We start from the raw sequence: 115,343 nt of genomic DNA, 5'->3' as shown, positions 1-115,343 counted from the left end.
TTGTGATTCATTTCCTCTACTAAAACTCAGAAACAAAAGACCAAGTCCTTGTTGTGCTTCATTAGCAAACTGTCTAAACTCTGGAGATACAATTAGTCCACCTACAAAGAGAATCTGTCCTAATGTTTGCTTCGTGTACTGTTCTGCAGAGTGCCTCGCTGTTACGTGGCCTATTTCATGACCTAGAACTCCCGCGAACTGTGCTTCATTATTAAAATGTGCCATGATTCCTCTTGTAAAATAAACGTATCCACCTGGCAAGGCAAATGCATTAATTACTGGAGAATCTAATATTTTAAATTCAAATCCAAGATCTGGTCTGTGTGATCTTGCAACCATTTCTTGACCTTTCTGATCAATAAATTTCTGCATTTTCGGATCCTGATAAAGACCAAACTGTGCTACAATCTGGGGATCGTTTTCTTGACCTATTTTCTTTTCTTGGGCTTCGCTCATGAAACTAACCTGCCTTCTTCCTGTGACGGGATTTCTAATACACGCAGGTAGTAAAGTGATCATGCATAATACGATTGCAGCAAATGAAAGTTTATTAAACATTGAATATTTATTTTATTATTAAATACGGTAATCCATCTAGACTAGAATAAAGTATTATTATTCTCTGGTATTGCTTCGATGAGTGTTTTATCATTTTCTTTAACACTATTTACCCTCTTTGATACTCTATAAGCTTTCATGTTGTTCGCAGGATAATCCGTAATTAACTGGATAGCCTCTTGTGCTGGTAACTCTTCATCCAACCATAATTTTTCTTGTTCTGGAAGTAAAATGGCTGGCATTCTATCGTGAATTCCTTCCATGATCTCATTAGGTGGCTTGGTAATAACTGAAAATGTATATATTTCCTTACCCTCTGGTGACTTCCATCGCTCCCAAATGCCTGCTACCGAAAAGATTTCTTGATCTGTGGTTACTATTCGATATGGTAGTTTTTCTTTACCAGACCTTTTCCATTCGTAGAATCCGTCCATCGGCACTAGGCATCTTCTAGATTGCACTGCTTTTTTAAATGAATTTTTCTCTAAAATAGTTTCCACTCTAGCATTAATCATTTTATAAGCGATCTTTTCATCCTTAGACCAAAAGGGCAGTAATCCCCAGCGGAAAATATGAATGTGTTCCGGATCTGAAGAAGTGATAACAGGCATATAATGCGTAGGCGCTACGTTAAAATTGGGAATAGGATTATAGCTTTCCAATTCATCACTATAAAAAGTGGCATTAAACCGCTCCTCTAATTCCTTTTCATTTTTCGTCAATGAAGATCTTCCGCACATTACTTTCGGGTATGAACATAGCAATCAATACCTTTTTGCTTCAGTGTTTTGGCCACTTTTCCTGCACTGTCATAAGAATCGTATCTTCCAGCTGAAATCGAGTGGTATTGGGATTCATCGAAATTTACAATTTCTGCATTGGTATAACCCAGTTTTTTCAACTTGTCCACCATTTTCTGAGCGTTGTCCTTGATTAAGTAACTTCCCGCAACGACTAAGTAGCTTCCACCCGTTCCAGCATTAGAACTATATGCAGGCTTAGAAGTCGGTGTTGCGGTAGTTTTAGTCGCTGGCTTAGCAGCAGCAACACTTGCTTTTTTCTTCTCACTCTCCGATACTTCGAAACTAAAATCTTCGTCGTAATCCGTTCCATCCGTTTCAGTTGAATTGTATTCAGAATCTACTTCTGAGCTTCCTATTGTTTCAGCTTGCTCTTTAGCTTCTGCGGCTTCCTCATCTGATTCGAAAAATTCATCATAAATTTCTTCATCTGATGTGTATCCGTCTTCTGTTATTTCTATATTGTTTCCATCATTCTCCGCACCTTTACATGACTTTAAAAGGGAAGTGGATCCTATATATACTAAAAATAGCATCACTGCATATCCGACTATTTTAAGAATTCTATTCATTGTTATTACTTTCTTTGGTGAAGTGATTCAAAAAACTTATTTCCAATTTCTTAGGATCTGTTCTTCTAACACATCTTATAAAATATATAAAATTACAATTAATTATAATATGTAATAACGTTGATTATCTTTTTTTTATTGATTTAACACTTCTAATTTTGAGAAGATTGTTTCTTCCGACATCTTTCGACTTATTATTAGACCAGATTAAATTCGATTAGCTTTCCTTTTATCTTTCCACCGTAATAGTATCCTAATAGTGAAAAACTTGTCAGAAAGGAAAGTACTAATGATATAATCCTTTTCATGTTATACGTAAGTTCTTCGATAATTGCAGCATTTTCTCCGTACACCTGAAATCCTGCCCAGTAAAATGGATTCAGTTCACTCGTTAGTTCTACCTCATTTCGATAAGTTAATAAAGCGGTTTGTAATGCCTCACTTGGTTTCTCTCCTTGTGCAATTTCTTCGTAGAAATGCTTTGATATTTTAATCGCTGATTGATCTTCGACTTCCCATAACGCCGCGACCACAGTTTGTGCTCCCGCTTCTTGAAACGCCGTTGCTATACTCTTTCCTTTTTGATTTGTTTCGCCTCCATTACAGATGTTTAAGAAAACCAACTGCGCGTTAATACACATGCTCATAATATCTCTGTTTCGCAATATGTGTTCATTGTTTATAAATATACCTGAATCCAGCCAGTTGCTACTATCTATTTTTCCATGAGAAGAAATATGTATGATGTCATAATGACTCATATCGTTTTTTGTTTCTCTGAATAGCTTTGTTATCGTTTCTTTTTCTGCCTTGCTATTCAGATAAGTACTTCCAGTAAATTGCGGAGCAAAAACCATTGTTTTGACTTTTCGTTTCGGTAATTGCAAACTATGATTTATCGTCTTCTGTATCGAAATGGCGTGTTGATCCACCATGTATAAGTTACTTTCATTTTTTAGCGCATTCCATGGAATAGATGATAGCGATGACGATGGAATGATATGGACACTTTGCTGTAGACTTGTTTTTATGGGAGCGATTAGCAAATGATACAAATGGCTCATTACTGCTTCGAATTTATCTGGCTGATGATTAAATGGATTCTTACGAAACAATAAATTTTCCTTTTTTATTAGGTCAATGTATTTATGTACTTCGGTATTGTTAATTGGGAATACAATGAAATCGTCTTTATTGACTAGTATTCCGTAATCCTCTTCATAAATAATATAAGACTGGCTCTCTTCTAGGATTTTCTGGATTTCAATGATGGGAATCCCTGCAGCATTTGTATGAATCGGGAATGGTGTTGCATATGTGTTAATAGGTATGATTAGTAGTAAAGTTAGTAATCGTAGCATTGTTTCAATTGGTTAATTTAGTAATTGATCCAAAGCTATCTTCTTACAGACTTGATAAGCTTTACTATATAGACACATACATATATATTTTTATACAATACGTATAAAATCAAACTTTTTCCTAGGACAATTCAATGCGTCGACCTATATTTGTCGAATAATTCATCTTTTAAAGTCGTTTTATTCGTCATGTTTATCAACTGTCATACTTTTTACTCGCTTAGATATGGGACTTTTTCTCCCCAAGCCTTAGTTGCTGCTGCTGCGAAGCAAGGTGTGAAAGCATTAGCGCTTACCGATATTAATAACGCATCATGTGCTTATGCCTTTATTTCAGCATGTAGAAAGCATAAGATCAAACCCATATTAGGTATTGAGTTTCGGAGCGATGAAGATGGTGTGGCACATACGAATTCACAAGGAGCAACGCTGAGATATATTGGCATTGCGAAAAACAGGGAAGGCTTTCGAGAGCTCTGTGAGTTACTTACGAATTGTTCCTTAGAAAGCAGCCCTCTCCCCGTTTCAGCTCCGCCTTCTAAAAACATAATCTACATCTATCGTCAGCTCGCTAAGCCGATCGAGGAGTTTCGGGAAAATGAATACTTGGGAATAAGATCTGAGGAGGTTAACAAACTCTTTACTTCGCCGATGCGTAATCATCAAGATCGGCTTGTCGTCTTTCATCCGATTACCGTTGCAGATGACGAGCATTATAAAGCACATCGAATCCTGAGATGCATCGATCTAAACATTGTAATCGGCAAGTTAGAAAATAGTGATTGTGCCCGATCTAGTGAGGTTTTTTGTGACCCGGAAGTACTTCGAGAGAAATTCGTGAATTATCCTCAGATTATTCGGAACACGGAAGCAATACTTGAGTTTTGTGAAATAGAAATGGAATCCACCTATCTCAATAATCGCCGGACATTCACGGGTTCTAAAGCTGGCGACTACAAGCTACTGTGCAAGCTAGCCGTAGAAGGATGTTTTCGTAGATATGGACAACATGATGAAGCGGCGCTAGACAGAACATTACGTGAACTGAAAGTCGTAGATACCCTTGGCTTTTCTTCTTACTTCCTAATTACTTGGGATATCATTCGCTATGCACATTCTTCTGGTTATCACCACGTCGGAAGAGGAAGTGGAGCGAATTCTATCGTAGCTTATAACTTATACATAACGGATGTCGATCCGCTGGAACTAGATTTATATTTTGAGCGATTTATTAATCCACATCGGAGTTCTCCGCCAGATTTCGACATCGATTTTTCGTGGGATGAGCGCGATGATGTGACCGACTATATCTTTAAACGATATGGTCGGGAGCATACCGCGTTACTCGCCACTTATAATACGTTCAAAGGAAAGTCCATCATCCGGGAACTGGGGAAAGTACTCGGGCTCCCTAAAGCAGACATTGACCTAATAGTTAATAATCCACTTGCGAAAGAGCTTCACCACCCATTTGCAAAACATATTTTTAAATATGGTAAGCTCATTGAAGGCTTTCCGAATTACTTATCCATTCACGCTGGTGGGATTATTATAAGTGAAGAGCCGATTAATTATTATACACCGTTGCAACTCATGCCGAAAGGTTTTCCTATTACACATTTCGATATGTACGGCGCTGAAGATTTAGCTTTCCATAAGTTTGATGTTCTGAGTCAGCGGGGACTTGGCCACATCAAAGATGCTGTTAAACTGATTAAGCAAAACAAGGGAAAGGCTGTTGATATTCATAATGTAGCGGCTATCAAGAAGGATGGACGCGTTAAACGACAACTTCGTTCAGGCCAATGTATCGGATGTTTCTATATCGAATCGCCTGCCATGAGAGGTCTTCTAACGAAATTAGCTTGTGATAACTACGTCCATCTCGTCGCCGCCAGTTCCATTATTCGTCCTGGTGTTGCGAAATCGGGGATGATGAGAGAATATATTAATCGTTTTCATCATCCAGAATCTTTCAAACATATCCACCCTGTTTTCGAGGAGCACTTGGGAGAGACTTTTGGAATTATGGTTTATCAAGAAGATGTGATGAAGATTGTCCATCATTTTTCAGGGTTAGGCCTAGATGAGTCGGATGTCTTGCGAAGAATCATGACTGGAAAAAAGAAAAACTCCGATACCTTCAAGCGCTTACAAGACAAGTATTTTGCGAACTGTAAGAAAAGAGGCTATTCTGACGAACTCACGATGGAAGTCTGGAGGCAGATCGAAAGTTTTAGTGGCTACTCTTTCTGTAAAGCGCATTCTGCCAGTTTCGCAGTGGAATCTTTTCAGAGTTTATACTTGAAAGCCTATCATCCTTTAGAATTCATGGTTGCGGTCATCAACAATTTCGGAGGATTCTATTCGACGGAATTATACGTTCATGAAACAAGAATGCAGGGCGCCACCATCGAAGCTCCATGTGTTAATAAGAGTACCCACCTTACGAACATCTATGGAACGACGGTGTATATTGGATTAATTCACCTTTCAGATCTAGAAAGGAAAGTGGCTCACGGTATTGTACTTGAACGAGAACGGAATGGACCTTATAAAAGTCTGAATGATTTCGTACAGCGAGTGGACATCGACAAAAGTCAATTAGAAATACTAATACGCATCGGAGCCTTCCGGTTTACTGGACTAAACAAGTATGAACTGATGTGGGAAAAAAATGCTGTGCATAACCCTCAGGTGAAGCGGAATGGAACGGGCCGATTTTTCAAGGAGGAATCGGAAGAATACCAACTTCCCATTCTACAAGAAGGTCCTTTCGAGCAGTCTTTCGACGAGATAGAACTGCTCGGATTTCCGCTTTGCTCACCATTCGAGATGTTACAGACGAACTTCCGAGGAGAGATTGTAGCAGAAGAAATGGAGTTTCACTTGGGTAAAACCGTAAATATGGTAGGCTACTATGTAACCAGAAAAAATGTCACTACCGTGAATCGGCGACTGATGAATTTCGGGACATGGATAGATCACAAAGGCCACTTTTTCGATACCGTTCACTTTCCTCCGTCTTTAGCTGAGTACCCATTCAAAGGAAAGGGCTGTTACATTATAAGAGGAACGATAGTGGAGGATTTCGGTTTTCCGAGTATGGAAGTCGAGAAAATGGCCATCTTGCCCTTTGTTAAGGATACAAGGTATTAAACTAAACCTAAGTCCGAACGATCTAAAATCAAGGATTCCTAGCTATATTTATATAAATTAATAGGTATAATTATTTACCTTAACTTTTGAATATACCGACAGCTTTTATACACCAACTTGAAAAAATGCTTTATGGCAAACGTTAGAGATTTAGCAGATCATCACCACCTAGTTTCAGAATTATTTAGCCAACCCAAATCTAAAGAAGAATGGGACTCTTATAGGCTCAGCGATGAGCAAGTGGCCCACTTTCATGAATATGGATACTTATCTGGTGTTAAACTACTTGATGAAGTACAGGTTAATAAACTTCGAAATGAGCTAGATGAAATTAGAGATCCTAAACATCCAGCACACCACTTATTTTATGAATTCCACGCAAATGAATCTACTAATGATAACGCTGTACTTTTTCATTCACTAGGACACTGGAGAATTACAGAAGGGTTTCATGATGCGCTCTGGAATCCTGCATTTATTGTTGCCGCACACCAGTTACTAGAGAACAAACCTGTGCGATTCTGGCATGACCAGTTGTTCTGTAAGCCAGCACATCATGGCGGGGTTGTGGCGTGGCATCAAGATTATTCATACTGGACAAGGACCGTGGCCATGCAACATCTAACATGCTGGACGGGATTAGATGACGCAACAATAGATAATGGATGTTTACACTATATTCCTAAAAGTCATCGATGGGGACTACTCGACGCTCCCGAAATAGCTGGAGATATGGAGGGCCTGATGTCATATTTGAGCGAAGAGCAAAAAGAACAATTTAAGCCTGTGCCCATAGAATTAAAAAAAGGTTATGCTACTTTTCATCATCCTTTAATGGTTCACGGTTCTTTTGAAAATAAATCAGAGAAGAGTAGAAGAGCATTTGTCCTTAATGTTTTTGCGGATGGTACCATAAGCAATACAGACGAAGTCCTTCTAAAAGGCGTTCCCGAAATACCAAAAGGAAAAAAGATGGAAGGGAAGTTTTTCCCGCTATTATATGAGGGCTTGAAATAAAAAAAGAGCTCCCAGAAAACTGGAAACTCTTTTTGGTAGCGAGAGGGGGGCATGATCCCCCGACCTCATGATTATGAATCATGCGCTCTAACCAACTGAGCTACCTCGCCATAACACGCCAATTTTTGGTTAGCGGCTGCAAATATAATGGAATTTTACATTTCCACAAATTATTAATTCCAAGCTAATATTCAGCAGCAATTTCATTATATTTAACTAAATAATAGTTTAATGATAAGAAGATATAATGAAAAAGAGGAAGAAGTGATGTATATCCTTTGGAAACTAAAGAAGGCCTACGTCCAAGACATCTTAAATGAGATGCCAGAACCTAAACCCCATTATAATACGGTCTCTTCTACAGTAAGGAAATTAGAAAAAGAAGGGCATATCGGTCACACGAGTCATGGCCGATCACACAAATATTACGCAATTTCAAAGAAAAAAGGCTATCGTTCTGTTCTCTTCGAACATTTGTATAACGAATATTTCGGTTCAGAAAAAAAATTCTTAGCGTACACCATCGAAAAATTACAACTCAAAAAATCCGATGTGCTTAAAATAATGAAGAAGCGCTAATTAATATCGAAATGCAATTACTCCAGAATATCTAGAACAATTCATATTTATCTTAAAATAGTTTCGCCTGTTCCCAGCTTGGGTACAATCTAAAAGATCTTCTGTGGTGAATACAAGGGCCATGCTCCATTACCGCTTTTCTATGATCCCTCGTCGGATATCCCTTGTTTGTTTCCCATGAATAATACGGATATCGATTAGCAAATTTTTCCATAAAATCATCTCGATATGTTTTCGCTAATATAGAGGCTGCAGCAATTGAGTTATACTTCCCATCTCCTTTTATAATGCATTCATAGGTATACTCTTTGAAAGGATTGAATCTATTGCCATCTATAAGTAGATGTTCTGGCTCCACAGATAACTTATCGATGGCTTTATGCATTGCTTTGAAAGAAGCATTCAGAATATTAATCTGGTCTATTTCCTTCGGATTGATTTTAGCCACAGACCATGCAATAGCTTCTTTTTCGATAATGGTTTTAAGCTCTCTTCTTTGCTTTCTACTTATTTTCTTAGAATCATTAAGAATCGGATGTTGGAAATCGGGAGGAAGAATTACCGCCGCAGCGAAAACCGGTCCAGCGATACACCCACGCCCAGCTTCATCACAACCCGCTTCTACGACACCAGAATTTTTGTATGAAAGTAACATGGAAACAAATGTAAAAATTATAAGCCTGTAATCAATATTTCTACTCTTCGATTCATTTTCCGTCCAGATTCATCAGCGTTATTGGCAATCGGCATATTGCTACCATAACCCTTGAAATCTATGCGACTAGGTTCGATTCCAGACTTAATAAGATACTCTGTCACTGCTTTAGATCGCTGGATAGATAAGTCTACATTGTAGTCCGATTCCCCTTGAGTGTCGGTGTGCCCATGCACTTCGATGGTCATCTTGGGATTCATTTGTAGGATCGTCTTTAATTTATTAAGTTCAATGAAAGATCTCGGAAGCAAGTCGCTTTTATCTAGATCAAAATAGATATTCTTTAATTGAATTCGCTTTCCAACTTCTAATGTTTCACGAGTTAAATCGTCCTCTGGAATTTCCTGCTTAACGAATGGTGGAATTTTTCTAAGAGACACACTATCCATATAATAATAACCGAACTCATAAATAGCCTCATCTCGAACAACTAAGTTATCCTCATCAGCAAAAAAGTTGCCTAATATCACATAGTTATAAGCTTCTTGCGGGACAAAGGTGTTTGTTATTTTTTGCCATTGACCTCTGGCAGGACGAATAACATGTTCAGTAAATACTTGAGGTTTTTGGTCTATCAGATTATCATCACTTTGCTTGATAGGATCCATTGTAAATAATGCTCCGATTTTATCAATTCTTAAGCTATTATCTAAGTGCCCTAACCAATAAGTTAGCTCATATTTCTGACCTACAACTAAGTGATCTGTTAACTGAATCTGTACATATTCTCGACAATGCGGCTTTCCTTCCGAGCAACCATAAACGGTCATACCAATCATAGATGATCCTTCGAAAGGATGAAGTTCGCCGAAACCTTTTTTCTGCCAATGTTTTGGCACTATTATTCCAGGACCAAAAGCATCTGGAGAAGCTAATGTGGGAGAATTCCAATACTTGACTAATCGTGTAAATTGACTTCCGTTGTAAAACCATCCAAGGGGGATACCACTATATTCTTCAAAACCCGCATTCGGAACGAGGTTCTGTTGCTGTGCTGAGAGATCTTTCGCACATATAAAAACCAAAAGGAGTAATATTAGTTTAGCGGTTTTCATAAAAAGGAAACTATAATTCTCGACGATTATTGTTTGTAATTTCAACAACTTTCGACTATAATCAAAGGATTATCAAAGATTTAAAGAATAGTGACGCCTGTTAGTCAGATGGATTTTCGGCGTTTTAATGATTTATCGGGCGACCTCCCATTGAAAATATTCCTGCTTATCGCTTCCGAATTCGAGTCAGACCAGATTTTGCTTTTTGATGTAGACTATTATTGTATTCGGAAGAATTCATAGAAAGACATCGCTCGTAAAAAACTCTGGCTTCTTCTATTTCATTCTTCTCCTCATAAATAATTCCCATCTGCAGTGCTGAATTACTGCAATAATACAATTTCGAATCTCCGCACATGCTCAGGCAATTCTTGTAAAAAATTAATGCTTGGTCAATGTTTTTCATATTGTGCTGTACCCTTGCTTTTCGGTATAAAAACTCTATATTTTCTTCTGATGTTAAATCGCCATGGTCAATACTTTCTAATTCTGCTTGCGCATCTGATAAGTAACCACCATCATAAAGCAATCGTGCTTTAAGTAATTTCCGGTGAGGAACCGTCTTCTTCTTTGCTTCTTTCAAAGCGGATTTATCTTCGTCAATGTTTGCATTTCCTACTCTTTCGCACAACTCCATATACCCTAGATATCCTTTCTCATTATCCATTATTGTTAAAGCATGCCAAGCCAATTTTCTATACGCATCTTTGAAGTAATCCTTGCCCTGAAAATTATGAATATAAGACTTGATATACACATCGGCATCTTTATCCATACGAGATAATTTCGCTGTACCTAACATTAAATCAAGGTAGTAGAAAGGAAAATACCGCGGAGAACGGGTTCTCTTCTTTAAAATCTTAATGGCTTCCTCATTTCGACCACAATTCATGGCCGTACTCGCTAGAAGGAAGGTGGCCATGGGATTGTCTTCACGGCTTATACTAGAGGTAGAAAGAAAATTCCAGGAATCTTCCTTTTTGTTTTTCAAATGAAGTAATATCATAGCTTTAATCGCAACGGCTTCCTTTTCGAAGAAATAATCATTGTGCTTCGAGTAAGCTAACACTTCTTCTATTTCTAAAAGTCCCTGGTCGATGGTGCCATTAAAGTTGCTAACTAGCTCTATTACACCTTTATATTTATCAGGGATCGTTCCCGCTACTGCATGAAGAATACTGAGACTTTTTTTATTCGAAATGAAGTTAGGAAACCGATTCTGATTTTCCTCTAACATACCTATCGCCTTGTTCACTTCTAAGGCAGCAGAAAAGTATTCTTCAAATTTTATTCTAGTCATGGCCCACTGTAGATGGACCTCTGCTTGCGAAAACAGGAAGTAAGGATCATTAGCATCGCCTTGCTTCAGCTTTGCTAAACGAATATCTTTATTGGGTTCTTTGGCTTTGAATTCATCTTTTTCTTCACTAATAAAAATACTAATGAAGTCAATGTAGTTTTCAATGTGGTAGACTAGCAAATCCTCTGGTTGATCTCTCTTTATCTTTTTGATTAAGTCTTGTGCTTCATCGAAGCGCATAGCAATAATCAACTCATATGCTGTCCTATGATCTTCACTAAATTTATAGTTGTTGTTCGCCATCGCAAACATTGGCAAAAATAACAGACATAAAATCCAAGTTTTTCTCATTGCGCACAAAGATAAATAATTCACAAACTTTTATATCTTAGGACGATGGAGCCATTAAATCTATTGTATGATATTCCTTATTATCAAAAAGGAAAGTATCCTAACCAAGAAGCCATCTGCATTATAGAAAATGGAAAATGGTTTAGTCTGTCCATAAATGAGATTTGCGACCAAATAAACAGATTAAGTCAAGGGCTTTCGCAATTACACAACAATCCAACAAACATCGGCATCTATGCTGATTACGGGTCGCCTTATTGGAATATTATCGACTATGCAATTATGAAATCTGGGAACATCAGTGTTCCTATTCATGGGAATGCATCACAAGAAGATGTTTTGCACATTCTAAAAGATGCTGAAATACCATTAATCTTTATCGGTGGTAGCCAGCAATTAAAATATTTACCCGAAAACATTGACATATATTCAATGGAAAGGATGCCTTCTCATCCTCATTATTCTATACTTTTTAAAGAACCAGTAAACTCTGTTCTAAAACCTATTCAAGCAGATGACCTCGCTACTATCGTCTATAGTTCAGGATCTACAGGTCTGCCTAAAGGCGTGATGTTATCTCATCGTAATATTATTAGTAATATTAAGTCCGTTATCTCTCTATTACCTATCCATCATAAACACATCGCAGCAAGTTATCTGCCATTGTCACATATTTTCGAGCGCGTCGCAGTGTATACTTATTTAACGGTAGGTGCAAGTATTTACTACATAAAAGATCCCAAAACCTTAATCCCTAGTGTGAAGGATATTCGGCCACATTATATGACCAGTGTTCCACGTGTTCTAGAGAAAGTTTATGATCATATCAATAAAGCCATTAAGAGTGCTGGACCTATCAAGAAGAGGATTATTAAGTGGGCACTTGTGAGTAGCAAAAAAGGGAGAAAACACAGTGCTAATCCACTGAAAAGACTCGAATTAATGATCTGCGATCTTCTTGTTTTCAGAAAGTGGAGAAATGTATTAGGTGGTCGACTGGAAGGCTTAATCGTAGGTGCCGCTTCTATGCCAGCGCATATTTCTTATCTGTTCTACGATGCTGGAATCAGAATTAGGGAAGGTTATGGGCTAACAGAAACTTCACCGATTGTTTCGTTTAACCGATTCGAAGCTGGAGGTAATAAGTTCGGAACGGTAGGTATTCCTATTCCTTCTGTCGATGTAAGAATTTATAAACCAGATGAAAATGGTGAAGGTGAAATTATCGTCAAAGGTCCTAATGTAATGCTTGGATACTATAAGAATGAGGCATTGACAAAAGAAAAAATAGACGAAAATGGCTACTTCCACACGGGGGATGTCGGTAAGTTTGTAAATAAACGATTCTTGCAGATAACTGATCGTCAGAAGAACATTTTCAAAACATCAAGCGGTCAGTATGTCGCTCCCCAAGTCATCGAGAATAAGATCCGAATTCATAGTCTCATCGATCAATGCATGATTATCGGATACAAAAGACCATATCTGACTGCGCTCATAGTCCCTAATTTTGAACTCTTAGAAGTTTGGTGTGAACAGAACAAGGTTCACTGGACAGCACCACAATACATGGTTCTCCATCCGAAAGTTGTGGAGGCATTCCAGGATATCATTGACAAAGAAAACCTTGTTCTAAAAAGACACGAATACATCAAAAAGTTTCATCTCTTGCATAAAGAATGGTCTATAGATAGTGGTGAATATACCCCAACATTAAAACTCAAAAGGAAGTCTATTCTTGAAAAATTTAGCAAGGAAATTGAACTGATGTATAAAGTTTAATAGATTACTCTAATTTGATTTTGCCATCAAGCAAAAGTGCTAAAACCGTAACATCCTTATCCAAAACATCATCTGGAACATCGATGTATAGTAGCCCTGGCTTATTGCTCCAATATGGCCGACTCATTACGCGATGTCTCAATTTCGTTCCATTTCCGACTACCCACACACGGTTAACTTCATTTTCTAAACCCTTGATTACAATTTCTTCATTCGGGTTATAATCTAGAAATAAATAAAGTATCGTGGAATCTCTAGATAAAGCCGTAGCACCGTAATAATATCCAGGAGGAATTCCTTTCTGCATGTCATAGACATCCCCTTTGTGCTTATTCATCCACCGTCCCACACCTTCTAGTATTTCTACTTGCTCTTCAGGTATGGTACCATCTGGTTTCGGTCCGATATCAAGGAGTAAGTTCCCGCCCATCTGAATACAATCGACCAAGATTCTAATCACCTGGTTCGTCGTTTTATAATTTTTATCATTAGGCTGGTAACCCCAAGAGTCATTAGACGTCAAGCAAAGTTCCCAGTGATTGTTCTCCGGACTGGTCAGTGGAACTCCTTGTTCCGGAGTATCGTAGTCACCCTGGTTAGTCAACCTTGAATTGATAATTGCGTTCGGGTTTTTACTTTGGATTAAACTTTTTATTTCCGGAGCTTTCCATTCTGCTGCACTATGCTCCCAGTCGCCATCGAACCACCATAAATCTGGATTAAATCGATCACTTAACTCTTTAATCTGCCCATGGTTAAATGTGGTAAAATTCTCCCATCTGGCCGGATCTTCTTTTATGTTATAACGCTTTTTATTCCTTTTGTACACATCGTAATCTGGATGTGACCAATCTAGAATAGAATAATAAATTCCGACTTTAAGCCCTTCGTTTCGAATTGCACTTACAAAAGGGGCAACATAGTCTTTATTGGTTTTTAATGATCCGACTTCCGAATCCCACAATGCGACACCATCGTGATGTTTAGAAGTCAGCACGGCGTACTGGGCACCTGATTTCTTAATCAAGCTAGCCCATTGTGTCGCATCATATTTTTCTCCGTTAAACTTTTTCAGCTGATCCATATAGTCCTCATGGGAAATATAGTTATTGAAAAAGGACCACGACTCGTCTATGCCATTCACTGAATAAACACCGTAGTGGATAAAGATGCCAAGCTTAGCATCATCAAACCACTCCATTTTATCCACTTGACCAAAGCCGAGAACAGATAAAAAGAGAAATATATTTAGAATTAATAATCTCACCTATAGTTCTTTGATGTAAATGTTTTTCCATCTCACTCTAATTCCACCACCATCATGGATTTGCAAAGCCACTTGTCCTGTTGCAGCACCTATTTTTTCATCTTCAATTGAGATCATCTCAGTTCCATTCAACCAAGTAGTAAGTTTATCTCCTACAGCTCTAATTTTCATTGTGTTCCACTCTCCCATTTTCAATGCTGAATCTAAAGCAGGGTCAGGCTTGATTAACCAACCACGTCCGTATGATTCGTATATACCACCTGTGCTATTTCCTGGAGGTGCAACTTCTGCTTGCCATCCTGAAACTTTAGTTCCGTCCACAGAGGACCTGATAAAAACTCCACTATTTCCATTCGCTTCTTGAAGAAAGTCAACACTTAACTCGAAGTCTTTATATTTTCCTTCTGTGCCTAAATATCCATATGCTTTGTCTGGTCCACTTTCACATACCAACTCACCATCTTTAACAAACCACTTCTCCGTTCCGTAAATGATCCAGCCATCTAGGTTCTTTCCATTGAATAATGATGTAGCGTCCATCATTTTCCCTGAAATGGGCTTTTTAGTATTACATGCAGCCAGCATAAAAAACATTAAAACAAAAGGTAAAATTTTCATAGTTATTATTTTTAAGATTAGAGCGCTAAATGTAGTTAATACCATTTAAAGTTCAGTAATGCAACAAAAGATAATTTTGAAAATTTGTAATAGATATCGCCATTAGATCAAAAATATCATGATTTAAGGACCATTGAATAGAAATAAGCTAATGCTGTGCTGAATAAATCCAAATAAAAAAGCCTTAGAGAACGCTCTAAGGCTTTTTTATTTGTTCGTTTCTATTTACACCATAGCAGCGTAAGAAAGAATGCTATTAAGACTGTTAGCTGAAGGATTGAATGAAACTTTAGGAAGTGCATCCACTGATTCCTTGATCGATTGATACTCTTCTTTTAGTTGAGTATCATTCTGAACAGCGTAGTCTATTTCGAAATACTCACATATTTCTACTTCTTTGTAAATGAAACGTATTAAATCTTGTTCGGTGTAAGTTTGCATCATATAGTATATTTTGGTTTATTAAATTCATATGACTTTAAAAACAAATTATTTGAATATTTTATTGTGTAAAATACCCCTTCCTAACAAATAAAATTAATGATAATATATTCAGAATCAATATGAAAGACATTTATGTCAGATAAGCGCTATTTCAAATACTAAAAATAAAAAAGGGAAAGATGAGTTGACCCCATCTTTCCCCATACGCTTATATACATCCTAATTAAATTAGGAATAATATCTTATGAAGATAAAGTTTTTATTTAACTCTATACCACATTTGATTTCTACCTAAGGCAGAGATACCAATATAACCCCTAACTTTAAGGGTATCAGCATCTTCCAGCCAAATACTTAGTTTATATTCCTTGCCATTTGCTGGGTCAATGATATGGCCATAACTCCAGTAATCCTTGTATTCTTCAAGATCCCAGATAATATCCATTTCTAAAAGGCTCTTGCCATTTAGATCACCTGGACAATCTATGCATACATCTGTAGTGGCTTTAGGAAGTAATTTCACAACTTTTCCGAATATTTTTCCATCCTTTTCATAGATTTCAACGTGAGATTTGGGTTCTCCTGATTCATCATCAATGGTTTTCCAAATTCCAATAGGGCTCTGCGCGGATAAAGCTACCGCAAAAAAGAATGCAAAAAGAAAGCTAATTTTTTTCATATATCGTATTTTAATTTTTGTCTTTATTTATAAATTGACATTAAATGAGTTGATAAAACATTTCAGTGTCAAAAATATAATTTATCCACTATTAATTTCAAAATTTAATTGATTAACAAAATATTAACCCAAATCATTCATACATTTCTCTTGGATGCCAAAAAACTTCTGAAAACCGGACTACTTTGTTATTCTTAACTTCTACACCCTCTGATATAAGCAATTCCGCCATTAAGTCTGGATGTTCAAATGCATTTCGACCACTCAGTTCTCCTTTTCCATTTACAACACGATGTGCCGGCACTAGTTCTTCTGAATTAAAACTATTCTTCATCGCCCAACCTACCATTCTGGCAGATCCCAGCGCTAAAAAATCAGCAATTGCACCATAAGTACTCACTCGACCTTCCGGAATTAATCGAGCTGTTTCAAGAACTTGTTCAAAATAATGTGGTCTTTTCATCTTTAAATATATTTTTGCACTATGCTAAAAACAAAAGTAATTGCTTCTTCTGTAAGTAACCTGACTGATGCAAGATATTTTGCAGCTTGGGGAGTTGATTTTATGGGATTCGACCTAAATGTAGTTTCCATTCCTCAAGCAAATGCCTTTAAGAACTGGATCAGTGGACCTGAGATTATTGGTGAATTCAGTAGTGTTGATTCTTTCGATCAAATCTCAAGCGCATCCGAAGAAATAGGTCTTGATTATATTCAACTAGATCCTTTGTGCCCTGCTGATTGGGTTTTTGACAAACCTACGATTAGAGAAATTATTTTAGAAAATGGAATTCCTGGACCGGGAACCTATATCCTGAGATCGGAGAACCCTGCTTTTGATCTCGAAAATGAAATGGACCGCATCAAAGAAATCTGCGCTGCTTCGACTTGTTATCTTGACTTAAACATCGCGCCTGACGAATACGAGCACGTTCTCACTACTGTAAAACCAGAGGGAATTGTACTACGTGGAGGTGAAGAAGATAAGGTCGGATTCAAATCTTTCGATGAGTTAGATGAAATCATGGAGGTTTTAGAAATCGATTAAGAATAGAAATGCTATAAATAAAAAATGACCGATAATCATTGAATTATCGGTCATTGCTTTTATTACAATTTACTTGTATTTTATGAACTTAGCAGCGCTTTAACTACGCTAGCGATAGTCTTCCCATCTGCTTTGCCAGCCATTTTTTTATTGGCCGCGCCCATAACTTTTCCCATATCCTTCATTCCAGCTGCGCCTGTTTCAGCAATAATCGCTGATACATGTGATTTTATTTCATCCTCTGACATCTGTGCTGGAAGGTATTTTTCGATTACAGCAATTTCTTCTCTTTCCTTAACAGCTAAATCTTCGCGGTCTTGTTTTTCAAATATCTCTAACGAATCCCTTCTTTGTTTAACAAGCTTCTGCAAAATTTTTATCTCCGCTGCTTCATCCACTTCATTACCAGAGCCATCTGTTTTCATGATTAATATTGCAGCTTTAATAGCACGAATACTTCTAAGTGCTGCTTGATCTTTTGCTTTCATCGCCTCTTTGAGGTCTACCATCAATGTCTTTTCAAGACTCATTATCTATAAATTTTTAATAATTAATACTGAACAATGAACTGCCCAACTTTTGCAAGTTACAACTCTTCTCGCGTAGAATTAGTTTTATCGTGGCTGATTTATTGAAATTACCAACCTTTAGCTTTTAACAAAAGCTCTGTTGCTTTTGCATTTATAACTTAAGAGATATGCCAGGATCAGCGTTTGTGACCCTGGTATATCCTTAACCAAAACTCAAGTTACTTTTTTAATTTCTGATATATCTTCCGGAACTTTGTCAATTTCGGAGCAATCACTGCTTGACAATATCCCGCATTAGCATTGTTTTTATAGTAGTCTTGATGTTCTGCTTCTGCTTTATAAAACGTCTCAACTGGTTTCAATGCTGTTACGATGGGATCATCATATGCTGTCTGAACTTCTAGCATAACTTTCTCAGCAATCCTCTTTTCAGCTTCATCAGCATAAAAAATAATACTTCTGTATTGTGTACCACGATCTGCTCCTTGTCTATTTAAAGTGGTAGGATCATGAGTTACTAGGTGAATAAGCAATAGATTTTCTATGCTTACGACATCACTATTATATGTAATCTCTACAACTTCCGCATGACCTGTTCTTCCTCCGCAAACCTCTCTGTAGCTAGGATTCTCAACTTGACCACCTGAATAGCCACTCACCACTTTTTCCACTCCGTCTACTTCTGTGAAGATCGCTTCCGTACACCAGAAACATCCTCCCCCTATTATTAATCTTTTAATATTCATTATTTATATTTTTATAAAGCAATATTACATGTGCTGCAAACTAAACCTTGATCTTTCTTCTGCAATTGGATACCTAACAAATTCTTTTCAGCATACGCTTGAATCCACCCTTTCTTTTCCTCAATATTTAATAAGTCAATTTCTTCCACCCTCATTGCTTCAAAGAAATCTCCTCCATATTCTTGGTGTCCCCAACAGTTAGGACAAAATCCTTCGGGAGCGCTAACTTCTGCATTTTGCTCTTTCTTCTCTAAGTATTTCTGAATGCTATTAAATACGTTCATATCAATGTTTTTTTACTTTATTTATAATTACAATGCAAAAGTACATCATTAAGAAGGCGAAAGGTTAGGCTGTAATTCCCTTGCTCTTGTCACTTTTTCCTTATGTGGATAATATGAACGACGATGCCGAGTACTGGATCGTGGAAATGATAAACATAGATTTTTCGAAGAATGCAGGTCAATAAAAAATCGGAGGATCGCTCAACCCTTATTCCTGCCCTCTTTTCTCTCTAAATTCACTAGGAGAAATGTCTTCATGTTTCTTAAAAAACCGACTAAACGACTGAATATCACTAAAACCGAGCTCGTAAGCGATCTCAGAAATTTGTTTCTCTGTGTAAAAAATGAGTCTTCTGGCCTCAAGCATTATTCTTTCTTGGATAAATTTTAGAGGTGATTTTTCTCCGTTCTTTTTGAACACATTAGAAATTGTCTTAGGAGATTTGTGCAATAAGGTAGCATAATCGGCAACAGCATGCTTTGTTTTGAAGTTGGTCTCCACTAAAAAATTAAAGTCCCGAATAAGATCATGTTGCTTGCTACTTAGTAAGTCATCTTCATACTGTTTCATATAGATTCTTGTACAAAGGATTAAAATTCGCTTTAACATCATCTGGAGCATTTCCTGCTGTAAGTTGTCTTTCATTTCAAATTCAAGAATGGACATTTTCCATACGGTGTTAAGAATTTCTAATTCTACTCCGCTCACTTGTATTATCGGTAGTTTTGCTGCACCATAATATAGTACGCCTTTGCAACCAACTTCGCTATCATGATCAAGAATACAATAAAATGGCCGATTAAACCTTAGCATCTTGACGGCGTCTACATTTCCATATTCTACATTATGAAATTGAGTTAAAAAGACAATTTCATTCTCTTTAAATTCATAAGGAATTCCATCTATGATTAATATAGAATTCGGAGAGGTAAACCATAGCATTCTAAGTGTGTCGGGTTTAATTTCCTTGAGATGGTAATCGTTTTCCCGATTAATGTTTCGAAGTTCGAAGTACTCACCTGTTCTTCCTGTATAAACCAAGAGTTTCGATTTTATATTTAGCTAAAAAAAATTGACAAATAATATCTGTGTTCAATGAATAAAGCGCTATTCCGCAGTCGTTCCTAAGTTTTTCGTAAGGTAGATATAGTCGTCGACACTTAGTTGCTCAGGCCTTTTCATCAAAATCTCATCGTCTTTGAATTCAGCTTTCTCGACCATTGACTTCAAAGTATTCCGTAACATTTTTCTTCTTTGACTAAACGCTGTTTTTACAATATGCTTGAAAAGCGAACGATCATAATCAAAGGTGATGTTTTCTCTTCTGCTTAACCTGATTACTCCAGAATTTACTTTAGGTGGTGGGTCGAAAACTTCTGGTGGCACCTTGAAAAGCAGTTCACCATCATAGATTGCTTGAGCCAGAACACTGATTACTCCGTACTTTTTACTCCCTGGCTTGCTAACGATTCGCTCAGCAACTTCTAGCTGAAACATTCCTACAAGTTCGGGAACCACTTCATAGTATTTAATAACTCTGAAAATGATCTGCGATGAGATATTATAAGGGAAGTTACCAATAACACTTAGTTGCTGCCCGTCGAAAATTCGGGAAAGGTCCGCCTTTAGAAAGTCAAAATGGATAATGTCATCTGACATTGTTGGATATTTTGTTAATAATACACTAACCATATCTCTATCCGCCTCTATTAGCTTGAGGTGAATATCTTTTTCTCTTAGCATCTCTGTTAATACACCTTGTCCAGGTCCGACTTCCACTACATTAAGCCCAGGCACATAGTGCAATCCTTCTACAATATCATTAGCAATATTAAGGTCTGTTAAAAAATGTTGTCCGAAAGATTTCTTTGCTTTATATCCCACTGAGTTTTATCTATTTGTTGCGAAGATAACATCGAAAGCATGCTCCCCAAAGAAATACAAAACAATTAACGCCATTTAAAATCCAAAGAGAATAAAATGAGCGAGGCATTTAACGATCTTTTCTGAATATTCGTTAAGTTTGCGACTATGGAGAATATAAAAGTAGGAATAAGCATCGGAGATATTAATGGAATAGGACCAGAAGTTATCATTAAAGCGTTAGCTAATGAAAATCTATTAAATAACATTACTCCTATTATATATGGGTCATCTAAAGCTATATCCTACTATAAGAATATTCTAAACATTGACTTTAATTATGTTAATTGTTCGGATCCAAGTAAAGCTCAAGCGGAAAAAGTAAATATCCTGAATTGCTGGCAAGAAACGGTACAGATTAATCCTGGAAAGCAAGAAGAAAACGGGGGAAAATATGCATATATTTCATTAGATCGTGCAGTTAACGATTTAGTGGAAAACAATATAGATGCACTTGTAACCGCGCCTATTCATAAGAAAACGATGAAGATGGCCAATTTCCCACATCCTGGTCACACAGAATTTGTTACTGAAAAAGCAGGAAAGAAAACTTCACTCATGTTGATGTGTTCCGAATCTATGAGGCTTGGGCTTACAACCGCTCATATGCCACTTTCAGAAGTTGCATCCCACATCACACAAGAATTAATAGAGGAAAAGATATTACAGCTTTATGAAACTTGTCGAAGTGATTTCGGAATTACGAAACCGACTATTGCTGTTCTGGGCTTGAATCCACATGCTGGTGATGAAGGTCTTCTAGGTAAAGAAGAAGAGGAAATCATTAATCCCGTAATTATAAAACTTAAGAAAAAAGGAAACTTAGTTTATGGACCGTTTGCAGCCGATGGATTTTTCGGTTCGGGTCAATATAAAAAGTTTGATGGAATCTTAAGCATGTACCACGACCAAGGTTTAGTAGGATTCAAAGCGCTTTCTTTCGGTCAAGGAATAAACTATACAGCAGGATTACCTGTAGTAAGAACTTCGCCAGATCATGGAACAGGATACGAAATTGCAGGAAAATCAATAGCGAATGCTTCTTCTTTTATTAATGCCTTGAAACTTGCTGTAGATGTTGCTCGATATAGAAAAGAGTTCAGAGCACTTGAGGCTAATTCACTTCATAGAAAAAAACAGCAAAGTCGAACTGCAGAGGAAGAAAACAAATAAAAATTTGCTCATCTAGGACGATTACTCATCCCCAAGATTGGTTTATTGTCCTCCACAGACGCTTTGCTGCCGATCGAGTTAGTTAGCTCTTTATTTATTTATCCATGTCCTTGGATCTTCCCAAGTATCATAGACAGATAAATTATATTTCTTAATAATATTGATCAATTTTTGTGTGTAACGGGTATCCGTTGCATAGCCACATTCTTTAAGACCGTATGCCCATCCGACATAATCCATCTTACTCAGATTAAAGAGTTTCTGATAGTGATCTGAAAACTTTAGAAAGTTAGAGTGGTCGATAAAAGAATCTTCCACAGCATCATAAGCTCTGAAGCAAGATTCAATTAATCTGCCTCGAGTATCTAGATCATCATCCTTGTGATAGTAAGATTTCCCTCTCCAGTAAGTCTTGCATTTTATTCCAAAATGATTATTGGAATTACTCGCAAGGTTGCTGGTTCCACTTGCTGATTCGTGGATGGCTTGTGCAAGTGTAATACTTGCGGGTACACCCGTTCTATGCATTTCTATGATAGATAAATCTCTATAATTTTCTATGTAAGAAAATGTAACAGCATCTGTAACTTTAAAGCTGCAAAAAGTAGCAACAACACTTAACAACAACAATAGTCTAACTATCTTCATATACCCTTCTTATTATGATTATGAAGAATGCAAATGCTGTGCCAAAATGAGTTAAAAAAATTTAGAATCCATCTTTATTATTTCCTAATAAGATGGAAACCATTAACCTGAGTTCGGTTATTCTTTAGGGTTCAAAACGCCTGTAAATTGTGAGTTTCAACTATAAATGGTAAAGTAATAGCGGGCAATTTTGAGACATTTTTAGGAAGAACGACTGATGCGCAGCATTTTTAGCAGAGCTATAATAAGGAGAGAATCAGCAGCAAACCTGCTGGAATGGATGATTTAGAGGTGGAATCAAGTACGGTGATTCCCCAGAAAAATCAAATATCCTTTGTTGGTATAACTTGATATAGTCCGCTATATCTACCTTACACCGCCTCTGATATTAAATTTTCTGAGAATCTGAATCCCCGATTAATAATCAAACTCAGGTTATTAAGAAATAAAGCGAAGGCTAATCGAATAGAAATTTTTAATGTAGAGTATATACAAGTGCTACTCTTGTGTAAAAGTAGCTCCTGTATTTACAATTATTTTTGCATTGATAGGGAATGAACTATTATCTGATTTCACACAATTTTTACTTATTACAACTGAACCTGTAAAACCAATTGGAGGAATTTTATCATTGTACCAGTTAGATGCCGTCCCCCAGTCGGTTCCTGGCCCTTGGAAGGTGTATGTTGGCAAACCATCATAAGTTAAAGTAAAAAGCCCATAGGTAATATCTGAACCTAAAATAATACCTGATGGAAGATAGGGATATGCTCCCCAACTGCCTTGGAAACCAACGTTGTAGTTAGTGTTATCTGGATAAGTATCATAATAACCTACTCTTCTCAAAGTATCAGCCTCAAAATCAATTTCTAGTACATGCACACCATCATGGTAAAACGAAGTATAAATTTTATCTCCTATTATATAAGGATTATGAGGCCTTTTGTTAGCAAGGTTTCCAGGATCGTTACATAACGGATCTTTATATTTATAAAGAACATTAATGTTAGAAAGATCACTTTGATCAACCCAGTATATTTTAGGATCTCCACCTACTTCAGTTGCAAGAACTGCGTGATTGTCATCATCCGAATTCCATGAACTATGAACATACCCAGCATCAAAAAAGCTATTATCTAATAGGCCCAGTAAGGAAACATTATCTACATCATTCATATCCCACACTCCATATCCTGCATAACCATGGCTACTATATGCAATGTTATCTTTTACAAATATATCATGAATATAAAATCCACCAGAAATACCTAACGCTCCATCGGAAATTGTATCCAAGTCATAGCAATTTAAAAGCACGGGATCAGCAGGTGTAGTTAAATCATACACACACATATCAGTGCTTCCAGGCATTCCTACAGCATATATTCTTGCATTAGCCTCGTCTATATATATATTATGACATCTTCCAAATTCACTATTGACATCTTTCACTCTTACTGGTGCAGCCGGATCGGTTAGGTCATAAACTACAATCCCATTTACGGCGTTTGTCCCATTATCCGTTATCGAATATAAATAGTGGCTAAAGACTTTATAATCTCGCCATATAGAATTTTCTCCTTGAATAATATCTGAAACTTTTACAATATTTAGAGGATCTGAAACATCGATAATACTAATAGTAGCTCTATCTCCAATTATTCCATATTCTTTGCCATCCGGCGCGACATAACCCCACACATCATTGTAGTCAGAAGAGTTATCCCATGAATCTAGTAAGGTCATATTACTAGAAACTGGTAAACATTGGCCCGAAACATTGCTAAACAAAAACAAACCCAATACAACTATTAAATATTTTTTCATGATCTTCATTATTCTATGAAAGAAGTGATTAATGTTTTAAAAAAAGATAGGGTGTTACGGACGATTTTACACATCGACATAAATATACCATATTTTGACGGAGATGTAAACGCTTACCTATATTCTTCTATCATTTCGCAGCAACTTTCTACTAAAGCGGCAGATGCAATTTACAACCGATTCCTTAATCACTTTGACGGTAGTTCCCCGACACCTGAAACAATTCTAAATACGGATAAAGATACGCTTAGAGTTTTAGGTCTTTCTAAAGCCAAGACGAATTACATCCAAAATGTCGCAGCCTACTTTCTTGAAAAGAACACAGATGAAGCGTTCTGGTTGCAAAAAACTAATGATGAAATCATTAAAGAACTAACACAAATAAAAGGCGTAGGAGTCTGGACGGTTCAGATGGTGCTTATTTTCTGCCTAGCCCGAAAAGACGTTTTTCCTATTCTGGACTTAGGAGTTCGGAATAGCATGATTGATCTATATAAGGTAGAAGGTGATAAAAAAACCATCAATCATAAACTGAATACCATTGCTGATGGTTATAGACCATACAGAACAATTGCTTCACTATATTTGTGGGCATGGAGGAACATTGGAAATAAAAAATGAATCGAAAAATAGGCGAATATTTAGGACAAGAAAAAGGACCTCTTATCATTGGTATAGGCGGGACGCATGGAAATGAGCTAGCTGGAGTGAAAGCGTTAAAAACCGTTTTAGAGATGCTCGTTCAAGAACCTTCGAAGAATCCTTCATTCGTTTTCAAAGGAAAATTTGTCGCTATTCATGGAAATATCGCAGCCATGAAAGCTAATAAAAGATTCATAGACAAAGATCTAAATCGGAATTACAGCAAAACGAGGCTTTACAATTTAGAAGAACCTGTTTTTACGGAAGATCGGGAAGCGTTAGAAATCATCCAATTTGTTAAGGATGAAATAAGTGCTTATAATCCACAAGAGGTAGTAATCATTGACCTACATACGACTTCTTCTCCTGGTGGAATATTCACTATCGTACCTAACCTCAAAGATTGCCTTGAACTTGCGAAAACCTTGCATGCTCCTGTTATTCAAGGAATGGTTACTGGTGTGAAAGGTACCACTATGAATTATTTTAATTCTGAAAACCTCGGCGTCCACACTAAAACATTGACCTTCGAATCTGGCCAGCATGACGACCCTATGTCCATAACCATCGCTATTGCTGCTGTCATTGCACTGCTAAGAGGAGTGAAAAGTGTAGAACCACATGATGTAGAAAGTCACCACGATCAGATATTGAAAAATTTCTCGAAAGATCTTCCTAAAATGACTAAACTAGTCATGAAACATACGATTATAGACCCCGCATCATTTAATATGTTACCGGGTTACCTCAATTTCCAAAAGGTTAAAAAAGGTGAAATTGTTGCAAATAATCGCTTCGGACCTATTCGCATCGTCGAAGATGGATTACTTTTAATGCCACTTTACCAGAAACAAGGAGAAGATGGATTTTTTCTAATTAAAAAGATTGATGAAGATGAATTTTATCAGTGAGGAGATGATTAATGATATTATAGATGCAATATCAGACAATGAGGAAGAATATGAGAAAAGAATGCTGGAGTTTTCCGAAGCCCAGCCCTTTTTGTTGTCTTTCCTATTATCAGAAGGTTTTCAGGTTTTAGATGAACAAGAGAAGAGCTTGCTATTCTATCTGGCTATGATTATCTATTTTTCTATTACACAAGAGCATGAAGAACCTGACACTATTGAATTAATAGATATACAAAGAACGGACGAAGAAAATTGGACTTTAGTCGATGCTAAAAAGTTTAAAACACTGAAAGAAATCGCAGATTACTTCTTCGAGGATTATGAGCAAGAGGATTTATTGGCTTTTGTAGAAGATGCACTAGGCGAGGACGAAGAATATGAGGTTTCTAAAATTGGTAGGAACGTTATTTTCGTCTCTATGAAATCATTTATTGATGTTTTACACGTATCCATCCCAACAATAGAGGGTTAAGATTCGTTTTTTTATTAAATTGGTATCCATAACTATGCGAGCTATACTAATTATCGGTTTTGTGAGTTTGTTTTATTCTAGTCTGCTAGGACAAAGAGTAACTGTGTCAGAAGATATTAATCTTCGATCAGACTACATGTACGATATATTAGGCAAGGTGGATGATAAGATTCTCTTATACAGAGATAAGGGATTCAATCATGTCTTGCAGGTCTTCGATGAAAACTTATGGGAAAAAGAAAGTATCGAACTTAATTTCGAGAAAAAACGAGTAACGGCTTTAGGTCTTTTGAGTGGGGAGTCGGATTTTACATTTTTCTATACCTATCGTAGAAAAGGCGACCAAGTCTTAGCTTGCCGAAAATTTGACGCAGACGGTTCATTGTTGGATACAACTACCCTTACCACAACAAATTCACTATTGAATTACCAGAAATACTTCTTTGCCTTTTCGAAGAATAAGAGATACGCTTCTATTTTTAGTTTCGAAAAGGAAAATGCCATAAAGGTTTTCATGTTTGACACCCAAAAAATGGAAGTTACTTGGTCTAATATTTATGCTTTCGATTTCGCATTTATAAGACGTGATTTCAGAGAATTCATGGTTTCTGATAATGGTGGTGGAGTAATTGTTTTCAAGAGAGAAGAATTCAAAATAGGTAAGCCAGATGAAAGAATTGAAGCTTATTATATGGCATCAACTCAAGGGTTGATAACACAACAAATAATCCCTTTCGGTGACAAGTATATCGTTGATTACGGAATAGAATATGATAACACTAATGAAAAATTTGTAATTGCAGGACTCTATGGTGACAAATTCAGATCCCGTGCTGATGGCTATTTTATGATGGTTGATGGATCCCTTAGGTATATTCCATTTAGGTCGGACTTATTTACTGAACTAGAGAAAAATAGCAAGCGAAAAGTAAATTTTTTAGAAGATTACGTCGTAGCTGATATTATTGTTCGAGAAGATGGGGGAGTTCTAATGGTTTCCGAAATGGAACGTCAGTTTTCCAGAAAGTCGAACATGGTAGAAGGTAGAAGACAATCATTCGATATGAGAGCTTATGTGGATTATTATAATGAAGACATGGTTGTAACCTCAATTCATCCTACTGGAGACTTACACTGGCAAAGAGTTCTACGTAAAAAACAATTTTCTCAGGATGATGGAGGTTTCTTTTCGTCCTTTTTCGCCTTCAAGTCGCCGACGGAATTACGCTTAATATTCAATGATGAAATTCGGCAGGACAATACCGTAAGTGAGTATATCATTAACCCAATCGGTGATAATGAACGGAACATTGTAATGAACACAGAATACCAAAAACTCAAACTTAGATTTCGGGAGGCAATTCAGATTTCTCCGCGTGACTTCATCGTGCCAAGTGAACGGAATAGCAAGTTTAACTTGGTGAAAGTTAGTTTTTAACCTATCCTCTTTTTTGTAGATTTTCTTACACATTTCTCATGTCTTCTATTATAGGAATATGAAAAGTATTTAGGTCAATTTTTGAACGGTGGACAGTAATAAAATCTCGTCTTCGAGTGCATCAATTATTATAGGAAAAATGAGTTACTGAGATCAATAATGGAAGAAATAAAGGTCTAATTGGATATTTACATGTTCTTAATCCAAAATTTTCTATGTTTTTTGGAAGATATATATTAGGAAAAAGTATTAATGTAACCACTTGATTTATAAAACAAAATTCTAAAAATTTCGCAAAGTTGGGATGATAGCCAAATAAAAAAATAGAATCTTCTTCTCAAAAAAATTCATTTTTATTGTAAAGTTTAAAAAGGAACTCTATATTTGCAGTCGCTTAAGAAATAGGTGAAGACCTATGAGGCAATAGTAAATAGAATGGGAGATTAGCTCAGTTGGTTTAGAGCACCTGCCTTACAAGCAGGGGGTCACTGGTTCGAGTCCAGTATTTCCCACCATGGCTATAGGGGATTTCAGCGTAAGTTGAGATCCTCTTTTTTTTTGCCGTAGCACAATAGTCGCACAAATCATTCTTACTTACCTTAACGAAGTAACTTACCTGTTACATAAAGTCACAATGTTTTTAGTTTTATTGTAGCGAAGCGGGAAGCCTCAAGCTTTTACTTGCATAGAATTTCCTACCTATACATAATCATATTGCAATAATTATCACAACCATTTATCTAAATATAGCCTCCTCTATATTACTTACTTTTCCTCTTCTGAATATACTTACTGATCATTAAATGCAGTACACCACATAACAACCATGCTGGTAAAGTCAGAAAACTCAAGAATACACCTTGACTTAAAGAGATAAAGTAAAACAATCCGAAACTAATTCCCCAGGCCAATAAAACCGAAATATTAAAACTAATCCCAGCTTTCTCCGCATAGTCTTCTTCCACTCCGAATCGCTTAGCAAAGAAATATTCAAACACAATTATCGCACCTACAGGAGCTAAAATAAAACCATACAGTGCTACAAAACCCAATAATTTCATCGCAAATGCTGGGAAGATTCCTGCTATCGTTGCGATCCCTCCTGCTAATATTGTCACCCAAAAAGTAGATGCCTTAGGTATAATGGCCTGAAATGCAAGACCAGCTCTGTAAATCGTAGGATTAGCTGTAGTCCATCCTGCTATAACCACTGCAATGATTCCGAAAACACCTATTGCATTATAAGCTAACGGTCCAGGTGCAACACCTGGTGCCTCTCCTTCTGCTAATATTCCTAACGCTTCTGGTGATTGCAAATAAACTGCGTATAATAAGGCAGCTGCAATCCATGCGATATAATGCCCTACGTACATTCCAGCAGCAGTCGTCCATCCTGATGAGGCTTTCTTAGCAAACCTGAACACCGATAAGTCACTCATCCCGATATGCATTGCTGCATTACAAAACCAAGACCATAGAAAGACATGCCAGAATGTATATTTGATTTGACCTGGAAAAGGCTCACTCCCTGAACCCCAAATATTCCAAAATTCCTTAAAAGTAGATATGTCTAACTGACCTAAAGCAACAACACCACATGCTATAAAAGCTAAGACAATGAAAGGCGAAAGCCAGTTCGCAACCTTACTTACTGTCGCGTATCCTCTTGCTGCAATTAATGATATCACAGCTCCAATTACCAATACAATGATGATCCATGTAATACCATTCGGCATGGTATCATCTAGCTTCGGCATCGGTATATCAAATGGGATGCCTATCGCCGTAGCGGAGACCGTTATCATTGACCCTGCAAGGAAACAGAACAGTATCCCATTCGCAATATTATAAAAAGTTACCAGGTTCTTTCCACATATCTTCTCCAGCTTATAATACAAGGTTAGCCGCTGATCAACAGCGATTTTTGCCGTTAAAAATCTCCAACAAATTACCGCCATCAAATTACCGAGAAACAGACCAACCAGTAAATCAAATGCACTTACTCCCGTCGTCAAAAACAAAGGTCCAATGACAAATTCAGTTCCCGCAGCATGCTCACCAGCATACATTCCAAGGAATGATTTCCAGGATTTTAATTTGGATTCCGGCACTCTTTCTCTTTCGTATTCTTCGGTAGCTACTATCGCTTTACTTGTATCTGTTGTCATTTCGTTTTGATGTTATTTTCAAGATTATGCTTTAATTTTTCCAGGATTAAACTCTAACTCGCATTCTACAATTAATCAGAATGGTCTGTTATATTTTCTTCAACTTGTAATGCTTTTTTAAAAATTTACCAGGGATCTCTTTATCAGAAATCACCATCGCAGCGCCTAGAGCAGAGCCCAAGGGAGACTTCGTCGTCCTAATTTTAAGTTCGGGATAATGCATGCTCAGCAGATTGATGAAAATATCATTATCTGCAAAGCCTCCATCCACAAATAGCTTCTTAATTTCTTTGCTTCCTATTGCAGCAGACAAAGCAATTAATTGGTGCTCCATCAACTCTATCATTAACTGATGAAAACCTTCCTCGAATGAAACCATCGATTGATAATTCGTACTTTCTATTGTAGAAAAATTGGGAATACTCTCAAAGTGAAATTGACGTTTATTTTTCTTTGTAAGTTGATCGTATAATGCATCGTCAAATTTCACATCTCTATGATAGCCGTATTCTTTATTAAAATATGCACTTAGCTTTTGTACTTGAACCTTATACTCATTACCCAGAAAAAGCCTGCTTGCTCTAACTGGCTTGCCATCTATTCTCATGTAATTCAAACTATCCACAGCTAAGTCTGCTTTTGAAAACGGCTCGTCATTTCCTGGAGTTAATGCTACACTCCAGGTTCCCGTGGATAATAGGGTAAATTTTGACTTCTGACTCATGATGTATGGCAGCATCGCAGAGGAAGAATCATGAATTCCTACACCAATTTTAAATTGGCGACCAAAATAATTAGTATTCAAACTGGTATCCGCGGTAACAAGTGGTGGCAATAATCTATCGATCTCTTCTTCATACACCCATCTATGATAGTCCTTTTTCGAAAAATCCCACAAACCTGTGTGACACCCTAAACTAGTGTAATCAGATAAAGGTATATCCGTAAATAAGTAGCTTATGTACTGAGGTAAATGAAGTGAAAATTTAATCTTTTGGAAAACTTCAGGCTTCGTATATTTAAGCCAGTACAACTGGAGTCCAGAATTGAGAAATCCTGAATAAGGAGAAGCTGTTTCTAATTCAAATTTTTCTTCAGGACCATATTTTGCGAAGAATTGTTCTTTCAGGTCTTCTGGAAATTCTTTCGTGTAATTATATAAAGGAGCTATCGGTTCACCATTGCGGTCTAGATGAACGAGTGAAGCGCCATAAGTGGAAAAATTAATTGCCTTTATGTCAAATTTTTGAGAATCCTTGATTTGTTCAAACATCGACTTGATCCATTCCGTAATGGCTGCTAAGTTGTCCGTAGGATGTCCATCTTCATCGACTATCTCAGGAAAAGTTATATAGTCTCGATAAACCTCTTGATACCTCTGGTCAAACAAGAAGAACTTCTTATTCGTCTTCCCAATATCAAATATAGCAGTTACCTTCGTCATTATAATCCAGTTGCAGTAACGTCCATTCCTCTCTCATCGATTAAGGTTTTTCTCACCTTTAATTTCCTATAAGCTTCTATTGGATTGGATGCAGCGTTATTATTTATCCGAGCCTGTCTAACTAAAGGTCTTACATCCGTTCTGAATGCATTCTGAAGAATCTGCTGGCAATAAGAAACATCGTGATTCTGTTGTGCTTCCTTAAGCAATGCTTGGTCGACTAATAAAGCTTGCGCATAAGCTATTAAGATGGCATCCAACGATTCCATCAAATCTTCCAATGGATCTTTCAAATTATGGCTCGCATCGATCATCCACGACAAATCCGGATTTTCTGCATTATTATTAAGCATTCCGAATACCAATTCATTAAATATCAAAAACAACTGGTATGGTTTTATAGAGCCGACCGTTAGGTCATCATCTCCATACTTGCTATCATTAAAATGAAAACCACCTAGCTTTCCTTTATACATCAATGTAGAAACAATGTGTTCAATATTGGTATTCGGCAGATGATGCCCTAGGTCTACCAAGGTGTAAGCTCGATCTCCACATTCATTCGCTAACATAAAAGAAGTCCCCCAATCTTGAATCACGGTATGGTAAAAATGAGGTTCATATGGTTTATATTCAATGAACATGCTCCAGTCCGAAGGCATCTCAGCATATATCCTTTTCAGAGAATCACTCGTATGATCAAGTGCCCTTCTAAAATTCATCTGCCCTGGAAAACTACTCCCGTCTGCAAGCCATACCGTTATGGACTTAGAACCAAGTTGTTCTCCTATCTTGATTACTTCAATGTTATGCGCTACGGCTTGATTTCTTGATTCACTGGATTCATTACACAGCGACCCAAATTTGTAACTATGCTTTTGTCCTTTTTGGTCTTGGAAAGTATTGCTATTAACCGCATCAAATTTAATATCTAAGTCACTCGCTAATTCTTTGATGGCTTGAGCATCTGAAGGAATATCCCAAGGAATATGCAGTGAAATAGCACCTGCAGATCCTGTTAAGCTATGGATAATCCCTACATCATATATTTTTTGCTCCAGATTAGATGGTTCGCCACCGAAGTTATATCTCCCGAATCGAGTTCCTCCAGCACCAAGCGCCCATGACGGAATCGCCACTTGGAATTTTGATAATTGTTCGATGATTGCCTGCCCGTCAATGTTCTGACTTGCCAAGTTATCTAATAAACCATTCAACGTTCCAGAGTGTAACCATTCTTTGCTTTGGTTCAATTCTTCCAATCTGCTCTTATCGATTTTCATTTTTCGGATTCTTAATTTTCAATTCAATATTTGGTAAGCGCGCATTCAAGGATTTAGTCAATTCATTGACCATCGAGAACAACTGATCAAGTTGATCCATGAATTAACTGCTTCCTTGCTTATTTATCGGACGAATGCATTCGCCATTCCTCCGTCTACATTGATCGTATTACCTGTGCTTTTCTTCAGAATACCCACTAACGCAAAGACTGCATCAGCAATATCATCTGGTCGTATAATTTCATTGAGCAGATTACGCTTAGCATAATGCGCTGGCAATTCATCTACTGTTATTCCATATGCTTTCGCTCTTCCTTCGGCCCATTCACCTTCCCATATTTTAGATCCAATAATTACTCCATCTGGATTAACTGTATTAACTCGTACTTTTTCTTCGCCTAATTCCGCTGCTAGTAATCTAGACATGTGCTGTTGTGCAGCTTTAGCAGTTCCATAAGCTACGTTATTCGGACCAGCTACTAAGCCGTTTTTACTAGCAATATTTACAATGTTTCCGCCCATTTTTTGCTTTCTGAGAATCTCCATTCCATGTTTAGCCAGCATAAATTGACCTTTAACCAAAACATCTTGAAGTAAATCCCAGTCTACATTTTGCGTATCCGTAAGGGACTTAGAAATAGCAAGTCCTGCTGAATGAACGATGATGTCCAGTCCTCCATATGCAAGGCACGTCTGATCCATAACATTTTTAATATCACTTTCAGAAGTCACATTACAAGACAGAGAAATAGCCGTATCTGACCCTATCTCCTTTACAGATCCATTAATGGAATCCAAACTTAAGTCAGTGAAAACCACATTCGCGCCTTGCTCGATCAACTTTTCACCGATAGCTTTCCCTATTCCACCGCCGCCACCTGTTATCAGCGCTATTTTTCGACTTAATGGTTTCTCAGCAGGCATTCGTTTTAGTTTCGCCTCCTCTAGTAACCAATATTCTATGTCAAATGCTTCTTGTCGCGGTAGTGCTGTATATTCGGAAATAGCTTCAGCACCTCTCATCACATTAATCGCATTGATATAAAATTCAGAAGCGACTCTTGCTGTTTGCTTGTTTTTAGAAAATGAAAACAGACCAACTCCAGGCCACAAAATGATGACTGGATTCGGATCTCTCATTGCTGGGCTGTTGCTTTTCTTACAAGTCTCATAGTATTCAGCATAAGAAGATCGGTAAGCTTGGAAGGCATCTTCTAATTTGGTTCTTACCATTCCACCATCTGCTAAGTCCATGTCAGCAGGAAGATCCAGCACTAAAGGCATAATCTTCGTTCTAAGAAAGTGATCTGGACACGATGTTCCGAGTGGTGCTAACCTTTCTAAATCGTGACTGTTGATAAATTCTAAAACGTTTTTATCATCTGTAAAATGCCCGATCATAGGTGCTTCACTTGAACACAATCCTCTGAGGATCGGAGCCATTTTAGCAGCCTGAGCACTTCTCTGTTCTGATGGTAAAGAATCTAATTTCTTACCTCCGAAAACATGTCCATTCTCAGCAATCTTTTTTTCAATGTATGCTGATGCTTGTTCGATAACCTCCAGCGAATTCATGTAACATTCATAAGAAGTATCTCCCCAAGTAAATAGACCGTGACTTCCTAAGATAATTCCCCGTATTCCAGGATTCTTTGCTAGGCATTCTTCTAATTGTAAACCGAGGTCAAATCCTGGCCGTTGCCAAGGCACCCAGCCCATCGTATCTCCCCATATCTCTTTCGTAATTGCTTCTCCATCTTTTGCAGCTGCAATGGCGATTAGCGCATCAGGATGCAAGTGATCTATGTGCTTGAAAGGTAGCATTCCATGTAATGGCGTATCGATAGACGGCGCTGCGGATTGTAGGTCATAAATGCAATGGTAGAAAAGACCAACCATCTCATCTTCTTGGTCTAAACCTTTGTATCTGTTTTTAAGAGACCGCAGCCTATCTACGTAAAGTCCAGCTATACCTTTTCTTTTCAAAGTACCGATGTCTCCACCAGAGCCCTTCACCCACATTACCTCCGTATCCTTTCCAGTTAAAGGATCTATTTCAATTGTCTTACAGCTTGTATTCCCACCTCCATAATTGGTAATTCTTAGGTCAGCACCTAATATATTAGATCTATAAAGGAATAAACCGACTTGGTCATCGCCTAATTTATCTGCTTTGGAATCATCCCACAGATAATTGACGTATTTAAAAGTTTTTATCATATTCATTAACTAATTAGTAAAATAATTGCGAAGTTGGATCGTAAATATATAAAACCAAAATCACCGTAGTGTTCTGTGCTATTCTGCATACACAAGTAATAATTTTGAAAAATAGTATTTTATGAGCAAAGATTCTGCTGAATTAATAATTATTGATGAATATTCTAAAACACCAAAGTATAGGCAAATCATCAGTTCTATCACGAATTCGATACAGCAAGAAAAGTTAAAAATTGACGACAAGCTCCCGTCTGTAAATAAAATTTTAATTGAATTTGATATTTCTCGAGATACGATAGTCAAAGCTTACGACTATTTAAAAGCTAACAAAATTATCAAAAGTGTTCCAGGTAAAGGCTACTATGTGATGACTAATGATATTTCTACTGGCCCACGAGTTCTGCTTTTGTTTAACAAATTAAGTGCTCACAAAAAAATTATATACGATGCCTTCTCTATGGAGCTCGGTGAACAAGCTGCAATAGATTTTTACATTTACAACAACGATTTCAAGCTCTTTAAGAGAATACTCCAAGAGAAAGAGGAATCCGATTATACTCACTTTGTTATCATTTCTCATTTTCTAGAAGGAGGAAACAGCGCAATAGAAGTCATCAATGAAATTCCTAAATCAAAATTGATCATTCTAGATAAAAAAATAGATGGATTAACAGGAGAATATGCTTCGGTTTACCAAGATTTCGAGAAAGATTTATATCAAGTACTCACGGAAATGATCGAAAAATTATCCAATTATGAGCGTCTGAAATTAATCTTTCCTAATTACACCTACCATCCAGAATCTATCAAAAATGGCTTTCAAAAGTTCTGCGATGAATTTGCTTTCAAGTATTCAATTATCAATGATGTAAACACTGACGACATCAATGAGGGCGATGCATACATCAACCTTATGGAGGATGATTTAGTCCAGTTGATCAAGAGATGCAGGGAACAAAATCTGACTATTGGAAAGCAAATAGGGATTATTTCCTACAATGAAACTTTGCTAAAAGAGATTTTACTAGATGGAATAACCACAATTTCAACTGATTTCGAGCTATTAGGAAAGACTGCAGCTTCATTTATTAAGACAAAAACCAAGGCTCATATTCCTAATCCTTTCCATGTAAAATACAGAGCTTCTCTTTAAATATTTTTCTAAAAAAAGACTAAAAATTCACTCAAAAACAAGAATTTTTAAAACATTTTTATTGAAGAGTCACCCTTCTTAAAGTCCCGTCATTCTTTATTTCAAGTCAATAAAAATTCTCCTGATATTTTAACTCTTCATAACAGTGCAGAACGGTTTATAATTTTTTGCCCTTTAAATTTATCACAAATATATTACTGTAAAGGGGAAGTAATTCGAAATTATTGTTGCTTTTGGAAAGATTTAAAGGCCAAAGGAAAAGATAATCTTTATAGTAGTAGATTTCTTTAACTCAGAAGAATCGAAAGATTACTTCATTACTTTAAATTAAAACTTTCTAAATCATGAAGCTTTTTCCTAAATACATCAAGAGGCGTACCCGCTATTTATGGTCTTTTTTCGCCATGCTTTTGATGTTTCAGTCGACTTTTGCTCAGCGAACTATTACTGGTGTAATAACAGACAGTAAAGATAATCTGCCTCTTATCGGAGCAAATGTTTTAGTTCCAAATACTTCGATAGGTACGATTACAGAAATTGACGGTTCATTCACCTTGTCTGTACCCGAAGATTCTAAATCATTGGAAATATCCTATACTGGATATGCGAATAAAATTATTTCAATTGACGGTGTTTCGAACGTCTCCGCTTCTCTTGATCTGGGACAGATCATAGATGAAGTCATTGTGATTGGTTACGGAACACAGAAAAGAGCAGATGTTACAGGTGCAATTGCCAGTTATTCTGCTGAAAAAATTGATGAACGTCCCATTAATAGAATAGATCAAGCATTAGTTGGCCAACTAGCTGGAGTTCGAGTGAAACAGACCAGTGGACTACCTGGAGCTGGTTTCAGTATCCAAGTTAGAGGAACGGGATCGATAGGTGCGAATAACGAACCTCTTTATGTTATCGACGGATTTCCATTAGAAGTTTCTTCACAGAGTTCCAGTGGTGGATTCGGAACTGGTAACCCATTGGACAACATCAATCCGAACGACATAGAATCTATTCAGGTTCTAAAGGATGCAGCTTCTGCCGCAATTTATGGATCAAGAGCATCTAATGGAGTTGTACTAATTACCACAAAAAAAGGTGGCGACGGAAAAGCTAAAATCAACCTTAATGTTAGTTATGGTTTTAATGAAACCGCTAAAAAACTAGATGTGTTGTCTGCCGAAGAGTGGGTAGATAGAGCATCAGAAATGATAGACTACGCTTGGGTTAATTCCGCTGAAGGACGAACAGCAAGTCAGTCGTCAGCTGAAAGGGAGGCTATCTTGGGAGGATTTAATAGAAATTTCATTAAAGATGATCGATGGGCACAACCAGGACACCCAGGACTGGTATACATAGACTGGCAGGATGAGCTTTTCAGAAGAGGTGCATTACAGAATTATAGTCTTTCCGCTCAAGGTGGAAACAAATACGCAAAGTACTTTGTATCAGGTGACTACTTAGACTCTGAAGGAATTGCTATCGGTGTTGGTTACAAGCAATTTTCTGCCAGAGCTAATATGGAAGTTACTGCAAGCGATAGGCTTACTATAGGAATTAATATTGCACCTTCCTACTCGATTGCAAGTAATCCTGGTGTAGAAGGAAAGGATCAGCAAATGCATATTGCTGCTGGAATGGTTCCAGTTTCTGAAGAGTCTGTAGGACTTGACGTAAATGTAGGAAACAACACTCCCTATACATGGGGTAGTTCTAGATCAAGTCCGGTACGTGTTGTAGAGAATACCATAGGTGATTCGAAAATATTCAGAACCATCGGTACTGTTTTCGGTAAGCTAGAATTGGCAGAAGGATTAAACTTTAAAACTTCCTTCAATTTAGACAACGTGGATCAATCCAGAAAATCATACACTCCGGCATGGGTGACTAGAAATAGAACATCTGGAGGAGGATTCTCTGGGTATAAAAGACAGACATTCGTAAGCGAAAACACATTGTCTTTCGATAGAACATTTGGTGGTGCTCATAATGTAAATACCATCATCGGAACATCTTATAACACCTCTAAATTCGACGCATTCAGAATAGGTGTTTCTGGAGGGTTCAATTCAGATGTCATCACTACACTTAATGCCGCTAACATTAACCCTGGTGGTACAAATACAACAGAAACGCAGAACACTTTAATCTCTTTCTTTGGAAGATTACAGTACAATTTTGCAGATAAGTACTTATTATCTGGTTCTTTAAGAAGAGATGGATCTTCTCGTTTCGGACCAGATACAAAATGGGGTGTATTCCCATCTATTTCTGCAGGATGGAGAATCTCTGAGGAAGCCTTTTTGAAACAAGTAGACGCTATTAGCAGCTTGAAAATTAGAGGTAGTTGGGGAATTTCTGGAAATAACGGAATCGGTGACTATTCTCATGTTTCTATACTTGGTTTCGATAATTACTCCTTCGGGAATTCACTGGCGTCAGGTCAAGTTCCTAGTAATTTCGCTAACTCTAGATTAGGTTGGGAAAAGTCGGAAACAATTGACGTTGGATTTGATCTAGGATTGTTTAACAATAGAGTTTATGCGTCTTTTGATTACTATACAAAGAGGAATTCAGATCTATTATTGAAAATACCAATCCCAACAGCTGTAGGGTTTTCATCTGCATTAACGAATATCGGAGAAGTGCTTAACAAGGGCTGGGAAGTGGAATTGACAACTAGAAACTTAACTGGTAAATTCTCTTGGTCTACAAGCGTGAATCTTAGTCATAACACAAATGAGGTTCTACAATTAGGACCAGAAAACACTCCTATTCTCGGAGGTGCATTTGACATCAACCATAATATATTGATGGTAGGCGAGCCAATGTATAGCTTATATGTAGTTCAACAAGAAGGGATATTATCGGCATCTGACATTGAGAATGGTGCTGCTTTATATGGAAAGCAAGTGGAAGGAGATCCTAAGTACTTTGATGCAGATGGTGATGGTGTGATAACTCCAGACGACAGAATATTATCTGGACATCCTAATCCTGACTACACTTGGGGAATAAATAATACTTTCAAATTTGCAGGTTTTGATCTAGGTGTGCTACTTCAAGGCCAGTGGGGAGGTAAAATTTACTCTACTTTCGGAAGAGGATTAGATAGAACAGGAATGGGTCCCGTTGAAAATACTTTAGGATTGCATAGAGATCGATGGCGTTCACCTGAAGATCCAGGTGCTGGACTACGAGGAAAAGCTAATTCATCTTTCGGCAGAATCAAGAACACAGATTGGCTATACGATAACGATTATTGGAGAGTACGAAATATTACACTCGGATACAACTTAGGTGATGTCATCAACATAAAAGGAATTTCTTCCGCTAGAATTTATGTCAATGCAGAAAATTTCTTCGGCGCTGATAAGTATGCAGGTGGATTCAATCCAGAAGCTGTAAACAATAGTGGTGATGATTATGGAGCTTTTCCACTTTCCAAATCACTAGTTGGAGGACTCAATTTTACTTTCTAATTTTTAACAGAATCAAAATGAAAAAATTTATATTAATTATATTTTCCTTTGTTGTTTTAGTTTCCTGTGAAAAAGAGCTTAATCTAGCACCGATATCTCAGGTGGGTAGTAATGGTTTCTTTGAAAACACGAATGCTTTTACGCAGGGAATAAATGGTGTATATGCATCATTAGGAGTCACAGGAAGCCAAGATTACCCAAGCTACTATGTGATATTAGACGAATCTCGTTCAGATAATATCTACTCACCTGGACAATCGGGTGTTAGAGACTGGAATGCGATTAACAATTTCTCTTCTACACTTGCAACTTTAGGTACCATTAATAATATCTGGAATATAGCTTATAACGGTATTATGAGGTGCAATACGATCTTAGACCAATTGGTAGAAAATGGTGGTGTTATCAGCCCGGCAGGTTTGAAAGCACAATATGAAGCAGAGGCTCGATTCATTAGAGCATTCTTATACTTTGATTTGGTAAAGTGGTTCGGAGATGTGCCTATATTCGACAAGTTCGTTTCTCCTACAGAAGCGCTGGAAATAGGACGATCCCCTGTAACTGATGTTTATAACTTGATCATTTCAGATTTAGAATTTGCAATTGCTAACCTACCTGCATCATTTTCTGGTGCAGATCAAGGTAGAGCAACTTCTATGGCTGCTAGAGGTATTCTTGCTAAAGTATACCTCACGAAGTCTGGGCCTAAACTTCATCCTAATGGACCTTGTGTAGCTTCCGGTGAATATGATAAAGCGTTAACACTTCTTAATGAGATCATTAATAGTGGTCAATTTTCCATGGTTGACGATTTCGAATCTATTTTCGACTATAACAATGAAGGAAATTCTGAAATCGTATGGGATCTTCAGTTCATCAGTGGTGGTGTAGGTGCTGGTGGTTACTACCCTACAGAATATTATGACGAAGGCTGGGCAAGAGTCAACTTACCATTTGCAGGTGGTAATCCTGGCGACGGTTCTAAAAGAATTTCAGAAGATCTTTTAAATTCATACGATGATGCCGACTTAAGAGTGGAACCTACATTCCAACTCAACTACGTGGGAGACTCGGGTGACACAATTGATGCTAAATTTTATGACAAATTTATGGATAAGGACTTTGCTGGAGGTGACCGATTTGATTGGTCATTAAATTATCCAATTCTCAGATATACAGATGTCTTAATGATGAAGGCAGAATGCATTTTACAAGGTGCTTCAGGTTCTCAGTCTGATGTAGATGATATTGTAAACAATGTTCGAGCTAGAGCTGGACTAGACCCAATTTCAGATATCAATTTAGACGTTTTACTAGCTGAGAGAAGAAAGGAATTCGCTGGTGAAAACCTAAGATGGGATGCATTGGTGCGAACAGGAAAAGTACTAGAGGTAATGCAAAACTTCAAAAACACGGAAGATAGTGCTGAAAAACTGGAAGAAATTAAAGCAGACTTCATCATTTACCCAATACCTCAAAAGCAAATTGATGTGAAAAAAGGCTTATACACACAAAACCAAGGTTATAAGTAATCCGTAGATTTTAAGTGTAAAAATCTCCTTTCATTTACTGACAAATCTAGCGCTAATTCCACGTGATGTGCGCTAGATTTGTCTATAAATGGGAGATTTTATTTCACTATCAGAATCTTAATAAATTAACACCAAATTCTTTTTAAGATGATCAATAAACTTCTCACTTTAATTCTTCTATTTGCATCCATAACCTTTGCTTGTAATGGACAAACACCAGTAATAGAAACCGGTGTGAATACCGCTTCCGTAACCGAATGGATCGACGCGTCTACTCATCACAAGATTAAACGACTCACCAATGGAGAAGGCAATAGAAGTTTCTATTTTCACAACAATCCATTTCTTAAATCTAAAGATGGAAAGGATGATCTGATGATTTATTACGGTGCTGTAGAAGGCAATAATCAACTATTCTCATTAAATCTGAAAACAAATGAATCCCGTCAACTCACAACCCATGAAGGTAAAAAGCGCGGTGAGATCGTTGGACGCAAAAGAAGAGTTGTTTTCTATCAAATTAAAGACACCATCTTTACCACACATATCGATACTAAAGAAACCAAAAAAGTTTTCGTCTTTCCAGACAACTTCAAAGCTTCTATATCCACATTGAACGCTGATGAAACACTTCTAGCTGGAACGTGGGCTTCGCCTGAAAAGGATACCATTTTAAAAAATCATCCATCGAAAGGAGAATTCTTTGACAGAATTTTCGACGCTAAGTTACCACACACTTTATTTTCGGTAAATGTTGATAATGGTGAATTGAAAGAAATTCATGCTGAAAACACATGGTTGGGTCATATCCAATTTTCCACCACTGATCCAGATGTACTGATGTTCTGCCACGAAGGACCATGGCACAAAGTCGATCGGATATGGAATGTCAATTTAAAAACAAACAATGTTGAAAAAGTACACGAACGAACTGTTTATCGCGAAATAGCAGGACATGAATTTTGGAGTTGGGATGGAAAGACCATTTACTATGATTTGCAAATTCCCCGTGGTGAAACCTTCTATCTAGCAGCATATGACGTAGAAAGTAATCGCATGAAAAAGTATGAACTAGATAGAAATGAATGGTCGATTCACTTTAATATCTCACCCGATCAGAAACTTTTCTGCGGTGATGGTGGAGATTCTGGGCAAGTCGCAAAAGCGAAAGATGGAATGTGGATTTACTTGTTCACACCAAGTGGTGATACTCTAGAATCACAGAAATTAGTCAACATGAAACATCACGGATATAAACTAGAACCTAATGTTCACTTTTCTCCAGATGGCCAATCGATAATTTTCAGAGCTAATTTCGATGGAACTGTACAAATATACGCAGTAGAAATAGAACCCTCAGCCCAATAATATTTACTAATTTGTTCAGAATGAATCATTTATCAAATTAAAAGACCCACTTTATGAAGCGAACAATCCTTTTCCTGTTATTCTTATCGATATCACCTTTTTTACTATCGGCGCAAAACGTTTGGCCTGAAGAAAGTTCCGAAACCAAACCCTGGAGTCGCTGGTGGTGGCACGGAAACAGTGTGACCAAGGAGGGAATAACTAAAGAACTAGAAAGTTTTCAGAAAGCAGGATTAGGAGGTGTCGAATTAACACCCATCTTCGGAGTGATTGGTGAAGAAGCAAAATTCGTCGATTTTCTATCCCAGGAGTGGATGGATTTATTCGTCTTTTCTTTAGAAGAGTCAGAAAGACTTGGACTACAAGTTGATCTTGCAACAGGAACGGGTTGGCCTTTTGGAGGACCTTGGGTAGAAAAGGAACATAGCCCTAAATACCTCGCACACCGCGTATTTTCAGTGAAGGAAGGCGAAAAACTTATTGAGAAAGTAGAATTAATCCAAGAACCGATTTTCAGAAGAGTGGGTAATGCTGCCATAGATTACTATGAATACTCTGAAAAAACAGGAAAGCGAATTACTCAAGTTACAGAGGAAGAAGTCACTAATCAAAAAATAGATATTACACTTGACGATATAATAGATCCTATAGAGACTAATCCTAATCTTCAGAAGATGGCTTTTGACCAAATTCGCTTCGAAGAGTCACTTCCTCTTATTTCACTTATCGCTTATAATGATTCTGGAGAGATACAAGATCTAACATCGCGTGTTAATAAATCTGGGCAATTAGATTGGGTGGCGCCAGCAGGAACATGGAAATTGTATGCAATCTTTCAAGGGTACCATGGAAAAATGGTCGAGAGGGCAGCACCAGGTGGAGAAGGAAATGTAATCGACCACTTCTCACACGAAGCAATTAATGATTATTTAGATTTTTTCGATAAAGCTTTTAAAGGTAATGAAATCAGTAGCCTCCGTGCTTTTTTCAATGACAGCTATGAAGTTGACGATGCAAAAGGACAATCCAACTGGACACCGAAATTACTTTCCTACTTTAAAGAAAATAGAGGCTATGATTTAACCGACTACCTTCCTGCATTGCTCGATGAAGAATATCAAGATCAAGAAACAAGAAATAGAGTAATCAGTGACTATAGGCAAACATTTAACGACCTCATTCTTGAAACCTTTACAAAAGATTGGGCTAAATGGGCACATGAAAATAATGCAACCGTCAGGAATCAATCACATGGATCACCAGGCAATATACTTGACTTATATGCAGCTTCCGATATTCCAGAAGCAGAAGGAACACAGCCGCTAAGAATAAAATTTGCTTCTTCAGCAGCCCACGTAAGTGGCAAGAAGCTAGCTGCTTCGGAAGCTGCAACCTGGTTAAACGAACACTTCCTTTCTGGACTTTCTGACCTCAAGCAAAACATAGACAATTATCTGGTTAACGGTGTGAACCATGTTGTCTATCATGGTACTGCTTATTCTCCAGATGAAGATGTCTGGCCAGGCAGATTATTCTATGCGGCGATTCATATGAATGATAGAAATCCGATGTGGAAACATGCTGCAACGCTGAATCAATACATTTCAAGAACCCAGTCAGTTCTACAATCAGGAAAGCCAGATAATGATGTATTACTATATTTCCCAGCATTTGATGTTTATGGAGCGCCACATTCTGAACTGCTTGCCCATTTCGATGGACATGGCTCTGATGTAGATGATTCTAACTTTGGTAAGCTGGCTAATCAGCTGATAGATGACGGCTATGAATTAGACTTCATTTCTGATGATCAAATTTTAAATTTAACTTTTAGTGGCAGCATCAATTCTTCAGGTAATCACTATCAAGCGATCGTTATTCCAGAAACGCAATTCATGCCACTAGCAACACTGGAAAAATTAAAAAAGCTAGCCGCTAAAGGGGCAAATATCGTTTTCGAAAACAACTTTCCTCATGACCTTCCTGGAATTTACGATCTAGAGAAAAGGCAAGAACAGTTAGCCAGACTAACAAATGATAAGTCTTCATGGTCTAAAGTTTCCATAAGCTCAGATGTGAGTTCAGCACTGGATAATCTTCAAGTTCGATCCGAAAACATTAGGAATCATGGTCTACAGTTCATTCGCAGAGAAATTAATCAAGAGGCATATTATTTCGTTACGAATTACTCCTCCGAAAACTTCGAAGGTTGGTTAAACCTTGCTGGTCCAGCAAATGAAATTGTAATCATGGATCCGATGACGGGACAGGCCGGTCTCGGCAGCATCCGAAAGTCGAAGAATGGAACAGAGGTTTATACTAAGATAGCAATAGGCGAAGGAATTATATTTAGATTAAGCAATCAAAAAAACGGAATTCCAGCATGGCACTATTATGCTACCGGTAACGAATCCATTGAATTTAACAAACCATGGCTCATTACTTTTAAAGAAGGCGGACCAACACTCCCACAGCAAATAAAAACAGATCATCCGATATACTGGACAGAAGCAGAAGGAATAGATTATGACCATTTTTCTGGTATCGCAACCTATACAACAACATTTAAAAAGCCAAAAGCAAAAGCAGATGCTTGGGTTTTAGAGCTAGGAGATGTGGGAGAAACCGCAAGTATTCGCATCAACGGACAGTTATTTAGTACTCTTGTTGGACCAGAATATACTTGTATTATTCCATCTTCATTGCTGAAGAAAAAGAACACCCTAGAAATAGAAGTTGCTAATAAAATGGCGAATCGTATTATTCACCTCGATCAAAATAACGTCTTCTGGAAAAGATTCTATAATACCAACTTTCCTCCGAGACTCCGTGAAAACTTTGGGCCTATGAGGATCTTTAGCGCCGCTAAATGGGACTTTCTTCCATCAGGATTAGCAGGACCGGTGACTATTAAATCACTATACCACTCTACCCCGAAATAACTTGAAATTAATGAAAATGTAATACCTTATTAAAAGATGAAAACACTAAAATACATCCTTCTTATATTCATATTCGCCTCTAGCCTTTATCTGCCTGATGCAAAAATAGACCGAGAACGTGTAGTCCTACGGAACAATGTGAAATTAACGGCCGTCGACACCTTAGGTTCCTTGACAGTAGGAAATGGTGAATTTGCGTTTACAGCTGATATCACAGGTCTCCAAAGCTTCCACGACTTCTATGAAAATGGAGTTTCACTGGGTACATTGTCTGAATGGGGATGGCATACGACCCCGAACCCTGATGAATATCGCTATGATGAAATATTGAAAACTTATGAGTCTTGTAACGACCTTGAAATTCCCATTGCTATTCAACATAAAGAAGGCCGAAAACAAAAAGTAACGAATTGGATTAGACAGAATCCACACCGGCTTCACTTGGGAATCATTGGGTTTAATTTCTATGATAACAAGGGAAACTTACTGAACATTGACGCTATTAAAAACCCTAAACAAGAGCTCGATTTATGGACTGGAAAGTTAACATCTACCTACGAAGTGAATGGTGAGAAAGTAGAGGTCATTACATACAGTGGTCAAGAAAACGATGAAGTTTCCTTTAGCGTAGAATCAAACTTACTTCGCTCTGGACAACTTAAAGTAAAACTCGACTTTCCATTTGGGAAAGAGTGTCATGTCTGCCCGGGTTATGACTGGGATCATCCAGAAAAGCATCGTTCTGTTTTAACCAAACCAAAGAACTCCAGCTTTAAAATTAAAAGAGACTTAGACAAAGATTCTTACTATGTCAATGGATCCTGGGAAGGAAACGCCACCATTACCGAAAAAGCAGCACACCGCTATGAAATTTCAGCGGGTCCTAATGCGAATCAGTTAGCATGTACTATCCGTTTTTCTCAGACCAACCCTATTGAAGAACCTTCGAATTTTGCAATCATAAAAGAGGAAAACGAAACCACTTGGCCATCCTTCTGGAGCAATGGAGGTTTTATGGATTTCTCTAAGTGTACCGATGCTCGAGCTCCAGAATTAGAACGTCGAGTTATTCTTTCTCAATACTTGACCAAAGTCAATTGTTCTGGAAACTATCCACCTCAAGAAACGGGACTGACCATGAATAGCTGGTATGGGAAATTCCATCTAGAAATGCATTGGTGGCATGGTGTTCACTTTGCATACTGGAACCGAACGGAATTAATGGAAAAATCACTTCCATGGTATAATGATATCATGACAGAAGCAAGAAATAGGGCTCAACGCCAAAATTTTGACGGTGTGAGATGGCCTAAGATGACTGCTAATAAAGGCATAAGTAGTCCTTCTAGTGTAGGAGAATTCTTAATTTGGCAACAACCACATCCAATATATCTTGCAGAATTAGCATATCGAAATGACCCTTCTGCCTTAGATAAATATGCTGATATCGTTTTTGAAACTGCTGATTTCATGGCCTCATTTGCTCAGAAATATACCGCTGATGGTAACTATCATCTTTGCCAACCCATTATTCCAGCACAAGAAATATTCCATGCAGACAAAACCAATGATCCGATCTTTGAATCCGTTTACTGGGAATATGCATTAAGTGTTGCTCAAGAATGGAAGCGAAGAAGAGGCGAGGAAGCAAATCCGAAGTGGGAAGAAGTGATCCAAGGACTCGCTCCGTTCTCTGTAAGAGATGGCTTATATCTTCCTTGCGATGGAGCAGACGAAGCTTATACCGATATAGAAAACCGAAGAGATCACCCCATTGTAACTGGAGCTCTCGGCGTCATGCCATTAGTAGATAGAATGGATGTCAATGTTATGGCCGCAACATTCGATGAAGTGATGTCCGAATGGAACTGGAAGACAACTTGGGGATGGGACTATCCTATGCTTGCCATGTGTGGTGCTCGGTTAGGAAAGCAAGATCAGGCCATTAATGCGCTTTTCATTGACACGCCTAAAAACACCTACTTGGTCAATGGTCATAATTACCAAGATAATCGATTACGACTTTACCTTCCTGGAAATGGTGCTTTGTTAACTGCCGTTGCGATGATGGCTGCCGGATGGGAAGATGGACCTAAAGTTTCAAATCCTGGTTTCCCTCAAGATGGAAGTTGGAACGTGATCTGGGAGGACCTAAAACCTATGTTATAAAGACTTAATAATTTAAAAATATGAAATACATAATGCACTCTATTGGTTTAGCTTGTCTGCTAGTCTTGAGTTCTTGTAAAACGGTCGCGCCCACCTTGCCTCCGAAGGACAAAACATTAGAAGTAATGGAACTTACTAACCAATATTTCATGGATAAATGGCCGGATGTAGGAAAGATCATCGTAACCAATAAGCCTCGTGCTAGCAACATCTGGACACGGGCAGTTTACTATGAAGGGTTAATGGCACTGCATAAGATTAACCCCAAAAAAGAATATTATCAATATGCTTATGACTGGGCTGAATTTCATAAATGGAACCTAAGAGATGGAGACACTTATACTAGAAATGCGGACAATCAATGCGCAGGACAGACCTACATTGACCTATATAAAATAGATCCAGCACCACATAAAATAAAATTCATTAAAGCCTCTATCGACAGTATGATGAATACAGACAAAATAGATGATTGGACCTGGATAGATGCCATACAAATGGGCATGCCCATCTTCGCTCAGTTAGGTAGTCTCTATAAGGACGACGCCTACTACGAGAGAATGTATGAAATGTATGCATATACTAAGAATAAAATGGGCGCTAACGGATTGTACAATCCAGAAGATGGACTTTGGTGGAGAGATGGAGATTTCGATCCGCCTTACAATGAACCTAATGGTGAAGATTGTTACTGGTCGAGAGGAAACGGTTGGGTCGTTATGGCTCTGGTGCGGGTTCTAGAACTTATTCCTGAGGATGAACCACACCGAAAAGAGTACGAATCAGATTTGATTAGCATGTGTGAAGCGCTAGCCAAAGTACAAAGATCTGATGGTTTCTGGAATGTTAGTCTTCATGATCCAACAAATTTCGGAGGACCAGAAACATCGGGAACAGCCATGTTCGTCCACGGAATTACATACGCCATTAACAATGGATTAATAGACCGAAAGAAATTCCTTCCAGTTGCACTGAATGGCTGGAACGCAATGGTTAATAAAGCAGTCCATCCTAACGGGTTTCTAGGATATCTTCAGAGTACCGGAAAAGAGCCTAAAGAAGGTCAACCATTAAGTTATGATAAAATACCAGATTTTGAAGACTATGGACTTGGAGCATTTTTGCTCGCAGGTTACGAAATACATCAACTAGCGCATTAAAACAAAACATATGATTAACATTTTTAAAGGAGCATTTTTATGCTTATTCGTTTTCATCATTGCATCTTGCAATACAGAAGAGAAAAAGATTAATGTAGAATTAGATGCCCAGCAATTTCCTCAGGTTAGCATAAATCTAGAAAAGGGACATTCCATGAAATTCATTAGCCCATCTAAAGATTTCGGTAGTATCGGATATCGGATGAATGGCGAAATACAATGGCTTACTGGCGAACCAACTATCTCTGAGACAGCTGGTAAGTATACTTTGTCATGGGATCAGTCAGATCAAGGTGTAGAGATGACCATTGACCTCAGTAAGAAAGACCCTGTAATATCTATTCAACATCTAACACCACCTACCGCACACAATGAATGGTTACTCAATCTTAATGCTCAGTCCGAGGAATACTTCACTGGTATTTTCGAACGGGTAGTCGATGGATCTCAGAATGAATCATGGAAAGATGACATTACTACAGGAATGAACCTCAGAGGTGAAAGAGTGGAAATGCATCTAAAGCCAACAGTTTCAGCCTATGCACCCTTCTATATTTCTTCAGAAGGTTATGGACTTTTTGTCCAAGGCACTTGGCCTGGTGTTTTAGACTTTTGTAAGAAGCATGAAAATGTGGTGGCTTTAAGTTGGGAAGGTCCCAAACTGGAATACAAACTATACCAAGGATCGCCTATGGAACTGGTACAGCAACATGCGTTAGAAACTGGACCATCATTGGTTCCACCAGCTTGGGCGCTAGGCCCATGGAGATGGAGAGACGAACATTTTAATGCAGGTCAATATTATGATGGTACTGTAAAAACAGCTCCCTATAATACAGATATAGTAGAAGATGTACTGATGATGGAAGCCTATGATATTCCATGTACTGCACACTGGATAGATCGACCATGGGGACCAGGAGTTCGAGGGTTTGATGACTATGAATTCGACGAAGAACGATTGCCTATGCCAGAGAAAATGATCTCTTGGCTCAATGGCAAAAACATAGAATTAATGCTTTGGATCGGACCATTCGTTATGGGAAAAATGGCAGATTATGCAGAAGAAAATAATTATGAACTAAAAAGTAACCGATGGAAAGACTCCAGACAAGTTCTCATGGATTTCACCAATCCTGAAGCAGCTAAGTGGTGGGGAGAAAATGGTCCTGGAAAGTTAGCGAAAATGGGTGTTAAAGGCTTCAAGCTCGATCGTGCTGATGGCGAGAAGTTACTAGATTCTCTTCATTTAAAAACACATGCCGGAACGACTTATCGAGAAAACTTCAATGATTACCCAAGACAATATGTAGAGGCAACGTACAATGCTGTTGCTCCTGTTCTAGGTGATGATTTTGTTTTATTTCCAAGAGCCCAGTATACAGGTAGTGCTAAATATGGAAGCATGTGGGCTGGCGATACCAATGGAAAACCAGAAGGATTGAGGTCTGCAATTATTGCACTCCAGCGGTGTTCCGTCATGGGTTATCCTGTATGGGGCTCTGATATCGGAGGTTATTGGGGTGACTTTTCACAAGAAACTTGCAAAAGATGGCTCGCTTTCGGTTGCTTTTCTCCTATTATGGAAACCGGCCCAACTAACAATAAAGGTTTTTGGAATAATCCGGAGGCACCTGCCTATGATGCCGAGTTAATTGCAACATGGAGGTTATACTCGAAATTGAGAATGAAGATCGTTCCTTATGTTTCTGAAATGGCAAAGATTGCTAGATCTACTGGTACGCCTATCGCTCGTCCTTTGTTTCTAGAATATCCAGATCAAAAAGAGAGTTGGGAAGATTGGCAAACCTATCTGTTCGGTGATGACTTATTAGTTTCAGCGATATGGGAATCAGGAAAGACAATGCATAAATTATTCTTGCCAGCAGGAGAAACATGGGTAGATGCATGGAGTGGCGAAGAACATGAAGGTGGAAAGTATATCACCGTAGATACGCCATTGCACAAAATGCCCATTTTTAAGAGAAAAGGATCGACTTTAGTATTAGGAGACCTCAATAAATTATACGAAGAGTCTCTTGAAATTGCACGCGTAAAACCAGATTTGAAAAAACTGCAAGCCAGTGAAAATTGGAGGTAATTTATAAATTATAAAATAATGCGTCACTTCAGATAAGAGAGATCTGTTGTGGCGTATATTTTCTTTACTTAGAATTCTAAAGAAAAGATTAGACTACTTTTCCTTGAAAAAAGCTTCCATTTTTAATCGACAAGCATTGTATCCTATCTCAAATATTTCATCTATATGGCTCTTATCAAAAGTGCCGAATTGATTAAGACCTTTATGTTTTACTCAACAATTCTAATTCCTATCATTTTAATCAATGACTTCAATTAGCCTAAAAAGGAGTCTACTTTACTAACTTACAAGTATTATATATAACCACATAATAAATATTCAACGTAAACTTACTTAATGATTGTTTTAATTAATAAACAAATGAATTGATTACTTTAGTTGGAAATATTAATATTGCTTTACAGGTTTTATAAAACATTGCTAATGTTTTATAAAATCGCCTTAACTAATTGATTTCTTTTTTTATCAAAAAATATGGTACAACATCTTGCACTTGATGTCGGAGGAACTAAAACCCACATCGCACTTCTCTCTAAAACTGGGCACTCACCGATAGCATTTATCAAGGAAAAAAAATATCATACTCAGCAAGTAGCAGGACTAGAGGAAGTACTCCTAGATTTTAGTCCCGATATGAGCAACATTGAATCGATAAGTATTGCGCTAGCCGGTCCCGTGATTAATGATGAAGCTCAATTAACAAATGTCTCGTGGAAAGTACAGAAAGACCAAATCATTAAGGCGACCGGTGTAAAGTCTATTTATCTAATGAATGATCTGGAGGCTTCTGCATTTGGAGTTCCGTTCATGAAATCCTCGGATTTACTTACCTTTTACAAAGCAGAAAATAGAATGAAGGGTAATGCAGCGATCATTTCTCCAGGTACGGGACTTGGAGAAGCTGGAATGTACTGGGATGGAAACGATTTTCATCCTTTTGCGTCTGAAGGCGGTCACTGTGACTTTTCACCTAGAGATAATACCGATGTAAATCTTCTTATTTTCCTTCAGCATAGATTCGGGCGTGTAAGTTGGGAGCGACTGGTCTCTGGAATGGGAATTGCTAATATTTTCGACTTTCTAAGGACTTCTTCTGAATACCAATTAGATAAAGATATGGAGCTCAGCTTATTAGATGGTGATGTTGCAGCTAACTTAAGCAAGGCTGCTGTGGCTGGAGAGCATATTGCAGTAGCTACTATGGATTTGTTCACAAGGTATCTTGCCATTGAATCAGCCAATTTAGTCTTAAAGTTTAAGGCAACTGGTGGCTTGTTTATCGGTGGAGGTATTATTCCGAAAATATGGAACGATCACTACGAAAGCTTATTTTTACAATACTTTTTTAGAGGAGGGCGGCTAGAACCTTTATTGCGAAGTGTAGATTTAACCATCATTTTAAATCCTAAATCCGTATTGTTTGGGGCTGCTCATTTCGGCATAACAAAAGGAGGAAAGACTAAGGATATTTAATAATGAGCTAACCATTATTCTTGGAGTGATCTCTCTATTATCTCGATAAAAAAATTGACCTAAAAATCAGCGACTTAATTCTTACACTAACCGAAAACTTGATGTTTATTATTTAATTCGAACTTAATCTAATATTGAAATGATCTACACCTTCTGGTACGCATTATATTCTATTATTGGGTTTGTTTTCATTGTCAATGTTTTGTTTATGGGAGACGACCAACTAAAACGCTAGCTGCTTTAAGCGGCGTCGATGTTCGAATAATGATCCCAGAAAAATCTGATAACATTGTTGTGAAATGGAGTATTAGATCCTATTTTCAAGAGATGTTAGAAGCTGGAGTACAAATTTATCTCTATAAAGATAGTTTTATGCACAGTAAAACCATTGTAGCAGATGATTCTGTATCTTCTGTCGGTACTGCTAATCTAGATGTTAGAAGTTTCGAGCAAAACTTTGAGGTGAACGCTGTAATCTACAACTCGAGCATCGCTCGTCAATTAAAGACTTTCTTTCTGGATGATTGTACAAAAAGTGACCAACTGAATTTACAAGAATACCTCCTACGGCCGAGGAGCGACAAGGTCAAAGAGGGACTTGGGAAAATATTCAGCCCTATCCTTTAATGCTGATAGCTATAGTACCATAAGAATGATCCGTGAGTTGAGTTAAATGACAAAGATCAGGACAACCTTAGACCGATCTCATCAAGAATGTTTATTTATTGTTTTAAATTTATGCAACGTTTCAGATAGGAAAGCGGGTTATGTGCTTCTGATTATTTAATATTTTCACCAAAATTGGGTCTTATGTCAAAGGATATTACAGAAAGTAATTACAAGAAGTTTTTCATACCTTTTTTACTCATCGTTACTACGATCCTATTTTTAACAATCATCTGGGATTATATTCTAGCCGTTTTTTTAGCGGCGATTATTAGTGGTCTCCTTTATCCGTTTTACAAGTGGGTTTTAAGAAAGCTAAAAGGGCGTAGTTCCCTTGCATCTATTATCGTCCTGAGTCTTGTCTTATTGGTCATCATTATTCCTTCTATATTTATGATTAGCTTAATTGTGAATGAAGCTATTTATGTTTCAGAAGAATTCGGACCACTTGTACAAGAGCAATTAAAAAACTCAGCGAGCCCCGACCATCGGCTCCCAAATTGGTTACCATTTTCGAATGAATTAGAACCGTACAAAGTCCAATTGTTTGAAAAGGTAAGCGAGTTAGCTGGGCGGGCTGGAAATATATTAGTTAGTAATCTAACCGCACTTACTCAAGGGACATTCGTGTTTTTCCTGAATTTATTCATTCTATTATATGCCTTGTATTATTTCTTGATTAAAGGAGAGAAATTAGTAGAGCAAACATTTGACTACGTTCCATTAAATCAAGATGATTTCCAACAATTAATAAATCAAGGATTATCTGTTACCCGAGCTACCTTAAAAGGAGCATTATTTATTGGTTTGTTGCAAGGCACACTGGTCGGGTTAGCCTTCTGGGTAATCGGCATTCGGGGCGCAGCCTTTTGGGGAGCCATTGCAGCAGCCATGTCCGTTATTCCAAGCATAGGAAGTGGAATCGTGTGGGTTCCAGCGGTAATCTATTTATTCATTACTGGTGAGGTCGTTTCGGCTATTGGATTAACGATTTGGGGGGCTGCGATCGTCGGTACTATAGATAATTTATTGCGTCCTCACCTCGTAGGAAAAGATACACAAATGCCTGATTTACTAATCTTGCTGAGTACGCTCGGAGGCCTTAGTTTTTTCGGAGTAACTGGGTTTGTACTCGGGCCAATTATTGCCGGACTTTTGATGACGATCTGGGGTATTTTTCGGAAATCGCTGAGCAATATTTAACAATAGCCAATTAAAGTTAAAACCTATACTTAATTTTATTACCTTAAATCTTATCTACTCTAATTGACATTATACTCCACTATTATCCCTAATTGATAAGCTATTTTATGTTAAAAAAATGCTAAACCTATAAAACTAAAATTTAGTTTAAGATTGTTTCTCCTCAGGAATCATTTCTATTAATTCAGTTCCACCTTTTACTCCGAAATCTAATGTTCTTATCGGGAAAGGAATGCTGATATCCGCATCATCAAACGCTTGCTTCAGTCTGATTATACCTTCACTTTTCGCTTCTAGAAACTGCCATACATTCTCCGGATTAGTCCAGAATCTGAGTTGGAAATTAATAGAACTATCACCAAAGCTTAGAAAAATAAACTCAACAGGTCTTGGTACACCTTGATATGCTAAATCAGCAACGGAGTTCATTGCAATTTCCTTTACTTTTCTTAAATCGTCACCATATGAAATTCCACATAATATTTCCGCACGACGGATGCCATTCGTAGACATATTTTTCACAGGATTCTGTAGCACCATTTTATTCGGAATACTTACTTCTTCCCCTGTTAAGGTTCTGAGCATGGTATTTCTCAATGTTATCGCTTGAACGGAACCCACATGACCATTTGTTTCTATGAAATCCCCAATTTTAAAAGTAGATTTCACACTCATGATTACTCCAGAAAATAAGTTCATCAGTGGGTCTTGCAATGCCAGACCAACTGCTAATCCCATAACTCCTGCAGAGGCCAGTACTGTTGTAACGGACTTAGAAAGACCAAGAATAGATAGAATCAGTACTAGAAGTGAAATATAAAGTAGTGCGCTGATGACATTAGAAATCAGCTGACCCAGAGCTACATTCGAAGAGAACTTTTGGCTAATTTTATTTACTCTTCCTTTAGCTAACCTAATAACCCATATTCCCAGGACTAATACTATAAGCACTAGGGTGATGTTAGGAATAGATAAAACAAGTTTATCAGCCCACAAGCTTAGTTTTGTTTGGATTAAATTAAGTGTCTCAGACCAACTGTCCATAAGTGATGTAATTTTATAAGTTAACTAGTTTAGATTTGATAATGATTCAACAGGGTGCACTATCAAATCAAAAATTGGCTATAAAGTTCAAAATGACTAAGTGAATTTTTGATTAAAAACACAGAATAATGACCTTAAAAAAATAGAAATAGATTCCATAAATGGATATACACCTGAAAATACAATTGTGGTTCTTAGACCCTTTATTTTAACATTTACAACTCATTTAATAAAAAGCATTGAATATTAAATGAAATTAAGTATATTTGCACTGCTTTTGAGGAAAGAGGGAACATAAATGATTCCCTCTTTTCATTTATAAGAATATTTGATTTGAAAGAAGAACAGATTATCCAGCTTTTAGAAGCGTATTTCCAGGAAAGTGAATTAGAAGATTGTTTTGTTACTGAACTTAGTGTCAGTGGAAGCAAAATTTTAGTGTTTGTGGATAGTGATTCTGACATGGGCTTTAATAAGTGCCGAAAAATTAGTAGATTTCTGGAAAGTCACTTTGACGAGACACAAGTTTTTGGAGAAAAGTACCTTTTAGAAGTTTCATCGCCAGGAATAGGAAAGCCTTTAAAATTCAAAAGACAGTATATCAAGAACATTGGACGGACTGTTGAAGTTACATTAAAGGAAGATGGGAAGAAAGTTAAAGGTTTGCTGAAAGATGCAAACGAAGAGGGAGTCGAATTAGAATATGAGGTGAAAGAAAAGCAAGGAAAAAAGAATATAAAGAAGACGATCCTTCATCCAATTAAAGATGAGGAGATTGAAAAAATAATTGTAAAAGTCAGTTTTTAAAATATTTGCAATATGAATTTGGTTGAAACTTTTTCCGAATTTAAGGGAAGTAAGAATATAGATAGACCCACCATGGTGAGGGTATTAGAGGATGTATTTAGAACTTTGATCCGAAAGAAGTACGGTTCAGATGAAAATTACGACGTCATTGTAAATACGACCAATGGTGATTTAGAGATGTGGCGTGTTCGAGAAATCGCACCAGATGGTGAGGTTACGGATGACAGATCGCAGATTTCAATTTCAGAGGCATTAAGTATTGATGAAGATTATGAAGTAGGGGAAGAGTGTTATGAGCAATTAACGCTTGAGGAATTCGGACGAAGATCAATTATGGCTGCAAGACAGACACTGATCTCTAGAATTATGGAATTAGAGAAAGATGAGATCTTTAAAAGATATTCTGATAGAGTTGGTGATTTAATACTTGGTGAAGTTCATCAAATATTGAAAAGAGAAATTTTAATCGTGGATGATGTTACTGGAAATGAATTAATCCTACCAAGATCTGAAATGATTAAAGGAGATTTTTTCAGAAAAGGTGATATGGTGAAAGGAGTTATCAGTAGAGTAGATATGAAGAACAACAATCCAGTTGTTATTATGTCTAGAACGGATAGTGTTTTCTTAGAAAAACTACTAGAGCAAGAAGTACCAGAAATAGAAGATGGATTAATTACAGTTAAGAAAATTGTTAGAATTCCTGGTGAGCGTGCGAAAGTAGCTGTAGAGTCTTACGATGATAGAATAGATCCAGTAGGAGCGTGTGTCGGAATGAAAGGTTCTAGAATTCACGGTATTGTTAGAGAATTGAAAAATGAGAATATAGATATTGTTAACTTTACCAATAACAGTATACTATTTATTCAGAGATCATTAACTCCAGCAAAGGTTACGAACATAGAGTTAAATAACGAAACTATGACTGCGGCTGTATTTTTAAAGCCTGATCAAGTTTCATTAGCAATAGGAAAAGGAGGATCGAACATTAAATTAGCTGGTAAATTAACTGGTTATGAAATAGATGTTTATAGAGATTCTGATGAATTAGAAGTAGATGATGTAGATTTGGACGAATTTTCTGATGAAATCGAATCATGGGTAATAGACTCATTGAAGTCTATAGGATGTGATTCTGCAAGAAGTGTCCTAAATTTAAGTAAAGAAGAATTAACAAGAAGAACAGACTTAGAAGAAGAAACAGTAGACGATGTCCTGAAAATATTGGCATCTGAGTTTGAAGAATAAGTCTTTACTTCGTAAATAAAAATATATTTAGACTGCATGGCTAGACGTCTGGTTAAAATAGCAAAAGAATTAAATGTCGGAACGGCAACGATCGTAGAACACCTGCATAAGGCGGGTTTTGAAATCGATAATAAGCCCACATCCAAGGTTTCGGATGAAATGTACGACCAGCTGCTAAAGCAGTTCAGTAATTCTATTGCCGAAAAAGAAAAAGCGGATAAACTAGTTATAGGAACTAGGATTAAACCCGAAGATGAGAAACCGAAACTTTTCTCAAAACCACCAGTTTCTACTCCTAAGGTAGAAGAGCCTGTGGCTAAGAAAGAAGAGCCTGTAGTAGAAGAAAAAGAAGTTCCTGTGGTGGAACCTGAAGTGGTAGAAGATGTAAAAGAGGAAGTGAAAACCCCTGCAGAAGCAGAAGTTGAATCTAACAGACCTCATCAGCTTAAAGTAATCGGCAAGATTGATCTGGATGCTCAGAAAAAACCTAAACCAAAGGCAGAAGAACCTGTGGTGAAGAAAGAAGAGCCAGAAGTGAAAAAAGAGGAGCCTGTAGCTGAAAAGAAAGAAGAACCAACTGTCGTTAAGGAAGAAAAGCCTGTAGTAAAGGAAAAAGTTGAAGAAACTTCGAAAACTTCTGATGAGGCTGTAAAACCAGCTCCCGCAGAAGAAAATAAATTGATACGAGCGAATGCACCTACTTTAAAAGGACCAAAAATCCTTGGTAAGATCGATGCTGCTAAGCTAAAAGAAATGAATCGTCCTAAGAAGAAAGATACGGACGATAAAAAAGGACAATCTGCTAATTCTACAGACGCCAACAAGAGAAAGCGTAAACGTAAAAAGGTACCAGCTAAAAACTTCCAGTCTCAAGGAAGCGGAAGCGGAAGTAACAGCGGCGGAAGCAATAACAGAGGTGGAAATAGAAACTCTAACTCGAATAGAAGTGGTGGTTCTAAAGGCAAAAGAGAAGATGAGATTAAAGAAGTTTCTCAAAAAGAGATAGAAGATAAAATCAAAGCAACAATGGCTAGACTTTCCAATCGTGGAAAGAACAAACGCCAGAAAATAAGAAGAGATAATAGAGAAGATAAAAGAGAAAAACAAGAAGTTAAAGATTTAGAAGGCGTAACTGAAAAAATTCAATTGACTGAATTTATTTCTGTCTCTGAATTCGCAAACTTGATGGATGTTGGTGTAACAGATGTTATTACAACATGTATGAATCTTGGAGTAATTGTCTCTATTAATCAGCGACTTGATGCTGAAATTATTGAATTGTTAGCTGATGAATTTAATAAAGAAATTGAATTTATCTCAGCAGTAGAAGAGGATGACGACTTCGAAGAAGTTGCAGATGATCCAGCAGATCTTGTACCAAGAGCTCCGATTGTAACCGTAATGGGTCACGTGGATCATGGTAAAACATCTTTACTGGATTTTATCCGAAACGCGAGTGTTGCTGACGGTGAAGCCGGTGGTATCACACAGCATATCGGAGCCTATGAAGTAAGAGTCGGAGAAGGAAGAGATAAAGTAACATTCTTAGATACACCAGGTCACGAAGCCTTTACAGCGATGAGGGCTAGGGGTGCGAAAGTTACAGATGTATCTGTTATTATAATTGCAGCGGATGATAACATAATGCCTCAAACAAAAGAGGCCATTAGTCACTCTCAAGCAGCCGGAGTACCGATGATCTTTGCAATCAATAAGATTGATAAACCAGGTGCATCTCCAGATAGAATTAAGCAAGAACTTTCAGGAATGAATCTATTAGTAGAAGAATGGGGTGGTAAGTACCAATCTCAAGATATCTCTGCTAAAACAGGTCTGAATATTGATAAATTATTAGAAAAAATAGTTCTAGAATCTGAACTACTAGAACTTAAAGCTAATCCTAATAGAGAAGCTGTAGGTACCGTAATAGAAGCATCTTTGGATAAAGGTCGTGGATATGTTACAAAAATTCTAGTTCAAAATGGAACGCTAGAAATAGGAGATCCTATCGTTTCTGGAGAACACTCTGGAAAAGTGAAGGCCATGTTTAATGAGAAAGGAAAGCGAGTTAAAAAAGCTGGACCTTCTCAGCCAGTATTGGTTCTAGGACTTAGTGGAGCACCTCAAGCAGGTGAGAAATTTAAAGTTGCTGATTCTGAACAAGAAGCAAGACAGATCGCCTCTAGAAGAGGTCAGATTAAGAGAGAACAAACCAATAGAGCTAGTAAGCGTATTAGTTTAGATGAGATCGGAAGAAGATTAGCATTAGGAACATTTAAAGAACTGAACCTTATTATTAAAGGGGATGTGGATGGATCTATCGAGGCGTTAGCGGATTCATTACAGAAACAATCAATAGAAACCGTTCAGGTTAATATCATACATAAAGGTGTAGGTCAGATAATCGAATCGGATGTATTATTAGCATCTGCATCAGATGCCATCATCATCGGTTTCCAAGTTAGACCATCTATGGGCGCAAGAAACCTTGCCGAAAAAGAAGGTGTAGAAATCAAGACTTACTCTGTAATTTATGAAGCCATTGATACGATTAGAGCTGCCATAGAAGGTATGTTAGAACCGACTCAAGAAGAGAAAATCACTGGCCAGGTTGATGTTAGAGAAACCTATAAAATTTCTAAGATTGGTACCATTGCGGGTTGTATTGTTCAAGATGGTTCTATTTCTAGAAACTCTAAGATCAGAATTATACGAAACGGAATAGTTGTATATCCTACCAAGCCAGGAACAGTTGGTGAAATTAGCTCATTGAAGCGTTTCAAAGACGATGTGAAAGAAGTTAAGAAAGGACTGGAATGTGGTATTACGATTAAGAATTATAATGATATTAAAGAAGGCGATACTATCGAAGTTTACGAAATCGTAGAAATCAGACAAACGCTGGATTAATACATTGCTGAAATTAAAAGAACATTTTGACATGAAAGTAGAGCAATTCAATTGCCCTACTTTCATTGATAAAGATCCGATTTCTATTCCTCACAAATTTTCTCTTAAACAAGACATTGAAATCATAGGTTTCTGGGTTGCTATGCTTTCCTGGGGACAACGGGTAACCATCATTAACAAATCTAACTTGTTAGTTGACATGATGGGAGGACATCCGTACGATTTCATCATGAATCATAAGGAAAGCGACCTCGAACCTTTCGAAACATTCAAGCATCGGACTTTTAACGGTGATGATACCTTGTATTTTATACACTTCTTCAGGAAATTATATTCGAAATACGAATCACTAGAACAGGCATTTACTCAATTCCGAAAAACAGATGAAAATCAAATCGAAGAAATGTTCTCTGGATTCAATGAGTTCTTCTTTGATGATGAATTTGCGCTAAGACGTACTCAAAAACATGTCGCTTCTCCAGCTAGAAAATCAACTTGTAAACGACTAAATATGTTTTTCAGATGGATGGTTCGAAAGGATAATAATGGAGTAGATTTCGGTTTATGGGATGATATCCCAATGTCCGCTTTGAAGATTCCATTGGATGTTCATGTAGAACGAGTTGCTAGACACTACGGCTTACTCACTCGTAAGCAAAGAGACTGGCAAGCCGTTATAGAAATCACAGAACACTTGCAAAGGTTCGATCCGCAAGATCCAGTCAAATATGATTATGCATTATTCGGTGAAGGAATTTTAGAGAAAGATAATTTAAAATAAGAATTTCTATATATAAAACTAGACCTCATGATCGTAAATAAAATTTCAATATTAAAAGATCATATTTCTTCGATATCTCCAAGCACTAAATTTTTATAAAGATTTCATACTATATTTCCAGCAGTTTTATTAAAACATAATACACGCTCCATCAATTTTCTATATATTTTATTTTAACACCCTTAAGGCCATTAAAACCGGTAACATCGCCCTCATCAATATCTTTCACAGTTAAAAAGTAGGCAAAATTAGAGGTAATCTGAATATTTGTCGTAGAAGTAATAACTTTATGACCACTAGTGGAATTATCTGTGCTTATAGTATAAAAAGAACTAATAAAATTGCTATTAATATTTTTTAAATTAAAAGTGCAGCTAAAATTATTATTATTAGAATCATAAAAATATGCGCTTAGCTCAGTAATTATAGAACCAACAGGCAAAACAACCGGAGCTATTAAAGGTGAACCATATGCTATTCCTTCATAGATTACATAATTATTCAAACCTAGTGTACTAAATGAGGCTGCAGGAATCATTATTTCTTTAGTCTTTACTTCGTCTAAAACATATGTTGCATCAGCATATTCTTTGGTGATTAGCGATTTATTTCCACCACTTTCAATAATATTATTAGTCATTAAAGGGGCTAATAACTCGCCATTCGACTTCAATTTCAATATAGGGGTATCATTCGCTCCAAGTATTAAATCATTGCTATTCGCATACATTCTAGTAATCCCTGCACCACCCCCTCCAGTCGCAATACCAATTCTGAAATTATAAGTGGCGTTGCCTATCCGAAAATCTCCCGCATTTCCAGCATCTAGATTCCAATCTCCACCTAGAATATCCAACTTTGCTTCAGGGTTTGCGACCCCTATACCCACATCACCCACTGACGAAATGCGCATATATTCAGTAAAAGCAAGTGTATTGTCGTTATATGTTGCAAACACAAAGTTATAATCAGGGTTCCAAGCTATTGAAGGATCTGGATACGTTGTGCTTCCGCTAAATAAGCGCACATATTTGGACTTGTCTTGATTAGAAAGATTAAAACCCGCAGGATCCACATTGTTCGTTGATCGCACATCCAAAGTATGTTCTGGATAAATTTTATTAATACCTACTTGCTGGGCTTTGATTGAATTAAAGAACATGATCAGAGAAAATAAAAGTAGTGATCGCATTTTTTTCTTATTAAAATATTAGTTTTTTTTAGTCAATATTTATTGCAGTCATTTTTCATAACTTCAATATTAAAAGAAAATACAATGAAAAATATCTTAAAGAAAGCGCCACCTAGTTAAGTGCATAACCCAATTATTAAACAGTAGAAAAGTATCATTTCTATTTATAATATTAATTATCAAAGATTATTTATGAAGAATATTGTGATAATTATTGAATCCATTTAGTCAAATATGTCTTCATTATAAAAATTATCCAGGAACCATTCTAATTCAAAGACCATTAATTAATACTAGAATAATATATACTATCATGAAAATTAAGATCTTACTTTACTTCATAATTTGCCTACCCATATTTTTAACCTCTTGTATAACTTATGATGCAGAAACAGAAAAGAAATTTCAGGAGAATAAGGCCTTTATGTCATCATACCTAGAAGAGTTAGGTTATAAAGACTCTCCTTTCTTAACTCGATTACCTAGCGATGAAAGTGACAAGCAGAAGAAGAAAATGATCGCTGTGATGTCTAAAGAAGAAATTAAAACCTTTATTGATCAACAGACTTCTGGTGTTCCTAAGTTTAATACTGAGCATTCACGAACTCAAGAATTCTTAAGGGAAGTAGAAGGACTAAAGCCTAAAAAAGCGTACGAAGTTCTTATCGAAAAATACCCAGAAATCATCTTAAACTAAGACTGATATACATTTAGATGGCCTATTATACTCCTTAATTATATTAGGTTTTAGGTCAATGTTAGAATAAGTTACGTGACTTTATCCCTAAGCTTCGACATAATATTACTATATACTTTCTAAAATTTCCTTTAACTTCTGTAAGTCATTGTTATTAGCTCGACGCATCGCCATTTTCATTAATGGAGCTAGAAATACTTTAAATCCTGTAGGATTCCCTCTGTTTCTGAGAGTCATTTTAGTCTTCTCTGCTGATAGCGCCTCCCAAGTATAGGTTGTTTCCATCGGAAATGGACCATCCGCAGTCCGCATAACAAACTTTTTATTAGGAATGCTTTCTACAACTTCATAAGTATAGGACAAGTCTTTCCCAAGAAATCTTGCTTTAAAGGCGAGGAGTGAACCTACTTGCAATGGTTTTGGTGTTATCCATTCTATAGAATCAATATTTACATACCAGGAAGTGGTGTTGTCAGGATCTGATGCATAAGCAGAAACCAAAGAAATAGGTTTGTCAATTTCTACTTGGGTAACGATGTCGACCATTTTATTAATCAAGATAATAAAAGCATAATTGAAACAGGAATTAATTTAATCATACATATTCTCAATCTATTCGTTCTTTAGATAGACAAACTCTCCTAAGAAATGAAAGTCATCTTATTACTAATTAGCTTCTTCACAGGAACCCATCTTTATGCACAGTACGAATACACCAGTTCTGAAGCATTTCCATACGGTCAGCCAAATCTTGATGCCCCGGAACAAATTAAAGACTACCACTTATTAATTGGAAAATGTAATTGTAAGTCAACCTCTAGAAATCAGGATCAAACCTGGGCCAAACCTGTAGATATGACATGGACCTGGAAATACATCATGAACGGAATGGCCATCCAAGATGAAACACTCAAAGCAGATGGAAGACATTCGGGCAGTATCAGGCAATACAATGTAGATAGTGCTCAATGGTACGTTCATTATTACTCGACAAGTAGTGTACCACAAACTCTTCCTACTTGGTATGATGAAAAGGAAGATGGAAAAATAATACTGTATAAAGACCAGAAATCTCCTAATGGACAAGAAGGCTACTTTCGATTGAGTTTCTACGATATTTCTACTAAAGGATATAAGTGGATCGGAGAATGGGTAAGCTTGGATGAATCCATTATTTATCCTACTTGGAAAATAGATTGCAAAAAAGAGTAAACTTCATGGGTGCCTATAATATATGGGTATTAGTTGTTTAAGTTGTTTAAGATCCAGAGAACCGACTTTGTCTGTAATAAATGCTATCAATGATAAAAAGAGGTGCAGCGCACCGGCATTGTTACTTGATATACTATATTATGATTGTGTGATTTGGTAATGTTCGAGAAAAGATGTCCACAGGTGGAAAGTTAGTTTGTAATCGACCTAACTTCGCAAAATTTGATGTCTTAATTTTCCAAATTGATCTATTCTGGAAATCACTTGCTCATCCTGATCAAGGTCCAGAGGACCGACTTTGTCTGTAATAAATGCTATCAATGATAAAAAGAGGTGCAGCGCACCGACATTGTTACTTGATATACTGTATTATGATTGTGTGATTTGGTAATGTTCGAGAAAAGATGTCAAAAGGCGGAAAGTTAGTTCGTAATCGACCTAACTTCGCAAAATTCGATGTCTTAATTTTCCAAATTGATCTATTCTAAAACTTACTTACTCATCCTGAATAAGGTCCAGAGGACCGACTTTGTCTGTAATAGAGCTATCAATGATAAAAAGAGGTGCAGCGCACCGGCATTGTTACTTGGTTTACTGTATTATGATTGTGTGATTTGGTAATGTTCGAGAAAAGATGTCAAAAGGCGGAAAGTTAGTTCGTAATCGACCTAACTTCGCAAAATTCGATGTCTTAATTTTCCAAATTGATCTTTTCTGGAAATCACTTGCTCATCCTGATCAAGGTCCAGAGGACCGACTTTGTCTGTAATAGAGCTATCAATGATAAAAAGAGGTGCAGCGCACCGACATTGTTACTTGATATACTATATTATGATTGTGTGATTTGGTAATGTTCGAGAAAAGATGTCAACAGTCGGAAAGTTAGTTTGTTAGCGCTTTGCCATCTCATCCTGCGGGGTTCAGCATCCGCAGCTGCTTTCGCAGTTCTCTCTCTTCGAGCACTGTCGTAATCGATCCGTTATGCAGCGGATTCGTTCGTTCAGGTTCGTAACCTAAAATCCCGCTGGCATTTTTCCGCTAGCCAGCGGAACGGTTACTCATCCTTATTAAACATCAAACCAGTGATCTTCTCTCCTTCATAGTAGATAAAAACTCGATAATTTCCTTTCTCAGAAGTCATCGTTCCTACAGAGTATTCACTTGTTTTATTCTTATTATTTCCTTTGTGCTTAAACTTTGAAGTCTTCGGATGAACCTCTGCAAAAAATTTCTCAAGTCTTTTTGTTGCACTCGATTTAGAATAAAAATCTTGCTCCGTTCCAATGCAGATCTCCACATCACTTCCAAACTTACTACTTAATGTAGCTACATCTGAACTTCCGATTGCAGTGAATAAATTATTCTGAGCAAAGGTCATACTAACCAATAAACTAAATACCAGTACAGAGAAAAGTCTCTTCATTTTCCGTCTTTTTTATATTTAACGTCTCAAACCACTTTCTTAGTTCAAATTTCACATACTACTTCCTATAATTGAATAGAAAATGACTAATTTTGCACTCTAATTAGAACAGATATGGCAAATAAAAAGGCGATCCTCTTAATACTTGACGGTTGGGGGCACGGCAAAAATGAAAAAGTAAGCGCAATTGCGCAGGCCAATACTCCATTTATTGATTCCCTATACAAAGATTATCCGAACGCTGAATTAGTCACCTTCGGGATGGATGTTGGACTTCCGGAAGGACAAATGGGTAATTCTGAGGTCGGTCACTTAAATATCGGAGCAGGTAGAGTCGTATATCAAGATTTCACTAGAATCAACAAAGCCATTGCAGATGGTGAGTTCGAAAAGAATGAAGTTTTAGTTAATCTTCTTACCTCAGCGAAAAAGAATAATAAAACCGTCCATCTGATGGGGCTTCTTTCTGATGGTGGAGTACATTCTCATATCAAGCACCTAGAAGCACTTATTGACGTTACGGAGAAATACGGATTAGAGAAAGTCTTTATTCATGCTTTTCTAGACGGTAGAGATACTGATCCTAAAGCAGGAGAGGGTTATCTGCGTGAATTACTAAAATACATTGACCTAAAAAACCCTAAACTTGCCAGCATTATCGGAAGATATTATGCAATGGATAGAGATACACGCTGGGAAAGAACTCAGAAAGCTTATGATTTAATTGTTAAAGGCATAGCAGATTTCACTACTGATGATCCAGTTAGCCTGGTAGCAGAAGAGTACAAAAACGGCAAAACCGATGAGTTCATGCCCGCTATTAAGGTTAATGACACTCAAATTAAAGATGGCGATGTTGTGATCTTTTTCAACTATAGAACAGACCGACCTAGACAAATCACAGAGGTTCTTACCCAAAAAGATCATCCTGAATTCGGAATGAAAAAACTGGACTTGGAATACGGGACCATGACCACTTATGATGCTAATTTCAAGAATATTAAAGTTCTCTTTACGAAAGACAACTTAAAGAACACCATGGGTGAAGTTGTTGCTAATGCAGGATTGACTCAAGTACGAATCGCTGAGACAGAAAAGTATCCACACGTGACTTTCTTCTTTTCGGGTGGCCGCGAAAAAGAATTCGCTGGGGAAACTCGAATTCTCGTTCCATCTCCTAAGGTTGCTACCTACGATCTACAACCTGAAATGAGTGCAGAAGATGTAAAGTCAAAAATTATAGCTGAAATCAATGCTAATCTTCCTGACTTCGTTTGCCTGAATTTTGCAAACACTGATATGGTCGGACATACTGGAGATTTCAAAGCTGCGCAAGTTGCTGCTGAAAAAGTAGATGATTGCGTTAGACAAATTGTAGAAACAGGATTAAAACACGACTATGAATTTATCATCATTGCTGATCATGGTAATTCCGATTATATGATTAATGACGATGGTACACCGAATACAGCACATACGGTAAACATGGTGCCTATTTTTTATGTCAGTAATCACGGTAAGGGTAAAACCATCGAAACTGGAAAGTTAGCCGATGTCGCCAATACCCTACTTTCAATAATGGAAGTTGATATTCCTAAAGAAATGACAGGAACTAATCTTATCAAATGAAATATTTAGTCTACATATTAATCTTGGTTCAAATGATCTCTTGCACTACGGAAGAGGCCGTAACTCAAGGTGTAGGCTACTTTGATCTTGAAAACTATTTAGTTGGACTTTCTGCCGAACAAAAAATACAACCAAGTGTTGAGAAAAAGGTATTGTTAAATGGTGTAGAAGAGTCTAAACATTTAGAAAACTATGACATTACGCCTGAATTAGAAATGATGAAAAAATACAACATCAACAAAGTTTCTCTTGCAGGCAAATACAAAGTGGAAAACGTAGATAATACGACCACATATACTGCTTTAGAGGATGATTTAATCACGAGAAAAATCACCATTGAAAAAAGTGGAGATGACATTATTAATCTGGAAATAACAGGATTGCAAAAGAGCATTCTTTCAGAAAGCAAACAGACTATTATATTTGCCCCCGAAAAGTCATTTTATTTAAAATCGGAGGATGAAAATAAGTATTCACAGGATTTAACGAAAGAGGTACTGATTGAATATTAAAAACTAAAAAAATTTCATGAAGAAAATTAATTTTTATGCCGGGCCAGCAATTTTGGCACAAGAGGTAATCGAAGAAGCAAGTAAATCTGCGCTCTCTTTTGGGGATATGGGTCTATCTATTTTAGAAATTTCCCATAGATCTAAAGAGTTTGTTTCTGTTCTAGAAGAAGCTGAAGCTTTAGTAAGAGAATTGCTAAATGTTTCGGATGAATACGGAGTACTTTTCCTTTCGGGTGGAGCAAGCTCTCAATTTTATATGACTGCTATGAATCTTTTAAACGAAGGAGATAAAGCTGGATATCTGGATACAGGCGCATGGTCTTCGAAGGCTATTAAAGAAGCTAAACTGTTCGGAGAAATTGAAGTTGTTGCATCTTCTAAAGATAAAAATTACAACTACATTCCTACAGGTTATGATATTCCTTCTGATTATAAATATCTGCACCTGACTAGTAACAATACGATCTTTGGGACTGAAATATTTAACTGGCCAGAAACAGATGTTCCTTTCGTAGCTGACATGTCATCTGATATATTTAGTAGACCATTAGATATTTCTAAGTTTTCAATCATCTATGCAGGAGCACAGAAAAACTTAGGACCATCAGGTGTAACTTTAGTTATCGTTAAAAAGGATATTTTAAATAAAGTAGAGAAAGCACTACCTACGATGTTAAAATATCAGACACACATCGATAAAGATTCTTCATTTAACACGCCTCCAGTTTATCCTATTTATGTGTCTATGTTGACACTAAGGTGGATCAAGAAAAATGGTGGTGTTGCTGCAATGGAAAAGAAAAACATCGAAAAATCTGATTTACTATATAATGAAATCGACCGTAATTCTTTATTCGAAGGAACTGCTGCGAAAGAAGATCGATCTAGAATGAATGTTTGCTTTTTGCTTAAAGATGAAGCGTTAGAGGCGGAATTCTTGAAAGACTGCGCTGCTGCTGGTTGTGTGGGTGTGAAAGGTCACCGTTCTGTAGGAGGATTTAGAGCATCTATATACAATGCAATGCCTAAGGCAGGCGTTCAGACATTAGTAGATGTAATGAAGAAATTCGAAGAAAAAAACACATAATATCGATTGGGGAAACCGAAACAAAATACCTATTTACTCCAGGTAGATGATCTGGATGTCCCTGTCAAAATATACAAGGAGAGGAGGAACTCAATCCGTGCATCCCTCGGGAAAAAGCACGCCATATTGAGGCTTCCTCTCTTTCTCAATAAGAAAGAAGAGAAAGCACAGATCGATCGATTCTACCTTTGGCTAAAGGATAAGATTCTCATAGAAGATCGATTTCGAAAAAGATTCGAAACCAAGTCTATTCACGACGGACACCAATTCACACTCTACGATCGCACTTTTACAGTAAAATTGGTCGAAAGTAACAATGTCGGTCATTCTGGAAAATATCTCGGTGATGACACCATTCAGATCAAACTCGCGAAAGATGCAGATGGAACTTCAGCATACAGGGAAATTTCCGTTTTAATCAGTAGAGTTGTTGCTAAGGTATACCTTCCGATTATTACGCGCAGAGTTTTTGCTATCAATGATCAATATTTTAATAAGAACATCAAAAGTGTAAGGCTTAAGTACAATACCTCCAACTGGGGTTCTTGTTCATCCTCCTCCAACATCAATTTATCTACAAGACTATTATTTGCTCCCATAGAAGTTCAAGATTACGTCATCATTCACGAACTTGCTCACTTAATAGAAATGAATCACTCTCATCGTTTCTGGAAAATCGTATCTGACATCATGCCTGACTACAAGAATGCCGAAAAATGGCTAAAGGTGAATGGGCATGAGTGCGATTTTTAGAATGCTAACTGTCGAAGTATTTCTGTCTAGATATCTGTCGCTTATTTATTTCAATTTTTATGTGTCATTATCCATGAACCTTATCATAAAAAAAGCCTAGACATTCTTCGGAACTATATATGGATATCTATATTTTCTCGTTAACATCAAATCAGCCTCTTCGTTGTCGATAAATTCTTCAAATTCACCATTGAATCTAAGGGTTTCACCCACTCGATATGCAATATTAGCAATCAAAGGAAGTACCGTAGATCTATGCCCCACTTCCACATCACAATTCAAATCAAAGCGATTTCCTGACCGAACACTATCAATAAAGTTAGCGTAGTGTCCCTTACTGTCCGGCGCCGTTCTAAATGAACTATCTCCTCCGACCTCAGCACCTTCTGCCATTCCTGATCCAGCAAAGGCTTCTGTTTCTTTGCCTTTATATGCCTTCCATGTAGAGCCATTAATTTCTAACCAACCTTCAGTTCCAAAGAATAAATTACCAATTTTCACACCTAATGGTGCCTCGGCATTGGTATATCGACCTCTTGTTTCAAACTCTAGGATCTTTCCATCTTCATATTCGAAAACGGAAGTTTGCGTATTCGGTGTTTCCTGAGAGCATTCTTGTGGTGAAATTCCGAATATGCCACCCATAGACTGGACTTTCACAGGATGCACTTTTTTATTCAATCCCCATCTTGCGATATCAAATTGGTGTGGTCCTTGGTTTCCTGTATCTCCATTACCCGTATTCCAGTGCCAATGCCAGTTGTAATGACCCCGCTTTTCATTGTATTCACGATAAGATGCTGGTCCTAACCATTTATCATAATCCAAATTAGCTGGTGGCTTACTATCTGCTGATATTCCAAAAGAATCTCTAGGTTTGAAACATGTTCCTCTTGCCATAAAGACTTCACCGATTCCACCTCTATGTAAGAATTCCATTGCTTGCATTACATTCGGAATAGATCTATTCTGAAGGCCAACTTGAACAACTCGATCATACTTTCTGGCTGCTTCTACCATCTTCCGTCCTTCCCATACATTATGTGAGCTTGGCTTTTCGACATAAACATGCTTACCTGCCTGACACGCCCATATCGCAGAAAGTGCATGCCAGTGATTAGGAACTGCACTCACAACAGCATCTATATCTTTATCCTCAAACATTCGGCGCATATCTGTTTCCGTTCCCGGCACATTGCCATTCTGGTTCTTTGAAGCTATTTTTAACCGCTCTGCAAACAAATCAGAATCTACATCACATAGCGTTTTCACGACTACGTTATCATTGTACATACTTGTGAAACTCTTTAATAATTCATACCCTCGACTTCTAATGCCTATTGAACCCAGAACAACTCTGTCATTTGCTCCAATAATATTCCTATATGACTTTGCTGATATAACGGATGATCCAAGTACAACGCCTGTTGTAGCAAGTGTTGTTTTTTTAATGAAAGTTCTTCGATTAGTCATTCTTGTATTTTTTATGTGTTGTATATTAATTCATTGAAAATTCCAAAAACCTGGAATCAATATCGGATTTCCTCAATTCTTTGCTAGCGACAATGATCTGATGCTTGAAAGTTGTGCTTTCTCCCTTATTTAATTTAAAATTTAATTCGTTTTCGCCTTTACTAAATGCGGCTTGACCTAGCGAATTCGCAGCAAACAAGCCGTAACCTCTAGCATGCCAATACGTTGGGTAGCCCACATTTTGCTTATGGTCAAGTATCACGAGGGATAAACTTTCTGCTCCTATTTTCGACCTTAAGTTAACCCAATTAGATCTTTTCCCCCATACAGCTTTCCCTTCTATTCCTTCAGCATTGATATAATTTCCATTAACACCTTCATTATTTAAGACGGCTACTTTCGTCGGGAGGCCCTTAGCGTCCGAAAATATTTCAGGCTTATCTGAAGGATGCTCTAGCGCTCTATTCACCCTAATTCCGATCAGGCCTTCTTTGTTATCTTTGAAATCAACTGCTTCTAAGGCTGTCAATTTAGTTATTCTGTCGATTGAATATTCTTTATTTTCCCCCTTAAAAATAAATTTTGTGTCTTCTTTTATCAGAACTTTACCTTCTGGTGAAACCCACTCCATAGTAACTTCAAGCGACGCTGCTTCATCACCACTCGTAATTTGATTAACAGACTTATGAAGTATAGTCCCGTATTCAGATCGTTTTTCTTCCTTAATAGCATCTGAATTGTTCCAAAAATCTAATCCATTCACATCACCATAGTTAAACCATAGTCCGACATGGTGTGGATGATCCACTCTTTCGCCAGCTGAAGGTTCTAAAGGATAATTTCTTGTAATTCTTGTGCCTTCTGGTGTAATCAATGGATAAAGCACTGGTTTCTTAATCGTATTAGGATAAATGTAAGAAGTGAAAAATTGACCATCTATAAAAACATCCACTTTCTTCTCTTGATTGTTAGGAATTAATTGAATCCTATTCTCCATAATTTTAGCTTCTAATGTAGATTTTGGTAGTTCAGCTATTCTTAAATTTCTAAAACTGATTTCCATTGTTCTATCCGGGTGCAGTTGCAAGCCTATAGGTCCTTCTGCTATGGTTTCTGCTGACTCATACTTCAGAACTTCCTGTTCATTAACCCAGATGGTGTATATATTTCCAAGAACCATAACCTTCATCGAATTCCAATCATTTCGCTTCAATATTTCACTTATTCTAGCAGCTTCTACTGGATAGCCCTTTCCTGGGATATATACGGAACCTGTCATGTCTCGCTTCAAAGAACCTGATTCGCCTATTTGGACTTGTTGTTTTTCACTTCTTAGAAAGATTCCAGAATCTACTGTGCCATCTCCCATCAAGAAATCAGTTTCAATCACAAAGTTTAGGTAAGTATTTTTCGTCCAGAGAATGGAGCCTTTTTTCTTCGGTCCGCTTTTTACATTCAGGACTCCATCCGCTATGGACCACCAAATGTTGTCTTCAGGTACATCCCAAGAATCGAGATTGCTCTCGTTCAATAAGTCGGTAAACTTCAGGTCCGACTGTGCTGAACAATTCAAAGCCAATACAAGTCCGAGTCCTAGAATTAATAAGTTTTTAAACATTTGGTTTTCTATTTAATTAAAATGGCTCAGTATCTATGTGAATAAATCTAAAATGGCTTCTCCGTGGCCATCTGGAGTTGTGTAAAACGGCCTTCCTTCTATTTTATAATTCGTCTCTGGGTGTATTCCGAGCGCATGATATATGGACTGGTGAACTTGATCGATAACTACCGTATTCTCGATGGAAGAACATGGCCTTTCATCTGCTGTTTTGCCATAAACCAGCCCTTTTTTGATGCCTCCTCCCCACATCAAGATTGAACTACCATCTGTAAAGTGTCTGTGCATTCCATAAAACTTTTCATCTTCGATCACATCTGGTTGATTGACCTGATCTTTAACTTTTTCGCCCGGTCTTCCCTCTAAAATAGCATCTCTACTAAATTCACTCGCAAGAATGATAAGTGTTTTATCGAGGTGTCCAGACTGATCAAGATCTCTTATTAAATTGGCAATAGGCCGATCTATATACTGCTTCATCTTTTTCGCTCTCAGATGACCATTTTCATGTGTGTCCCAACCTAAAAATGGCTCATATTCAGTGGATACACTTATAAATCGACCACCATTCTGAGCTAATCTTTTAGCAAGTAAACAACCCAAGCCAAATCTTCCTGTGTTATAACTATCATATACTTCTTTGCTTTCTTGCGATAGGTCAAACACCTTAGATTCAGGAGAATTCAATAAGCGGTAAGATTGTTCCATTGACCTAGATAATGATTCTCGCTGGTAATCACTTCCTTTGCCCAATGTCTCATTCTTACTGGCTAATTCTTTATACAATTTATATCTCGCTTCGAATCTTTTCAGAGACATTCCTTTCGGAGGTCTAACACTCTCAAGACCTGAGCTCGGATCTGGGATTAAGAAGGGACCGTACTCAGATCCAAGAAAACCTGCAGAGTGAAATGCTTTTAATTCGTCCGCTTCACCAACTGTAAATCTTTGCCCGATGGAAATAAAAGGTGGAATAACTGGATTCGCTGGTCCAAGTTCTTTTGCGATCCAAGCTCCGATATGTGGTGCTTGCACCGTTTGTGGTGGTTCATAGCATGTGTGCCAATGATATTGATGTCTTGTATGAAGAATGTGTCCGAGATCACCTGACTTATATGATCGAATAATGGCTCCCTTATCCATCACGCTTCCGATATCTTCAAGTCCTTCTGAAAAATACAAATCATCGACGATGGTAGGAACCTTAGGGAAGGTACTTAAAACTTTCTTACTCTCTATTCCTTTAGAATAAGGAATATATGCCTTAGGGTCAAAGGTTTCCGTATGTGCCATTCCTCCTGCCATCCATAATAGAATCACGGTATCTGCTGAAGCAGCCATCTTAGCAGGGCTATCACAAGAGCTTAAAAAGCTTACTCCAGGAATACTCACTGCCGCCGCTGCAAGACTCGCCGCACTCATCTCTTTTAAGAAATCCCTCCTCGTTTTGTTATATTTTGATTCCATGGTTACGGTTAACTTATAAATTGAAATTCAGGCAGCATTAAAATTGTCCAAAAAAGGTCTTGTATGGATTCCTTATTAGGTTGATCTCCGAGCGCATTCAACATGGTTTTTTTCTCCGAAGCGGTGGGACTTCTAGACAATACCTTCTGGAATAATTGCTCAACAATTAATTCAGCATCTTCTCCATATTCATCTAGCCACTTTTCCGCGCCTTCCTCTAAGGTTGCACTTAGGAACTCTCCATTAGTCAACTCTAGTGCTTGAAGTAATGTAGCTTGACTTTCTCTACTGGTGGCTACATTTTCTCTACTTGGTCTGCCTAAGGCTTTCAGAAACGGATGTTGCTTGACTAAGCTTGCCCGAGTAAATGTGTTATAATCTTCTTCGAATTTGAAATCCAATAACTTGTCCCAATTATTAGATCCGTAATTTTTCACATTTTTCCAGTCCTTCGCATCGTAATCTATACTGGTCCAAGATGGATTAGGGACTTGGTCTGTACTTATCCAAGAAGTGTTAGCCTCTATCAGATGTTCAGCTTCATTTTCGATTTTCATTGCGAAAAGTACACCCGCAGGATTCGCTAAATTTCCCTCATTTGTTGCCTCTATGGCGATCAGGTTTTTTCCTGGTTTCACATATTCTAAGACATCTACCTTATGAACCTTTCGCCAATCTTGACCTTCTGCAATTCGCTGACCATTAATGTATAAAACGAAGGAATGATCCACAGAAATTAAAGCTCTAGCACTAATAATTTCTTTGTTGGATAATTCAAATTGATGTCTGAAATATCTTTTTCCTGGTTCGGGCAAAACGTCTCGGTCAAACTTGATTTCCCGATGCCAGATACGTCTTGCTGAAAGTCCTTCATCATTGGGATCATAAGCAACTCCATAGAACATCGGTGAAATAACCTGGCTGATTCCATCTGAGAATTGTTCAGCACTCATTCTTCTCATTACAGGACCATTAAACACATAAGTGCCAATCTTTAACTCCTCTTGAGACTTATATTTTGAAGCTTTTAATTGATAGGTCTTAGAAGTCATGATCGTTCTAAGCAAGTGCTTAATATCTGTACCAGAATCTATGAAATCCGATGCTAACCAGTCCAGCAAGTCTTCATTCCATGGCGGGTTGTCCATTTCATCTACGGGTTCCACTATTCCTCTACCTAGCAAGATTTTCCAAATTCTGTTAGTGAATGTTCTGTACAATCGTCCATTTTCTGGTTTTACCATTACTTCAGACAATAGTTCTAGGCGTTCATCCACTGTTGGTGCATCTACAGAACCGAGCTCTCCATACAAGAAACTAACTTTTGACAATACGCCAGTTGGTTTATCACATCGATTAAGTTCCATTAAAGTATCCGCAAATATGGAGGCAAATCCATAGGCCTGCTTTAAGGTGACATTAATAACGAAACTGTTGTGACAGGAAGCGCATTTAACATTGACACCCATTAAGGACTGTCCAATGTTCTGAGCCGCTTGCATTTCAGTTCTTTGGCTAGCATTGACCACTCCACGCCATTGAATGCCTTTGATAAATCCCTCCGATTCTTTACTAGGATTAACCAACTCTTTCATCATCTGATCATAGGATTTATTATCCATTAATGAAGCATATAGCCAATCAGTGATCTGCTTTCTGCCTCCGGTTATAAATCCAGGACCGCTGTAATCATTTCTTAATAAATCGTTCCAGAAGCTAAGCCAGTGCTCTGTGTAATTCTTTTGATCAAGGAGCAATTCTTCTATAAGTTGTTCGCGCTTAGCAGGGCGAGTGTCCGATATGAACTCGGCTACCTCTTCAGGACTAGGCAAGAGACCTAAAAGATCCAAGTAAGTTCGTCGAATAAAAGCTCTATCGTCAATAACTTCGGGCCAAGTTATATTATTCTCCTCGAAATATTGACCCATTATTTTATCTACAGGATGGGACTCTTTACGCTCTGCAGGTAAGTTCGGCTTACTCAATGCCAATGGTGCTTCATCAAAAACTTTCACCGCACGATCCGACCAATAAGCACCATGTGTAATCCAAAGTTGGATGAGCTCAATTTCTGATTTTTTAAGCGTTTTGCCTTTCTTAGGCATGACGTCCTTATGATTAGAAGGAAGGGTTATTCTTTTGTATAGTTCGCTTTCGTTAGGCAACCCAGAAACAATGACTTTTCCACTTTCTCCACCTTTGAAAACAGCTTCCTTACTGTCCAAAGCTAACTCGCCCTTCATTTTATATTCACTATGACATTGGTAGCAATTATGTGCTAAAATGGCTCTGACATCAAGGTTAAGATTTTCCTGTTGGGATTCGGATAAAGAATCCAGACCGTTTAATTCTGCAAGGGTAGCACTTAATTTTTCTAGGTCATAGTTTTCATCATCTTCACCTAAAGATTCGAAAATATAATTTTCACCATGTGTAAGACTAGCACCTAGATGACCCGTTATGGATACAGAAACGACGGTTAATAATAGCATGATCCTATACCAGAGCAGCTTTTCATAATTATTCTTAGCGGAAAAGTAGATTAAAAGTGCGGTTATGCTAGAAAGAATACTTGTAGCAATGCCCAACTTTTGATGTTGAAGCACAAGTTCTCCTCCATAAGCCTCATTTACATTTAAAATATATCCAAAGATCGACGAGCAGATTGCTGCTGCAGTTCCAAAGTAAACCAATAAAGTAATTCCATCTCGAAGACTTTTGCGCTTTCCTTTCAGCGTAAATATTTCAAACACTAAGGCAATGATAAGCAAGCCAATAGGAAAATGGACCATTAGAGGATGCAACCGACCTAAGATTTGAAATATTGAATCCATATTAAACTACTCGATATTCATTTGATAAATACATGTTCTTACATTTCGAAATTAAAAAATTAAAAAATCTATACCGCGCGATCACTTACTATTTCTATAAATTCTATTTTGCTCATTTCCACCAGCCATTAAGTAAGCTATTAAATCACTCAGTTCTTTCTCGTTAAGCCTGTTCAACAAGCCTGGAGGCATAGAAGAATAGGAAGCTTTGTTTTGACTGATGACATTCTTCTTTCTGATACTCGTTTTTAACTCAGGTGAAAAAGCATTCGTGGCTAAAATGTATTCGTAATCATTTTCCTTTGTAATCAACCCTGCAACTGTTCTATCATCTGTTAAATGAAATTCCGTAAATTGAAACCGGTCAGAAATGGTAGCCGACGGACTCACGATCGCAGTGGCCAGATCGGTTAACGAAAATCGAGTGCCTACTCTGGTTAACTCTGGTCCTGTATTTCGCCCAAGTCCATTTACACTATGGCAACTAGCGCATAGAGATGCTTTGAATAAATTCTCACCACGTTTATGGTCCACACCTTTTATATTCTTAGCATAAGCATTCACGACATTCTCTACTGTCCAGTTTTGTCCTGGTCCCTTAGGCTGAACCACATCTTTCATGATATCATTCGCTTCATCAAATGCTTCACTCGCTAAAGCCTCAAAATATTGACGGTCCTCCACTGGAACATTCTTGAGCGCGTTTTCTTGAATAGTCCTTATGAATTGGATGTATGAATGTCCTCCAGATTTTTTTAGCGCTTTATAAAACCAGTTGAAGTATCGTTTTCTAAGTTCAGGTGTCCACCCTTCCTTTAATTCACTTAGTGATAACGCATAGCTAATGTTTTGTGGATTAGGCATATTAGAGAGCATTTTCTCAACATCTTTGCCATACATTTCACTACGCTTAGTAATATCTTCGGATAAATAAATTGCTTTTTGATTAGCAGAGACGGAATCAACCTCCATCCTTTCCAAGGTAGCCTCGATGATATCACCATCCTGAAGATAACTTAAGACCTTGCATAGTTCTTTATTGAGCACATCAGTACTTTCCAAGTAGAATGGTCTTAAGAATGCTGCTATTTCTTCTCGAACATCATTAGGAAGTGGAGCATCCATTCTGATTAATTGTAATTCGATCGCCCTGGTAATATCAATCTTCTCGGAATCTGACAACTTAGCATAATCTGTTTCTATTAACTTTTTTGCAGCCTTTAATCTATCACTATCTTCACCTTGTCTAGCCATTGCTATCGCGTATGCAATTGACTTGTGAAAAGAATTCCTTCCATCAATATTGTTTTTCCATAGTGCATAGTCTTGATTTTCAAGCGCAGTTCGAGCAGAAAACCTGATAAATCGATCTTTATGATCTAGATTCTTGATAATAAAATTTAGCTTTTCGGGTGCTTTTTCTACCTGAAGCATTTCTAATTCATTTCTCAATTTTCTTTCTTTAACACCTTTTCTATTCGGTTCTATTGCAATGACTTCATGAGGTAATTCACCTTCGTAGGTCAATTTATAAAAGCCCGAACTTAAATCTCTACCTCCCGTGCAGAAATACATAGCACCATCGTCTCCGATAATACCGTTCGTTAATGGCAGTGGAACTCCAGATAAAAATTGCTCTACTTTTGCACTATAACTGCTTCCATTCGGTGTTAAACTGGCGAAATACATCGTTCCATAACTCCAATCAAATAGAAATAACCCATTTTGATAATAGGCAGGGAATCTAAGTCCTTCTCCATTCATAAGTCCCGTCGGAGATCCTTGACCAAGGTTCGCAATTCCTGGCAAGTTGTCGGGATAAGAATCTCTAAATTTTCCAGTTCCTTTTCTCCACCCAAACTCTGATCCTTTAGTCAGATGTGTTAATCTGATCGGTCTATACCACGGCATTCCAATATCATATTCCATATCAGAATCGAATCCAAAGAGTTCGTCATCTTGGTTAAAAGCGATGTCATACGTATTCCGCATTCCCACACTAATAATCTCCCATTCTTTTCCTTCCAGGTCAGTCCTTGCAACCCAACCACCTGGAACAGTTATCTCATTAACATGGCCACTTGGATCTTTGATAATGGGTAAGAGGTTATCCTCCTCCCATACTTTAGGGACATAACTTTTCATGTCATCATGAACAACAACCATGTTTCCAAAAACCATATAGAGTGACTCCTCATCTGGCCCTAGCAATATATTATGTGGACCGTGCTCTCCATGTTCACCAGGAAACATCCTGATAGAATCAACCTTATCAAATTCTCCATCTCCATTTTCATCTGTAATTTTGTAAAAACCACTATTTATCAGAATATTTTTGTCGATCATTGAATTAACTAAAGCGTACAAAACATTACGGTGCCAAAGCAAGCCCTGAGCCTGACCAATATTAAGATCTAGTAATTCTACATCGACGCTATCAAGTTGATTAATGGTGTCGGGCACCGTTACTTTGTATATCTTTCCAAATTGATCAGAAGCGTAAAATCGACCTGTATCATCTTTTGTGATGCTCACCCAAGAACCTTGTTCGTGATCGCTAGGTGTATATAATTTTTCAATCACAAATCCCTCAGGAATAGATATACTGTCCATCAAAATTTTATCCGTAATTGGTGTTGGAACGGGTTTTTCTTCGCATTGGATATTTAATAAAATGATGAGTAACAGAAAAAAGGACAATTTTAAAGCTGGCATAAATCTGGGTTTGGACTTGAAAGTTTTCATGTAAACTTCCGAATGTAGCCATTAATTAGGAAAATTTGCATGATCAATGTTCTAAAATATGGAATAATAAATGGAATGAAACGCAATGCCCATGCTTATTATGATGATTCGAAGGCAAATGAAAACACTTCAGATTGCTCGTGCTCTTTTTTCATTATACGTTTCATCTCTTCAACTATCTGCGGATTATTTGCAGAAACATCGTTCTCTTCTCTTAGGTCCATTTCCAGGTTATACAGCGCAATCGGTGCGTCAAAGTTATTTGCCATTTTCAATTTAATACCCTTCCACTTTCCCATTCTTACAGCCTGCTTACCGCCCTGTTCGTGGAATTCCCAATAAAGATAATCATGAGTTTTTTGCTCTTCTCCTAACATGGAAGGTAAAAAAGAGATTCCATCTATGTTCTTAGGCTTAGGTTGATTCGCAATATCACAAGCTGTCGGTAAGAAATCCCAAAAAGCTGATATATGATCACTTTTAGTTCCAGCTTTAATCTTCTTAGGCCAATAAGCTATAGTGGGCACCCGAATCCCTCCTTCGTATAAATCTCTTTTATATCCTTTAAATGGACCATTGCTATTAAAAAAATCTGGATCCGCTCCTCCTTCCTTGTGTGGACCATTATCTGACGTGAAGATGATCAAGGTATTCTCAGCAATTCCCAGCTGCTCTAGCTTATTTATTACATCGCCTACTTGCTTGTCTAGTATCGTAACCATAGCAGCAAATGTTGCGTGTGGTAGTTCTTGAGAACCATAACCTCCTAATCTATATCGAGGACCATCTTCTGTACCTTTATATGGTTTTTCTTGACCCACTTTTCCTATAAATGGTTCTACTTCCGCTGAAGGCGCTAATAATTCTGCGTGAGGAATTACCGAAGGGTAAAACATAAAAAAGCTAGTGTCTCTATTTTTTTCAATGAATGAAAGTGCATTTTGATGGATAACTTCCGGTGCATATGTCGTTTGACTATCTCCTGAATTATCTTCTAATATTACTTTATTTTGATTATCCCAAAGATGAAAAGGATAGTAATTATGGGCCAATGTCTGGCAATTATACCCAAAAAACTGGTCAATTCCTTGTCGATTAGGATCGCCTTCTGATTGCACTGGCCCTAAGCCCCACTTTCCAAATGCTCCAGTTACATAGCCACCTTTTTTCAATATTTCCGCTACTGTAAGCGCCTCATCATCTATAGGATACTGACCTTCTGGTTTTACACCTTTATTACCACGAATATAAGTGTGACCAGTATGCAATCCTGTCATTAAAGCAGAACGAGATGGAGCACATACGGTTGCACCCGCATAATGTTGTGTGAAAAACATTCCACCTTTAGCTAATTTGTCAATGTTAGGTGTACTAAAATGTTGTTGCCCAGTAAAACTCAGGTCTCCATATCCTAAGTCATCAGCGAGAATATAGATTATATTCGGTCGGTCTTCCGTTATGTTTTTTTCTGAACTACTATTAGAAGTATTAGTACAACTACTTAACAGGATTAGCTGAATTACGAATAGGCTTACTGATCTTAGATTTAACATAGTGGATTTCTTGTGTAAATCTAAAGTAAGCTTAATTTTCGAAAGTATTAAAATTGACCAATATGACCTGATAAACCGTCAAGTCACTAATCATCTGAAGTCAATCTAGGATAATATCTAAACTACAAACCAGCCTTCGCACTTATTTCTAACATTCGATCTATAGATGCAACACCTTGCTCGATGATCCAATCTTCAAGAATTATTTCTGGCTGCTCATATTTCATCGCTAAGTATAATTTCTCCATCGTATTCAACCTCATATATGGACACTCGTTACAAGCACAGTTGTCATTATTCGGAGGAGCTGGAATGAAGGTCTTCGAAGGTGAAGCTAGCTCCATCTGGTGAATAATTCCACTTTCTGTAGCGACAATGAATTCAGTATACTCTGATTCCTTTGTGTATTTTAATAATCCACTCGTAGAACCGATAAAATCAGCTTTGTCTAGGATGTGAGATTCACATTCAGGGTGGGCAATCAATTTTGCTTTAGGAAATCTAACTTGAAGTTTGGTGATCTTTTCATTAGAAAAAATCTCGTGAACCATACAAGTCCCATTCCATAGAACAAGGTCTCTGCCTGTTTTCTTAATTAAGTAAGCTCCTAAGTTTCTATCGGGCGCGAAAATAATGCCTTTATCTTTCGGGATACTATTAATAACATGTTCTGCATTCGAAGAGGTGCAGCAAATATCTGTTAGCGTTTTCAGTTCTGCTGTACAGTTAATGTACGAAACAACAACATGGTCTGGATATTTTTCTTTAAACTTCCTAAACAAGTGCGGTGGACATGAATCCGCTAAAGAACAACCTGCTTTTAGATCAGGTAATACCACTTTTTTAGAAGGAGAAAGCATCTTAGCCGTTTCCGCCATAAAATGAACTCCAGCAAATACAATCATATCAGCTTCAGTCTTCGCCGCTTGCTGTGATAATCCTAAGGAATCACCTATATAATCTGCAACATCTTGAATTTCTGATTCTTGATAGTAATGGGCTAGGATAATAGCATTTTTCTCCTTTTTCAATTTCTCTATTTCAGCCACAAGATCTAAAGTTGGATCCACTTCCATATCTAAAAACCCTTTCTTGCTAATATTTCCTTTTGCTGCTTCTAATGTATCTGCCATTTTCTTTTTTTATGTCAATATTATAACGACTCTCCGTATGAATTAGGTTCACAAATTAAATAAAAAAAGCCGGCTCAGTAATCTGGCCGGCTTCTTAATCAAATCTTTTTTATTTATTTCTTAACTTTTGATGTCAAGAACATAATTATCTCCATTACTATCTGTTTGTTCGAAAGTAGGGATAATATTTACTTCTTTAACAATGATTAGATAGTCGTTATCTCCATTTCTTACAATAAATAAATCTCCTTCTTTTACAACATTACTAGTTAATGTTCCACTAGCATTAGTTTCTGTGAAATCTACACCAGCATCAAATAAAGTTGCAAGTGTCGCTTTAGAAGAAACTCCATCATATGTGAAATCTTCTGATAATCCATTTGTTCCTGGTACTAAGTATTTAATTACACTACCATTTACACCAGAAATCTGCTGTCTCCAGTTAGTTTCTGCTGGTTGATTAAAATCAACACCTTGATCTCTAATCTCAGCTTTAGCATCCGAAGATCCTGTGCTCTCTCCAGTGTCTAAGTCTAACCCTCCTGTTCCTACAGGTCCCGCAGAGTTAAATAATACTCCTTGGATTTCATCAACATTGGTTATAGTAGTTACATTTATCGTAGCATCAGCAGAATTCCCTTCTTCATCTGTTAATACATATCTGTATGCAATAGATTCTGAAGTTTCTTGAACTTTAAGATAAAGTGTAATATCACCACCATCTTTTTCAGACTCTGCTAACAAATATGGGTTGTTATCAAACTTGTTAGATAATTCACCATATGCAAGTCTATCTAAGTCAGTAACTAAATCATCTCCTGCGTATACAGCGATCGATGCAAGAGGATAAGTACCTTGACCTAAACTAGCTGTAAAAGAAAAAGTAGTTCCTGGCTCTAATTCTACATCCATATCACCACTTAATGAGATCGACGGTGCAGTAACTCCAGTCGTTACATCAAATTCGAAAGAATCTTCGTTATTTCCATCATCAGAAACGATAACTGCATATTCAACAGTACTCGCGTCACTTTGAGCAACGATATCTACCACCCAAGTAAAACCATTTTTATCGTCTCCGAAAAGTAAAATTGGATTCGCTGATGTTCCAGTACCATCAACATTAATGTCTGCAAATGCAATCTTTGTATTGTTTGCAGTAAATTCAACTGCTTTAAGTGTATTCTCTGTAGAAGGAGATGCCGTCACAGTAACTGTAAAAGTTGATCCTGCAGCAATTTCACCACTTGGAATACCACTTACTGATACCGTTGGATCAGCCACACCTATAGGATCTATAATATCTGGATCACATGATGTAAGCAAGAAAGCAAACCCTGCTAAAAGAAAAAATTGCTTCATTAAATTAAGTTTCATATCTAAATTATTTTATTATTTAAAACGTTTTGTTATTGTATTAATTCCTTAAGAACGGATTATTAACTCTTTCGTGACCTATTGTTGTTTTAGGTCCATGTCCAGAAAAAACTTGAGTCTCATCTGGCAGAGTAAATAATCTTTCTTTTATACTCTTTAATAAAGTATCTGTGCTGCCACCTGGAAGATCAGTTCTCCCGATACTTTCCCTAAATAGTACATCTCCAGCTATTAAAATGTTCGTTTCTCTATTTAAGAACGAAATACTTGCGGGAGAATGTCCTGGTGTAAATAAAGTTTCCAATGATGTGTTTCCAAAGACAATCTTATCGCCGTCTTCTATAAATGAAATTGGATCTGGAGATTCTTCATATGGAATTCCATATGCATTCCCCACAAGAACACCACTCTTCAACGTTTCCAATTCCCCTTTGTGAATTTCTAATCCTAATTTATACTTTTCACTTACATACTTATTACCCAGTATATGGTCTATATGACAGTGTGTATTAATAAGTCTTACGGGGGTTAGTTCATTAGAAGAAATGAAATCATCCAATATTTTTTGTTCTTTTACATTAGAACAACCAGGATCTAGTATAACACATTCACCTGTTTCATCGTATAATACATATGTATTCTCTTGAAATGGATTAAATGTAAATATGCCTAAGTGCATTTTAAAGTTGCTTTTTTTTAAAAAGTGTGCGAATATACTGTGAAATAATTGCACATTTTGTTAATAAAACATTAAAACATATTTTAACTAATTTATGTTGCTTTATGAACAGCTAATTATTTGTAAATTGTAGATAGAATGGTTAAAAAACCGATACTCATATTACTACTTGCTTGTTTCTGCATGCCTATTTTATCTGGGCAGAGCATTAACACTACTTTTGGTAAGAACAGAGTTCAGTATCACAACAATTTTAAATATTGGTGGGTTTATGAAACTCAGAATTTCAAAACCTATTGGTACGATCGCGGAAAATTCGTAGGTGTTCCCACACTGCAGTTAGCCGAAATGGACTTTAACGAAATCCAGGAAATTCTAGAACATAGAATGAATGATAAGATTGAGATTATTGTTTACTCAGATCTTACGGATTTAAAGATGAGTAACATTGGCCTAGAAGAAACTTTTATAACGGTTGCTGGAAGAACTAAGGTGGCTAATAATAAGGTATTTGTTTACTTCGATGGTAACCACAACAACCTTAGAAAACAAATTCGCCAAGGAGTTGCTGAAGTTTTCATTAATTCAATGCTCTACGGAAATTCTTTTCAAGAAATTGTTCAGAATGCCGTTATGTTTAATGTTCCTGAATGGTATAGGCAAGGAATAAGTAAATATGTAGAAACTGAGTGGGATGAAACCGCAGACGATAATCTAAGGCATTACCTGACCCGTGAAAAGCGAAAATATAAAAATTTCAAACGCTTAAGCAAAGACCACCCACAACTCGCTGGACATTCATTCTGGAAATTTATAGGAGATACCTATGGTAAATCTTCAATTTCGAATCTGTTATATCTTACTAGAATTAATCGAAATATGGAAGCGGCGTTTATCTATGTGATCGGCGTTCCTTTTAAACAATTAAGAGAAGACTGGTATGCATATTATTTACAGCAATATAAAGATCTCAATCCTAAATTGAATCCCATAGATGCCGAAGATGTTCTAAAAGCAAAGATTGCGAAACGCTCTGAAATTTCAGATATCAAAATCAGCGCTGATGGGAATTATGCATCTTTTGTGGAGAATAGAATCGGAAAATACAGAGTGTTCGTTTATGATTTTCAAGAAGATGCTCAATTTTCAGTGCTGAAAGTAGGAAAGAAAAACCCTTTCGAGATCACCGATTATGATTATCCTGTCGTTTCTTGGTCTGAAAGTGGAAGTGAAATTTCTCTCATATATGAGAAAAGAGACATCGTCTATCAAAAGAGAATTAATCTAGAAACAGATGAAGTTATTAATGATCTTTTCGCACCTGAATACCGTAGGGTTTATAGTGCAGATTATATAAATCAGGAAGAAATGATTATTTCAGCTACTACAGATGGATTCTCCGATCTTTATTTATACAACATTAGAAATAGGCAGTCTACTCGGATTATCAATGATTTTTATGATGATCTAGATGTTAAAAGTGCTACTCTCCTTGGTAAGAAAGGAATCCTTTTTTCGTCAAACAGGACTGATGATTACATCATAGACCGAAAACTAGATACCATTCTTCCTATCGCCAAATTCGATGTGTTTTTCTTAGCAATTGATTCCAGTGATTATAAGCTCTATCGGATTAGTAAGACACCAGGTGAAAATGATCGTCAGCCTATCGCTTTATCTGGTAATAAAATAGCCTACTTATCAGGCGGAAGTGGAATCGTCAATAGAAAAATTGCACAGATAGAAGAACTAGGTGTTCTGCCACAAGCTTATTATAATTCGAATGAGCTTAGTAACATTTCGGAGCATGATGGTGAAAAGGGCAAGTACTTATATGTAGAACGATATGGCAGAAAAGATGCAATCGTTAGAGATAGTATTGATTTTTCAAAAGTAGAAAATCCAGCTGTCACAGAATTCAAAAGAGTTGCTAAAGGATTAAAGAAAGTTGATGTAAATATTAATGATAACGAGCCTGATGTTGTCCATATAGAGAGTAGTCGTTTTATAGATCCTGAATATTATTTCCAGACCGAATTCAACGAGAAAGCAAAATCTGAAGAACCAACTTTAGACTTCAATATTTTTTCTCCTCAGACTGCAACAAAGCCTCTTATTCAAGAAAAAGCTAAGAATAACATTGTCAAGTTTGTAAACAGTAGAGCAACAGCAGCAAGGTTAAGGTTCCGTATAGATGATGTCGTTTCCAGAATGGATAATAGTGTATTATTCGAAGGATTAGATAGCTATGCAGGAGATCGACAAGAATCTTATCAGCACCAGCCGTTCGGCTATTTGGTAAAGGCAAATGTTAAAGACATCTTTGAAGATTATGCTTTCGAAGGAGGAATTCGACTTCCCACTTCACTAAATGGATCTGAAGCTTTTCTAACTTTTGATGATAAAAAGAAAAGGATAGACAAAAGATATGCGCTCTATAGACGAGCGATTGCCGAGCGTCCTGAATTCTTTGCGAATCCTAATCTAAGTACGCAGAAGAATACCACTATTGCGATGTATCAACTGCGCTACCCATTTGATTTTTTCACAAGTGTTCGCGCAAGTTTAACTTATAGAACAGACAACTTTTTCGACCTCGTGAGTGAGCAAGCGAATCTCGAAGCTCCGAAAATCACTGGGCAAAGACTAGGTTTAAAATTAGAATATATATATGATAACTCCTTCGATATTGATGTCAATATCAAAAATGGAACGAGATATAAGTTTTATGTAGAAGGAGTGAATAGTATGAATATTAACTTAAGTCCTCCTATCGAATTCAATCTGAGCAAGGCTTTCATGACTGTAGTGGGAACAGATATTAGACATTACATTCCTATCGGAAAATATGGTGTATGGGCGAATCGTTTCGCTGCTGCTACCAATTTCGGATCAGAAAGAACACTTTATTATTTAGGCGGTGTCGAGAGTTGGCTGGGGCCTGTTTTCGCACAAGACACTCCTACTCCGCAGAACAATTATGCTTATACCGCTGTGGCTGCGAATTTGCGAGGATTCAGGTTTAACTCAAGAAATGGGACCTCTTTCGCTTTATTTAATTCAGAAATTCGTCTGCCTATTTTTAACATGTTAAGTGCAGGTCGTGTTAAGTATAAAATGATCCGTAATTTTCAACTGACAGCATTTTTTGATGCTGGTGCGGCATGGCATGGATTAACTCCATTTAGTGATGAAAATATCATCAATACCTTGACATTGGAGAGTCCTCCGACGGTAGTTGTCAATGTAAAATACTTTAGAGATCCATTAATCTACGGATATGGTATTGGTGCACGAACTTCACTTTTCGGCTACTTTGTTAAATTAGATTATGGCTGGGGAGTCGAAACAAGAATCGTTCAGAAACCACGACTATATCTATCTTTCGGAATGGATTTCTAGTTCTGTCTGATAACTTTTAAATAGCTTAAAAACTTCATCGCATCATCTTTAATGAGCCGATTAATATTTTATGGGTTATTTGATTTCGTAACTCTATATAGCCTTGGTTTCTTGTGATCGGTACGTTGTAAAAACATGATCATTGATAGGATGACTGAAGGTCATACTATCAGATCATTGTACTTCTGAGTAGAAAAACTTCATTGTTTCAGCTTCACTGAGCCTATGAATGTTTTTTGGGTTCTTCGAATTTGTAACTCCTTCTTTTTTTAAAATGTGGTTGTTGCAAAGTAAAACATGATCATGGATAGGATGAATGGAGGTCATACTATCAGATCATTACATCCCTAGTTGTACTCATTCATGGTGTGATTAATCCCTATAGTCGTAAAGCTTAATGCAGCATTAGCTGATTTTTCAATAATCTCCGGTAGCTGATTTTTCTCACCTGAATCCCACTTCCCTAGCACAAAATTAACTTGTTGTCCTGAATGAAATTCACTTCCGATACCTACTCTTAGCCTTGCATATAGATTGCCACCTAGTATTTGGTCGATATCTTTTAAGCCATTATGACCACCATTTTTTCCTTTTGGTTTAATCTTAATCCGACCGAAAGGCAGATTTAAATCATCAAGAACGATCAATAGATTACTGTTCTTAACTTTCTTTTTCTGTAACCAATAATTCACCGCTTTTCCACTTCTATTCATATAGGTAGAAGGCTTTAAAAGGATAATAGTCCTTCCCTTGTGTTTGAATTCTGCAAGGTCACCTAACATATCGTTCTTGAACTGGACATTAAATTTTTCTGCAAGATAATCCACTACTTCAAAGCCAACATTGTGTCTCGTACCATCATAATCTGGCCCCATATTTCCTAGGCCCACTACTAAATATTTCATCGGATCAGGCTTTTTACGCTCTCTTTTTCGGTTAAAGAAATTATTAATAAATTGAAACATATCATCTGTAATCTGTAAACGATGGTAACACAATAATTAAACCAAAGAGTTCCAAGGTTGGAGATATTAGGAAATTGATCACATGGTTGTTACCTTCGTTGTATGAAATACCATTTTAAACCTAATGACGACGAATATCCCGTTTTCTATAAAGGATATATAGACACTTTAGAAGACAAAGACCTTCTTCCTACTCTGAGAAATGAGAAGAAATATGCCTTGGATCTATTTAAGAAAATACCTCTAGAGAAGGCTAACTACCAATATCAAGAAGGAAAGTGGTCTGTTAAGCAGGTTCTACTCCATATCATTGACACCGAAATGGTTTTCAGCTACAGAGCGTTAGCTATCTCTCGAGGAGAAACGCAGGAGCTTCCAGGATTCGATCAAGATGAATATATGGCGGAAGTGAATGTAGATGAAACAACATTGAGTGAACTTATCCAATGCTTCGATCATTTAAGAAGTGCAAATATTATATTATTTAGCATGCTAAGAAAACAAGATCTTGATAAAATAGGAGTTGCCAGTGGATATTCTGTTTCCGCAAGAACGCTTGGTTACTTCATTTCTGGTCATTGTAAGTATCATGTCAATATTCTAAAAGATCGCTACGGTGTATGAGTTTTTACGCAAAGGATACTAAGAGATTTCTAACCAAGTTAACTCCTCGAAAATTATTTAATGCCGCACAAGTATTAAGTTCTTTTTACTATACAAAATATACTAGGAAGGCTACTCAGTGGGGAATGCCTTTCACTATTTCGGTAGAACCAACTACAGCGTGCAACTTGAGATGCCCAGAATGTCCTAGTGGATTGCGTGCATTTTCAAGACCTACAGGTAATCTAAAAGAAGACTTCTTTAAAGATACCATAGATGAAATGTATAAGGAATTAATGTACCTCATCTTTTATTTTCAAGGTGAACCCTACGTTAATCCAAAATTCTTAGACATGGTAAAGTATGCTAATCAGAAGGGCATCTACACCATTACTTCTACTAACGGTCATTTTCTTAATGATGAAAATTGTCGGAAAACAATCGAATCAGGACTGGATCGAATTATTATTTCAGTAGATGGAACCACTCAAGAGGTCTATGAGCAATACCGAAAAGAAGGAAACCTGAAAAATGTACTTGCTGGGGCTAGAAATCTTGTGAAATGGAAAGAAAAACTTGGTGCGAAACATCCACACACCATTTTCCAGTTTCTCGTTGTGAAACCTAATGAACACCAGATTCCAGAAATATACAAACTTGCTAAAGAGATAGGAATAGACGAAGTGAAATTAAAAACCGCTCAAGTCTATGACTACGAAAATGGAAACCCTTTAATTCCTACGATCGATAAGTATGCACGATACCGTGAAAACGAAGACGGCAAATTCGTAGTGAAAAATGAATTACTTAACCATTGCTGGAAACTCTGGAATTCTTGTGTAATTACATGGGATGGAGTCGTAGTCCCTTGCTGTTTCGATAAAGATGCAACTTTCAAATTAGGCGATTTGAAAAAACAAAGCTTTAAAGAATTATGGCAAGGTGAAGCCTACCAAAACTTCCGAAGTGATATTTTATTGGGCCGAGATCAGATCGAAATATGCACTAATTGCACAGAAGGTTGTAAAGTTTGGGCATAATTGCCAATAAACTTTTGATTTACAATCTTTTTTAAGACCTTTACATTCCCCTCATGTTGAGATTTTTCATTTGTTACTAACACCTTACATTGTTAATTGCTTAAAAAGTAAATTTTTAGATTAATGTGGATTAAATCTATTATTCAGGGTAGACTAGAATTTGGCAACCAGAAAAGCTACGATAAAGTAGTTAAGATGTTTGCGTATAGAACGGAGAACTACCATAAGAATGATATTTTATTCAAAGAAGAAGAGATCTTTTTTGAAGACGGTTATTATATGGATCTTAAACGATTCGTGGGACAAGTAACCCAAAAGTCATTTAAAAACACAATTGATATCCTCGGTTATTGTGCACAATTTGCAATATCCGGATCCATCGATGGGTGGTTAACAGACACAGGGACGGTCTTAGCTCACACACATATAGAGCCAGAAAGTGATAAAGCCGTAGTTCAATTTTTCCAAAAAGGAAAAAAACTGGTGAAAGCCAAAGGTGAACAGCAAAAAGCCATAGAACAACTAACAAAGGCCATAGAAAAATATGATCGACATGCCCAAGCATACGAAAGACGTGCAAAGGTTAATTTCATGTTGAAGAAATATCATGATGCTTTAAGGGACTATAACAAAAGCATAGGTATAGATGGTACGAATCCTGCCGCATACTACGGAAGAGGAAAAGTTCATATCATTAATGAAGATTATGATTTAGCAGCTGAAGATTTTGATATGGCAACTAAAAAATCAATAGCACTTCAGCATATTTACTGGAAAGCTCGTCGACTTAAGGCTGATTGCCACATTAAACTGAAACAATTTCCTAAGGCAGCTTTTGACCTTAAGTTATTCAGCAACAGAAAGTTCGAGAAAGATAATCCGAATATTCACTGGAAATCCTATGCTCAGTATCAATATGGACGAGTCTTAATCGAGATGGGCGAAAACGAAGAAGCGATTAAAGCATTCGATGCCTCATTAGTGGACGTTTCTAAGTTTGATAAAACTCCTGAAAGCGAGAAATATTTCTACCGTGGACTTGCTAAGAAAAAGGCTGGGAAAAATGGTTCGATTAAGGATATCAAAATGGCTAAAGAACTCGGTTTCAAAAATGCAGATAAACTCGTTGCCCAATTAATATAACATTTTATAGGGTTGTCGTCGTTTATAAAAGTATGGTAAGAGTTGTATTTCTGTTTTCCTTTTTATTTATGTCAATTTTTCTCTCCGGTCAAGAGATAATTACTAAAAATAATGCTACAAAAGGCGTAATTAAGCTTTATAATAAGGCACAAGACTGTGTCCAAAATCAAAAGCCAGAAAAAGCTATTAAAAAGCTTAATTCAGCAATTGCTAAGGAACCTCAGTTTATAGATGCTTATCTGCTACTCGGCGGCATTCAATATGATCTAAAAGATTATGATGCTGCAATCCATAATTTTGAGAAAGCATTTAACTTAGATTCAACCTATAGTCCTAAAGTCCTCCAAGCACTTGCACTATGCTATGAAGCCCAGAAAGATAATGCGCAAGCGAGTCTATACTTTCGGAAATTCTTAGATAACGCCGACCGCCTTAAACCAGAATATGTAAAAGAGGTAGAAAAGAAAATTAGGGATTTTGACTTTAGGGAAGAAGCCTTAAAAAACCCAGTTCCTTTCACTCCTGAAATACTTCCTGCTGAGATCAATCAACCTAAATTATCTGAATATTCACCGTCATTAACAGCAGATGGTAGAAGACTCTTCTTCACAAGAATAACCAAGAGCCAAGAAGATATTTATTATACAGAGAAAGATACCAACGGAATGTGGCAAGAAGCAAGGTTGCTTCCTAACCTGAATACACTTGAAAATGAGGGTGCTCATAATATTTCTGCAGATGGAAAAACGATCTTATTCACCTATTGCTCGAATAGCCAACAAAACAATGTAAGAGGTTGTAATATTTATGTTTCCTTCAAGAATGAAAACTCTTGGTCGAAACCTGTCTATTTTGATGCCATCAATAGCAAGTCTTGGGATACTCAGCCTAACATCTCCGCAGATGGAAAAACAATTATTTTCGTCAGCAAGAGGCCGGGAGGAAAAGGAGATAGTGATCTGTGGTGGACTAGAAAAAACAAGGATGGGAAATGGACCATTCCTGAGAACCTAAGTGCAGTGATTAATACACCCTACAGAGAAGAATCGCCCTTTTTTCACCCTGATGGAAAAACTTTATATTTCAAATCAGAAGGACATCCAGGAATGGGAAGCTTTGACTTGTTCAAAAGTGAATTACTTGCTGACAGTACATGGTCAGAACCAGAGAATCTTGGATATCCTATCAATACTGAAGACCACGAAGGTGCAATGATCGTAAGTCTCGATGGAAAAACAGCTTACTACTCCAGAGGAAACGGAAAAATAAGATTCGATCAAGTTCAAAGTGATCTTTATACCTTCGAATTGCCCGAAGCTGTTCGATCTAATCCAGTCGGGTTTCTTAGTATTCGAGTTTTTGACGCAGAGACGAAACTTCCGCTTGAGGCCATCGTGCGTCTACAATCTTCAGATGATAACACGCGTGAAACCCTGAATACAGGAAAAGATGCAAGTTTATTGATTGTACTACCACTTGGGGAAAATTACAGTTTAAACATTGACAAGAAAAACTATTATTTCTATTCTGAACGATTCGAATTAGAAGCTTTGAACACTGCAGAAACCGCCTTTGAAATTGATGTTTACTTGAAGAAAATAGAAGAAAAGCAGGCTGAAGATCCAGAACCCGTAATTCTGAAAAACGTTTTATTTGCTACCGGATCATACGAACTAGAAAAGGAATCTTTTTTTGAACTGGATCAACTTGCGAATTTATTAGAAGAGAATGTTAACATACAAATCGAAATCCAAGGTCATACCGACAATGTGGGTAATGACGATGACAATCAACAATTATCAGAAAACAGGGCGAAAGCTGTCAACAATTATTTGATTCAAAAAGGAATTTCGAAAGATCGGCTTACCTTTGTGGGATACGGCGAAACAGAACCTATTAGTAGCAACGAAACAGAAGAGGGTAGAAAAATTAATCGTCGTACTACATTCATAATAAAAGAATAAATGGGAAGAAACAGAAGGTCTAAGACCGCATCAGATATTAAGATTTCGGGAATTGCAGACAAAGGAATGAGTGTCGGTAGAGATCCGGAAGGAACTGTATACTTTCTTCAAGGAGGAGTGCCTGGCGATACAGTCGATGCGGTAATTACTAAGAAGAAAAAAGGCGTGCCCTTCGGTTTCGTTAAAGAAATAAAAGAATATTCACCAGACAGAGTAGACCCTTTCTGTGAGCATTTCGGTGTATGTGGTGGCTGCAAATGGCAACACCTAGATTACAAAATTCAAGTAGAGCAAAAGGAAAAGCAAGTTCGTGATTCCATCAGGAGAATAGCAAAAGTAGAAGCTGGGGAATTTCTTCCTATTTTACAAAATGAAAAACTCTCGTTCTATCGTAACAAACTAGAATATAGTTTCTCTAATAAACGATGGATTACGGAAGAAGAGGTTGCCTCAGGAAAGGAGATCATCCAGACTAAGGCATTAGGATTTCACCGTCCAGGTGTCTTCGATAAAATAGTAGATATCGAAACTTGTCACTTACAAAATGATTCTTCTAATAAAATCAGAAACTTCATTCGCGACCTTACAGCCGAGAAAGAATTCGGATACTACGATATTCGAGCTAATAAAGGATTCTTACGTGAAATGGTCGTTCGCTCGAATAGAGATGGTAAGATTATGTTGATCTTAATATTCGGAAAGAGAGAAAAGGAAAAAATTAACTACATCACTGAAAAACTCATAGAAACATTTCCAGAGATTGTAAGTTTGTTTCATATTATCAATACTAAGATGAATTCCTCGTTCTACGACTTAGAACCAGAACATATTCATGGCGAAGAATACCTAACAGAACGACTAGGAGAGGTTGAATTTAAAATTGGACCGAAGTCTTTCTTTCAGACGAATACCTTGCAAGCGGAGAACTTATTCAAGATTGCAAGAGACTTCGCCGATATTCAACCCGAAGATAATGTCTATGATCTGTACACAGGTCTTGGAAGTATCGCCCTTTTCGTTGCTGACCAGTGCAAGTCCATCGTAGGAATAGAGGAAATAGAAGAAGCAATAGATCTAGCTCGAATAAATGCAGATCATAACAACATTACGAATTCAACTTTCTATGCTGGTGATGTGAAGGACTTACTAACTGATGCATTCGTAGAAAAACATGGAAAAGCTGATATCATCATAACAGATCCACCAAGAATGGGTATGCACCCAGAGGTAGTGGAAATGTTTCTTAAACTAGAAACGCCTAAGATTGTTTATATAAGTTGTAATCCAGCAACACAAGCACGAGATATAGGGATTTTGTCTGAAAAGTATACATTAGAAAAAATTCAGCCTGTAGATATGTTTCCGCATACACATCATGTGGAAAGTGTCGCTTTATTAAAATTGAAGTAAAAATTGTAGTTGAATATGTCAGAGGAAGCAACAAAGTTAGACCAGTTAGAGTCCGAGTTGAAAAAATATAGAGATGTCTTAGTAAAGGCTCAGGATATTATCATGAATAAGGATGTCTCTAAATATCCTATATTCGTTTTTCACCAGCATGATATCGAAGTTGGAATTCCTATCGTGGAAAAAAATAAGGCAAAGGGAAACTGGAATATTAATGCAAGTAGCTTAGAAGAATTTAACTCGAAATCATTGATTCCATCAGAAAATGTAGAGAAGTTTCAGAAAGCTTATAAAGACACCGATACCCACATTTGTTTGTTTGTGATCAGTGAGCTCGGAGCCCAATTTATATTCTTAGAGCAGTAAAATAAGCGTACTATTGCCTATAAATTGCTAGCAAATTTTGCTGTTTCCTGAGCTAGTTGTTCTATAGTATCTTCATAAGGTATTCCTAATTTCTTCAAGGTCTGAAAAGAATGATTCCCTCCTTCTATTCTAACCGGTGTCGCCTTTTCTAATCCATCGACCACTTCAGAAATTAATTCGAATTTAGCGAATGGATCTCTTGTTCCTTGTAGGAATAATTGTGGAACTTTAATATCTGCCAAATGAGCTGCTCTTTCTTTGCCTACTTTTCCTGGAGCATGAAGAGGAAACCCAAAATAAACAATACCTTTCACCTCATCCAGTTCACCTAATGCTGCAACTTGAGAAGTCATTCTACCACCGAAAGATTTCCCTCCAGCCAGTAAAGTAAGTCCGTCACTATATTTTAATGCCTTTTTCACTGCTGCCTTGATGGCTGGATAAGCTTTTTTCGGTCGATCAGGTCCGCCTCCTTTTTCCATGTAGGCAAAATTAAAACGTAAGCTTGCAACTTTGTTACTCGCTAGGTGCTGAGCCAAGGATTCCATGAAAGCATGCTCCATTCCTGCTCCTGCGCCATGACTTAATACAAGTAAAGATGTTGCATCATCAGGAAGGACTAATAGTGCTGAAACAGTCCCTATCTCCTCAGATATGTCAATTTTTAGTTTTCGTGCTTTTGTCATCATAAATATTGAAATAGTAAGATATGGATATCTAAGCATTATAAAGATATTCTTGTTAAAAGAGAAAAGGAAGCTAAAAGTTAAAATTCTAAATTCAGTAAAGCACTACTTTCATTTCTTAGGCTTTTCCTATATATTTATTTAAACGCATGTTATGAGTAAACTTATGCCTATCCTTAAGCCTGCTGGCTACAGAAAAGATGTACCCTATTTCTTTAAAGAATCTCTTATAGAAAACGAAGGAAGTCCAGTCATTGCTTTCGGTAATGATAAGGGCAGTCATATAGAATATGAAGGATGTGAAACAGAAGATGACTTTACGGATAGATTTACTCCTTTTAAAGAAGAGGCAATGCAAAACTTGAAGGAGGTTTTTCCTAGTGTTGAAATTCAAGAGTTAGAAGGTAGTAAGATTGCCTTTATTACTGGACATGAATACGCAAGTGAGAAAATTCTTGATGTCAACTATATGAAGGAACTAGGAGAAAAAATGGGTGATCAGAGTCTTATGGTTGGAATTCCGTTTAAAGGTCACCTGCTTGCTACGGGAAGCAGCTCTAACGTCCGAGCCAAGTTCCCCGTTGTCATTCAGAATTATTTTGAAAATCCACAACAAGATGCCATAAGCCCATATGTTTTTTTAGTCGAAAGTGGTCAAGTCATCGGTATGGGTGGCCAAAACCTTCCAGATGAAAATGAAAGCTTTGTCATCAGTGAAAACCTCAAATCAAGTAATTTCACCGTTACCGTTAATTGTTCTACCATCGATGAGCTGAAAGATATTGTAAACAACACTTATCAACAGATACTATTATCGGTCATGAAAAATACCACGTTTGGCGGTGAGATTCGCTACGAAATCAAACCCACCTTACCTTTCAGTGATGAATTAGTTAATCGCTGCCAATCTTTCGTAGACCAGATAAAAGACAACGAATTAGCACAAACCATCGTCGCAGCAATAGCCAAAAATGGAATCAATCCCGTATTCGTTTATGATGGTCGGCAAATTGCCCCTCAAATAGGTGATGAAACATCTGAGGAAATAGAAGACAAAGAAGAACTGACGACCACTGATGCCAACGCATCTTTAGAAAAAGACTATTCAGCAATGAGCGTACAGCAACTCGACAACGTTTTCTATGAAATTGCTTCTGTTCCCAATGCTCGCCTTCATGTCCCTTCCCTTGAAAAAATGGTAGTACTAATGGCTGAATACGAAAAGAGAAATATAAAAGTACCTAGTGAAAGGCCTTCATCAAGTAGACGTGCTTCTAGACCAAAAAGCAACCCAAATACCAAAAGTAAGCCTTGGTGGAAGTTCTGGTAACCTCCATCTTCATATATTTAACCACTTTCTTGATAATTCCTTTCCATATGGATAGACCTCTACTGATAAATAAACAATTAGTCTGATTTCATTCTTGTCCTTTATATCTATTTTTTTAATGCCCACCCAACCCTTTCGGCCACCTTTCCGTCTTTATTCCTAAATGACTATTCGAAAGTCCATAAATCTAACATTGACATAAAATAAAAAATTGATAATATGAAAACTTTAAAGATCCTCTGCCTATTTATCATGGTTTCTGCTTTGGGTACATCATGTCTTAGAGATAAATGTGATGCAACCCGAGAATATATTCAGTTTAATCCAGTCTACATGACCGGAACCCAACTCAATTATGACATCACCACCGTTAGCGACAAAGCGCTCGTAAACCCTGGAAAAATCTATTTCTATAAAAACTACCTTTTCATTAATGAACAAGGAGAAGGAGTTCATGTCTACAATAATGAAAACCCCGCGGCTCCTGTTCACGAAACATTTTACAACATACCAGGGAACTTCGATATCGCTATAAAAGATGATATCTTATTCGCAGATAATCCACTGTATTTATTAACGATAGATATTTCCACTATTACAAATCCACAGTTGAAAACTAGAGAGCGACTGAAAGATTATGATTGGTTATACGACAACCTTGATTATCAGCACGTCATTTATTATACAAGATCGAATATTGTGGAGTCTTTCGATTGCTCTGACAGCAACTGGGGACAGCAGATTTTCAGAAGAAATGATAACATCTTTGTTGATTTCGCATCTGACTTTGATGGAAATGTGATAACTAATGAATCTACAGGAAGCAATGGCAATTCAGGAAGTGGTGTAGGTGGTTCTTTTGCTAGATTTACCATTTATGATAACTATCTATACACAGTGGATGAATCCTCTCTTAATGTATGGGACATCTCACAAAGCATGAGTCCGGAAAAAATATCTTCGAAACATTTGGGATGGGGAATCGAAACCATATTCCCTTATAAGACGAACTTATTTATCGGTTCTACTGCTGGTATGTTTATTTTCGATAATAGCGATCCAGCAAACCCAGTTCAGACGTCGACTTTCCGTCACGCACAAGCTTGCGACCCTGTAGTTGTAAGTGGTGATAAAGCATATGTGACACTTCGTGATGGAACCGAATGTAATGGCTTCGAGAATCAATTAGATGTCCTAGATGTATCTAATATTAACAATCCTACGTTGATCAAGTCTTATGATATGAAGCATCCACATGGATTAGCTATTCGTGACAACGACCTATTCATCTGTGAAGGAAGTTATGGTCTTAAGGTGTTCGATGCAAGTGACGACCAGAAAATTACCAGCAATGAATTAGCACACTTGGATAATATTAATGCCTATGATGTGATCTCTATTTCTCCTGAGGTGCTATTCTTAATTGGAAGCGATGGCTTCTTCCAATACAATGTTACAGATGCAAAAAATCCGAAGCTTATCAGTTCGATCCTAGTACAAAAATAACCCATTGACACATGAAAAAGATCCTAAAATTTATTGTATTGCTTGCGATTTTGCTATCCATGAATGTATTAAATGCTCAAGAGAGAGTCTATAAGGATAAAGTAATCTTGAAACAAGGAAGTATTCTTATCGGCAGCATTACGGACTACACTCCAGGTGAGCAATTAAGCATGGAATTAAGAACTGGAAATCAAATTACTGTCCTCGATAACCAAATCAAAAAAGTAATAATGTATTCGGGGCAAGAAGCTACAGAGAAAGAAATAGTAGCCATTCCGCTAAAAGTCAAACGCATATTTAATGAGACACAAGTTTCGTTGTTAACCAGTGTTTCTGGAAGCGGAGTTTCTATTGCGCATAATGTGATGTATCAGCAGTATCCTTGGCTCGCTGTAGGCGCTGGTGTGGGATTAGATAACTATTACACAGCTCCAGGAAGAGAGGTTTTTCCTTTATTTGCCAATGTTAAATTCAACTTGACGAATGGAAGAAGTGCTCCGTATGTAGGTGTAAAAGCAGGATACGGATTCTCCTTCAAAAATGAAGCTGAAAACATTACGACCGCAACAGGTGGTTATATGGCCAATCCATATTTCGGAATTCGAGTAGGTTCCAGAGGGTTAATGGTCAATATTTTTTCTGGGCTAAAATTCCAAAAAGCAGATTACATCATTACAAGTCCTTGGGAAACGCGAACAGAAGATATCCTTTTTAGGAGATTAGAATTAGGATTTTCTGTTATGTTTTAATCTAACCATACTGGAAATTGATGAAATATAGAGGACTTAGATCGATGAAAATAGAGATTAAAGCAAACCCCAGAATACAAAAAAGCATGATTTAGGATCTCATGTTAAATTTCATAAAAATGGAATACCGGGCTGATGAGATATCAGTCCGGTCTTTTTTTGCGTTAAACTATCGTTAAATTTATCTTTCTAACTTCGCAATATAAATTATAAATCGTTAATTAACAGGTATTTAGAATTTGAGCTGCTTTTTAACAATTTGATAAAAAGGAAACTTTTAGATAGGTAAAAAGTCTTTAAGGTACAAGAGTGAGAAAATTGTATTTTTGCAACGCTCATTTTCAAAATAGAAAAACAATTAGTTATGATGAAGAGAATATTAATATTAGCAGGATTGGTTTTTACCATGACCATGACCATGAATGCACAACGGATCGCGATAATAGATGTTAGTTCCATCTTAGAAGAAATGTCAGATTATAAAGTCGCTCAGCAAGAAGTTGATAAAATTGCATCTGCATGGAGACAGGAAATAGGAGTAGAATACGATAAGATCAAAAGCTTGTATAATAAATACCAAGCTGAACAAGTATTGCTAAGTGAAGATGCGAAAGCAGAAAAAGAAAACGAAATCATGGAAGCTGAAAAAACGGTACGAGAAATGCAGAAGCAAAGATTCGGACCTGATGGAGACTTATTTAAGAAAAGACAAGAGCTAGTTCAGCCAATTCAGGAGAAAGTATACTCCACAATAGAAGAATATGCGACCGATAGAGGGTATGATATTATCTTCGACAAGGCTGGTTCTGCTGGCATTTTGTTCACTAGTGATGAATATGATAAAACTGGAGAAGTGAAAAGAAAGCTTGGTTTAAAATAAAATTATATTTTTGCAGCCTAAAATAAAATACAAATAACAAATTTAGATATGAAAAAGACTATCATACTCGGAATAGTATTCATGTTTGCTGGATTTTTTGCAAATGCACAAAAATTCGGAATCGTGAATTCTCAGGAAATTATCCAGATGTTACCGGAAGTAAAAGAAGCTTCAGCAAACATCGAAACATTCGGTACTCAATTGCAGAAGAAATATCAGCAAATGATTACCTCGCTACAGACTAAGTACCAAGATTTACAGAGAAAACAAGATCAAGGAGAAATTTCTCCTAAGCAACTTGAAGAAGAAGCTAAGAAATTAAAAGAAGAAGAATTACAGCTTGGTCAATATGAGCAGACTAGCCAACAACAGATCGTTGAAAAGCAAAATACGCTTATGAAACCAATCATGGATAAGATTACACAAGCTATACAAGATGTAGCTAAAGAAGACGGATATACATATATCTTTGATGGAAGTGTTGGGTTTGTTTTATACGCAGACGAAACAACGGACGTTTCTGATAAAGTAAAAGCTAAATTGGGATTGTAAAATTCTAACCTTTTAGAGAACAAATAGAAACTAGCCCTTGATCTTATGATCGAGGGCTTTTTTATTATGGGGATGATTACAAGAATTATCTTTTATCCTTTAGATTTCTCCCATCTATAACCAATCGAAAACCTGAATTGATTATCATTAACTTCTTGTTCTATAATCGGAATCTGAAAAGAGAGGTCTGTAACCACATTCCGAAATCCATAACCTATTCCCAAACATAAGATTTTCCGATTTCCTCTATCTGCATGTTCATAGAGATAACCACTTCTTAAGAACCACTTTTCTTGATATTCATATTCTACTCCGAAAGAATAATAAATCTCTGCCAATTCCTCAGAAAACCCACCATCTGCATCATAGAATGATCGCCAAGCCGCTTTTAAGAAGTTGTTTTCGACTTTATGAGAACATAAAAGTCCATCACAAGTGTCATAGAAATCATTCGGAGAAGGGACTAATAATTTGTTTGCATCAGCTAATAATGAAATAGAACTGCTTTCATTGTATTCGAATGCCCAGCCAACACCCAAGCCAATATTAGCAGGGAGAAACTCTTTCTTGGAATTCGAAGAATAAACCACTCTTGGTCCTAGGTTTGTTACTGCTAGCCCTAACATTAAGTTCGATGAGATACCTCCCATTTCTATAGGTTGGATAAAGCTAAAGGATAGATCTCCTGCGATGCCTTGTCCTGGTGTTACCCGTAAACTTTCATCCTCATCCGTGGTGTATCCGATATTAGAATAAATATACTTGAGAGCTATAGCACTCGCAAAACGATAAGTCCACTTTCTCACTATGCCGATGGAGAGTAAAGATTCCCTTGCAGCATTCTTTCCTAGAAAATACCTTGCTGAAAGTAAGTCTTGACTTATTTTTCCTGATGCAGAATGTTTCGCCTCTATACCCAGCGTGTTTTTACCTCCTAATTTCTTGAATGCAGCAATGGAAGTGATAAAACCATCTCCTGTTTCTGCTCCTAAAGTCATAGGCGCAAAATTCACTTCTATCCCAAAGTTGAATCCACGGATGCTAGCTTAGAAGCATTGAAATACATAGCATTAGCATCGGGAGAGGAAGCTATTCCTGCATTTCCTAATCCACCAGACCTTGCATCCATGGAATGTCTTAGAAATGGAGCTGAAGAAATCATTGAATTGCCTATGCGAGCATTATTCAACTTGTATGTGAGGTATCCTTCATCTATGTTGTAAAATTGTCCAAATGAAGAATAGTGACAATGTAAGAAAATGAGGAATGATACTGCGGTTAATAGTCTTGACATACTGCCTTTATTAAGCTATATATATAACCCTAAAAGCAATAATTTATTATAACTCCTTACTAAGAGCAATTATAATAATGAAGTCTTACTTAAAAAAATTGACCTAGAAAATCAATACACCTTCTCATACGCTTCATTCGTAATCCATCTTCCCCATAACCAGTTATATCCGTGTATTTGATTGGTTTCTGCTTTACTGGAATCTTCTAGTTCATACCCCTTATTGGCCCATTCGAAAATTGACCCATATAAATTATAAACCTCTGTAAATCCCATTTCTTTCGCCCGTTCTCCTATTTTCTCGCTTCGATAGCCTATTGAGCAGTAAAAAAGAAGTTTTTTATCTTTGTCAATGGATTGGATCAGTCCTAATTCTGGATCATCATAACCAACATAGATGGCTTTAGGAAGGTGACTGACCTTATACTCTTTCATTTCTCTAGCATCCAGGATAACATAATCATCCATGTTTTCATGAAGCTCTTCTACACTCAATAAAGGAATCGTAAAACCGATCGTTCGATCGATCATCTTCTTATACTTCTTACTCGACAATTCTATATCGGTTCCTTTTTCCTGTTGTGCGGACAGGAAGCATGATTGAAAAATTAATAAATATAAAATATAGCTTACTTTTCTCATTAAATTAGTCTAATTGTTCAGGACCAGGTCCTACTTTATCACTGATAATTATACCATTAACACATAATGGACGTATTTCGTTTTCGATAAAGTCAATTAATTGGTCTGCAATATGATCTGGATATAACAAATGGATGTTAGGACCAGCATCTAAACTAAAGTAAACGGGAAGACCGCTCTCTTTTCTAAAATCTCTGATCTTCTTAATGACAGCAAGTGTATTAGGGACCATGAGTATATAGGACGGATTCGAAACCATCATTAAGGCATGAAGGCTCATTGCTTCTTGCTCTGCTATTGCTCCGAACCTTTCGAAATTTCCTTGCTTTAACGCTTCTAGTAGATAGAATAGTTGTCTTTTCGCCTCATCGTACCTTGTAGGTGCATATGGATTCGTATCCATTAAAGCGTGTCCCGCTGAAGAAGAAACTGATTTTTCATCTGCACTTAGTATACAAATATCATCGTGCAAATTATGAAATATAGGATGAACATGATCTTTCATTCCGATGGCATATTCATCAGATGAGCCTTCTACATCCCCCGTTTTTCCCCATAATGCCCAACTATCAAAAATAGATCTACTTGCACTTCCGCTTCCTAATCTAGCAAGCATAGAAGCTTTGCGCTCGAAATCATTGATATCACTTAAGCTCTTGAATAATTCATCTTCTATAGAACAGATGCTTAGAGCAATGGCACTCATGGCTGAAGCGGATGATGCAATTCCTGAAGAGTGAGGAAAAGTGTTTTCACTGGTTATGTTAAAATGTAATTGTTCCACGAAAGGCACATATGCTTTGATAGAATTTAAGTATTTCTTTATTCTATCTTTAAAAGCATCATTCTCAAAGCCATCAAATATAAAATTAACATCGATAGAACCATCGTAAGTCTCTCTTGCAGAATACTCGACAGTCGTCTTAGAAACTGCATTCGTAAGCGTGAAGCTGATAGATGGATTATTGGGCAGTTGAATACCGTGCTTACCCCAATATTTGATAATAGCTAGATTCGAAGGACTACTCCACGTAACCTTTCCTTTAACTTTATCTGTCGTTCCTAGTCTTAATTGATTGTAATTCTCCATAAGACAAAATTAATGGAAAATCGTTAAGGTCTATTTGAATGAGTAAGAAATATCAAAATCTTGTAGTAAAGCATCCATGATTTTATCATCTCCCACTACATAACCTCTTTTCAGATCATATCCATAAATCTTACTAATCTGATTCCAATATCCAGCCGAAAAGCCTCCTTTTAGTTCCTTTAACAAACTATGCATCGGCTGATCTAATTCTCTTTCTATCATTTTAACCAAGATAGAACCTTGAATTCTTGTTAGTTTTTTCAATGGATCTGAAAACTCTTCTTTGAGTTCCTTCTGTAACTTTCGAACATGCTTCTTCCGTTTTCTTTTATTTAGATTAGCGGTAGCCACTTCCATTTCTCTAAATATTTTAATGGCTTCGCGGGCATATGGATAAACCTTGTTCGCACATTTCCTATAGTATAAATATCTTCTGTAATCCTCAGCACTTTCGAAACTTCTTGGCGAAGTAATACTAATATCTTCTAAGTCTGCCATTATTAAGGTATCCCCATCTGTAATAAGCGCGGTCATTACTTGGCCATCGATGGTCACCTTCTTCTCAGAGGTCCCACTTTGAGCATTGACCTGAAAGAAAATCAAAAGGATAAAAAATAATATGTTGATTCTATATTTATGCATGTTCTTTGTTAAACGTAAAAATGGTGGTATTTATTTATGCTAAACAGTAATAGTGAAGTAATAATTCTATTTTTTGGTTAAAAAAAATATAATTCTCCTTCGAAAACTTCTGTATCCTTTTAAATAAAGATGATATTTGTGTGATTTTTGGTCTGAAAACATGAAAATATTTTTAACCGTATTATTTATTGGGATGTTCATTCCTCTTTTTGCTCAAAAGCAATTGGAAAAACTGAACACCAGTGTTAACACGCCTAAGTATGATGAAGTAGGTCCTGTCTTAAGTGTAGATAATACTCGGTTATACTTTACGAGAACTGGAGATCCAGATTTTGTAAATGTCATTTCTAGAAAGAAAATTGAAAAAACCACTTTAAAATCTAGGCTTCAGCGCATCTTCTCTCAGATTTCTGGTGATGAAGTAGAAGATCCAGAATCCTCCACTTTCAACCAAGATATCTATTATGCTCGATTATATGAGAATGAGTTTAGAGGTGTCATCCACCCAGGATACCCATTAAATAATGCCTATCCGAACAGTGTCTTAGCCAACTTCGAACTGAATAATGCATTAGTTGTTTTAAATAAATTCGATGAAGATGGAGGTATTGAAAAAGGGTTTTCGAGTGTCGAAATTCTTGAAAATGGTGGATTTGGTTTTCCAGTGCCAATGGAGGTTTTCGACTTTAACAATCTAGGGAATGATGTGAGCATGACCATGAGTCCAGATGCTGAACAACTGTTTATCGCAATGGAAAGACCGGACAGTAAAGGTGAATCGGACATCTATATTTCTATTCGTGTAAAACCTAATGTATGGAGTCGTCCAGAACCCGTAAATAGCCCTATTAATACTATTTTTAGAGAAACAGCCCCTTTCCTTTCTAAGGATAAAAAGCGATTATACTTTGCTTCTAATAGACCTGGAAGTCAAGGAGGAATGGATATATATGTTTCAGATCGGCTGGACTACACATACAGAAACTGGTCAGAGCCAAGGTTATTGCCCGTTCCTATTAATACCGAGTTCGATGAATCACAGCCTTATCTAGATGCAACGGAAGACTACATCTACTTTTCGTCTAAAAGAGATGGTTCCAGTGATATTTTCAGATATCACCTAACCGCTCCTAAGGACTTAGAAAAACCACTTACGATATCTATAACCATAATAGATGCTGAAACGAATGAGCCTGTGCGAGGAGAAATCTATTGGGGAAAAGCTCATGTCATGGGATTCGATGGTTTTTTCAGAACTTATAATGGAAAATACGAGGTAACATTGACAGAAAACGAATTAATCAAATTCAAGGTTATCAAGCGAGGTTATATCGGGGATGAAGTAGTGATAGATCCTTTCGAATTAGTGAGCGATGAAGTGACCAAGTACAACTTAAATCTATATGTTCGACGCGCCGAAATGGATCCAGGTAAAGTCGTTGAGCTGCCGTATCCATTTGGTAAAAAAAGAAAAATTACGCTTAGAAATATATATTTCGAACGATCGGAAGCGGAAGTACTTCCAGAATCTTTCGTGGAGCTCGGGAAATTAGTACAAGTCCTGAAAGATGTGCCTTCCCTGTATATTAGAGTGGAAGGACATTCGGATAATGTAGGTGATAAACAGCTACTTGTAGAATTATCTGAGAATCGAGCGAAAGCAATAAAAAACTACCTAGTCCAGAAAGGAATTAAAGCGGTAAGGATAGAAACAGTCGGCTTCGGAGACCAATTTCCGCTGAATGAAAACGCAACCGAAAACGAAAGACAGCGAAATAGACGAGTAGAAATACAAGTTATAGCAGAATAATTATCTTTGCACGCTTATGAAATATATTGCACAATCTATATCATTCATTTTCCATCCATTAGTCATCATTTCGTATTTGCTGTTGATCTTGTTGGTAATAAATCCTTATTTATTCTCCATTCAAAATGAAAAAGCGATAGGTATCTTGATGATTTATGTGGTAATGTTGACTGTAGTTATGCCAGGAATCACGGTGTTACTCATGCGGGCTATGGGTTTTGTGAATTCTATTCATTTAAAAGAGCGAACAGAAAGAATCATCCCACTTATTATTACTGGTGGTTTTTACCTTTGGCTTTTTATCAATATATATCAGAACACAACCATTCCTTTAGTATTCAGCATTTTTGTTCTAGGCTCCACAATTGGTTTATTTCTAACATTCTTTTTTAGTTTGTTTACGAAGGTTAGTCTTCATACAACTGGTGTCGGTGGACTGTTTGTGGGCATTCTACTTATCAAATATAATTTCAGCTATGAGAGCTTTCTTGTAAATTTGGGTTCTCTGGGAAGTTATAATGTAAGCACAGATGTTCTAATTTTTCTCAGCCTCTTTATCGCTGGGCTTGTGGGTACAACAAGATTAATATTAAAGGCACATAGTTTAAATGAAGTCTTTATCGGATATCTAATCGGAATCGTTTCTCAATTAGTAGCATTTAGCTTTTTATTCAATTAAAAATATACCTCTTTACTTTAATACTTCGACATATGATTAATGACTTAAAAGAAAAAATTTTGCAAGCCTGGGATAACCGGGAATTGTTAAGAAATGCAGATACACAAGCCGCTATTCGTGGAATTATTGGACAACTAGACAGAGGCCAACTCAGGATTGCAGAGCCTGTAGACGGTGAGTGGATTGTTCATGAGTGGGTGAAAAAGGCAGTTGTAATGTACTTCCCTATTCAAAAAATGGAAACCATAGAAGTAGGTCCTTTCGAATTTCATGATAAGATTCCATTGAAAAATGGTTTCGCTGAAAAAGGTGTAAGAGTTGTTCCTCATGCAATTGCAAGGTTTGGAAGTTTTATAGAATCAGGTGCTATCTTAATGCCTAGTTATGTGAATATCGGAGCACATGTAGGTTCTGGTACCATGGTAGATACATGGGCAACCGTTGGTTCTTGTGCGCAAGTAGGTAAGAATGTACACCTTTCAGGTGGTGTGGGCTTAGGTGGAGTATTAGAACCTTTGCAAGCAACTCCTACGATCATCGAAGATAATTGCTTTATCGGTTCTAGATGTATCATCGTAGAAGGCGTTATTGTTAGAAAAGAATCTGTGATCGGAGCAGGAGTAACATTGACGAAGTCTACCCATATCATAGATGTAACTGGTGCAGAGCCAGTAACAACAAAAGGAGAAATTCCTGAAAGATCTGTCGTTATTCCAGGAAGTTATACTAAACAGTTTCCAGCAGGACCATTTAATGTGAATTGTGCACTTATCATTGGAAAAAGAAAACCATCTACCGATAAGAAAGTATCCTTAAATGATGCCTTAAGAGAATATGATGTAGCGGTATAAAATTTATATTAAATTTACATACCAAACTATAAAAGATGGACGCTTTTAAAATCCAGGAAGACCTTCTTGCCAAGATCAGAGGTCAAGTAGGTGATCAAGGAAACTGGGTTGATTTAATCGCGGACGCCTTGTCTTTAAGTAAACCGGCCGTCTATAAGCGTATTAATGGTAGTACTTCTCTGTCTATAAATGATCTGGCGATATTAATGAAGCGATTCGATCTTAGTTTTGATTCGCTTATTCACACAGATCGTTTAACAGTGGACTTCCATCTACCGACGAGCGGAAATACGGTTAAAACCTTCATCGATTTTCTTAGCCCGATCAAGCAATTCGTTGTGAATCTGGCTAACATGCCTGAACTTCAGATATGGCACGCAACGAGTGAACTCCATTTGTTTTATTACTTTCTAGATAAGGATCTGACCAACTTTAAGATGTTCCTTCATGCGAAGACACTATGGAATCTGAAAGGTTATGAAGATCTAAAGTTCTCCATCCATGATTTTTCAGGAAGTCATTTTATCGCTCAAGAAGTCGATGAGATTCTTACTCACTACTTTAGAGCTCCGAATATCGAGTTGTGGAATGAGAATATCATTACCAATACTCTGAACCAAATCAAATACTTTCTGATCAGCGGATATTTCGAAAAACCTGAAGAGTCACTGATCTTATGTGAGAAAATACGTTCATTGATTCGACATTTATGCAAAATGGCTGAACAGGGAAAGAAGTTTTATCCTGGAAAAGAAGTGAATCAAGAGTCTGGAGATTATTTGCTCTATCATAATGAATTATCATATACGAATAATATCATGCTGATTAATTCTCCAAAGCACGATCAGGTATTTACAACTTATAATAACCCTAATTTTATGCTTTCCAGTAATGAAAAACTAATCGCATATACTAAAAATTGGTTTGAGAGAGTTAAAAAATTATCGCAACCTGTCAGCCTAGATGCACAGCAGTCCAGAATGCTCCTATTTAACCAAATAGAAAAGAAAATTGACTTAGCAACGATGGAAATTAACCATCTTTTAGAACGATTAACATAAAAGAATGAATAAGTACTTAGTAGTTTTAGTTACCCTTATAATCGCTTCATGCACCGGAAGTAAGAAAATAGTAGAAGCTCCCGTAGAATATGAGGAACGCTTATTAGACACTATGATGGTGGTGGCGCCAAAAGTTACAGCTCCTGAACCAGATTTAGTACTTGGCACTTATAGAGCCTCAGCAAAAAGGACGGTAGATTTATTGCATACGAAACTAGATCTAAAATTCAACTGGGAAAAGCAACATGTTCTAGGTGTTGCAACGCTAAAGTTCCAACCTATGTTTTATCCAATCGAAACAGCCTCTTTCGACGCTGTAGGGTTTGATATCCATAAAGTTTCGAATGCAAAGACTGGACTTCCATTGAAATATGAATATGATGGTTTTGACATAAAGATCGTCTTAGATAAAACTTACAAACAAGGTGAAGCCGCTGAAGTTGTAATTGATTATACTGCTAAGCCAGAAGAGTTACCAGAAGGAGGAAGTGCTGCAATTACGTCGGATAAAGGGTTATTTTTCATCAATCCGCTAGGAGAAGATCCAGATAAACCTATGCAGATCTGGACGCAAGGTGAGACAGAGAACAATTCAAGATGGTTTCCTACTATTGACAAACCTAACGAACGCACGACACAAGAAATGTATCTAACTGTTCAGGATAAATTTAAAACTTTATCTAATGGCTTGTTAGAGAAATCTACTAAAAACGCTGACGGCACTAGAACAGATTATTGGAACATGAAACAACCACATGCTCCTTACCTGTTTATGATAGCAGTCGGAGAATTTGCTAAGGTAGATGATAAGTGGGAAGACATTCCACTCGCTTATTATGTAGAAGATAAGTATGAGCAGGATGCCAAGCAAATTTTTAACAACACTCCTGAAATGCTTGAATTTTTCTCAGAATTTACTGGAGTTAAATATCCGTGGGATAAGTATTCACAGATCATTGTTCGCGACTATGTTTCTGGAGCAATGGAAAATACTACAGGCGTAATTTTCGGGGACTTTGTACAGAAAACAAGTAGAGAGTTAATAGATGATAACAATGATTATATCGTTGCGCATGAGATGTTCCATCACTGGTTCGGAGATTATGTCACTTGTGAATCTTGGTCTAACTTAACCATGAATGAAGGCTTCGCCAATTATAGTGAATACTTATGGGAAGAACACAAAAACGGTAAAGAAGCGGCTGATAATCATAGAAGTAATGAATTAAGAGGTTACTTAGGTTCAGCTCAGAATCAAGGAACTCATGATTTAATTAACTTCGAATATGATGATAAGGAAGACATGTTCGATGCGCATAGTTATAATAAAGGTGGACTGGTTCTACACATGCTTAGAAATTATGTAGGAGATGAAGCATTCAAGGCATCATTAAATAAATACCTAATTGATAATGCCTATACTGCGGTAGAAGCACATGACTTAAGACTCGCTTTCGAAGCGGTAACTGGTGAAGACCTGAACTGGTTTTTTAACCAATGGTACTTCGATAAAGGACATCCTGAATTAGAAATCATTCATGGTTATACTGATGGAAAATACACATTAACCGTTAATCAAACCCAAGATCCTGAAAGTAATAGAGCGATCTTCGAACTCCCAGTAAAAGTAGATATTTACAATGCTAACGGTTCTAAAACAACGGAGAATATTTGGGTGAATGAACGCCAGCAAACCTTTGAATTCATGGTGGACGCTAAGCCTTCTTTTGTCAATTTTGATGCAGATAATATCATCTTAGGAAGACGTCAAGAAAACTTTAGTGTGGAGGAAAATATTTTCCAATACAAAAATGTAAACACATATCAAGATAGAGCAGACGCGATTAATGCATTAAAAGGTTATCCAGAAGCAAAACCAATTTTCATAGAAGCTTTAGACGATCCTTACTATACCATTAGAAGATTTGCAATAGGTCAGATTAATCCTAACAATGATCAACTGATTAACAAGCTAAAAGACCTAGCACAAAACGATCCTAAATCTCAAGTAAGATCATCAGCATTAGACAAATTAGCAGAGATCAGTGATCCAGCATTAGCAGACTTCGCTGAAATGGTATTGAAGAAAGAACAAGCCTACCCTACTTATGCAGCTGGATTAAATTTGCTATATACTCAGAATCCAGAGAAAGGACTTTTGGTTGCAGAAAAAATGATGGAGGAGGAAAACTATGATATCGTTGCTACGCTTTCTGATATTTTCTCTGTTACTGGAGATAAGAAATACCTTCCATTTTTTGAAAATAAAATAGAAGGCCTTGCTGGTTTTAACTCTTACCCTGTCTTCGGCAGTTATTCGGCTTTTTTACAAGATTTACCTGTAAGTGATCTTTCGAAAAGCCTTAGCTTTCTGATCGAAACAGGAAAAAATAACAGCACAAATTTTAAGCGTTTTATGGCTACCAATACTTTAAATAGTCTCCGCCAAATGGTTGCTGCTAAGAAATCTGATGCTCCTGAAGAATCGAAGAAAATAATTGATGAAATCATTAATAAGATTAATACTGCAATTGATGAAATCATAGGAATGGAGAAAAATCCACAATTGCTTGAACGGTATAAGTCTTTTAGTAAAGTGTAAGCATTCGAAAAGACGATAGGGAGTATTATGATAATGATATGTTAAACTGTCATATAATATGCAATTGTCGAAAAATGAACGTTTTATATAATAAAAGTTCTTTTTAAGCTTTTAATACTTGATGATAAGCTTGTTTTATGCTAATTTGATGGTAAATTTAGCTAAGCTGAATCTTTTTGGCACTTTTTTGGTTAAATCATACTAGGAATAACACCATAGTCCTGGATTAAAATGGCAAATAATGCAAGGAAAAGAAGATAATTATAGCTTATTAATTCGTAAGCTTGATCAATTCATAAAAAAATACTACACGAATAAAATTGTAAAAGGTGGATTATTATTCATTAGTATTTCTTTGCTTGCATTCCTTGTATTCAGTTTATTAGAGTCCCAATTTTATTTTTCTACAGGCGTTAGAAAAATGTTCTTTTATGGTTATTTGGTTTCTATGGTAGGCCTCTTGTTTTACTGGGTTGTCCTTCCATTTATGAATTATAACCGTCTTGGAAAGGTGATTTCTCATGAAAAAGCAGCATCTATTATTGGCGAACACTTCACTGATGTTCAAGATAAATTATTAAATGTTCTACAGCTTAAGAAGCAATCAAATCAATTCGAAAGTGCTGCACTAATCAATGCGAGTATTAACCAGAAGTCGGAAGAAATTAAAATTGTTCCTTTTAAATCAGCCATTGACCTAAGTAAAAATAGAAAGTATCTGAAGTATGCGCTTCCGCCATTTATGCTATTAATTATATTGGTTTTTGCTGCTCCTTCACTAATTACGGATTCCACAAGCAGAATCATAAACAACAATAAGAAATTTGAAAAAGATGCTCCTTATAAATTTGTTATAAACGAGGAAAATCTAGAAGTACTGCAATATGATGACTACAATCTATCCGTAGAAATCCAAGGTGATGTTCGTCCGCAAGAGGTTTTCATAGATGTGGATGGTTACCAATATAGACTTAAAGAAGATAAGGACGGTCGATTCAATTATGTTTTCAGGAATATTCAGAAAGAAACTGATTTTAAGTTATTCTCAGGAAAAATATTTTCAGATGATCTTAAGCTAAAAGTACTTAAGAAACCTAATCTCACAGATTTCAATGTAACACTAGATTATCCTGCCTACACGAATAGAAAAGATGAAACACTGAATAGTATCGGAGATTTCATTGTTCCACAAGGAACAATCGTACGATGGGATATGAATGTAGAGAATACGGAGCAAGTTTCGTTCAAGTTCAGCAATGAAGCAGATAAGGAAGACAGTAAAAAGACATCTGATCAGAGTTTTTCTCAATCCAAGAAATTGATGAGAGATCTCTTTTATAAAATATACGTTTCTAATAATTACTTGCCAGAAGGTGATAGTACATCTTATACGGTCAATGTTATACCGGATTTAAACCCGACGATTTCCGTTGAAAAGATCCAAGATAGCATAGAAAAGAACATTGTATATTTCGTAGGAAATGTCTCTGATGATTACGGATTAAGAAGTCTATCTTTTAATTATAATATCCAAAGAGCAAATGGTAAAAAAGAAGATTTAGTTTCTACTAAATTACCGAATCCTACGAATACACAAGCTTCCTATGATTACTTACTTGATGTTAATGACTTAAAATTAGAAGCTGGAGATAATGTAAGTTTCTACTTTGAAGTATTCGATAATGATGCGGTCAATGGTAGTAAGTCTTCTAGAACTGGAATAATGACATATGCGAAAGCAAGCATAGAGGAATTAAAAGCTAAAGAAGATCAGAATAACGAAGAAATTAAGGAGGACTTGCTGGAGACGATGAATAAGTCAAAAAAAATCCAGGAGGAGTTGAAAAAATTGAAAGAAAAACTACTTCAGAAAAACGAATTAGACTGGCAGGATAGAAAAGAGCTTGAGGAATTACTAGAAAAGCAGAAAGAACTTCAGAAACAAATAGAAGAAGCTAAGAAAAAGCTAGATGAAAATCTGAAGAACCAAGAAGAAATGGAGCAAGATCCTGAAATGCAAGAAAAGCAGGAGAAACTCCAAGAGATGTTCGAGGAATCTATGAATAATGAGATGGAGGAATTAATGGAACAAATCCAAGAATTGCTTCAAGAATTAGACAAAGATAACGCCCTGGAGATGATGGAAGAAATGAAGATGAATGATGAAAATCAGAATCAAAACATGGAGCGTTTGCTTGAACTATTTAAGCAGTTAGAAGTAGAAAAGGAGGCGAATGAAATTATAGAAGAATTAGAGAAACTAGCGGAAGAGCAAGAAAAGTTAAGCCAAGAAACTCTGAATGAAGAGAAGCCAAAAGAAGAATTACAGAAAGAGCAGGAAAAAATAAATGAAGATTTCGAAAAGCTAGAAGAACAGTTAGAGAAATTAGAAGAGAAGAACGAAGAATTAGAAGTTCCTAAAGAATTAGGGGAAGACAATGAAGAACAATCTGAAGAAATCAAAGAAGAGTTAGAAAAAAGTGAAGAACAGTTAGAACAAAAAGAGAATGAAGGTGCTGCAAAATCTCAGAAAAAAGCTGCTGAGAAAATGAAGTCTATGGCAGAGAAAATGCAAGGAGCCATGGCTGCAGGGGAAATGGAGCAAATGGAAGAAGACATTCAAGCTCTGAGACAATTGTTAGAAAATTTAGTGGATCTTTCATTCGACCAAGAAGACCTAATAGACGTGGTTTCTAGAACAAATTCTACAACACCTAAGTATGTTTCTCTAGTACAAGATCAATATAAACTGAAAGATGATTTCGTACTAATTCAAGATTCTCTAATCGCTTTAAGTAAGAGAGTTACTGAAATTGAAACCTTTGTCACAGATAAAATAGCTGAAATTAAGACGAATCTGAATGAATCTCTGGATAACATGGAGAACCGTCAGAAGCCACTAGCTAATGATAATCAAAGAAGAGTCATGAAGAATACGAATGACCTCGCTGTGATGTTAGCTGAGTCCATGCAAAATATGCAACAGCAGATGTCTTCTATGGCAGGAGACGGAAGTTGTCCTAAACCTGGTGGAACTGGTAAATCTAAAGATGGAAAAGGAAGTCAAGGTTCTGTTCCGATGGATAAAATTACAGAAGGTCAGAAAGGAATGGGAGAGAAGCTGAAAGAAATGATGGAAGGCCAGAAGAAAGGTGGCAAGGATGGAAAAGGTGGAATGTCTAAAGAATTCGCACAAGCCGCTGCAAGACAAGCTGCTTTAAGAAAAGCACTAGAAGAAATCAAGCAAGGAAAAGATGAGCAAGGTAAAAGCTCTCAAGGTCTTCAGGAAATGATAGACCAAATGGATAAAATCGAGACTGACCTTGTCAATAAGCGATTAAACAATGAAATGCTGAAACGCCAACAAGATATTGTTACTCGATTATTAGAAGCGGAAAATGCGGAAAGACAAAGAGAACTTGACCAAAAAAGAATAGCAGAGCGAACAGGGGAGAAAGAGCGAAAATACCCGCCTGCTATAGAAGAATACATTAAGAAAAAAGAATCAGAAGTAGAAATGTATAAAACCGTTTCCCCTTCACTTAAGCCATATTATAAATATTTAGTAGAAGAATATTATAAATCATTAAAAGAGAATAATTAAGACGTTAGGTCTATTATATGCATCCGACAGAACTTATATT

General features: G+C 37.0%; 93 protein-coding genes and 2 tRNA genes (2 of these 95 only partly in view). 51 read left to right on the top strand and 44 right to left on the bottom strand.

The window, feature by feature from the left end:
• The 4 genes from L2586_RS11050 to L2586_RS11035 form a co-directional block, all read right to left on the bottom strand.
• Positions 1–558 carry the 5' portion of a M48 family metalloprotease gene (locus L2586_RS11050; protein WP_235292954.1) on the bottom strand. It extends 885 nt beyond the left edge of the window, so 558 of the gene's 1,443 nt are visible here — the first part of the coding sequence; its start codon is at positions 556–558; the stop codon falls past the left edge of the window.
• A 41-nt stretch (positions 559–599) separates the two neighbouring features.
• Positions 600–1,298: an SOS response-associated peptidase gene (locus L2586_RS11045; protein ID WP_235292953.1), complete on the bottom strand. Its 699-nt coding sequence runs from the start codon at positions 1,296–1,298 to the stop codon at positions 600–602.
• Positions 1,298–1,930: an SPOR domain-containing protein gene (locus L2586_RS11040; protein WP_235292952.1), complete on the bottom strand. Its 633-nt coding sequence runs from the start codon at positions 1,928–1,930 to the stop codon at positions 1,298–1,300. Before L2586_RS11040 ends, L2586_RS11045 begins: the two co-directional genes overlap by 1 nt.
• Before the next feature lie 197 nt (positions 1,931–2,127).
• Positions 2,128–3,291, bottom strand: a complete 1,164-nt coding sequence (locus L2586_RS11035) for a CHAT domain-containing protein (RefSeq protein ID WP_235292951.1) — start codon at positions 3,289–3,291, stop codon at positions 2,128–2,130.
• A 189-nt stretch (positions 3,292–3,480) separates the two neighbouring features.
• Between L2586_RS11035 and L2586_RS11030 the strand changes: the two genes are divergently transcribed.
• Both L2586_RS11030 and L2586_RS11025 read left to right on the top strand, forming a co-directional pair.
• A complete protein-coding gene (locus L2586_RS11030) occupies positions 3,481–6,450 on the top strand; it encodes a DNA polymerase III subunit alpha (RefSeq protein ID WP_235292950.1) in 2,970 nt (989 codons plus the stop codon).
• Between the two features lie 132 nt (positions 6,451–6,582).
• Positions 6,583–7,467 (top strand): phytanoyl-CoA dioxygenase family protein, encoded by an 885-nt coding sequence (locus L2586_RS11025; protein WP_235292949.1) that lies wholly within the window; start codon positions 6,583–6,585, stop codon positions 7,465–7,467.
• A gap of 33 nt (positions 7,468–7,500) precedes the next feature.
• Here L2586_RS11025 and L2586_RS11020 read toward each other — a convergent pair.
• Positions 7,501–7,577 (bottom strand) — tRNA-Met (locus L2586_RS11020).
• A 121-nt stretch (positions 7,578–7,698) separates the two neighbouring features.
• On the opposite strand from L2586_RS11020, the gene L2586_RS11015 reads away from it, so the two are divergent.
• The gene (locus L2586_RS11015) at positions 7,699–8,046 is read left to right on the top strand and encodes a BlaI/MecI/CopY family transcriptional regulator (RefSeq protein WP_235292948.1); all 348 of its coding nucleotides are present in this window, start codon (positions 7,699–7,701) and stop codon (positions 8,044–8,046) included.
• A gap of 52 nt (positions 8,047–8,098) precedes the next feature.
• Here the strand turns inward: L2586_RS11015 and L2586_RS11010 are convergent, their stop codons facing one another.
• From L2586_RS11010 to L2586_RS11000, 3 genes are all read right to left on the bottom strand, one after another.
• On the bottom strand, positions 8,099–8,701 hold the full coding sequence (locus L2586_RS11010) for a ribonuclease HII (RefSeq protein ID WP_235292947.1): 603 nt from the start codon (positions 8,699–8,701) through the stop codon (positions 8,099–8,101).
• 17 nt (positions 8,702–8,718) lie between these two features.
• Positions 8,719–9,816: an OmpA family protein gene (locus L2586_RS11005; protein WP_235292946.1), complete on the bottom strand. Its 1,098-nt coding sequence runs from the start codon at positions 9,814–9,816 to the stop codon at positions 8,719–8,721.
• 166 nt (positions 9,817–9,982) lie between these two features.
• Positions 9,983–11,467, bottom strand: coding sequence for a tetratricopeptide repeat protein (locus tag L2586_RS11000; RefSeq protein ID WP_235292945.1), 1,485 nt, complete (start codon positions 11,465–11,467; stop codon positions 9,983–9,985).
• A gap of 45 nt (positions 11,468–11,512) precedes the next feature.
• Here L2586_RS11000 and L2586_RS10995 point away from each other — a divergent pair, with 45 nt between their 5' ends.
• A complete protein-coding gene (locus tag L2586_RS10995) occupies positions 11,513–13,249 on the top strand; it encodes an AMP-dependent synthetase/ligase (protein WP_235292944.1) in 1,737 nt (578 codons plus the stop codon).
• Between the two features lie 4 nt (positions 13,250–13,253).
• Here the strand turns inward: L2586_RS10995 and L2586_RS10990 are convergent, their stop codons facing one another.
• From L2586_RS10990 to L2586_RS10970, 5 genes are all read right to left on the bottom strand, one after another.
• Complete coding sequence (locus tag L2586_RS10990; RefSeq protein WP_235292943.1) at positions 13,254–14,516, bottom strand: alpha-L-fucosidase; 1,263 nt, start codon at positions 14,514–14,516, stop codon at positions 13,254–13,256.
• Complete coding sequence (locus L2586_RS10985) at positions 14,517–15,101, bottom strand: 3-keto-disaccharide hydrolase (RefSeq protein ID WP_348535578.1); 585 nt, start codon at positions 15,099–15,101, stop codon at positions 14,517–14,519.
• Between the two features lie 258 nt (positions 15,102–15,359).
• Positions 15,360–15,578 carry a hypothetical protein gene (locus L2586_RS10980; RefSeq protein ID WP_235292941.1) on the bottom strand — a complete coding sequence of 73 codons (219 nt, stop codon included), beginning with the start codon at positions 15,576–15,578 and terminating at the stop codon, positions 15,360–15,362.
• 259 nt (positions 15,579–15,837) lie between these two features.
• Positions 15,838–16,257, bottom strand: a complete 420-nt coding sequence (locus L2586_RS10975) for a DUF2147 domain-containing protein (protein ID WP_235292940.1) — start codon at positions 16,255–16,257, stop codon at positions 15,838–15,840.
• A gap of 133 nt (positions 16,258–16,390) precedes the next feature.
• Complete coding sequence (locus L2586_RS10970) at positions 16,391–16,720, bottom strand: MGMT family protein (protein ID WP_235292939.1); 330 nt, start codon at positions 16,718–16,720, stop codon at positions 16,391–16,393.
• A gap of 21 nt (positions 16,721–16,741) precedes the next feature.
• Between L2586_RS10970 and L2586_RS10965 the strand changes: the two genes are divergently transcribed.
• Positions 16,742–17,305, top strand: a complete 564-nt coding sequence (locus L2586_RS10965; RefSeq protein WP_235292938.1) for a hypothetical protein — start codon at positions 16,742–16,744, stop codon at positions 17,303–17,305.
• Between the two features lie 80 nt (positions 17,306–17,385).
• Here the strand turns inward: L2586_RS10965 and L2586_RS10960 are convergent, their stop codons facing one another.
• The 5 genes from L2586_RS10960 to rsmA all read right to left on the bottom strand — a co-directional run bounded on the left by L2586_RS10960 (position 17,386) and on the right by rsmA (position 20,750).
• Complete coding sequence (locus L2586_RS10960; RefSeq protein ID WP_235292937.1) at positions 17,386–17,835, bottom strand: GatB/YqeY domain-containing protein; 450 nt, start codon at positions 17,833–17,835, stop codon at positions 17,386–17,388.
• A gap of 218 nt (positions 17,836–18,053) precedes the next feature.
• Positions 18,054–18,581, bottom strand: a complete 528-nt coding sequence (msrA, locus tag L2586_RS10955) for a peptide-methionine (S)-S-oxide reductase MsrA (protein ID WP_235292936.1) — start codon at positions 18,579–18,581, stop codon at positions 18,054–18,056.
• 11 nt (positions 18,582–18,592) lie between these two features.
• Positions 18,593–18,865 carry a hypothetical protein gene (locus L2586_RS10950; RefSeq protein WP_235292935.1) on the bottom strand — a complete coding sequence of 91 codons (273 nt, stop codon included), beginning with the start codon at positions 18,863–18,865 and terminating at the stop codon, positions 18,593–18,595.
• 208 nt (positions 18,866–19,073) lie between these two features.
• Positions 19,074–19,907, bottom strand: a complete 834-nt coding sequence (locus L2586_RS10945) for an AraC family transcriptional regulator (RefSeq protein WP_235292934.1) — start codon at positions 19,905–19,907, stop codon at positions 19,074–19,076.
• A gap of 66 nt (positions 19,908–19,973) precedes the next feature.
• A complete protein-coding gene (gene rsmA / locus L2586_RS10940) occupies positions 19,974–20,750 on the bottom strand; it encodes a 16S rRNA (adenine(1518)-N(6)/adenine(1519)-N(6))-dimethyltransferase RsmA (protein WP_235292933.1) in 777 nt (258 codons plus the stop codon).
• Between the two features lie 147 nt (positions 20,751–20,897).
• On the opposite strand from rsmA, the gene pdxA reads away from it, so the two are divergent.
• Positions 20,898–21,962: a 4-hydroxythreonine-4-phosphate dehydrogenase PdxA gene (pdxA, locus tag L2586_RS10935; RefSeq protein WP_235292932.1), complete on the top strand. Its 1,065-nt coding sequence runs from the start codon at positions 20,898–20,900 to the stop codon at positions 21,960–21,962.
• Positions 21,963–22,052: 90 nt separating this feature from the next.
• Here the strand turns inward: pdxA and L2586_RS10930 are convergent, their stop codons facing one another.
• Both L2586_RS10930 and L2586_RS10925 read right to left on the bottom strand, forming a co-directional pair.
• Positions 22,053–22,610: a glycoside hydrolase family 73 protein gene (locus L2586_RS10930; protein WP_235292931.1), complete on the bottom strand. Its 558-nt coding sequence runs from the start codon at positions 22,608–22,610 to the stop codon at positions 22,053–22,055.
• A 498-nt stretch (positions 22,611–23,108) separates the two neighbouring features.
• Positions 23,109–24,437, bottom strand: a complete 1,329-nt coding sequence (locus L2586_RS10925) for an LVIVD repeat-containing protein (RefSeq protein WP_235292930.1) — start codon at positions 24,435–24,437, stop codon at positions 23,109–23,111.
• A gap of 15 nt (positions 24,438–24,452) precedes the next feature.
• On the opposite strand from L2586_RS10925, the gene L2586_RS10920 reads away from it, so the two are divergent.
• The 5 genes from L2586_RS10920 to L2586_RS10900 all read left to right on the top strand — a co-directional run bounded on the left by L2586_RS10920 (position 24,453) and on the right by L2586_RS10900 (position 28,415).
• Positions 24,453–25,058: a DNA-3-methyladenine glycosylase family protein gene (locus tag L2586_RS10920; RefSeq protein WP_235292929.1), complete on the top strand. Its 606-nt coding sequence runs from the start codon at positions 24,453–24,455 to the stop codon at positions 25,056–25,058.
• Positions 25,055–25,990 (top strand): M14 family metallopeptidase, encoded by a 936-nt coding sequence (locus tag L2586_RS10915; protein ID WP_235292928.1) that lies wholly within the window; start codon positions 25,055–25,057, stop codon positions 25,988–25,990. Before L2586_RS10920 ends, L2586_RS10915 begins: the two co-directional genes overlap by 4 nt.
• Positions 25,968–26,462: a hypothetical protein gene (locus tag L2586_RS10910; protein ID WP_235292927.1), complete on the top strand. Its 495-nt coding sequence runs from the start codon at positions 25,968–25,970 to the stop codon at positions 26,460–26,462. The genes L2586_RS10915 and L2586_RS10910 overlap by 23 nt, the downstream gene beginning before the upstream one ends.
• A 34-nt stretch (positions 26,463–26,496) precedes the next feature.
• Complete coding sequence (locus L2586_RS10905; protein ID WP_235292926.1) at positions 26,497–27,900, top strand: hypothetical protein; 1,404 nt, start codon at positions 26,497–26,499, stop codon at positions 27,898–27,900.
• A 437-nt stretch (positions 27,901–28,337) separates the two neighbouring features.
• Positions 28,338–28,415, top strand: a tRNA-Val gene (locus L2586_RS10900).
• Between the two features lie 246 nt (positions 28,416–28,661).
• On the opposite strand, the gene L2586_RS10895 is transcribed toward L2586_RS10900, so the two are convergent.
• The 4 genes from L2586_RS10895 to L2586_RS10880 all read right to left on the bottom strand — a co-directional run bounded on the left by L2586_RS10895 (position 28,662) and on the right by L2586_RS10880 (position 35,015).
• Positions 28,662–30,068, bottom strand: a complete 1,407-nt coding sequence (locus tag L2586_RS10895) for a purine-cytosine permease family protein (protein ID WP_235292925.1) — start codon at positions 30,066–30,068, stop codon at positions 28,662–28,664.
• Positions 30,069–30,156: 88 nt separating this feature from the next.
• The gene (locus L2586_RS10890; RefSeq protein ID WP_235292924.1) at positions 30,157–31,512 is read right to left on the bottom strand and encodes an FGGY-family carbohydrate kinase; all 1,356 of its coding nucleotides are present in this window, start codon (positions 31,510–31,512) and stop codon (positions 30,157–30,159) included.
• Positions 31,512–32,795, bottom strand: a complete 1,284-nt coding sequence (locus L2586_RS10885) for a sugar isomerase (protein ID WP_235292923.1) — start codon at positions 32,793–32,795, stop codon at positions 31,512–31,514. Before L2586_RS10885 ends, L2586_RS10890 begins: the two co-directional genes overlap by 1 nt.
• Positions 32,796–32,918: 123 nt before the next feature.
• The gene (locus tag L2586_RS10880; RefSeq protein WP_235292922.1) at positions 32,919–35,015 is read right to left on the bottom strand and encodes a bifunctional aldolase/short-chain dehydrogenase; all 2,097 of its coding nucleotides are present in this window, start codon (positions 35,013–35,015) and stop codon (positions 32,919–32,921) included.
• Positions 35,016–35,136: 121 nt separating this feature from the next.
• On the opposite strand from L2586_RS10880, the gene L2586_RS10875 reads away from it, so the two are divergent.
• The 11 genes from L2586_RS10875 to L2586_RS10825 all read left to right on the top strand — a co-directional run bounded on the left by L2586_RS10875 (position 35,137) and on the right by L2586_RS10825 (position 54,261).
• On the top strand, positions 35,137–36,168 hold the full coding sequence (locus L2586_RS10875) for a GntR family transcriptional regulator (protein WP_235292921.1): 1,032 nt from the start codon (positions 35,137–35,139) through the stop codon (positions 36,166–36,168).
• A 344-nt stretch (positions 36,169–36,512) separates the two neighbouring features.
• Entirely contained in the window at positions 36,513–39,647 is a 3,135-nt protein-coding gene (locus L2586_RS10870; RefSeq protein WP_235292920.1) for a SusC/RagA family TonB-linked outer membrane protein, read from the top strand.
• Positions 39,648–39,664: 17 nt separating this feature from the next.
• Complete coding sequence (locus L2586_RS10865) at positions 39,665–41,179, top strand: RagB/SusD family nutrient uptake outer membrane protein (protein ID WP_235292919.1); 1,515 nt, start codon at positions 39,665–39,667, stop codon at positions 41,177–41,179.
• 147 nt (positions 41,180–41,326) lie between these two features.
• The gene (locus L2586_RS10860; RefSeq protein ID WP_235292918.1) at positions 41,327–42,547 is read left to right on the top strand and encodes an oligogalacturonate lyase family protein; all 1,221 of its coding nucleotides are present in this window, start codon (positions 41,327–41,329) and stop codon (positions 42,545–42,547) included.
• Between the two features lie 53 nt (positions 42,548–42,600).
• Complete coding sequence (locus L2586_RS10855; RefSeq protein WP_235292917.1) at positions 42,601–45,489, top strand: glycosyl hydrolase; 2,889 nt, start codon at positions 42,601–42,603, stop codon at positions 45,487–45,489.
• Positions 45,490–45,525: 36 nt separating this feature from the next.
• Positions 45,526–47,658, top strand: a complete 2,133-nt coding sequence (locus L2586_RS10850) for a hypothetical protein (protein ID WP_235292916.1) — start codon at positions 45,526–45,528, stop codon at positions 47,656–47,658.
• Positions 47,659–47,678: 20 nt separating this feature from the next.
• Complete coding sequence (locus L2586_RS10845) at positions 47,679–48,818, top strand: glycoside hydrolase family 88/105 protein (protein WP_235292915.1); 1,140 nt, start codon at positions 47,679–47,681, stop codon at positions 48,816–48,818.
• A 10-nt stretch (positions 48,819–48,828) separates the two neighbouring features.
• A complete protein-coding gene (locus L2586_RS10840; RefSeq protein ID WP_235292914.1) occupies positions 48,829–50,919 on the top strand; it encodes a TIM-barrel domain-containing protein in 2,091 nt (696 codons plus the stop codon).
• Positions 50,920–51,393: 474 nt separating this feature from the next.
• Complete coding sequence (locus tag L2586_RS10835) at positions 51,394–52,392, top strand: glucokinase (protein ID WP_235292913.1); 999 nt, start codon at positions 51,394–51,396, stop codon at positions 52,390–52,392.
• Positions 52,393–52,545: 153 nt separating this feature from the next.
• Positions 52,546–53,019: a phospholipase D-like domain-containing protein gene (locus tag L2586_RS10830; RefSeq protein WP_262914145.1), complete on the top strand. Its 474-nt coding sequence runs from the start codon at positions 52,546–52,548 to the stop codon at positions 53,017–53,019.
• Between the two features lie 183 nt (positions 53,020–53,202).
• On the top strand, positions 53,203–54,261 hold the full coding sequence (locus tag L2586_RS10825; protein WP_235292911.1) for an AI-2E family transporter: 1,059 nt from the start codon (positions 53,203–53,205) through the stop codon (positions 54,259–54,261).
• Between the two features lie 147 nt (positions 54,262–54,408).
• Here the strand turns inward: L2586_RS10825 and L2586_RS10820 are convergent, their stop codons facing one another.
• Entirely contained in the window at positions 54,409–55,305 is an 897-nt protein-coding gene (locus L2586_RS10820) for a mechanosensitive ion channel family protein (RefSeq protein ID WP_235292910.1), read from the bottom strand.
• 333 nt (positions 55,306–55,638) lie between these two features.
• Here L2586_RS10820 and L2586_RS10815 point away from each other — a divergent pair, with 333 nt between their 5' ends.
• Genes L2586_RS10815 through L2586_RS10800 form a run of 4 tightly spaced genes read left to right on the top strand, consistent with a single transcriptional unit; the run spans position 55,639 to position 61,051 of the window.
• Entirely contained in the window at positions 55,639–56,112 is a 474-nt protein-coding gene (locus L2586_RS10815; protein WP_235292909.1) for a ribosome maturation factor RimP, read from the top strand.
• A 12-nt stretch (positions 56,113–56,124) separates the two neighbouring features.
• Positions 56,125–57,360: a transcription termination factor NusA gene (gene nusA / locus L2586_RS10810; protein WP_235292908.1), complete on the top strand. Its 1,236-nt coding sequence runs from the start codon at positions 56,125–56,127 to the stop codon at positions 57,358–57,360.
• A 36-nt stretch (positions 57,361–57,396) separates the two neighbouring features.
• Complete coding sequence (gene infB / locus L2586_RS10805; protein WP_235292907.1) at positions 57,397–60,270, top strand: translation initiation factor IF-2; 2,874 nt, start codon at positions 57,397–57,399, stop codon at positions 60,268–60,270.
• A 31-nt stretch (positions 60,271–60,301) separates the two neighbouring features.
• Positions 60,302–61,051 carry a TIGR02757 family protein gene (locus L2586_RS10800; RefSeq protein WP_235292906.1) on the top strand — a complete coding sequence of 250 codons (750 nt, stop codon included), beginning with the start codon at positions 60,302–60,304 and terminating at the stop codon, positions 61,049–61,051.
• Between the two features lie 151 nt (positions 61,052–61,202).
• Here the strand turns inward: L2586_RS10800 and L2586_RS10795 are convergent, their stop codons facing one another.
• The gene (locus L2586_RS10795; RefSeq protein ID WP_235292905.1) at positions 61,203–62,243 is read right to left on the bottom strand and encodes a hypothetical protein; all 1,041 of its coding nucleotides are present in this window, start codon (positions 62,241–62,243) and stop codon (positions 61,203–61,205) included.
• Positions 62,244–62,556: 313 nt separating this feature from the next.
• On the opposite strand from L2586_RS10795, the gene L2586_RS10790 reads away from it, so the two are divergent.
• A complete protein-coding gene (locus L2586_RS10790) occupies positions 62,557–62,940 on the top strand; it encodes a hypothetical protein (RefSeq protein WP_235292904.1) in 384 nt (127 codons plus the stop codon).
• Between the two features lie 108 nt (positions 62,941–63,048).
• Here L2586_RS10790 and L2586_RS10785 read toward each other — a convergent pair whose 3' ends face one another.
• Complete coding sequence (locus L2586_RS10785; RefSeq protein ID WP_348535577.1) at positions 63,049–63,486, bottom strand: SRPBCC family protein; 438 nt, start codon at positions 63,484–63,486, stop codon at positions 63,049–63,051.
• A gap of 102 nt (positions 63,487–63,588) precedes the next feature.
• Between L2586_RS10785 and L2586_RS10780 the strand changes: the two genes are divergently transcribed.
• Positions 63,589–64,152 carry a hypothetical protein gene (locus L2586_RS10780; RefSeq protein ID WP_235292902.1) on the top strand — a complete coding sequence of 188 codons (564 nt, stop codon included), beginning with the start codon at positions 63,589–63,591 and terminating at the stop codon, positions 64,150–64,152.
• Positions 64,153–65,206: 1,054 nt separating this feature from the next.
• Here L2586_RS10780 and L2586_RS10775 read toward each other — a convergent pair.
• Complete coding sequence (locus L2586_RS10775; RefSeq protein WP_235292901.1) at positions 65,207–65,575, bottom strand: DUF4783 domain-containing protein; 369 nt, start codon at positions 65,573–65,575, stop codon at positions 65,207–65,209.
• A gap of 114 nt (positions 65,576–65,689) precedes the next feature.
• On the opposite strand from L2586_RS10775, the gene gpmI reads away from it, so the two are divergent.
• Genes gpmI through L2586_RS10755 form a run of 4 tightly spaced genes read left to right on the top strand, consistent with a single transcriptional unit; the run spans position 65,690 to position 69,556 of the window.
• Positions 65,690–67,204 carry a 2,3-bisphosphoglycerate-independent phosphoglycerate mutase gene (gpmI, locus tag L2586_RS10770; protein WP_235292900.1) on the top strand — a complete coding sequence of 505 codons (1,515 nt, stop codon included), beginning with the start codon at positions 65,690–65,692 and terminating at the stop codon, positions 67,202–67,204.
• Complete coding sequence (locus tag L2586_RS10765; RefSeq protein ID WP_235292899.1) at positions 67,201–67,716, top strand: hypothetical protein; 516 nt, start codon at positions 67,201–67,203, stop codon at positions 67,714–67,716. Before gpmI ends, L2586_RS10765 begins: the two co-directional genes overlap by 4 nt.
• 16 nt (positions 67,717–67,732) lie before the next feature.
• Positions 67,733–68,803, top strand: coding sequence for a 3-phosphoserine/phosphohydroxythreonine transaminase (gene serC, locus L2586_RS10760; protein ID WP_235292898.1), 1,071 nt, complete (start codon positions 67,733–67,735; stop codon positions 68,801–68,803).
• Positions 68,804–68,809: 6 nt separating this feature from the next.
• Positions 68,810–69,556: a M48 family metallopeptidase gene (locus L2586_RS10755; RefSeq protein WP_235292897.1), complete on the top strand. Its 747-nt coding sequence runs from the start codon at positions 68,810–68,812 to the stop codon at positions 69,554–69,556.
• A 96-nt stretch (positions 69,557–69,652) separates the two neighbouring features.
• On the opposite strand, the gene L2586_RS10750 is transcribed toward L2586_RS10755, so the two are convergent.
• The 9 genes from L2586_RS10750 to L2586_RS10710 all read right to left on the bottom strand — a co-directional run bounded on the left by L2586_RS10750 (position 69,653) and on the right by L2586_RS10710 (position 84,435).
• A complete protein-coding gene (locus L2586_RS10750; RefSeq protein ID WP_235292896.1) occupies positions 69,653–71,029 on the bottom strand; it encodes a Gfo/Idh/MocA family protein in 1,377 nt (458 codons plus the stop codon).
• A 25-nt stretch (positions 71,030–71,054) separates the two neighbouring features.
• The gene (locus tag L2586_RS10745; RefSeq protein WP_235292895.1) at positions 71,055–72,647 is read right to left on the bottom strand and encodes a DUF6807 family protein; all 1,593 of its coding nucleotides are present in this window, start codon (positions 72,645–72,647) and stop codon (positions 71,055–71,057) included.
• A 33-nt stretch (positions 72,648–72,680) separates the two neighbouring features.
• Positions 72,681–74,114, bottom strand: coding sequence for a DUF1501 domain-containing protein (locus L2586_RS10740; protein WP_235292894.1), 1,434 nt, complete (start codon positions 74,112–74,114; stop codon positions 72,681–72,683).
• Positions 74,115–74,122: 8 nt separating this feature from the next.
• Positions 74,123–76,948: a DUF1549 domain-containing protein gene (locus tag L2586_RS10735; protein WP_235292893.1), complete on the bottom strand. Its 2,826-nt coding sequence runs from the start codon at positions 76,946–76,948 to the stop codon at positions 74,123–74,125.
• 81 nt (positions 76,949–77,029) lie between these two features.
• A complete protein-coding gene (locus L2586_RS10730; RefSeq protein ID WP_235292892.1) occupies positions 77,030–79,663 on the bottom strand; it encodes a c-type cytochrome in 2,634 nt (877 codons plus the stop codon).
• 128 nt (positions 79,664–79,791) lie between these two features.
• The gene (locus L2586_RS10725; protein WP_235292891.1) at positions 79,792–81,246 is read right to left on the bottom strand and encodes an arylsulfatase; all 1,455 of its coding nucleotides are present in this window, start codon (positions 81,244–81,246) and stop codon (positions 79,792–79,794) included.
• Positions 81,247–81,368: 122 nt separating this feature from the next.
• A complete protein-coding gene (gene nadA / locus L2586_RS10720; protein ID WP_235292890.1) occupies positions 81,369–82,379 on the bottom strand; it encodes a quinolinate synthase NadA in 1,011 nt (336 codons plus the stop codon).
• A gap of 120 nt (positions 82,380–82,499) precedes the next feature.
• Entirely contained in the window at positions 82,500–83,756 is a 1,257-nt protein-coding gene (locus L2586_RS10715; RefSeq protein ID WP_235292889.1) for a hypothetical protein, read from the bottom strand.
• A gap of 40 nt (positions 83,757–83,796) precedes the next feature.
• Entirely contained in the window at positions 83,797–84,435 is a 639-nt protein-coding gene (locus tag L2586_RS10710) for an MBL fold metallo-hydrolase (protein ID WP_235292888.1), read from the bottom strand.
• A 138-nt stretch (positions 84,436–84,573) separates the two neighbouring features.
• Here L2586_RS10710 and L2586_RS10705 point away from each other — a divergent pair, with 138 nt between their 5' ends.
• Positions 84,574–87,837 carry an outer membrane protein assembly factor gene (locus L2586_RS10705; protein WP_235292887.1) on the top strand — a complete coding sequence of 1,088 codons (3,264 nt, stop codon included), beginning with the start codon at positions 84,574–84,576 and terminating at the stop codon, positions 87,835–87,837.
• A gap of 347 nt (positions 87,838–88,184) precedes the next feature.
• Here L2586_RS10705 and pth read toward each other — a convergent pair whose 3' ends face one another.
• Positions 88,185–88,742, bottom strand: coding sequence for an aminoacyl-tRNA hydrolase (gene pth, locus L2586_RS10700; protein WP_235292886.1), 558 nt, complete (start codon positions 88,740–88,742; stop codon positions 88,185–88,187).
• A 162-nt stretch (positions 88,743–88,904) separates the two neighbouring features.
• Here pth and L2586_RS10695 point away from each other — a divergent pair, with 162 nt between their 5' ends.
• The 6 genes from L2586_RS10695 to L2586_RS10670 all read left to right on the top strand — a co-directional run bounded on the left by L2586_RS10695 (position 88,905) and on the right by L2586_RS10670 (position 95,325).
• Complete coding sequence (locus L2586_RS10695) at positions 88,905–89,426, top strand: DinB family protein (protein ID WP_235292885.1); 522 nt, start codon at positions 88,905–88,907, stop codon at positions 89,424–89,426.
• Positions 89,423–90,445, top strand: coding sequence for a radical SAM/SPASM domain-containing protein (locus tag L2586_RS10690; RefSeq protein ID WP_235292884.1), 1,023 nt, complete (start codon positions 89,423–89,425; stop codon positions 90,443–90,445). The genes L2586_RS10695 and L2586_RS10690 overlap by 4 nt, the downstream gene beginning before the upstream one ends.
• Positions 90,446–90,568: 123 nt before the next feature.
• Positions 90,569–91,588 (top strand): tetratricopeptide repeat protein, encoded by a 1,020-nt coding sequence (locus L2586_RS10685; RefSeq protein WP_235292883.1) that lies wholly within the window; start codon positions 90,569–90,571, stop codon positions 91,586–91,588.
• A gap of 68 nt (positions 91,589–91,656) precedes the next feature.
• Positions 91,657–93,552, top strand: coding sequence for an OmpA family protein (locus L2586_RS10680; RefSeq protein ID WP_235292882.1), 1,896 nt, complete (start codon positions 91,657–91,659; stop codon positions 93,550–93,552).
• Positions 93,553–94,962: a 23S rRNA (uracil(1939)-C(5))-methyltransferase RlmD gene (gene rlmD, locus L2586_RS10675; RefSeq protein ID WP_235292881.1), complete on the top strand. Its 1,410-nt coding sequence runs from the start codon at positions 93,553–93,555 to the stop codon at positions 94,960–94,962.
• 15 nt (positions 94,963–94,977) lie between these two features.
• On the top strand, positions 94,978–95,325 hold the full coding sequence (locus L2586_RS10670) for a hypothetical protein (RefSeq protein ID WP_235292880.1): 348 nt from the start codon (positions 94,978–94,980) through the stop codon (positions 95,323–95,325).
• Between the two features lie 17 nt (positions 95,326–95,342).
• Here the strand turns inward: L2586_RS10670 and L2586_RS10665 are convergent, their stop codons facing one another.
• Positions 95,343–96,014 (bottom strand): alpha/beta hydrolase family protein, encoded by a 672-nt coding sequence (locus L2586_RS10665; RefSeq protein ID WP_235292879.1) that lies wholly within the window; start codon positions 96,012–96,014, stop codon positions 95,343–95,345.
• A gap of 151 nt (positions 96,015–96,165) precedes the next feature.
• Between L2586_RS10665 and L2586_RS10660 the strand changes: the two genes are divergently transcribed.
• The 5 genes from L2586_RS10660 (at position 96,166) to L2586_RS10640 (ending at position 101,028) form a co-directional block, all read left to right on the top strand.
• Entirely contained in the window at positions 96,166–97,341 is a 1,176-nt protein-coding gene (locus tag L2586_RS10660; RefSeq protein ID WP_235292878.1) for a hypothetical protein, read from the top strand.
• Between the two features lie 219 nt (positions 97,342–97,560).
• Positions 97,561–98,847, top strand: coding sequence for an LVIVD repeat-containing protein (locus L2586_RS10655; RefSeq protein WP_235292877.1), 1,287 nt, complete (start codon positions 97,561–97,563; stop codon positions 98,845–98,847).
• Positions 98,848–98,858: 11 nt separating this feature from the next.
• Positions 98,859–99,596 (top strand): hypothetical protein, encoded by a 738-nt coding sequence (locus L2586_RS10650; RefSeq protein ID WP_235292876.1) that lies wholly within the window; start codon positions 98,859–98,861, stop codon positions 99,594–99,596.
• A gap of 364 nt (positions 99,597–99,960) precedes the next feature.
• Complete coding sequence (locus tag L2586_RS10645; protein ID WP_235292875.1) at positions 99,961–100,476, top strand: OmpH family outer membrane protein; 516 nt, start codon at positions 99,961–99,963, stop codon at positions 100,474–100,476.
• A 48-nt stretch (positions 100,477–100,524) separates the two neighbouring features.
• Complete coding sequence (locus tag L2586_RS10640; RefSeq protein ID WP_235292874.1) at positions 100,525–101,028, top strand: OmpH family outer membrane protein; 504 nt, start codon at positions 100,525–100,527, stop codon at positions 101,026–101,028.
• 92 nt (positions 101,029–101,120) lie between these two features.
• Here the strand turns inward: L2586_RS10640 and L2586_RS10635 are convergent, their stop codons facing one another.
• The 5 genes from L2586_RS10635 to L2586_RS10615 all read right to left on the bottom strand — a co-directional run bounded on the left by L2586_RS10635 (position 101,121) and on the right by L2586_RS10615 (position 104,696).
• Positions 101,121–102,026 carry a PorV/PorQ family protein gene (locus L2586_RS10635; RefSeq protein WP_235292873.1) on the bottom strand — a complete coding sequence of 302 codons (906 nt, stop codon included), beginning with the start codon at positions 102,024–102,026 and terminating at the stop codon, positions 101,121–101,123.
• A gap of 17 nt (positions 102,027–102,043) precedes the next feature.
• Complete coding sequence (locus L2586_RS10630; protein WP_235292872.1) at positions 102,044–102,322, bottom strand: hypothetical protein; 279 nt, start codon at positions 102,320–102,322, stop codon at positions 102,044–102,046.
• A gap of 111 nt (positions 102,323–102,433) precedes the next feature.
• Complete coding sequence (locus L2586_RS10625; RefSeq protein WP_235292871.1) at positions 102,434–102,964, bottom strand: rhodanese-like domain-containing protein; 531 nt, start codon at positions 102,962–102,964, stop codon at positions 102,434–102,436.
• A gap of 4 nt (positions 102,965–102,968) precedes the next feature.
• Complete coding sequence (locus tag L2586_RS10620) at positions 102,969–104,054, bottom strand: diphosphomevalonate/mevalonate 3,5-bisphosphate decarboxylase family protein (protein ID WP_235292870.1); 1,086 nt, start codon at positions 104,052–104,054, stop codon at positions 102,969–102,971.
• Positions 104,055–104,084: 30 nt separating this feature from the next.
• Entirely contained in the window at positions 104,085–104,696 is a 612-nt protein-coding gene (locus L2586_RS10615) for a DUF4294 domain-containing protein (protein WP_235292869.1), read from the bottom strand.
• A gap of 160 nt (positions 104,697–104,856) precedes the next feature.
• On the opposite strand from L2586_RS10615, the gene L2586_RS10610 reads away from it, so the two are divergent.
• The 7 genes from L2586_RS10610 to L2586_RS10580 all read left to right on the top strand — a co-directional run.
• Positions 104,857–106,506, top strand: a complete 1,650-nt coding sequence (locus L2586_RS10610) for an OmpA family protein (protein WP_235292868.1) — start codon at positions 104,857–104,859, stop codon at positions 106,504–106,506.
• Between the two features lie 16 nt (positions 106,507–106,522).
• The gene (locus L2586_RS10605; protein WP_235292867.1) at positions 106,523–107,185 is read left to right on the top strand and encodes a hypothetical protein; all 663 of its coding nucleotides are present in this window, start codon (positions 106,523–106,525) and stop codon (positions 107,183–107,185) included.
• Positions 107,186–107,217: 32 nt separating this feature from the next.
• Positions 107,218–108,036, top strand: a complete 819-nt coding sequence (locus L2586_RS10600; RefSeq protein WP_235292866.1) for a 2,3,4,5-tetrahydropyridine-2,6-dicarboxylate N-succinyltransferase — start codon at positions 107,218–107,220, stop codon at positions 108,034–108,036.
• Positions 108,037–108,071: 35 nt separating this feature from the next.
• Positions 108,072–109,097, top strand: coding sequence for a hypothetical protein (locus L2586_RS10595; protein ID WP_235292865.1), 1,026 nt, complete (start codon positions 108,072–108,074; stop codon positions 109,095–109,097).
• A gap of 4 nt (positions 109,098–109,101) precedes the next feature.
• Positions 109,102–111,699 (top strand): M1 family metallopeptidase, encoded by a 2,598-nt coding sequence (locus tag L2586_RS10590; RefSeq protein ID WP_235292864.1) that lies wholly within the window; start codon positions 109,102–109,104, stop codon positions 111,697–111,699.
• Positions 111,700–111,940: 241 nt separating this feature from the next.
• Entirely contained in the window at positions 111,941–115,303 is a 3,363-nt protein-coding gene (locus L2586_RS10585) for a DUF4175 family protein (RefSeq protein ID WP_235292863.1), read from the top strand.
• A gap of 17 nt (positions 115,304–115,320) precedes the next feature.
• Positions 115,321–115,343, top strand: the 5' portion of a protein-coding gene (locus L2586_RS10580; RefSeq protein WP_235292862.1) for an ATP-binding protein. The gene runs 376 nt beyond the window's last position; the window shows 23 of its 399 coding nt (coding positions 1–23); the start codon lies at positions 115,321–115,323; the stop codon falls past the right edge of the window.

This window comes from Portibacter lacus (assembly GCF_021533215.1).
Classification (GTDB): domain Bacteria; phylum Bacteroidota; class Bacteroidia; order Chitinophagales; family Saprospiraceae; genus Portibacter; species Portibacter lacus.
This window is presented reverse-complemented; position numbering and strand designations above follow the sequence as displayed.

Coding starts and splice junctions, on each gene's coding strand:
- L2586_RS11045 (WP_235292953.1), bottom strand. CDS start 1,298: ATGTGCGGAAGATCTTCATTGACGAAAAATGAAAAGGAATTAGAGGAG.
- L2586_RS11040 (WP_235292952.1), bottom strand. CDS start 1,930: ATGAATAGAATTCTTAAAATAGTCGGATATGCAGTGATGCTATTTTTA.
- L2586_RS11035 (WP_235292951.1), bottom strand. CDS start 3,291: ATGCTACGATTACTAACTTTACTACTAATCATACCTATTAACACATAT.
- L2586_RS11030 (WP_235292950.1), top strand. CDS start 3,481: ATGTTTATCAACTGTCATACTTTTTACTCGCTTAGATATGGGACTTTT.
- L2586_RS11025 (WP_235292949.1), top strand. CDS start 6,583: ATGGCAAACGTTAGAGATTTAGCAGATCATCACCACCTAGTTTCAGAA.
- L2586_RS11015 (WP_235292948.1), top strand. CDS start 7,699: ATGATAAGAAGATATAATGAAAAAGAGGAAGAAGTGATGTATATCCTT.
- L2586_RS11010 (WP_235292947.1), bottom strand. CDS start 8,701: ATGTTACTTTCATACAAAAATTCTGGTGTCGTAGAAGCGGGTTGTGAT.
- L2586_RS11005 (WP_235292946.1), bottom strand. CDS start 9,816: ATGAAAACCGCTAAACTAATATTACTCCTTTTGGTTTTTATATGTGCG.
- L2586_RS11000 (WP_235292945.1), bottom strand. CDS start 11,467: ATGAGAAAAACTTGGATTTTATGTCTGTTATTTTTGCCAATGTTTGCG.
- L2586_RS10995 (WP_235292944.1), top strand. CDS start 11,513: ATGGAGCCATTAAATCTATTGTATGATATTCCTTATTATCAAAAAGGA.
- L2586_RS10985 (WP_348535578.1), bottom strand. CDS start 15,101: ATGCTGGCTGCATGTAATACTAAAAAGCCCATTTCAGGGAAAATGATG.
- L2586_RS10980 (WP_235292941.1), bottom strand. CDS start 15,578: ATGATGCAAACTTACACCGAACAAGATTTAATACGTTTCATTTACAAA.
- L2586_RS10975 (WP_235292940.1), bottom strand. CDS start 16,257: ATGAAAAAAATTAGCTTTCTTTTTGCATTCTTTTTTGCGGTAGCTTTA.
- L2586_RS10970 (WP_235292939.1), bottom strand. CDS start 16,720: ATGAAAAGACCACATTATTTTGAACAAGTTCTTGAAACAGCTCGATTA.
- L2586_RS10965 (WP_235292938.1), top strand. CDS start 16,742: ATGCTAAAAACAAAAGTAATTGCTTCTTCTGTAAGTAACCTGACTGAT.
- L2586_RS10960 (WP_235292937.1), bottom strand. CDS start 17,835: ATGAGTCTTGAAAAGACATTGATGGTAGACCTCAAAGAGGCGATGAAA.
- msrA (WP_235292936.1), bottom strand. CDS start 18,581: ATGAATATTAAAAGATTAATAATAGGGGGAGGATGTTTCTGGTGTACG.
- L2586_RS10950 (WP_235292935.1), bottom strand. CDS start 18,865: ATGAACGTATTTAATAGCATTCAGAAATACTTAGAGAAGAAAGAGCAA.
- pdxA (WP_235292932.1), top strand. CDS start 20,898: ATGGAGAATATAAAAGTAGGAATAAGCATCGGAGATATTAATGGAATA.
- L2586_RS10930 (WP_235292931.1), bottom strand. CDS start 22,610: ATGAAGATAGTTAGACTATTGTTGTTGTTAAGTGTTGTTGCTACTTTT.
- L2586_RS10925 (WP_235292930.1), bottom strand. CDS start 24,437: ATGAAAAAATATTTAATAGTTGTATTGGGTTTGTTTTTGTTTAGCAAT.
- L2586_RS10920 (WP_235292929.1), top strand. CDS start 24,453: ATGAAAGAAGTGATTAATGTTTTAAAAAAAGATAGGGTGTTACGGACG.
- L2586_RS10915 (WP_235292928.1), top strand. CDS start 25,055: ATGAATCGAAAAATAGGCGAATATTTAGGACAAGAAAAAGGACCTCTT.
- L2586_RS10910 (WP_235292927.1), top strand. CDS start 25,968: ATGAAGATGAATTTTATCAGTGAGGAGATGATTAATGATATTATAGAT.
- L2586_RS10905 (WP_235292926.1), top strand. CDS start 26,497: ATGCGAGCTATACTAATTATCGGTTTTGTGAGTTTGTTTTATTCTAGT.
- L2586_RS10895 (WP_235292925.1), bottom strand. CDS start 30,068: ATGACAACAGATACAAGTAAAGCGATAGTAGCTACCGAAGAATACGAA.
- L2586_RS10890 (WP_235292924.1), bottom strand. CDS start 31,512: ATGACGAAGGTAACTGCTATATTTGATATTGGGAAGACGAATAAGAAG.
- L2586_RS10885 (WP_235292923.1), bottom strand. CDS start 32,795: ATGAAAATCGATAAGAGCAGATTGGAAGAATTGAACCAAAGCAAAGAA.
- L2586_RS10880 (WP_235292922.1), bottom strand. CDS start 35,015: ATGATAAAAACTTTTAAATACGTCAATTATCTGTGGGATGATTCCAAA.
- L2586_RS10875 (WP_235292921.1), top strand. CDS start 35,137: ATGAGCAAAGATTCTGCTGAATTAATAATTATTGATGAATATTCTAAA.
- L2586_RS10870 (WP_235292920.1), top strand. CDS start 36,513: ATGAAGCTTTTTCCTAAATACATCAAGAGGCGTACCCGCTATTTATGG.
- L2586_RS10865 (WP_235292919.1), top strand. CDS start 39,665: ATGAAAAAATTTATATTAATTATATTTTCCTTTGTTGTTTTAGTTTCC.
- L2586_RS10860 (WP_235292918.1), top strand. CDS start 41,327: ATGATCAATAAACTTCTCACTTTAATTCTTCTATTTGCATCCATAACC.
- L2586_RS10855 (WP_235292917.1), top strand. CDS start 42,601: ATGAAGCGAACAATCCTTTTCCTGTTATTCTTATCGATATCACCTTTT.
- L2586_RS10850 (WP_235292916.1), top strand. CDS start 45,526: ATGAAAACACTAAAATACATCCTTCTTATATTCATATTCGCCTCTAGC.
- L2586_RS10845 (WP_235292915.1), top strand. CDS start 47,679: ATGAAATACATAATGCACTCTATTGGTTTAGCTTGTCTGCTAGTCTTG.
- L2586_RS10840 (WP_235292914.1), top strand. CDS start 48,829: ATGATTAACATTTTTAAAGGAGCATTTTTATGCTTATTCGTTTTCATC.
- L2586_RS10835 (WP_235292913.1), top strand. CDS start 51,394: ATGGTACAACATCTTGCACTTGATGTCGGAGGAACTAAAACCCACATC.
- L2586_RS10825 (WP_235292911.1), top strand. CDS start 53,203: ATGTCAAAGGATATTACAGAAAGTAATTACAAGAAGTTTTTCATACCT.
- L2586_RS10820 (WP_235292910.1), bottom strand. CDS start 55,305: ATGGACAGTTGGTCTGAGACACTTAATTTAATCCAAACAAAACTAAGC.
- nusA (WP_235292908.1), top strand. CDS start 56,125: ATGAATTTGGTTGAAACTTTTTCCGAATTTAAGGGAAGTAAGAATATA.
- infB (WP_235292907.1), top strand. CDS start 57,397: ATGGCTAGACGTCTGGTTAAAATAGCAAAAGAATTAAATGTCGGAACG.
- L2586_RS10800 (WP_235292906.1), top strand. CDS start 60,302: ATGAAAGTAGAGCAATTCAATTGCCCTACTTTCATTGATAAAGATCCG.
- L2586_RS10795 (WP_235292905.1), bottom strand. CDS start 62,243: ATGCGATCACTACTTTTATTTTCTCTGATCATGTTCTTTAATTCAATC.
- L2586_RS10790 (WP_235292904.1), top strand. CDS start 62,557: ATGAAAATTAAGATCTTACTTTACTTCATAATTTGCCTACCCATATTT.
- L2586_RS10785 (WP_348535577.1), bottom strand. CDS start 63,486: ATGGTCGACATCGTTACCCAAGTAGAAATTGACAAACCTATTTCTTTG.
- L2586_RS10780 (WP_235292902.1), top strand. CDS start 63,589: ATGAAAGTCATCTTATTACTAATTAGCTTCTTCACAGGAACCCATCTT.
- L2586_RS10775 (WP_235292901.1), bottom strand. CDS start 65,575: ATGAAGAGACTTTTCTCTGTACTGGTATTTAGTTTATTGGTTAGTATG.
- gpmI (WP_235292900.1), top strand. CDS start 65,690: ATGGCAAATAAAAAGGCGATCCTCTTAATACTTGACGGTTGGGGGCAC.
- L2586_RS10765 (WP_235292899.1), top strand. CDS start 67,201: ATGAAATATTTAGTCTACATATTAATCTTGGTTCAAATGATCTCTTGC.
- serC (WP_235292898.1), top strand. CDS start 67,733: ATGAAGAAAATTAATTTTTATGCCGGGCCAGCAATTTTGGCACAAGAG.
- L2586_RS10750 (WP_235292896.1), bottom strand. CDS start 71,029: ATGACTAATCGAAGAACTTTCATTAAAAAAACAACACTTGCTACAACA.
- L2586_RS10745 (WP_235292895.1), bottom strand. CDS start 72,647: ATGTTTAAAAACTTATTAATTCTAGGACTCGGACTTGTATTGGCTTTG.
- L2586_RS10740 (WP_235292894.1), bottom strand. CDS start 74,114: ATGGAATCAAAATATAACAAAACGAGGAGGGATTTCTTAAAAGAGATG.
- L2586_RS10735 (WP_235292893.1), bottom strand. CDS start 76,948: ATGGATTCAATATTTCAAATCTTAGGTCGGTTGCATCCTCTAATGGTC.
- L2586_RS10730 (WP_235292892.1), bottom strand. CDS start 79,663: ATGCCAGCTTTAAAATTGTCCTTTTTTCTGTTACTCATCATTTTATTA.
- L2586_RS10725 (WP_235292891.1), bottom strand. CDS start 81,246: ATGTTAAATCTAAGATCAGTAAGCCTATTCGTAATTCAGCTAATCCTG.
- nadA (WP_235292890.1), bottom strand. CDS start 82,379: ATGGCAGATACATTAGAAGCAGCAAAAGGAAATATTAGCAAGAAAGGG.
- L2586_RS10715 (WP_235292889.1), bottom strand. CDS start 83,756: ATGAAACTTAATTTAATGAAGCAATTTTTTCTTTTAGCAGGGTTTGCT.
- L2586_RS10710 (WP_235292888.1), bottom strand. CDS start 84,435: ATGCACTTAGGCATATTTACATTTAATCCATTTCAAGAGAATACATAT.
- L2586_RS10705 (WP_235292887.1), top strand. CDS start 84,574: ATGGTTAAAAAACCGATACTCATATTACTACTTGCTTGTTTCTGCATG.
- pth (WP_235292886.1), bottom strand. CDS start 88,742: ATGAAATATTTAGTAGTGGGCCTAGGAAATATGGGGCCAGATTATGAT.
- L2586_RS10695 (WP_235292885.1), top strand. CDS start 88,905: ATGAAATACCATTTTAAACCTAATGACGACGAATATCCCGTTTTCTAT.
- L2586_RS10690 (WP_235292884.1), top strand. CDS start 89,423: ATGAGTTTTTACGCAAAGGATACTAAGAGATTTCTAACCAAGTTAACT.
- L2586_RS10685 (WP_235292883.1), top strand. CDS start 90,569: ATGTGGATTAAATCTATTATTCAGGGTAGACTAGAATTTGGCAACCAG.
- L2586_RS10680 (WP_235292882.1), top strand. CDS start 91,657: ATGTCAATTTTTCTCTCCGGTCAAGAGATAATTACTAAAAATAATGCT.
- rlmD (WP_235292881.1), top strand. CDS start 93,553: ATGGGAAGAAACAGAAGGTCTAAGACCGCATCAGATATTAAGATTTCG.
- L2586_RS10670 (WP_235292880.1), top strand. CDS start 94,978: ATGTCAGAGGAAGCAACAAAGTTAGACCAGTTAGAGTCCGAGTTGAAA.
- L2586_RS10665 (WP_235292879.1), bottom strand. CDS start 96,014: ATGATGACAAAAGCACGAAAACTAAAAATTGACATATCTGAGGAGATA.
- L2586_RS10660 (WP_235292878.1), top strand. CDS start 96,166: ATGAGTAAACTTATGCCTATCCTTAAGCCTGCTGGCTACAGAAAAGAT.
- L2586_RS10655 (WP_235292877.1), top strand. CDS start 97,561: ATGAAAACTTTAAAGATCCTCTGCCTATTTATCATGGTTTCTGCTTTG.
- L2586_RS10650 (WP_235292876.1), top strand. CDS start 98,859: ATGAAAAAGATCCTAAAATTTATTGTATTGCTTGCGATTTTGCTATCC.
- L2586_RS10645 (WP_235292875.1), top strand. CDS start 99,961: ATGATGAAGAGAATATTAATATTAGCAGGATTGGTTTTTACCATGACC.
- L2586_RS10640 (WP_235292874.1), top strand. CDS start 100,525: ATGAAAAAGACTATCATACTCGGAATAGTATTCATGTTTGCTGGATTT.
- L2586_RS10635 (WP_235292873.1), bottom strand. CDS start 102,026: ATGACTTTAGGAGCAGAAACAGGAGATGGTTTTATCACTTCCATTGCT.
- L2586_RS10630 (WP_235292872.1), bottom strand. CDS start 102,322: ATGTCAAGACTATTAACCGCAGTATCATTCCTCATTTTCTTACATTGT.
- L2586_RS10625 (WP_235292871.1), bottom strand. CDS start 102,964: ATGAGAAAAGTAAGCTATATTTTATATTTATTAATTTTTCAATCATGC.
- L2586_RS10620 (WP_235292870.1), bottom strand. CDS start 104,054: ATGGAGAATTACAATCAATTAAGACTAGGAACGACAGATAAAGTTAAA.
- L2586_RS10615 (WP_235292869.1), bottom strand. CDS start 104,696: ATGCATAAATATAGAATCAACATATTATTTTTTATCCTTTTGATTTTC.
- L2586_RS10610 (WP_235292868.1), top strand. CDS start 104,857: ATGAAAATATTTTTAACCGTATTATTTATTGGGATGTTCATTCCTCTT.
- L2586_RS10605 (WP_235292867.1), top strand. CDS start 106,523: ATGAAATATATTGCACAATCTATATCATTCATTTTCCATCCATTAGTC.
- L2586_RS10600 (WP_235292866.1), top strand. CDS start 107,218: ATGATTAATGACTTAAAAGAAAAAATTTTGCAAGCCTGGGATAACCGG.
- L2586_RS10595 (WP_235292865.1), top strand. CDS start 108,072: ATGGACGCTTTTAAAATCCAGGAAGACCTTCTTGCCAAGATCAGAGGT.
- L2586_RS10590 (WP_235292864.1), top strand. CDS start 109,102: ATGAATAAGTACTTAGTAGTTTTAGTTACCCTTATAATCGCTTCATGC.
- L2586_RS10585 (WP_235292863.1), top strand. CDS start 111,941: ATGCAAGGAAAAGAAGATAATTATAGCTTATTAATTCGTAAGCTTGAT.